Here is a 115,343-nt window from a genome sequence, read left to right on the forward strand (position 1 = left end):
GATTGCTAAAACCGCTCTATCTACTTTTTTTGGATTAGGGTTCATTAAGTCGCTCGCTTTAATATCGGCTAAATTAGAATGTTTTTCCAGCATTCTACGAATATCTCCATCAGTAATTATCCCCAAAATAACATTGCTTTCAATAACAACAACAGCACCCAAACGGTTTTGACTAATTTCGATTATGACATCTTTAACAGATGCCGAAGGATGAATACTTGGTTTCTCGTTCTTTAGGGCAATATCTCCAGCTTTTAAATAGAGTTTTTTACCTAGTGCTCCACCCGGGTGAAAGCGTGCAAAGTCGTTTTCATTAAAATTACGTGCATTTAACAAAGCAATAGCCAAAGCATCGCCCATAGCTAACTGTGCAGTGGTACTGGTAGTAGGGGCCAGGTTATGTGGGCAGGCCTCTTTTGCTACGAAGGTGTTTAATATAAAATCTGCCTGCAAAGCTAAATCAGAATTTAACTGACCAACCATACCAATCATGATGTTGCCAGCTTGTTTAAGTAAGGGTGTCAACACTTTTATTTCAGGAGTATTTCCACTCTTGGAAATGCAGATTACAATGTCGTTTTTTTGGATCATTCCAAGGTCTCCATGCACAGCATCTGCTGCATGCATAAAAATGGCCGGAGTACCTGTCGAATTAAAAGTTGCTACAATCTTTTGCGCAATAATGGCGCTTTTTCCAATTCCGGTTACAATTATACGACCCTCACTTTCAATAATTAGGTCAATAATCTTAACAAAATCATCATTTATGTTTTCAATTAAGCCTAAAATAGCCTGAGCTTCCAACTGTAAAGTGCTAACAGCGTCGTCGATAATAGATTTTTTACTTTTCAAACAGAATTATTTAGTATATTGATGCTTTGAATTTGTGCAAAATTATGTTATTTTGAAGTAAAAATAGCACTGAATATTTTATACACGAAATGGATGTAAAAAAGTCGTTGTTTGATAACTTACAAACCTTTTTTGGTTTTGATAATTTTAAAGGTGATCAGGAGTCTATCATCACCAATATTCTTGAAAAAAGAAATACGTTTGTTATAATGCCTACGGGTGGGGGGAAGTCCATTTGCTACCAGTTGCCAGCTTTGATGGAAGAGGGAACTGCTATAGTGATATCGCCATTAATTGCATTGATGAAAAATCAGGTAGATCAGCTAAGGGCATTTGGAGGAAGTGATAGTATTGCACACTTTTTAAATTCTTCTTTAAATAAAACCGAAATTACTCAAGTTAAAAGTGATTTATTAAGCGGACAAACAAAATTGTTATATGTTGCTCCCGAATCACTTTCTAAGCAAGACAATATAGATTTCTTAAAATTGATTAAGATTTCTTTTGTGGCGGTTGATGAAGCCCACTGTATTTCCGAGTGGGGCCATGATTTTAGACCTGAATACAGGAAAATCAGGCAAGTGATACAAGGTCTGGGTGAAGATATTCCAATTATAGCCTTGACTGCAACTGCAACACCTAAGGTTCAGCAAGATATCATCAAGAATCTGCAAATGTCTGATGCCACCTTGTTTAAGTCATCATTTAACAGGCCCAACTTATTTTATGAGATCAGGCCCAAGAGGGATGTTATCAAAGAGATCATCAGGTACATAAAGTACAATACCGGTAAATCGGGGATTATTTATTGCCTTAGTCGTAAAAAGGTTGAAGAGGTTGCCGAAACCTTAAATCTTAACGGCATTAAAGCCTTGCCATACCATGCGGGCTTAGAGCCAAAGATTAGGGCCGATACTCAGGATAGGTTCCTTATGGAGGATGTAGAGGTTATTGTAGCCACTATTGCTTTTGGTATGGGGATAGATAAACCGGATGTTCGTTTTGTAATTCACCATGATATCCCTAAAAGTATGGAGGGCTATTACCAGGAAACTGGTAGGGCCGGACGTGACGGAGGGGAAGGAATTTGTATTGCTTTCTATGCTCAAAAGGATGTAGATAAGCTAGCCAAGTTTATGAAGGATAAACCGGTATCTGAACGCGAAATAGGCACCCAGATATTAAAGGAGGTTATTGATTATGCTGAATCCGGCGTATGCCGAAGAAAGCAGATCCTTCATTATTTTGGAGAGAACTTTAATGAGACCGGTTGTAATTGCATGTGCGATAACTGTAAGAAGCCGAAAAAACTATTTGAAGCTGAAGAATCTTTGATGGTTCTGTTAAAGCTGATTAAGAAAATAGGAGAAAAGTTTGATGATGCGCATATTCTGAGCCTCATTTTAGGTAATGAAACCGCTCAAACAATTGCTTATGAGCATAGTAAGCTTCCTGAGTTTGGTTTAGGAGTTGTTGAAGGAGAGAATCATTGGAAATCACTTATCCGACAAGCGGTATTAAATAATTTCTTGTCTAAAGACATAGATAACTACGGTTTACTTGGGTTAACCAATGGCGGATTAAGCTTTATTGAAAACCCATATGCACTTAAGTTTGTTCTAAATGAGCCAATAGAAAGTGCAGCTGATGATGATGAAGATGATGTGAAGCATGGTAGCGGAGCTGTAGATACTCAATTATTACAGTTGCTGAAAGATTTGAGAAAGAAAATAGCCAAACAAAAGAATGTACCTCCTTTTGTGGTGTTTCAGGATCCATCTCTTGAAGAGATGTGTACTCATTATCCAATTTCAATGGACGAGCTAAAGCAAATCTCTGGAGTGGGTCATGGAAAAGCGCTTAAATTTGGAGGATCTTTTCTTGAGCTGATCAAAAAATATGTAGAGGATAATGATATAGAGCGCCCTATTGATCTGATTATTAAAACACAGGCCAATAAATCTCAGCTTAAAGTATCTATTATTCAGAATATAGACAGAAAAATTGGCCTTGAAGATATTGCAAAGTCGAAGGGTATCACATACGATGATATTCTAAAAGAAGTAGAAGCAATTGTAAACTCTGGTACCAAACTAAATCTTAGCTACTTTGTAGATGAAGTGATAGATGAGGATCGCCAGGATGAAGTATTTGATTATTTCCAATCAGCAGAAAATGACTCAATTGATGAAGCATTAAGAGAACTTGGAGAATCAGATTATTCTCGTGAAGAAATACAGCTAATGCGTATTAAATTCATGTCAGAATTAGGTAACTAACAATAAAAACAACAATGATCAATTTCCCTTTAGATAATTTCAAAAATCAGGAATCAGGTAATTTCTTTTTAATGGCTGGGCCTTGTGCCATAGAAGGCGAAGAAATCGCCATGCGTATAGCCGAAAAGATAGTTGCAATAACAGATAAACTACAAATACCATATATTTTTAAGGGTTCATACCGTAAAGCTAACCGCTCTAAAGGTGATTCCTTTACCGGAATTGGCGATGAAAAAGCGCTTAAAATATTAGAGAAAGTAAGTAAAACTTTTGGCGTACCAACGGTAACAGATATTCATGAAAGCGCTGAAGCGGCTATGGCTGCTGCTTACGTTGATGTGTTGCAGATTCCAGCTTTTTTATGCCGACAAACAGACTTGTTAATTGCAGCTGCCAAAACAAATAAGGTTGTAAACGTTAAAAAAGGACAGTTTTTATCTGCCGGATCAATGAAGTTTGCCGTAGAAAAAGTAGTTGAAGCGGGAAATAATAAAGTGATCCTTACTGATAGAGGCAATACTTTCGGGTACCAGGATCTTATTGTAGATTATCGTGGTTTACCCGAAATGCAATCTTTTGGAGTGCCTGTAGTGATGGACTGTACACATTCATTACAGCAGCCAAATCAAAGCAGTGGTGTAACAGGGGGTAAACCGACATTAATAGAAACAATTGCTAAAGCTGCAATTGCGGTGGGAGCTGATGGTTTGTTTATTGAAACGCATCCGGATCCGGCAAATGCAAAATCAGATGGTGCTAATATGCTGCATCTCGATTTGCTCGAAGAGCTTTTGGTTAAACTAATTAGAGTAAGAAAAGCGGTTATTTAACCGCTTTTTTCTGTTAAAGCTTACTGATAACAAAAGAAGTTCTTCTGTTCAGTTTTCTATTTTCTTCAGTAGTGTTGGCTGCGATAGGTTTCGATTCGCCATACCCTTTGTAAGTTAAACGTTCAGCCGCTATTTTATGTTCTAAAAGATAATCATAAACCGCTTTGGCACGCTGCATAGAGAGCTTTTCGTTATCCTTTACATTTCCAACGTTATCGGTATGTCCTTGTATTTCAATACTTATGTTGGTATTGTTCTTTAGAAGATCTATAAGTGTAGTTAATTCGGTAACCGATGCAGGCAGTAAGCTATATTGGTTGGTATTAAAGAATATATTTTTCAATATTACATTGGTGCCTACCTTTAGTTTTTCCAGTAAAATCTCTAGCAGAAAGGGTTTATTAGTATATGAGCTATTCAGTTCATAATTTTCGGAGTAAAACAAATAGCCATCAGAACTGGCATTAAAAGCATAGTTTCCTCCAATTGGCATTACGGCAAGGAAATCTCCGGTTTCTTTAGACGTATAGTCGTTATATTCAGTTTTCCCATTTTTTAGATTCACTACCTGAATCTTTGCTTCTACAAATGCACCTGTCTCTTTATCCTTTACAATGCCTTTCACATAAGTAATGGGGAGTGGTTTTTTGTTTTCCGGCATTTTAAACTGGTAAATGTCCATGTCGCCAAATCCTACTTTTAAGTTAGAAGAAAACAAACCTTCAGTTCCATCAGGAGTAACTATTAAGCCCGTTTCTTCATTAAATGTATTAATAGGATAACCCATATTTTCTGGTTTACCCCAATGCCCTGCCTCATCCAATCTACTTAAAAAAATGTCCTTATTTCCTAATCCAGGCCAGCCGTCCGACGAAAAATAAAGCGTTTTTCCGTCAGGATGGATAAATGGAGTATGCTCATCATATGGTGTGTTTATTTCAGGACCAAGATTTTGAGGGACGCCCCAATATCCGTCACTTTTTAGTGTGCTTTTCCATATGTCGTAGCCACCTAAACCTCCTGGTCTGTTGCTTACAAAATATAAAGTGGCGCCATCAGGACTAATTGCAGGTTGCGAATCCCAAAAAGGTGAGTTTAAAGGAGCACCAAGATTAAAAGGTTCGCCCCAGTTATTACCTTCTTTATGGCTAACATAAATGTCGCATCTACCTAGTCCATCAGGTCTGTTGCATCCAGTAAAAAATAAATAAAGTCCGTCAGGGGAGATAGATTGAGCACCCTCATTAAATTTTGAAGTGTTAATTTTATCACTTAGTGGAGTAGGGGTAGTCCATTCTTTATTAACCTTGGCAGAAATAAAGAAATCTTCGTTTCCATCTATGTCTCTGCTGAAAATTAGTTTTTCTCCATCTGCAGTAATGGAAGGAAAGTAGTCTCTATAGCTGGAATTTATCTCTTTTCCCAGGTTAACCGGCTCGTATTTCTGGGGGGATTTTATTGCTGAAACAGCAAACTCACAATCTTTGAGGTATTTATTGGCTTTGTTAATGAAATCTTTGTCATTGCCTTTATAGTTTTTAATAAAGAGTTCAATGTGTTTTAAAGCATTCGAATAATCGCCTGTATTCAACTCCGATTCAGCTAAACCATAATACAAACGAGGATCAGCTTTATCAGCTCCAAGATTTAAAGCGCTCAGATACGCCGTTTTAGCAGCCTCAAAGTTCTTTGTTCTGCGATTGATGTCGCCAAGTTGTATTAAAGCAAACTGAAAAGACGGATCTTCTTTTACAGTCTCCAATAAAGCAGAAACTGCAAGGTCATAATTATCTTGCTTTAAATAGTTCTGAGCTTTATCAAAATTGGTCTGCGCCTTCTTAATATTGGTCGTTTGAGCACCAACTTGTGCGAAAACAAAGAGTAAGAAGAACAGGAGCGACGTTTTCTTCATTGACGCTTGTATTAACGATAATATTAAATATAGCGAAATAGATAGAAAACCTATGGAATATTTAAAAATTTATGTGTCTGTAAAGAAATTTCCCATTTCGGATTGGCCATTACATAATCAATGATCAATGGAGTAATCTCCTTTGACTTTGACCACTCTGGCTGTAAATACAGCTTACAGTTTTCGGAAACTGTTTCAGCATATTTCTCTGCCCATTCGAAATCACTTTTGTTGAACACAATAACCTTTAGTTCATTTGCAAAAGGCGTAATATCGGGCCTTGGAGCTTTAAATTTCTTTGGCGACAAACAAATCCAATCCCATTCTCCGGAAAGTGGATATGCACCGGAGGTTTCAATAAAAGTTAATATTTTCCGCTCACGAAGCTTTTGCGTAAGGTAATCGAGGTTATAGATCAGAGGCTCACCTCCGGTAATTACAACAGCTTTACCCGGAAAAGTATCGGCTTTAGCAACAATATCATCAGATAAAGTAAGCGGGTGTAGTTCAGCATCCCAGCTTTCCTTCACATCACACCAATGGCAACCAACATCACAACCACCTAAACGAATAAAATAAGCTGCTTTACCGGTATTAAATCCTTCTCCTTGTATAGTGTAAAACTCTTCCATCAATGGAAGTAGTGTGCCGTCTGCTGGTATTTGATGTGCCATATATAAGGTTGCAAAGTTAAATAAATATCCGGGGGAAATGAGATTATATGTATATTGAGCGAATATAAATGACCTATCTGTGAAGAAGTTGTTTGAAATTTAATTAGAGTTCAATTTTGAAGTGGCATAAAATAGAGACAGAAATACCCGACGAGGAATTTGTGAAGCAGATCAATGTTGATGGTAAAAAGCTCTGTCTGGTAAAGCATCAACAAAAACTTTTTGTAGTACAAAATACCTGTCCACATGCCGGGGGTATTTTAAGCGGCGGATGGTGTAAAAACGGGCACCTCATTTGTCCTATTCATCGTTGGGAATATAATCTTGAAAACGGAAGAGGAGCAGAGGGGCAGGGCGATTACATAGATATTTACCCGCTAGAAACAAAATCTGACGGGGTTTATATAGGCTTTAAAGAAAGCTGGATTAAAAAGCTTTTTGGGAAATAGGATATTATAAGATTTACTTATCCGTAAATTTCTTTTTTAGCTGATGCAAGTGTGTTCTTTAACAAACCAACAATGGTCATTAATCCAACACCACCCGGAACAGGAGTTATCCATGAAGCTATCGGTGCAACATTTTCAAAATCTACATCTCCATACAGTTTGTATCCCGATTTGGTAGTAGTAGAAGTTTCTCTGTTCATACCCACATCAATGACGATAGCACCAGGCTTCACCATATCAGCAGTAATGAAGTTCTTTTTGCCAATAGCAGCAATAATGATATCACCCTGCAAACACATTTCTTTTAAGTTAGTAGTTCTGCTATGGGTAAGGCTTACTGTACAGTTACCTGGATTTGCATTGCGGGCCATAAGAATACTCATTGGGCTACCAACAATGTTACTTCTGCCCACAACTATGCAATGTTTACCAACCGTATCTATTTGATAAGATTGCAACATCAGCATAATACCGTAAGGTGTTGCAGGAATAAAGCATGGTAAATTGCGCATCATGCGTCCTAAATTGATTGGATGAAAACCATCTACATCCTTATGGTGATCGATAGCCTCAGTTACCTTTTCAGGATCAATATGTTTAGGAAGTGGAAGTTGAACAATTAAACCGTCAACACCAGCATCCTCGTTAATTTCTTTAACTTTTTGCAACAGTTCTTCCTCAGTAACGGTAACATCATATCTGATCAGTGAAGACTGGAAGCCAACTTTTTCGCAGTTTTTCATTTTGCTGGCAACATAAGTCTCACTTCCGCCATCATTACCAACAAGTATGGCTACCAGGTGAGGCTTTCTGCCGCTCTCTGCTAAAAAATCTGCAGCCTCAACTGCTATTTCCTGTTTTATTTTCTCTGATACAAATTTTCCGTCAAGTAATTTCATTCTGTTTTTATAGGAGTATTTAGCATTTAGTACTTAGATCAGATGATTATTTGAGCCGCATCATGTCTAAGTACTAAATACTACCTACTAAATACTAATTTAATCTAATTTCAATACCGCCATAAATGCAGTTTGTGGAATTTCCACGTTTCCTACCTGGCGCATGCGTTTTTTACCCTGTTTCTGTTTTTCCAATAGCTTACGTTTACGGGAAATATCACCACCATAACATTTAGCGGTAACATCTTTACGCAAAGCGCTAAGTGTTTCACGGGCAATAACTTTTGCGCCAATAGATGCTTGTATTTTAATCTCGAATTGCTGACGAGGAATTAATTCTCGCAGTTTTTCGCAAATTTTCTTTCCAAAATCGTAAGCATTGCTACGGTGAATCAATGAAGATAAAGCATCAACTGGCTCTTCATTCAGCAGCATATCCAATCTCACTAAATCCGACTTGCGGTAACCAATCTGGTGGTAGTCAAACGAGGCATAACCTTTCGAAATCGTTTTTAGCTTATCATAAAAGTCAAAAACGATCTCCCCCATAGGCATCTCAAAAACAAGCTCTACACGATCTGAAGTCAGATAAGATTGATTTACAATAATCCCTCTCTTCTGAATACAAAGTGACATTACCGGACCAACAAATTCGGCCTTGGTAATGATATTTGCTTTGATATAAGGTTCTTCTACAGAATCCAATTTACTTGGGTCTGGTAAATCAGAAGGATTGTTTACAGTAACTTCTTCGCCCTTAGTGGTGTGCGCGATATATGATACGTTGGGTACGGTTGTAATAACCGTCATGTCAAATTCACGCTCTAACCGTTCCTGAATAATTTCCATGTGCAACATTCCTAAGAAACCGCAACGGAAACCAAAACCTAAAGCCGCAGAACTTTCAGGTTCAAATACAATAGAGGCATCGTTAAGCTGCAACTTGTGCATCGCCTCACGCAACTCCTCAAACTCATCAGTATCAACAGGGTAAATACCTGCAAAAACCATTGGTTTTACCTCTTCAAAACCTTGAATTGATTCTAACGACGGTCTGTCAACAGTAGTAATCGTATCGCCAACTTTTACTTCACGGGCTTCTTTGATCCCCGAAATAATATAACCTACATCACCGGTCTTAACAACACTGCGTGGCGACATATCCAATTTCAGGATACCAACTTCGTCTGCTAGGTATTGTTTGCCTGTGTTTATGAATTTAACTTTATCGCCTTTTTTAATCTGGCCGTTTACTACTTTGTAGTAAGCGATAATTCCCCTGAATGGATTAAAAACAGAGTCAAAAATCAGTGCCTGTAAAGGGCCGTCAGGATCACCAACGGGAGCAGGAACACGATCTACAATCGCCTGAATAATATCAGGAATACCTAAGCCCGTTTTTCCTGACGCAGGGATAATCTCCTCACGCTTACAGCCTATTAAGTCAATAATCTGGTCTTTTACTTCCTCTGGCATTGCCCCGGGTAAATCCATTTTATTTAAAATCGGGATAATTTCAAGATCGTGCTCTAAAGCCAAATATAAGTTTGAAATGGTTTGTGCCTGAATTCCCTGAGATGCATCAACAATAAGTAATGCGCCTTCGCAAGCTGCGATAGAACGCGAAACTTCGTAAGAAAAATCTACGTGTCCGGGAGTATCAATCAGGTTAAAATTGTATTCAATTTCACCAACCTTATAATTCATTTGTATGGCATGACTTTTAATGGTTATGCCTCGTTCACGCTCAAGGTCCATGTTATCCAATAACTGGGCCTGCGATTCACGTTGAGAAATCGTAGCGGTATATTCCAATAAACGGTCAGCCAAGGTGCTTTTCCCGTGGTCAATATGTGCAATTATGCAAAAATTACGTATATGCTTCATCAGTGGCGCAAAGATAAGATTTTGAGCGGATTATTATGCAGGTTTGTTGGCCAGCCCAATTAAATTTTTTACAGTCTCACTATCAGTAAGATCGTAACTAAATTCATCAGCTATGCTTCCCATGTTCAATCTGGGGTTTCTGAACTGCATTTCGCTCTTTATGGCATGCCTTGCAGAGGCATGAAACTCTTTAGCGCCTGTTAATTTAATGATGTCGGCAATATTACTTACAGAAACACCCGCACCCGGCATAATGATAATCCTTCCCTGGGCCTGTTTAATTAGTTTTGCAAGTACATCTGCTCCTTTAAGCGCGGAAGATTCTCCTCCCGAAGTAAGAATTCGCTCACAGCCAAGTTCAATAATATCCTCTAAAGCCTTTTCCAGGTCATTACTCATGTCAAAGGCCCTGTGAAACGTTACAGGCATAGGTTTAGCTGCAGCAATAAGCTCAGCACACCTTTCTTTGTCTACACTACCATCAGCCTTTAAGATGCCTATAACTACTCCATCACAATTTAACGATTTGCAGGTTTTTATATCTTCTTTCATTAAATCAAACTCCAAATCAGAGTATAGAAAATCACCTCCGCGTGGTCGTATAATAGGGTACACCTTTATAGAAAGCATTTTTTTTGCCAAAGCGATTGTTGCATAACTTGGAGTTGTGCCGCCTTCAGGTAAATTATCGCATAGCTCAACCCGTATTGCGCCACCTTCCTGAGCTGCAAGAGCGGACCTTACAGAATTGGCGCAAACCTCCATATTTACCATGATCCTTAATATTAATAATAACTTTTTCCGGGAATTAACAGGTCATCTTTCTGTTCAGTACAAACGGCATAACTAAAGCCTTTCTGAATAGCATAAGCGCCATATTCTCCTTTTTTATTGATGGCAAGGAAGCCTACCTGTATCACTTTTGCAATTTCAGGTTTCTTTTTAATGATTCTCATTACAGCCTCTTTGCAGGCGCCTTCGGGCGAGTAACCCTGGCGCATTAGTTCTACCACCAGAAAGCTTCCAACGTTACGGATCACTTCTTCGCCAACTCCGGTAGAGGTAGCACCACCAACTTCATTATCCACATATAAGCCAGCGCCAATTATTGGGCTGTCGCCTACACGGCCACGTAGTTTATAGGCCATTCCACTGGTTGTACATGCACCGGAGATATTTCCTTTAGCATCAATAGCCAGCATGCCTATAGTGTCGTGATTGTATTGATTGCCCGGTAATTTAGTAGGAGCAGCTTTTTGATAAAGCTTATTCTCAATATTCATTACCGGGGCATATTTTGCGGTTTTAAGCCATTCTTTCCAGGCCTTTTCACTTTCTTTGGTAAGTAAATTTTCCTTTTTAAAGCCATTTTCTAAAGCAAACTGAAGGGCACCATCGCCAACAAGCATTACATGTGGTGTTTTTTCCATTACCAGTCTGGCAACAGAAATTGGGTGCATAATGTGTTCCAGACCCGCCACAGAACCGCAATTACCCTGTTCGTCCATAATACAGGCGTCAAGTGTAACATGTCCATCTCTGTCTGGTAAGCCACCATAGCCTACCGATTGATTTTTTGGGTCAGCTTCTGGCACGTGAACTCCTTGTTCAACAGCATCCAGCGCTCTACCGCCCGAGGAAAGTACTTTCCATGCTGCCTGATTAGCAGCAATTCCAAAATCCCATGTAGAGATTACGATAGGTTTAACATCAACAGAGGTTGATTTTGCCGGAATAATTCCGGCTATGCTACTTTTATTAACAGCAAGAAGGGAGGCAGATATTGCCGTTGTTTTTATGAATTTTCTACGATTAAACATTGTAGGAGTAAAATAACTAAATAATTTTAAAATTATCAGCATCTCTTAGAAAAGGAAAACTATTGCGGGTTTTAACCAATTCATCGTAACCTATGCTAAAGGTGTATAGATCTTCATCTTCAGGCTTGTAGTAAACAGTTTTTCCCATTGGATCAATGCATTGAGAATGACCACTGTGATAAACTTCTTTTCCATCATGACCAACCCTGTTTGTGGCAATCACATAACTTTGGTTTTCGATGGCACGGGCAGGAATAAGTGCATTCCAATGGCTCGATCTTTTATCTGGCCAGCTCGCAATTAATAATAGTATATCATATTCTGTATTCTGATTGCGCAGCCATACAGGGAAACGAAGGTCGTAGCAGATGGCCAAACGTATTTTCCAGCCTTTTAAGTCCACAATTACCTTGTCGTGGCCAGGAGTGTAAGTTTTATCTTCATCACCTAAACCGAAGAGGTGACGTTTATCATAATGGCTAAAACTACCATCAGGCAGCATCCATATTAAGCGGTTATAATATTTATCGTTTTCTTTTATAATTAAACTTCCGGTAACAACGCAATCGTATTTATCGGCCGTTTGGGCCATCCATTGCATAGTTTTTCCGTTCATTTCTTCGGCAAGTGCGACAGCATTCATGCTAAAACCTGTATTGAACATCTCTGGAAGTATGATCAGATCTGTTTTCTCTTTTATCCCCATTGATAATCTGAGGGCAAGGTTCTGTAAGTTTTTATCTATGTTTTCCCAAAACAGATAGGCCTGATAAATTGTAATTTTGAGATTGCTAATATTCAGGTTATTTTGTTGATCCATTATTGTAATTTAAAGGGATGTAAATTATAACTTCATTAGTCCTTCAACGGCTTTCTCTAATGTTTCGTGCTTTTTAGCAAAACAAAAGCGTAATACCTTATGATCTGTTTTTCTAATGTAGAAGGCCGAAACAGGTATGCTCGCTACTCCACTTTCCCTGACAAGCTTTTGGGCCATATCCGTATCTTTCTCGTCATTCAAGTGAGCATAGCTAACACATTGAAAATAAGAACCATGACAAGGTAATAATTTAAATTTAGTTTCGCCAAGTAATGAACGGAAGAAATCCCGCTTTTCCTGGAAAAATTCGGGTAATCCGCTATATGTTTCCGGGTCTTTAAGGTAATTAGCTATACCCACTTGCATTGGCGTGTTTACACTAAAAACGTTGAACTGGTGTACTTTACGAAATTCCTTCATTAAGTTGGCAGGAGCAAGGCAGTAGCCGAGTTTCCATCCTGTTGTGTGCAGTAATTTGCCAAATGATGCTGCAATAAAACTTCTGTCTCTTAATTCGGGATATAAAGCCAGGCTATGGTGTTTTTTACCATCAAATATGATATGCTCATATACCTCATCACTTAGAATAAGGACATCTGTATTCTTAGTAAGTTTAATAAGCGCTTTGATGTCCTTTTCCGTTAAAATACTACCTGTAGGGTTGTGTGGGCTATTTAAAATGATCATTTTGGTGTTCACAGTAAATAGTTTCTTTACCATTTCCCAATCGATCTCATAATCCGGTGGCACCATTTCGTAAGGCTTTACCAATCCCCCTAATAATTTAATTGCAGGAGCATAGGAGTCGTAAGCCGGTTCAAAAATAATTACTTCGTCGCCAGTAGTAATGCACGATGATAATGCCGTAAAGATAGCCTGTGTGCCTCCTGCGGTAACTGTAACTTCAGTATCCGGATTATAATCAGCATCATAAAGTGTATTTGCTTTTTTTGCAATAAGTTCCCTAAGCGATTGTAATCCGGGCATAGGAGCATACTGATTAAAGCCCTTCTTCATTGCATCAGCTACAAAATCTACCAGTTTAGGATCGCAGTCATAATCCGGAAATCCTTGTGATAGGTTTATGGCATTATGTTCTTCAGCGAGTTTAGACATCACCGTAAAAATAGTGGTGCCAACTGTGGGTAATTTGGAAAGTATAGATATCATGTTTAAGCGAAAATAGAAATAATATTTATCCTGTTATATCAGAATTATTTAATAATTTCAACCTGCTATGACTTTTAAAACAAAAGAGAGCAGGTTACTGCTTATTTTAGGGAGCTTCTTTGTCGCAAACGCCATACTCTCGGAGTTTATTGGTGTAAAGATATTTACAGTTGAAGGTACGCTTGGTATTGAAAAGTTCAATATTAATTTACTGGGAGTACCCAATCTTTCCTATAATATGTCGGCTGGCGTTCTAACCTGGCCCATCATATTTATCATGACTGATATTATAAATGAGTATTTTGGAGTGCGACAAGTTCGTTATTTATCTATTTTAACGGCCATTTTAATAGGATACGCATTTATTGTTGTAGGTGGCGCTATGCACTTACAGCCTTCCGATTTTTGGGTTACACAAACCATTAATGGCGAATCTTTAAATATGAACAATGCCTTTGCCGGCATATTCGGCCAAGGTATGTGGATCATAGTTGGGTCTATTGTTGCTTTCCTTGTAGGTCAGATTGCTGATGTGCTTATTTTTCATAAAATTAAGAAAGTTACCGGCGACAAGGCCTTGTGGTTACGTGCCACCGGTTCAACATTAGTTTCGCAATGTATTGATAGTTTTGTAGTTATCTTTATTGCCTTTTATCTTAATCCTCAATACCACTGGAGCTGGCAAATGGTTGCTGCAATAGGCCTGGTAAATTACACCTATAAGTTCGTGGTAGCCATTCTGATGACTCCCATATTATATGTTGTTCATGGGATTATAGACAGGTATCTTGGAAAAGACCTATCTCATCGGATGATAACAATGGCAGGCAGGAGATAGGTGGGCTACATCCTGTTTACCGATAGTATTTTAAACTCCTGTAAACCATCGGGCATTTCCCAGATAATAATGTCGTTTGTTCTATAGCCAAACAGTGCAATTCCGATGGGAGCAAAAACAGATACCTTTTGAACTTTAATGTTTGCTTCTTCAGGCATTACAAGTTTAAACGTAAATTCCTGGCCGGTTTTAGTATTTGCTATGCGAGCCTCAGATTTTAGGCACACAACATCAGATGGAAGCTCTTCTTCTGAGTATATGGTGGCTTCTTTTAATTCGTTGCTTAATTTTTCTTTGTTGTAAGCGCTCATATTTGATTTTTCCAGATGTTCCTTTAATAATTTAAAGTCGCTTTTTGATAGTGACAATGATTTAGTTTCCATGATCTTGAATGTGTTGTGAATTAATATTTGTTATATTTTTTTCGAAAAGTTAAACACACTGTTCAGGCCTCTGCTGAAAAGGTGTTAAAATTGAGAAATGAGAAAAAGCAGATTTTTTATCAGGTGCTTTTAACCCCCGCATCGAAAAAAGAAAATCGAAATGATACGGGGCTTAATTAATAAAGTCTTTGCTGGTGGTTTGAAAACTAAAACCGAAAGGATAGTTTTCTCTAAAAAACCTTTTGAAAAGCGCATACGCATGTAACTGATGCCTGTTGTAGGCACCAATAATAGCTTTTTGTATGTTCTTTTGATAATTCATTGACTGCTAATGTCGCCACCTTTTTCCTCATTTCAAAAGAAAATCGGTTTTTACAATTAAAAATGATCTGGAGTTTACTTAGTGATGAGATAAGTTGCTATCAAATTTTCTATTCACTCGGACCTAACCCGGATATAGCCCGGAAATCGCCCAGGCATACCCCCATAAAATCCCCCTTATAACCGGACTCTAATTGTCTGTTGTTATAAGGAATAGGACGCGAAATATTAGCTTTTTATTCTTCTGTCAAAAACAAAAGGTTCTGATTTTAATAATTTTATCGATTTAAAATCCGGATGGTTGGGGTTTATCAGGTAATTGTATTCTGCTATAATAATAGAAGAGGGGACTTTTAAAATGGCAGATTTGCCCTCGGTGATCCAGTCTTCCCCAATTTTTTGAGTTAATGGTATGTTATGGTATTCAATCCAGTTGGTTGGTAATTTTTTAATATCCACAGGGATGATTCTTATGTCATCGGGGATTTCTATAGTCATTACCTGAAACGATTGGTTTAATCCTATTTGATTTCTGTGGACAACATTTTCCAGACAAGCCAGTGAACGGGAACCTGCGCTGTATATTACTTCTACATCGTTAGGATTCCAGCGTGCGGCTCTGCCCGACGCAAACAGTTTGGTGGCATATTTAGCTAATGCTATACGAAATACATGCATAATTAAGCTAAATCACCGTATTCAATTCTTATCAGTTCCTCTTCAATTAAGGTAATACCAGTAATGGTATCCATAAGATCGAAAGGGGTTTGGTTGCCAAGACCATATGAAGGAGTGTTTAGCCACTGATGAAAAAGCTTTGCAGACCCAAAAATTTCGATGCCTTTATCAAAAAGAGAAAAAGACTTTAAAAGTTTTTCGCTTAAAGCGGCATCTAGCTTTGATGAATTTGAAACGTAATTTTGTATAGTTTTTACATTTGTTTTAAAAGTATCCTGAAACTCTTCTTTGGTGAAACCCGAAAGATTAAGAAAATCAATGGCGGCTTTTGCTGATAACCCATTTTTAGAATTGGTAAGAACACTTATTGGGTTGCCATATAACGATTGATAAGACGCAATAACTGCGCTTTCTGAAACAACAGATACTTTTGACTTTGTTTTGTATGGTTTTTGAGTGTTTGCCATAATGCTTTTATCTTATATAAAACAAATATAGGAATTTTTTCCTTAATTACTGGAATTTTTTCTCGTTTGTTTTTGTTGATAATCATCATCGCCATTTAATACTCTTTTTACGGAGTTGAGCATGTCGTCAAGATCAAAGGGTTTGCTGATAAAACCATTGGCACAGGCTTCTTCTAAAACCGCTCTTTCGGCGGCATGTGCCGACATAATTATAATTGCAATATGGCTGGTTTTTTTATCTGTTTTTAAGTCTCTGCAAATGTTTATACCATTGCCATCAGGCAACTTTACGTCTAAAAGTATCAATTCGGGATGTTGAATAGTTACTTTTTCATAAAAATCTTTTGCAGTCCCGGAAGTCACAACCTCATAACCGGCTTCTACCAATACGTATTCGACTATAAAACGGATATCTTCGTCATCCTCAACAACATGTATAAGTTTAGCCATGGCATAATCATTTGTGTAGTTCGCTTTAGAAAATAACCTGTGAACTTATAAAAGGTTTTTAAAAAAAAGAGTGCGAGTACAAAAAGTGCAATAGAAGTGAAGTTATGCGCGTTTATTTCCAAAATAATATATATTTGGCTTATAAATTAAAAAATCAAAACATGGAAAAATTTTCAAAAGTTAAAGAATTGTTAGCTTCTGTTGAGGCTGATGCTGAGAAATTTTACAATTCTGGCAACAATGCAGCTGGAACAAGAGTACGTAAAGCTATGCAAGATTTAAAAGTTCTTGCTCAAGAAATTCGTGCTGAAGTTACAGAGAAAAAAAACGCTAAATAAGTATTAATTTATTTAAATATCAGTAGCGGTTTTGCCGCTACTGAATATTTTATCTATTATATGCCATATACACCCAGTTCCAGCCGATATACTCAAATGCAATACCGCCGTTGCGGTAACAGTGGGTTAAAACTTCCAGCAATTTCATTAGGCCTATGGCATAATTTTGGTCATGTAGATCAATTGGAAAATTGCAGTAACATATTAAAACTCGCTTTTGATAGTGGTATTACTCACTTCGATCTTGCTAATAACTACGGTCCGCCTCCAGGTTCAGCCGAAGAGAATTTTGGTAAGCTATTAAAGAGAGATTTTGCCGGTTACAGAGATGAAATGATCATTTCAAGTAAGGCCGGTTATACCATGTGGGATGGACCTTATGGCGATTGGGGCTCTAAAAAGTACCTGGTATCAAGTTTAGATCAGAGTTTAAAAAGAATGGAGCTAGATTATGTTGATATTTTTTATCATCATCGTCCGGATCCTGAAACTCCGCTTGAAGAAACTATGGCAGCATTAGATCTGATCGTTCGTCAGGGTAAGGCATTATACGTAGGTATATCTAATTATAAACCGGAAGAGGCCGAGCGTGCCATTCAAATTTTAAAAGAACTGGGTACCCCATGCATTATCCATCAGCCCAAATACTCTATGTATGAGCGTTGGATAGAGGATGGTTTGTTAGATCTTTTAGGTAATGAGGGGGTTGGCTGTATTCCATTTTCGCCCTTGGCACAAGGAATGCTTACCGATAAATATTTAAAAGGGATTCCTGAGGATTCAAGAGCAGCAAAGTCTCACGGATTTTTACAACGTGATCAAATTACTGAGGAAAAACTAGCTCAGCTTAATAAACTGAATGCAATAGCCCAGGAAAGAGGACAAAAATTGGCTCATATGGCGCTGTCGTGGATTTTACGCGACAAAAGAATTACTTCTGTATTGGTAGGCGCAAGCAAACCGGAGCAGCTTGCTGATTCGTTAAAGTGCCTGGAGAATACCAATTTTACTAAAGAAGAACTAAACAAGATCGATCTTATTTTATCTAATTCTTAAGAAAAGCTTAATGGATTCACCACAGACCCTGCCTATTTTAAATGCCGAAGAACTTCGTGTTTTAGGAGTGTTAATGGAGAAATCGAAGACTACGCCTGAGTATTATCCAATGACCATCAATGCAATTACGGTAGCTTGTAATCAAAAAACTTCGCGTAAGCCGCTTGTACAATACGATGAACAGACGGTAATATTGGCTCTCGATACTTTAAAAAGGAAGAGTTTAATTTCAACTGCAACAGGTGGTTCTAGCAGGAGCATTAAGTACAAACATAATTTTGCTATTGTTTTTCCTGTAACGCCTCAGGAAGTAGCTATTATTTGTTTGCTAGTACTAAGAGGTGCACAAACACCAGGTGAATTAAATACGAATTCGGGCAGATTATATGAGTTTGAATCGTTGGGAGATGTGCAGTCTGTACTTGAAAGATTATCAGATCCGGAAATGCCTTATGTTTTGCAGTTGCCTAAGCGCGCAGGACAAAAGGAAATGCGTTATGTACATTTATTGAGCGGAACCCCTGATTTAACACAAGATGATTCGATAGATGATAATTACAGCAGACCCGCAAGTGATTTGGAACAGCGGTTGGCAAAAGTAGAAGAGGAGCTTGCAATAATGAAAGCCGACTTTGATAAACTTATGAAAGAATTAATGGGGTAAAGGAGTTTTGGCAGAATCCGTTTTAGTAGTGTCTGTAGCTATAACTGCAGTGCTATCTGTTTTTGCTACTGCAACCTCAGGTTCTGGTGCCCTAAGCTGCATTTTCTTTGTGTCACCGCAGGCGCTTAGCAGCAATAAAAGACCAAAGAGAGGTAAAATACTTTTCATAAGTTTTGACTAAATAGTTAATTTGGTCAAAAGTATATACTAATATTCAAAAGTAAATACTTTTGCAAGTATTTGACATATCTATGGCTAAATGTCGTTTGTCCTTTCCGGATGTATAACGCCAATCCTTAAAGCCTTTAGCCCGCTTAATCCTTGTAAATCCTCTAAATCAAGTTCTTCCAGACCTTGATCCAGCACCCCGGTTTCCTGTAAATAAGTAACAAAAGGAAGGTAATCATCAATATCCCGCTTATTAAAATAGATCAACGCTATTTTATCAGGCTGGGTTAAACGCTCGCTGCTACCTCTGATGTGGACTTTGTCAATCCGTTTTTTTATCATCTGATACCTGATATTGTACGCGCCTTCTACATCAAATTTGCGCTCATCAGCTCTAAAACTAATGTCGATTGTATGGTTATGGACAAATAACAACTGAGTAGTATACAGCTTAGTTGGCATAGCTGGCAATAAAGCATGAGTCATTCTAACTACATTAGCCATGGATGAAAGCTGCCACAGCCTAAGATTTTTGAGGTGAAAATGATTAAATATTTTATCTGGAGAGATGGACTGGCCAATGTAAATGTCGTATTCGACACCATCGGTTCTGAATTTCTCAAAGTAACATGGATACGATTGTTGCAATTTTTCTTTTTCGGCTTCAAAAAAATTGTTAATTGCAGTATTTATCATTTGCATGGATACTTCCAGCGAGTATCTGTTTTTGTGCACATCGCCATCTGCAGCTCCGGTTACCAGCAAATATTCATCAATTATTTTTTTGAGTTTAGGTTCCTGCTGAGATAAATGGAATAAATAATCGCTCGATTCTTCTTTTAAAAAGCTGTTTAGATTGTTTTCGTCCTGGGTGTTTAGCGTTTCTTGTAAAAGTAACTGCTGCCATTTTCTTGAATTGAAAATCATCTCTTCCATTAAAGAGGAATAGTGATGGTCTTTTAGCTGATCAAGCACTTCATAAAGTAGGCTTAAATGGTGACTCAAATCAGCTTTACTGGCCGTATTTCGTTCAATTGTAGAATTTCTGATGTCGATAGCTCCGTAAAAAGGATATACATCTTTAAAGCTGATGTCTTCATTTCTAATTGGCAAATGCTTATTTTTATCGTGCATATGATGCCATGCTACCTCATTAAATTTCCATTGAACCGAAGGCTGGATAGAGGTAAATTTCTCTTTTATAACGTTTTCCAGTTCCAGGTTAAACTCATCGATATAGATCTGTAATAGCTGCGATATTGGGGCAATTGCAGGCTCCAGCAATGCAAGTATTTTCTCGTCAAAAGTTTCTCCTTCCCAGGTGTGTACTGCCAAAACACCTACAATTACGTGGTCGTAAAAAACGGGAGTGAGGGCCAGGGACTTAACTCCAAGTTTAACAAAATGATGAAGCCAGTGAAACACAACGGGATCTTCGGCCAAAATATCAGGAGAAAAGAATGAGTTCGGATTGGCCGTGTACCCTTCGGCATATTGCTGAAATGTTTCGGGGTCTAAATTGTCTTCACCCCACACAGAAAACAATATTCCGGTACCGCCCTTTACATTGCCATAAACCGGTTTGTTGTTAACCCTTACAAAAGGAAACAGGTCAAACTCAATTTTATTATTTTGTACTATTGTTTTTAAAGATTGGATAACACCACTATATGTGGCCGCCTGATCACCGGGAGTACGGTTAAGCCGAATGTTTTTTATGTTTTCTACAGCCTGGATAGCGGTTACATCAGATACAGTGATTACAGAGATACCTCTAAAACGAAAAAGATTGAGCGGTAATATTTTTTCCAGTATTTCATAACTTGAGCCTTCTCCTATATATTGCTGTAGTTCCCTGAAATTGAGTGGAGGTAACTCACCTTTTGGCGTAACTTCTATAAAATCTGTATTAAGGTTTACATGAAAATAGCCCAAAAGACCTGTATCGGTTTTGATACCTGCATGATATTGATGTGTTTTTACAGGTACATGAAAGTTGTAAAGTTCCTTTAAAATAAACGAATAAACTAGTTGTAAGCGTTCTTTATGATAGTCGGCAGGAGTTTTAGAAACTACATATGAGTCCTGATCATTTTTCTTATTTTCAAGCAATTGGTACATAAGTTCTGTACCATAAAATGTTATGGGCTGCAACGGAAAGCAAAGTCCCCAGGCCAACTTATCCTCAGTTGCCAACGCAGAGGTAAGGCAGGCGTACATGTTCTCGAGCAAGCTTTCATAGTTATGTATGCTTTCAAGTGGGACGTCCGCTTCTTCAACATCATATTTTTTAAACTCCTTAAGAGCCGTTTTATACAATGCACCTTTTACCGTTTTTTCGCCTTTTACTCTTTCTCTCAGGTATCTGATAAATGGTTTAAAAGAGATTGCCGAATCAACTTCAAGTGAATGCGCTTTATTTCCAGAAACGTCTAGGATAACTTTTTTCATTTCGGATATTTTACTTCATTAGTATGAAGATACTGACTTTAGATGTCTATAAAGTCAATATGTAACATTCTGATTCAAATTTATTTAAAAAAAATCATTTTCAGCAGAAGATATTTAAGTAAACGGGCATTATTTGACTAGATTTAATTAAGGTTTTAACTATTAAAAATCATTACTCATTATGAAAAACACTTCAGGAAATTTCTTTGAAAAGGCGTCTACAAAAATTACAAACTGGACAGGGAGTCCGGTGGCTTTCGGTGTAGCATTTCTAATTGTGATTGCATGGATACTTTCAGGTCCCATTTTTAATTATTCAGATACCTGGCAGCTTGTTATCAATACAGGTACCACAATAATTACCTTTTTAATGGTTTTCCTTATCCAGAAATCTCAAAATAAAGATTCTAAAGCCATACAGCTTAAGTTGAACGAACTGATTGCTGCAAGCAGACATGCCAGCAACAGGATGGTTGATATTGAGGATTTAACGGAATCAGAGCTGGATGTTCTTCATAAATACTATCAAAAACTTTCGGATATATCTGAAGCAGATAATGATATCCATACATCACATTCCATTGATGCAGCGGTAACATTGCACAGAATGAAAAAAGAGAAAGGAGTACTTGAATAAGTTCAAGTACTCCTTTCTCTTTTTAGCTATAAAATCTGGATTAAAGTTTTTCTAGCTCTTTATTAATAAAAGTCAATTCATCTTCACTAAGAGAGATGTTAATTGCTTTGGCATTGTCAACTGCCTGATTTGCGTTTCGGGCACCCGCAAGTACTATGGTTAAACCAGGTTGTAATGTTGTCCATCTTAAAACCAATTGCGATAAAGAAGCATTTTTGCTGATTGCTAAAGGCTCTATTGCGTTTAGGAATGATTTTACCTTTTCAGGATCGAATTGGCCAAAGTAACCATTTCTATGATCATCTGATTTTAAGGTAGCATCTTTGAAATATTTACCGGTAAGCAAACCTCTTTCTAAAGGGCTATAGGCAATAATTCCAATGTTATTTGCTATGGTATAAGGGATTATATCTTTTTCAATTGCCCTGTTAAGCATGCTGTAAGAAAGTTGAATAGAAGCCAGGTGGATTGATTTTTCGGCTTCTTTTAACTGCTCCAGACTATAATTACTTACCCCGGCAGCTCTGATTTTTCCTTGTTGGATTAGATGCTCCAATGCTTCCATAGTTTCACTTATTGGCGTTGTAGCATCTGGCCAGTGTAATTGTAATAAATCTAAGTAGTCAGTACCTAAACGTTTTAAGCTTTCCTCAACTTCTTTAATGATGTTGGCTTTGGCTGCATATTTATAAACCGGTATGGTTTCTCCATTATCGTTGGCATCAAAAAAGAACTCGCCTTTTCCGTTATTGCTGCCATCCCAAACTAAACCGAATTTGCTTAGTAGCTGAATTTTACTTCTGTCTTTACCTTTAATTGCCTGACCAATAAGTTCTTCACTTAAGCCAAAGCCATAAAAAGGAGCGGTGTCTAAACTTGTAACGCCATGATCTAAAGATGCATGAACAGCATCGATAGAGTCTTGTTTCTCATTTCCTCCCCACATATTGCCGCCTATTGCAAAGGCACCGTAAGTTATAGCCGATAAGTTTAAATCTGTTTTTCCTAATTTTCTGTATTCCATTTTTTGTATTCTTTTTATTGTGCTATCAGAGGTAGCTATTTAATATCAGGCAATTTTTTCTGTTTTATGTATAATGACAGCACCGTCAATAATGTCAACAGAATCCTTGATGAATTTGTTAATATGAGCTGTTTGGTTATGCACCTCCAGAGCTTCTTTACTTGCCCATTCTTCGTGAAAAATAAACAAAGCAGGATCGTCTGTTGATTGATGAAGATCGTATTGAATACAGGCTTCTTCTTTTCTGGATTCTACAACCAGGGCTAAAAGAATTGCTTTAAATTGATCAATGTGTTGTGGCTTGGCTCTGGAGATTGCTGTTAGATAAATGCTCATGTTCTTTGTTTATAAAAATGTTGTTTAAGTGTGTTGTGTATCTTTCAAGATCTGCTACAATATTAGCATTCTTTTCTACATCGTGAAAGTGTAGGCCAGGCAATGGTTTCATTCCAGTAAAGGCATTCATGCGATGAAAACCAAATAAAGCACCATCATCAACACTGGTTTCATTAAAGAACTCTCCCGGTAGGGTAAAAGCATCTTTTGGAGCATTCCATGATGAAGTAACCATATATTGCTTGCCATGGAGCATACCACCTGTACCATAATTGATAGCAGGGTTTTGAGATGAACGCCCATCGCTATGGTAAATTCCCGTTTGGTGACCTTCTGTAAAAACCACATCGATATATTTTTTTAATCCATTAGGTACCTGAAACCACCAGATAGGAGTGTGATAAATAACAATATCAGCCCATACATAATTCTCAACTTCCTGTTTTGGATCGTAATCATCATTGATATCGGTAGATCTGATTTCAAATCCTTCTTTGTCATTAAAAAACTGACGTGTGGTATCAAAAATCGTTTTATTAAAACGGCCTCCAGAATGTCCAAAGACCTGTCCTCCATTAATTACAAATATTTTTTTTGTTTCCATTTTAATAGAATTGATTTTACTTCTTAATTGTGATGACAAAATTACGGCTAGATATGTTACTATTAAAATAATATAAATCATACCTTTGTATCATAATTATGATACATTGTTATGGTTAATTTAGAATGGTTCAGAACCTTTAAGGCAATTTATGAAACAGGCACGCTGACTGGTGCGGCCGAGTCATTGTATGTTTCGCAACCCGGTGTGAGTTTGCATTTAAGCTCTTTGGAATCGTATGTAGGTTACAAGCTTTTTGATCGGACATCGCGAAAAATGGTGTCGACCGAACGCGGAAAGATACTTTACAATTATATACAAGAATCGCTTTGTAAACTGGAAGAAGCGGAGCGACACTTCCATAAAAGTACGGAAAAGGAAAAGCCGACCATAAGCATTGGTATGTGCTTTGAAACCTTCCAGTTCACACTCGAATCTTATTTGCCTACTTTGGATTTTAATGTAATTATTAAGTTTGGAGACTATCCTCAAATGCTTAGCGACCTGGATAATGGTATTCTGGATCTGATTATTACGCCACAAAAGGGAGATTACAAGGGGTTGATTTATACTCCTTTTTTTAAAGAAAGAATAGTGGTAATTGGCGGGGCAAAAACATCAACAGAAGAGCTTGATCCGTTGCTAAAAACCAAAGATCTGAACGGTATACAGGATTGGTTAAAGTGCCAAACCTGGTATGGTACAACTGGTGATATGGAGCATTTACGCAGGTTTTGGCATATCAACTTTGGTAAACGACCTGATTTTAAACCTAATTACATTGTGCCTAACATGAGTTCAATTATCCGTTGTTTAAGTGGTGGTGAGGGAATTGCTGTTATTCCCGATTTTCTTTCTAAAAAGGAACTTGATTCTGGCAACGTTAAGCAAATATGGGAAGGCTATAATGTAATAGAGAATACATTGTATTTTGGTACAAGAAAGAAAACAATGTATCTGGAACAGGTTATGCAAATTCAGGAAATATTTTTGAAAGAAATGGTTAATGAGCACCATGATAAACAAGCAGTAATTTTTAATTAAGTGATATATATGATGGTATATTCAGAAACTAACTGTTATTTTGACTTGTTTTTAGAATCGTAATAAGGTACGTACAAATTTATTAAGCAACGGAGGACTAAACATTGAAAACACAATACTTTAAATACTTACTGGTAATTCAAATTGGTTTAATGTCTTTTTTGCCATTGCATGGTTTTGCTCAAAATGGATTGCAACGGCTAGATGATCAGATACTTATTGATCTTTCAAAAACCAGAACACCTGAGAAAACCGGCTTCTTTATGTTTTTATCTAAAAACAATGATTTGGTTAATGTAGGCGTTCCGGTAGGCTTGTTTGCGGCTGGTGTAATTGGCAAAGACAAAGAGATGAGGCAAAATGCTTTATATGTTGTGAGTAGTTCGGCTGTTAATGCGCTGGTTACTATGCTAATTAAAAAAGCGGTTAAACGCCCAAGACCATTTCTTGCTAATATTAAGATTAATGCTGTTTATCAACCTTCCCAATATTCGTTCCCGTCAGGGCATACCTCTACATCGTTTACAACTGCTACTGCTTTATCTCAGGCGTATCCTAAATGGTATGTAATTGCGCCAGCGTATTTATGGGCTGGTTCTGTTAGCTTTTCGCGTTTATACTTAGGCGTTCATTACCCAACAGATGTAGCAGCAGGTGCTGTATTGGGTACTGGAACTGCACTTTCGTTCAGGTTTATGAGGCCAAATTAGTCTTAAACAGTCTTAACGCTTTTCTCTTTATTTAGAAGATAGAGCTTTGCCGATTCACTCATTGTAATAATGGCACCACCAAGTATCACAATGTCTTTAATAACTAACCGTCCACGGCCAGATAAATAGGGAAATCCCCATTGTTCATCTGTTAGGTGTGGTACCCAGCTTTCGGGAGTAGTAACCAGAAAAGACAATGTGCCAACTGACATTAGTAATATAAGACCACTGCCAATCATACTAGCTAATGGGGCTACTTTATGTAGAGAAACCAAAACAGCAAGTGTAATTAGGAATACCCCTAAACCCGCCGAAAAGCCATAAGTATTATTGGCTATATGCCATTCATGATTTGTCGGAATCAGATCGCCTTCTTTATTCATATAGCTTTTATACTCATCAGGGTGGTTGTAAAAGAAAGACATAAATGGGCTATTGGCCACAAAAGGAACTATGCCATCAGCCTCATACGTAAAAAACTTTAGACCACCTATCCAAAGAAAGACGATAACGATTCCAAAACGGATTGCATTTTTACCTAATTGGTCAAGATTGGCTATTGTATTTATGATTGAATTTTTCATGCTATTGATTTTTATACAAATCTATAGCAACCGCGGTAAGCAGTACATGGACAAAAAGGGTTAATCCTTGGACATATCCGCTACAATGGAGATACCGGTTTTATCTCTGAAAGCTTGCGGCGAAACTTTAGTGAATTTTTTAAATACGCGACTAAAATAAAACTCGTCCTGAAACTGTAAATTATAGGCAATTTCCTTAATGCTTTGCCTGGTTAAATGAAGTTGTTTTTTTGCCTCAAGTATTAGTTTTTCCTGAATTAATTGTGAAGGCGACTTTCTGAAATAACGGGTGCAGCGCCTGGTAAAATTGTCTCTAGACATGGATAGTAATTCGGCATAGTCAGCTGGTTTACGGAGATTAAGGTAGTGCTCGTCCAATAGCTGGCTAAATTGCTCCATAAGTTCATCTCTTTCGTTATTTTTATTAGAAACCGCATTCATTTTAATGCTGCTCGATTTGGCCAAAAAGAGTTGCAGATATGCGCGTGGTACTATATCAGATAGGGTTTCGTTATTCAGTTCTTCTTTTAAATCACCAATTAATTTATCAAATACCTTTGCTTCTTTTTTTGTTAGTATTACAATTGGATCTATGTAGATGTTGTTGAACAAGAGACCATTGCAACGCACTTCAGTACGATGAAATTCAATGCAATAGAAGTCGCCATGAAACTGCAGTTCAACGCATTTTACAGATTCGGATTTTTCCAGATAGATAACCTGTAATGGCGTTGAAAACAATAAAGCGGGAGCGGCGAAAGGGAAAACACCAAAGTCGGCATGATATAAACCTTTTCCTTCTTTAATAAACAACACAGTATACATGGTTGACTGAGCAGGTGTGCTGAGCTCTTTGTAAGTGGCTTCTTTTAAGCTTAACAGCTGTTCTCCTAATGGTGAAATTAGCTCTTGCATTAATGGGGGGGGTATTAAAGCGTTTTTTTTGAAGTGTTATTTTGCAGTCTCTAAAATTATTAATATTTTCTGTATTGAACAGGTAATACTCTTATGAAATGAACAATATTATTGTAGCATTTATTTTTGTAACCTTTTTTAGTCAGATGATCTCTAACAAGTATGATATTAATAAGATAAAACTTAAAAATTATCTTTTTTATCTTTACGCCCTGTTATTACTAAAAACCGATACAGATAAAATTAGTCGCAATAATTTATGAAACAGAATGGAACTGCCTTGAATACAACGGATAATAACCTTTCTTTAACCGAATTGGAAGATTTATTAGGCGAACAACATATTGGTACTTCTTATGATACCCCCTTAAGAGCAGACGCTTTTGAATTAGGTGATCATGAAAAAATTAAGATTATTGCAGGGCATTTTCGTGAAATTATGGAAACGCTTGGACTTGATCTTACAGACGACAGTCTTAACGGAACACCGGGCCGCGTAGCAAAAATGTTTGTGAAAGAAATATTTAGCGGGCTTAATCCGGCAAATAAGCCTCAGATTACATTATTTGATAATAAATATCAGTATAACCAAATGCTGGTTGAGAAAAATATAACCCTCTATTCTAATTGTGAGCATCACTTTGTACCCATTATTGGTAAAGCACATATTGCTTATATTTCTTCTGGAAAGGTTATTGGGTTGTCGAAATTAAATCGGATTGTTCAATATTATTCCCAAAGGCCACAGGTACAAGAACGTTTAACTATCCAAATAGCTAATGAACTAAAAACAATTCTGGAAACTGATAATGTTGCGGTGGTAATTGATGCAGCTCATTTATGTGTGTCATCCAGGGGTATAAAGGATGTAAACAGCAGTACCGTAACAGCTGAATATTCAGGTGCATTTTTAGATAAAGCAACAAAAGAGGAATTTTTGCAATATATCCGTCCTATGTAAGGTGGTTCAGATAGGGTAATTGTATAGCAGAATTTAACTTTCTAATGATTTATTAAGGCACGAAGTTGTGACAGACTATTCGTGCCTTTTAACTTGGTTTTTATTTTAATAATCATATTTTTGATTAACTCTTAAATAAGTTGCTTTCCGGAGCTTTATTTTTTTAATTCATCTAGCTGACCAAATAAAAGTAGAACCACAATGAAAAATCTTAGGGGCATTATATGTTTAATTGCTACAAGCATATTGCTATTCAACTCACTTCATTCTTTTGGTCAAACCAAAAAACAGAAATCAAAGAAACCACTGGTTGTATTTGTTACAGGCGATCATGAATACAGTAGTGAAGCAACTATGCCGCTTATAGCGGCAGAATTAGAAAAGAATTACGGAATGCGTACCATCGTTCTTAAATCTTCACCTGATTATAAATCTGAAGAAAACATTCCCGGACTGGAAGCATTAAAAGACGCTGATCTGGCTGTGTTCTATTTACGCTGGAGACGTTTGCCTGAAGATCAGGTAAAACACATTGACGATTACTTAAAATCGGGCAAACCAGTAATGGGCTTCAGAACAACTACACATGCATTTAATTATCCGGCAGGACACCCCCTTGAGAAATGGAATGCTTTTGGTGAATTTGCACTGGGCGCGCCTCCAGGATGGGGTAAAGGCGGACACACACATTATGGGCATAAATCTACCACCGATGTTTCAGTTATTCCTGCACAGGCAAAACACCCTATTTTAACGGGCGTACCAAATAATTTTCATGCTGCTTCGTGGCTATATCATGTTTTGCCACATTATCCGGTAAAAGGATCAACATGGTTGTTAATGGGTAAATCTGTAAATCCTGATAAAGCAGCAGTGGACAACCCTGTTGCCTGGACCTGGAAAACAGCCGCAGGAGGTAACACTTTTATGACCACACTTGGCCATCCCGCAGATTTTAATGAAGAAGGTTTTCAAAGACTTGTAATAAATGCTGTTCATTGGACATTAGATGCACCTGTTCCGAAAAAATGGACAGGAAAAATCGATATGAACGTGCCATACAGAGAATAATAACACAATCTTCAAATCTACTTTTTAACCAAATATTACATTACCTAATACTTTATGGAACTTTCGATACATAACTGGATGCGATCCGAAACGATAGAAACAACCATTCGCAGAGCATCTGGTCTAGGCTACACCAAACTTGAAATTGCAGGAAGTCCTGAACATTATGATACCACTCAGGTACGAAAATTATTAAAAGAATACGGTTTAACCTGCTGGGGATCTGTCACCTTAATGCTTGAGGATCGTAATCTGCTTGCTAAAGATAAAGCCCAACGGGCAAAGTCGGTACAATATGTAAAAGATGTTGTCCGAATGGTAAAAGAGCTTGATGGACATATGGTTTCTGTAGTACCCGGTACTGTCGGAAAAATAGTTCCTGATGGCAGACCAGAGGAAGAGTGGCAGTGGGCTGTTGATTCTCTTAAAGAGGTTTACGAATATGCAGAACAATCAGGTATACTAATCGGAATAGAGCCCATCAACAGATTCGAAACATATTTCATCAACAGAGGAGACCAGGCTTTGGCCTTGGCTCAGGCTGTTGGGCCTAACTGTGGGGTTTGTCTGGATACTTTTCATATGAATATAGAAGAGACCGATATGTTCGAAGCCATTAGAAGGGCAAAAGGCAAACTTATAGGCTTTCACGTTGCTGATAACAACAGAATGGCACCTGGAATGGGTAATTTGAACTGGAGCAAAATACTTGACACGCTTCATGAGGTAGGATACAATGAAGTACTTTCGGTAGAATTTTGCGCTCCGTTGGACCGTACTCCCGCCAACCCTTATCCGAATTCTATTGATGAAAATCCTATAGATCTATCTCCTGAACAAAAGAAATTTTTGGAAGACCATGGTAGTACTTCAGTCTCTGAAGAGTTTTATACCATGCTTACACGCAAATCTTTTGATACCTTATCCAACCTTATAAACACCACAAAATAAACCTAAATGAAAATAACAAATGTAGAAGCGTTTTGGTTACGCTGTCCCATTCCGAAAGAAAAGCAACACTTTTCTGATTATGGCTTGCTAACCAATTTTGATATGACCCTTGTTGTGATAACAACAGAAGATGGCCTTCAGGGTTTTGGAGAAGCTAAAGCAGCAGTAGGATCCTCGGGCGTATGCGCCTCAATTGTAAGTTGCATAGAAAATGAACTTAAACCTATTTTGATAGGGAAAGACGCAAAAAATATAAACCGTATCTGGGAAGAAATGTATAATGGCACACGTGATCATTATGCACTAACAAGAGGTCGCAGATTCCCTATTCTTGGAAGAAGAGGACTTACCGTGTCTGCAATGAGTGGTATAGATACTGCTTTGTGGGATTTGAAAGGTAAGGCGCTTGGTATTCCGGTAATGGATTTACTAGGTGGTGCTTGTCGCGATCAGATGCCCGCCTATGCAAGCGGTGGCTGGGCAGATGCCGAAAATATTGGTGCACAATTAAACGGTTATGTAGCTAAAGGATTTAATGCAGTAAAAATGCGTGTTGGTATTATGGACCAAACTGTTCAGAATAGTATTGAGCGGGTAAAAGCTGCAAGAAAAGCATTAGGGCCAAACATTAAACTAATGGCAGATGCACATGGAACCTTTAGTGTGCCAGAGGCTAAACAGTTTTGCAGAGGAGTAGAAGATTGTAACCTGTACTGGTTCGAAGAACCTATTAGTCCTGATAACAGACATGGAACTGCAGAGGTAAGAGCTTCGACAGCTATTCCGATAGCAGCAGGAGAAAGTGAATACACCAGTTTTGATATTCGTGATCTGCTTGAAGTTAGAGCACTTGACGTTGTTCAGCCTGATGCTGCTATCATAGGTGGTATTTCAGAAACCATGCGTGTAGGTCATCTGGCAAGCGTTAATCAGCTTGAACTGGCTCCGCATTGCTGGGGATCGGCTTTTTCTTTTATGGCAGGCTTAAATGTAGCTTTCGCATCTCAGGCAGCAACAATAATTGAGTTTTCTTTAGGAGGAAACCCAATGATGTTTGAGTTAGTAAAAGAGCAGATTGAAGTTAAGGGTGGCGTAATTGGCGCTCCAACAGCTCCTGGATTAGGGTTAACCCCTAATTGGGATTTCGTAAAGGAATTCAAACAGAAAGTTTAAAAAGGTAATTAAATTGTATTTATAAATTTTTACATATGGCACGTGCACTAAAAATTAACCACGTTACACTAATTGTAGACAACCTGGAGAAAGCAGGAGAGTTCTATCAAAATGAACTAGGTTTAGAACCACTAGCAGCATTTAGGTTCGACTATCCTGTAATGTTTTTTAAATTTAATGATGAACAGCAATTACATCTTTCCGAATGGGAAGATACCACTTCCTTCCGTGGACATATCTGTGTGCAGGTTGATGACTTTAACAGCATTTTCTTCCGCATGAAAGAACTTAATGTTATCGATGTAAAACCTTGGGGTAAGGTAAGACAATTGCCTGATGGCGCTATGCAAATGTTTGTACGCGACCCGGCCGGTAATTTGGTAGAAATTTCCTCGACACCGGGAAGCGAAGTAGATCCGTTAATATTTAAGGATGCATTTTATGAAGAGGGTTTATATGTTTCAAATAGAAATGACTTTAGAGGATTCAGGTCTGATGACGCCACTTTATATCATAAATAGCTAATGAAAAAGAGCGTTTTATTGCTTGAAACTATTGCTGATGACGCACTGAACATCCTTCAGGATCATGTAAATGTATTTACCGGATATGATGATGCTTCTTTAAAGAATGTTTTAGATGAGCAAGAGATCCATGCCGTAATAACCCGTGGTAAGGGGCAAATAAATAGAGCATTAATGGAAGCCCTTCCAGCCTTGCAGGTTGCTGCAAGGTGTGGGGTGGGTTTAGATAATGTTGATGTACAAGAGGCCACTGCCAGAAATATCATGGTGATAAATGCACCTGGTTCAAATGCTGCAACTATTGCAGAGCATACTTTATCGTTAATGTTGATGCTGATGCGTAACATGTACGAATCTGTTGCTCAGGTTAAACAAGATAACTGGAATTGGCGCAATCAATATGCTGGTGATGAGTTAAATGGGAAAACACTTGGTGTTTTGGGAATGGGGAATATAGGCAAACGTGTAGCCAAACTTGGCCAGGCTTTTGGAATGAAAGTTCTGTATTGGAGCAGATCTCCTCAGGATCTTCCGTATAGTTATTTATCATTGAACGAGGTATTAAAACAATCAGATGTAGTTAGTCTTCATTTGCCCTTTACTAAGGAAACAGGTACAATAATAGGAGAGGGGCAGCTTTCTTTAATGAGGCCAAATTCTTTATTGATTAATACTGCCAGGGGTGCATTAATTGATCATGAGGCTCTGTTAAACGCGCTTAATGAGCAAAGGATTTCAGGGTTCGCAGCTGATGTGTTACCAGAAGAACCTCCTGTTCCGGGTTTCCCGATATTGCATCATTCCCGTGCACTTGTTACGCCACATTCTGGAAGCCTTACGGCTTCAACATACAGGCAAATGTGTGTGCTTACCGTGAAAAATGTGGTAGCAGTACTTACAGGCGAAAAACCTGATGCCAGAAGCATATTCAATTTTAATGCGTTTAATAAGACATAAGTAGTGCACACCGTCATCTCGACGTTAGGAGAGATGACGACGACAGCTTTAAAAACCTATTTCTCCAATGGGTGTTGCTTTAACAACTCAGCTGGAGAATAAAATCCAGTCTTAGCCTTGGTTGCATTACGCACCTGCTTTACTTTTGCAGGAGAAATAGCGGATGCCTGATTACCAAATGAGTTTCTCACATAGGTAAGTACCGCCGCTACCTCTTCATCTTTTAGCATACCTCCAAAAGGAGTCATTGGTACTTGTCCACTATATTTCTTTCCTTTAATTTCAAGTGGCCCTTGCAGACCTTTTAGTACCAGCTTAATCAAGCGGTCCTGACTTCCGGTAACCCATTTTGACCCTGTAATTGGAGGAAATCCAGATGAAGGCAAACCTTTACCATCTCCCTGATGGCAGGTAATGCAAAAACCTTCTTTAGCGAATATTGCTCGTCCTTTTACAAAGAGCTTACGCTCTTCGCCACTCAAAGCTGTGGTCACCTTTTCTCCTTTTTTCTCTGTTACAGATCTTCCGTTTAAGTGAGCTATTGCAGTTTCATAGGGTGCTCTCATCCAGTCATCAAGAGTTTTTTTGCCAACTTCCATCTCTATAGGTAATGCTTTTTCTTTAGGTAACCACGATGCAGCTGCAATCACTTCAAGTCGAACTCTGCCGTTTTCATCGGCAGCAGACTGCATTAACAGTTCCGGCTGATCAGCTATCTGATGTCCTGTATATCTTAATACTCTTACCACAGCTGCCCTTGCATGGAAATCCTTTGCTTTTAACAACTGTCTAAGTAATTGACCGTCTACTTTATTTAACCCCCAGGTTACCCAAAGTGCTTCCAAAAGGTTGTGCTCATATTTAGGATCATTTTTATCCAATTTAGCCACCCAGGTTTTTACCTCAGTAAGTACGTCAGAAATTTTACGTCCGCGCAACTCAGATCTGGTACGTGATCGTGTTCTGTCTTCTGGTAACTTCAGGTTTTCTAAAAGCTCCGGAATACTTGCATCTGCAATTTTTACTGGTTTTATTAACGGACGAGAAGGGTAGGTGATTCTGTAAATTCGACCATGTACGTGGTCTCTTAACGGATCTCGGGCATTGTGCTGCATGTGTCCGATTAAGATGTTGTGCCAATCGGCAACGTATAAAGAACCATCAGGCGCAAACTCCATATCAACCGGCCTAAAATTTTTGTCTTCTGCTATTAGTAAATCCTGTCTGTGTCTGCTTTTATATCCCGTTCCATCATCAACAAGAGTATGTTCTTTAGTACCTAAGAAGCCGATCGTATTATTTATTAAAAAATCACCTTGTAGTTCATCAGGGAAGTGACGACTAGACACAAACTCCAAACCAGAGGTAGGACGAACACGATGTTCAGGTTGTAATAAATCTCTGGATTTCTCAGTAAACACTCCATATCTTGGTTTAACTGAAACCGGCAGCATCCAGCACACATCAGGGCTTGATGTTTCTGCATAAAAATTCTGTCCCCACTGGTCAAAGGCAATACCCCAGGGATTAGGTACATATGGTTGGGCAGTACGTTCTAACTTATGTAATTGCGGACTGTAGCGATAGAAACCGCCATTGGTAGCTCTAACAGGCCCATAAGATGTTTCTACGTTTGTGTGCAAAAACACACCTTCGCCCATATATATAGCTCCCGAAGGATCAGTAGTAAAGGCGTGTATATTGTGATGCGTATCATGATCATCGAAACCGCTCAACAGAATTTCTTTTTTGTCTGCTTTGCCGTCGCCATCAGTATCTTTTAAAAGCACAAAGTTTGTTCCTTGCGAAAGGTAAACCCCCTCGGCAGTGATTTCAAAACCTAACGGAAGATGTAGTCCATCTGCAAAAACGGTCTGCTTATCGGCTTTTCCATCATTATTTGTATCTTCTAAAATAATCAACTTATCATTAGGCTTAGCATCTCCAGGTTTATAATGCGGGTAACTAGGCATGGTTGCTACCCATAATCTGCCTTTGTTATCAAAAGTGATCTGGCAAGGTTTAGCCAAATCCGGAAACTCTTTTTCTGAGGCAAAGAGTTCTATTTTAAAACCTGGAGCCACTTTTAGTTTAGCTAATGCTTCCTCACCAGATAAGTACTTCAAGCTCCCATTTCTATCAGCATTATAATTTGTTTTTACAACAGGAGGAGGGGTTGTATTCTTATCCGCGGCAACCAGATCCATTTTTTCTCCCTTTACAGCTTTCCAAATTGCTGTATCCCTTATTGCTGTCATTTCGCGGAGTCTTTTAATCTCTGCAGGATAATTATCTGGCCCAAAAGGATCATATCTTCGGCCATACGCATGTACGCCATTTGGAATTTTAAAGTCGTTATGCCATGTCCAGTTTTTCTCTAGTACGGCTGAATGAACAAGGGCTCTGTTTTCTTCAGCTTTTGCTGTCACTTCACCAAAAATCTGGTCGGCCAACAAAGGAGCAAAACGTGCATAGGCGGTATCACTAAGTTGTGATCCATCTATAGTCAGGTATTTTTCTGTTGTTTCAAACCACTTTTTTGTGGGCGAATAAACATCAATAAAACGTACCTTATTGTTCGCTGCAATCTCTTTCATAGCCTCTGCATATAAGGAAAGATTAATGTTTTCCTGTTTTCCATTGGGCAGATCAAACTGTTTGGAAAGGTCTTCGAATGCAATTGGCGAAACAATGGTTAGCTGAGGAGTAGAAACACCGTTGTACTGTTGTTTTAACGTGTGTTTAATAAAGGCATCAAGTTCAGCTTTGTAATTTTCAAGACCCTTTGGCCCTTCAAAAGATTCATTGTATCCAAAGAATGCAATAACTACATCGGCTTTTAGTCTGGTGAGCCATTGATCTTCGGTTTCAAAATGACCCTCGCTATCTGAATTGTTAGCAAGCTCTGTTTGGAATTTTTCTGCTCCTGGAAAGGCCCATGGCGACACCCTACTGGCATGTGGTCGGAAACCAGGAGTATTCCCTCCATCGCACATGTTTCTAATATATAAGTTGAGTTCTGGATATCGCAAGTGCATTTCTGTTTCGAAATGTCCATAGTTCATCATTCTTGATCCCAAATTGTTTCCTATAAGGACAATGTGAGTCCCTTTCTTTAGTTGGAGTAGGGTAGTGCTCGTTGGTGTGAATTGCAGGGTAAAGAGCGCAATTACAACACCCGCCAAAACTGTAAGAGTAACCTTGGCTCTCTTTTTTGCGAATCTGATCATCTGATATTATATAGTACCTAACAAGTATTAAATATAACTTTTTATGCTATACAATTTAACAGACACGTAATAAAATCAAGGGGGTTAGCTATATTGATAGCTGTTGATATCAAATTTTAAATCACGAATTAAAATCTCTTTATAAACCGGTTTTTCTTGTCTTATAGTTGTAATACGTGTTTATGACCTTTTTTAGCTGAATCTATAATTAAGAAATTATAGTATTTTGGAACTTAATAACTCTATTGAATTTTTGTAACTTCTTCGTGATAGTGGAGAGCTGGTTAAGGCACGGGATTATTAATTAATTCACTTATCATCAATTCAAGTGTTCTTTCATTAGATTGTCCGATCATAAACTTCGAATAGATAATATTCCCATTCTGATCTATTAAATAATTTGTTGGATAAGCAAATGCTGTTAAATTGCCCGGATCGGCATTTATGTCAACTTTAAGTGACTTAAAAGAATAGCCTGTTGCTTTCAAAAAAGGAATTACATAATTATCCTGATCAGGCATTCCATTAATTCCAAGGTAAACGACTTGGTCTTTGCTAAATTAGGGTTAATCCCAACAGCCTTTAGTAGATAATTTTTAGCCTCTGGACTTTCCATTCTGTAAAAATATTCACCAATTACTGCTGGCACAGTAGAAGAGTTTGGAAAGCGCTTTATCCATTGATTGTACTGATTCTTTAAAGTACTGAAACCATTTGTTCTTGATGGATTAAATGAACGATTAAATTCGTCAAGATACTCCTCATGTGCTTTTAATTTATTGGGATTAGCTTCTACTACTAACCTAAGCTTTTTTAAAACTGCTGGTTCTTTGATCTCCTTTGAAGGAATGTTTAGTTCTGCAATACTAGATTCTTCTTGGGCGAAACTTGATAAAACAATTATTGACAATAAGAGCGCTAATTTAAACTTCATATGTTTGTTTAATGATGCAACATAAATCTACTTAAAAAGTTCGAGTTTTATTAGTGGTTAAAAGACTGGTTTTATTACTTTCAAATCATAAGTTCCGATTCATTTATTCCTAATTTTAATCAGATACTTTTACTTCATAAAAACAACAACAATGAAAACACTTCCCCAAATTGCCATATTGGATGATTATCAAAATGTAGCTTTTTCATTTGGCGATTGGACCAACGTTCATAAAAATGCCAGCATTACTGTGTTCAAACATCATATGGCTTCAAAAGAAGAAGTTATACGCACCTTGCAACCATTTCAGGCCATCTGTGTAATGCGCGAAAGAACGCCACTATCAAGAGAGATTTTATCTGGTTTACCTAATCTGAAACTTATTGTTTCTACAGGCAGGCGTAATGCCTCCATAGATGCAAAAGCTGCAGAAGAATTTGGGATTGCCATTTCAATTACCGGATACCATGCCAGTGGAGCACCGGAAATAACCTGGGCGCTATTGCTGGCAATGGCCAGAAATGTTGTGGCGGAATCAACATCTTTAAGGGAGGGTAACTGGCAAAGAGAAGTGGGAGTGGATCTGAAAGGGAAAGCCATTGGGATTATTGGGTTAGGTAATATTGGGAGCACAATTGCACGTTATGCAAAAGCTTTTGAAATGGAAGTGATTGCCTGGAGTGAAAACCTTACTTTAGAGAAAGCAAATGAACATGGTGTAAGACTGGTTAGTAAAGAAGAATTATTTAAAACGGCCGACTTTGTAACCCTGCATTTAGTGTTAAGCCCACGTTCCAGAAACATTGTAACTTCATCTGAACTTAATTTAATGAAACCAACGGCTTATCTTATCAATACCTCGAGAGGCCCCCTTGTAAATGAGGCCGACTTGATTAATGTATTGGAAAATAATAAAATTGCGGGAGCGGCTTTAGATGTTTATGATACTGAACCATTGCCAGTTGAGCATCCCTTCCGTAAGCTAAATAATGTGTTAGCTACACCTCATATTGGCTATGTAACAAAGGATACTTATAAGATTTTTTATGAGGATACCATTAGTAGATTAGAAGAATGGCTGTCATAATTCACCCCCTTTATTGTCAGTAATGCCCATCATAGAGCCTGTTTAATTGAAGTATCTTAGTACAACTAAATGTTTAAACCTTAAGACTATGAAAAATTTAATTTATCCTTGTTTAACCATCAGAGGTAAGATTGCAGAAGCATCAGATTTTTATATTCAGATTTTTGGGGAAGGAAAAATCAGTCAAACCTCACCATTCGTGATACAAATTGAATTAAGTGGACAAAAATTTATGTTGCTTAATGATGGGCCAACTTCATCTCCTAACCCCTCCATTTCATTCATGGTTATTTGCGAAAGCGAAGAAGAAACAGAAAGATACTGGAACAAATTGATAGATGGAGGCAATGCTTTAATGGCGCTTGATAGCTACGACTGGAGCCCTAAATATGGCTGGGTACAAGATAAATATGGCGTATCCTGGCAGGTGTACACTGGAGATAAAGCGCAGACTCCTCAAAAGTTTTGTCCTACATTAATGTTTACAGGTGATAAAGCAGGTAAGGCAGAAAAAGCGGTTCATTTTTACACAGAACTGTTTCCTCAGTCTAATATCCAGGGTGTGCTAAAATACAGTAAGGAAGATGATGATAATGAAGAATTTGTAAAGCATGCCCAATTTAAGATCAAGGATTTTGTAGCTATGGCAATGGATAGTTCAGCCAATCATGGTTTTGGTTTTACTGATGCAATATCTTTGGTTGTAGAATGTGAAAATCAGGAAGAAATTGATAAATATTGGGGTCAGCTAACGGCCAATGGAGGTGATGAAGTGGCCTGTGGCTGGTTAACTGACCCGTTTGGGATAAGCTGGCAAATTATACCTAAAGCACTAGGTAAATTAGTTAGCGATCCTGTTCGTGGCCAAAGGGTAATGGGAGCACTTATGAAAATGAAAAAACTGATAATTGCAGACTTGGAAAGTGCATAGCAGATTTTCTATTTTGCCCGGTACAAAGTCTCTGACATATGCTTTAGCCCATCCCTATAACTTGTTGGTTTTACATTGAATATATTTTCAAATTTTGAAGAATTGAAATTGTAGTCATGGTCATATTGATAATACATCTCTACAGTTCCGGCTACAACTTTCTTAAATAAACCCACCAACTGAAGCATAAACTTATTAATAGTAGTGTGAGCAGGCTTTACCCCGTAGATTTCGGCAGCCAATGTTATAAATTCTTTTCCTGTTATTGGTGCAGCAGTAGGCAAATGCCATATTTGATTACCAGAATCTGGCGTTTGCCCTAAAAGATACATTGCGTTGCCAGTATCAGGTATGTAAGTGAAATTGTGTAACACTTTTGGGTCGCCTATCCATTGTGCAGATGTTTTTTTTGCATACTTATCTAACACCATCATATCCAGAAAACTATTCATAGAATCTGTACCATAAAAATCTGCTGCCCGGGCAATTGTGGCTTGTATGTTTCCTGCCTTAACCTGATCCATCAGTTGTGTAGCTATACGCGCCCTAACCTCACCTTTCACACTAACAGGGTTGTATGGTGTAGTTTCGAGCATAGGACCTTTAACCAGCCCATACATATACACATTGTCGAAAAATATTAACCTCGCCTGCGTTTCTTTTGATGCGTTAATCAGGTTCTGCATAATTATTGGCCATTGCTGCTGCCATATGGCTTTATCATAAACCAGACCTGCGCACATGTAAACTACAGCAGAGCCTTTTACAGCTGCCAATACCTCTGCATAGTTTAACAGATCAGCTTTTTGCCAGGTAACGTTGGCACCTGTAACCTTTATGGGCCTGCGACTTACCAGGCGAATAGTTTCATTAGGATTATGACTTAATAATTCTTTTGTAAGCGCGTTTGCTGTTGGCCCACCGGCCCCTAATATAGTATGCATGTCTTTTCGATTTGTATAATACAAATGTAGTTGTGGCTTGTAAACCAAAACGTTAACAAAAGATAAGAAATTAATTATGTGTGCCTGTTATTAGGTATATATTAAAGTCCTTTTTCTTATCCGCGAAAGAGACACAGGTGTAACGCCTAAAAAATTGGCAACATAGTGTTGTGGTACACGCTGCATAATTTCAGGTGTTGTTTCGAGCATTTTAAGATAACGTTCTTCAGGAGTCTCAGTAATAAAAGATGTGATCCTGTCTTCGTAACAGCAGATGTAATGTTCTGCAACCAATCTGCCGAAACGCTCCATCTTGTAGCCCAATAATGGATGATTAAGCATCATGTTCATGTTTTTACGGGAAATAAGTATCAGTTCCGTTTGTTCAAGCGCTTGTATGTATCCAGTGCTGGGTTGCTGAGTAAGAAAGCTTTTGTAAGAACTTACAAATTCATTTTCAAAGCTGAAATATCCAGTTATTTCAGTGCCATCCTTAACATGGTAATAACGAACTGAACCATTTACAATAAAACCAATATCACTACAAACTTTATCCTTAATTGAAAAATGATCTCTCTTTTTAATAGCCTTATAGTTAAGGTACGATATGAATTTAATCCATTCGGCCTCATCAAAAGTGATGAAATGGGCTAATCCTTTACGAAATATATCTAAAGCTTCATTTGAAATGCTGGAACTGATCATAGGGAATGAATTACTGGATATAGATGATTTTATGAGTAAAAATAAGGTTTTATTTCTTTTTACTAATCATTTCAAGGGCGGATACTGTTCTTATCCGAACGGTAGATGTTCCATTTTGAACAGTACGGGTGGTTCAAAGCCTTATTAAGGTGGGTAAATTCATTGGCATAGCTCTTGAACCGTAAAGAAAAATCAATAATATGAAAAATCCAAAATCCTTACTTATACTTTTAATACTCATTTTCACAGTTAGTGTAAAAGTATCCGCTCAGAAAACAGTAACGGTAGACATTACAAAGGTTACACATACCGTAAATCGAACCATAAATGTGAGTGGTTCACCTCAACAGTCTATTTTACATATAAATTCAAAGTATGATGCAGGCTTTGCTCTAATAAAACACCGCGACTTTAAAGCAGGAGAAATAACGTTTGAAGTGAAAGGTGAAGATGTTTTCCAAAAAAGCTTTGTGGGGTTTGCTTTTCATATACAAAACGACTCTACTTATGAGGCGATCTATTTTAGACCGTTTAATTTTAGATCAAAGGATGAATTGCGTAAAAAACATGCGGTTCAATACATCTCCCTTCCAAACAATGACTGGCCAAAGCTTAGAGAAGGTTTTCCATTAAAGTATGAGCAACCGATCGGAGAGGATGTTAATCCGGCAGATTGGTTTAAGGTTCGGATTAAAGTGGAAGCAAAAATGATCCGTGTCTATGTAAATGAAAACCCTAAACCATGCTTGGAAGTGGTTCCTTTAGGTAATCTAAATTCCGGGAAGATAGCTTTCTGGACTGGCAGCGAATCTGCAGGAGATTTCAGAAACTTAAAAATCACAGAAAACTAACCTTTGCTTTGGTTTTCACCTGCTTGCAACAGTATTTTTTTTATCAGCGCAATCTGTCCTAAATGGTAATGAGTGTGTTCAATAATTCCCTGGATATTTCTGTAGTAGGTTCCGTATTTCTCGTCTGCAAAGTTTTCCCAAAGCTTATGCTCTGGCAACTGCTCAATAAGTTTAGTGAAGGTTTCGGCATCTGCAAAGGTTTTATCTAATAGATTGTCCCAGTCTCTTTGTGACTCGATTGGAAGAAGGTCTAAACTATATTTGTCGCTAGCTTCAAGTGGTCCTCCTTGTAATACCTTTAGCACTGCACTTATGTAGTAATTCACGTGATAAACTAAGGTAGCGATGGTATTAAAAGAATGAACCTGTGTTGTAGCTTGTTGCCAGTTTACATCTGTCAAGTTATCTTTAAGGTTTGAAGATGTCCAGTTCCCACCAAAATGAACATCTTTTAAGTGCTTTGCTAATTGCGCTGGTAAATTCATGTTGTTTAATATTAAACAGTTAAATTATAATATTATATGAAAATATAAAAATGCCCGAGACCAAAAAATAAGCTCAGTCCAATAATATAGAGGACGTTAACTTTAAATTTTTTCATTAACACCAGCGTAATAATAATCCAGGCCAATGAGTAAAAATCAATATGCTTAAAAGATACTTCACTGGGGAAAACAATATCTTTTCCCAGAAATAAGGTGAGGTTTAAAATCACTCCCACAACTGCAGCTGTTACAAATCCCAGAACATTGCCAATTGTTTTATTTCCATGTGTTTTTTCAATAATCGGTCCGCCAACAAATATGAATAAGAATGAAGGGACAAAGGTATTGAAAGTTGTAATTAAAAGCCCAATTGTGCCCATAAGGATGGAACCCGAAAAATGATTAAAGGCTGCCATAAATCCTACATAACAAACCACAATAATTAATGGGCCGGGAGTTGTTTCAGCCAAGGCAAAGCCATCAATCATTTGCATCTTACTTAGCCAGTTCAATTTCGAAACACTAAACTGTGCAACATATGGTAAAACAGTATAAGATCCTCCTATTGTAAACAATGCAGTTTGAGTAAAGAAGAGGCTTAGGTCTTTCCAAAATGGAAAATCAACAGAAAGAAAGTATAATAAAAGCAAAGGAATTAGCCAGATCAGCGCAAAAATAGCCGTTTGCTGCAAAGACTTGCTATTGGGTGTGTTTGTGCCACGTGCCACAGAGTTTTTATTAAAATAGAAAGTTTCTTCATCAGAAGAGATTTGGTCATTCTCCGAAATTCTATTAGCAGATAGCGCAGGCCATAATCGTTGGATCAGCACAGCGAGTAAAATCGTTCCTATTATGATCAGGAACATCGAGATGTTAAAGAAGTAAATACAGATAAAGGCTAAAGCGCACATTAAAATATGAAGTCTGGTATGGAATGCTTTTTTGCTTATACCTAACAGCGCTACGATTATGATAGAGATAACCGCAGGCTTAAACCCATTGAACATGGCAAACATCCGTGGCTGATTTCCAAAAGAAACGTATAGTACGCTTAGCAATAATAAAATAAACATGGAGGGAAGTACAAATAAAATACCAGCTATTAATCCTCCTTTTTTACCATGCAGCTGCCAACCAATATAAATAGCTAATTGCTGGGCTTCTGGACCGGGCAAAAGCATGCAAAGACTTAATGCATGGAAAAATCTGCTGTTGCTTATCCATTTTTTTTGCCCTACCAATTCCTCATGCATAATATTGATATGCCCTGCTGTTCCTCCAAAACTTATCCAACCCAGTTTAAACCAAAATTTTAAAGCTTCTTTAAATGAAGGCTTACCTTGGGGCATAACATTTCTATCTCTATTTTTCAACGTAGTCAATTAGGTTTCTATAATGGTAAAAGGAAAAATCTGGAACTATGCAAAAATAAACAAATTAATATCTTTAAGCAAGGGTATGATGAGATGTTTTTTGTGTTCGATTAAGGTGTTTTTAATGCTTTTTGATTGATTTTCTTATGTTGTCGCAACCCCTTTGTTGTGTGTGTGTGTTTGAGGCGTCAGGAGGCTTTAAAATAAGAAACGGATAATGGGTTGATACGCGTTCTTTTAAAAACTGTTTAAATATGGACTGAGAATTTTTTTCTATTGTTAATCAGGTATTAAGCTTTAGATAATGTTAAATTCGGTTGCATAATTTGTGGCTCTGCATCTTTTTGGTAATATTAGCGGCACTTGAGGATTACTTATGACTACCGTTACAGTACTTGCTATAATTGAACCAGACCTTAAACCTGCACCTCCATTGTCAAAGGTGATGAATGAAAGACTCTCTCGCTTTGCTACTGAGCTGCAGTATTCATTAACAAAAGAACTTATCGAAAACCGGAACTGCGAAGATCTGGTTATTTACATCAGCTATAATAGCAAGTATGCTGTTCGGTGGAAGATTGTAAACGATGTTCCTTCTGCCGTTGAATCTGAAGTTGCCAGGCAATGTGCTAAACTTGGATTTATTCTATGGAAGGGTAGCGAAATCTATAATTTCAAATCAAGAGAATAACTACAGCTAGAAATACTGTAGTCATTCATATCATTATTGGTGCTTAAAACTTGATCAGACTAGGGTCAGTCACTACCATCTCTGGTTTATTTTTAAATAAGCTCACTGTGCCTTGAATAGTTATGGTTTTTCCGTTAATCTTATCTGCCAGTACTTTCGCTTTTCCTTTTAGCGCCAGGGTAAGGAGTTGATTTGGGTGCGCTGCTCCAACATTAACCAATACCATGCTTTTAATGTCTTTCAGGCTAAATACTTTGCCTGTTACTATTACATTCTTGCCAACAGAGCTTTTTAAGTCAGTTAATTTTACCGGGATTGCTTTAGCCAAAGGTTTGGTGGGAACTATAGGAGTGGAGGCTATGGTTTTTTCTATAACGCTGATCTGTTGTTGTTGGTCATTGAATAGCTTGTTTAACTCTCCGGCCAATCTTATACCAGCCTGAGCAATACGCAGGTGGATAATTGCAATTGATTTTTTGTAGGTAGCGTCATCAATGTTACCGCCAGGCTGGGCCTCATCATAGATCTGAGTGCTTACCTGGTAGCTTTCCCATAACCATTGCATGGGGCTATCAGCCTGCCATTTCTTAACTTGTTCAGGGTTTGCCCAATCGTATTTTTTTGCCATTTCAGCATAATTGAATCCTTCATGGTCAATGAGTTTTCCATCCCATAAGGCATGCAAGTTGGTTCCATTTCCGTTAAATCTTACCTGCACATCGTTACCACCTTTATCTTCGGCGCGGCTAACATGCATGGGTTGGTGTGCATCACCAACCAGGTGGATCAGGAATTTTAATGCCTGATTTTTTTGTGCCAGACTAAGTGTTTTATCTTTAAGGTTTGCTTCTGCTTTTAAAATTGCAGTGTAAACATTGTCTTTATCTTGTTTAATAACATAATCTGTGAATTGTTCTTTGGTTAATCCAAGGGGCAAGTTGATGTAATGCCAGGATGCAGTCTTTTTGTATTGAGGATCATCACTAATCTCATCAGCCCAGGTGCTTGCTTCGCTCATGGTTTCACCTTTCAGATAGGTGTTTACTATGGTTTTTGTGTTTGTAGCTAAGTGTTTTTCCGCAATAGTGGCAATGGCTTTATGACCTTTCTGGCCCCAGGATACCAGGGCTATGGTCAATATAATTAGGGATGCGGTTAGGGTATATTGTCTCATGGCCCAAAGTTAATCAGGCGCAAAAGAATTCGGAATTTAAGTTGCCAACATTTTGTTTCCTTTGTAAACGTATTTCAGTAATGCAAATTTGCTTCACAATTTCTCCGAGGTCAGAATCCTGCAGTATCATAGTGAATACGATCTCAATATTTCATTATAGATGCCGTCGAGCCTAATAATTATGCTTTAATTACTAAATGCATTATATTAACATTATGAAATCAAGAGAACTCTCCTTAATAATTGTACTCGCACTATTATGTGTAATTACGAGAGCTAAAGCACAAACCGACTTATCACCATTAAAAGTTAATCTTCAACTCATATCCGATCAATTATCATATCCCACAGCATTTGCGGCACCAAATGATAAATCTGGCAGTTTATTTATTTGCGAGCAAAAGGGTAAAATCAGGATCATCAAGGATGGTAAACTCCTATCGAAGCCCTTTTTAGATTTCACAGATGAGGTACTGATGATGGAAAGCAGTGATGAAATGGGATTGTTGGGACTGACCTTTCATCCTCAATACGCAAAGAATGGCAAGTTCTATGTTTACTTTAGCAAGCGTGTTCCTAAAACTCCGGGCATAGACCATCAAAGTATTATTCGTGAATACAAAGTTTCTATAGAAAATCCTGATCTGGCTGATAAAACCAAATCAAGAGAAGTTTTGGTTATTAATGAACCTGAATCTAACCACAACGGAGGAGACCTAAAGTTTGGCCCTGATGGGTTCTTATATATAGGAGTAGGAGATGGCGGAGCATATAATGATATGCACGGTACTTATGGCAATGGACAAAATTTAAATACTTTACTTGGTAAAATACTAAGAATAGATGTGAATGAGCTTCCTTATGTCATTCCAAAAGACAATCCATTTATAGGAATGGAGAATAAAAAACCTGAAATTTATGCATATGGTTTTAGGAACCCGTGGCGGATTAGCTTCGACAAACTTAACGGAAGATTGTTTGCCGGAGATGTGGGTCAGAAGAACTGGGAAGAAATTGATATTGTTACCAAGGGTGGGAATTATGGCTGGCGGATAAGAGAAGGTACACATGTTAAATCTCCAAATGATCCTGATCCAAAAAACTGGATCAATCCAATAGCAGATTATGGTCGTAATGAAGGTATCAGTGTTACCGGTGGCTTTCTTTATCGCGGTAAACAACTTCCGGAGCTTTTCGGTAAATACGTTTTTGGCGATTTAATGGGAACCATTTGGACATTAACCGACCTTAACAAGGAACTCTGGAAAATGGAGAAACTCTCTATTTCCCGGGAACCTGGAAATTGGCAGATCTATAGCTTTGGTGAGGATCGTAACGGCGAGATCTATCTGCTTGTTAATCTTATTGAAGAAGAAAAAGGTGCGATTTATAAGATCATACCGGGTAAGTAGTTTTTACTTTCTTACCCATCTTTTTTTGGATTACTTCAAAATGAGGAAGCTCATTAGGACTAACCAGCGAAATTGCTTCCCCGGGTGTGTCAGCGCGGCCAGTTCTCCCGATACGGTGAATATAATCTTTAGGTGACCTGGGAAGTTCATAATTAATCACAAAAGGAAGGAAATTAATGTCAATTCCTCTCGCGATTAAATCTGTTGCCACTAAAACCCTAAGTTTACCAGATTTAAAATGAGATAAAGCCTCTGTTCTTGCTCCCTGGCTTTTTTTACTGTGAACAGCTTTTGCGTCAATATTATTTTTACGAAGTTTGTTCACAATGGCATCAACCTGATGAACAGAAGAAGCAAATACCAACACTTGTTTCATTTCATGATGGTTGATCAGATGACGTAGAAACGGGCCCTTTTTCTCATCGGTAACTATATACGCTACCTGATTGATAAGGTCAAGCGAATCTTCTTCAGTCTCGATTTTAATAACTACCGGATCATGCAGTAAGATTTGGCGAATGTGTTGCAGATCATCACTCAATGTGGCAGAAAACAATATATTTTGGCGTTTTTTAGGTAAAAGAGAAATGATTCTGTTTACTTCTTCTTTAAACCCCAGATTAAGCATCTTATCTGCTTCGTCTAGCACCAATGTTTCAATGGCAGATAGGTGTACAGCATTTGATTCTACCAATTCCAATAGCCTGCCAGGTGTGGCAACAAGTACATTCACACCTTGTAAAGCCATCATTTGCGGGTTAATAGAAACACCACCATATACGGCCAAGGTTTTAATAGGCACAGAAAGGCCCTTACTAAAAGTCTTAAAAACATCTTTTACCTGTTCAGCCAGCTCACGTGTTGGTACTAAAACCAATACATTTGCATGGCGATTTTTTACCCCTGCTGTTTCTTGCAAATTCATTAGAATTGGCAAAACATATCCGGCAGTTTTTCCAGAACCTGTTTTAGCTATGCCCAGCACATCTTTTTTATTTAATATGGCTGGTATAGCTGTTTGTTGAATAGGAGTAGGTGCTGTGAAATTGTGATTTACCAATGCTTCTAATAAAGCAGCCGATAAACCCAAGGAGGTAAAAGACATATTACTTATTTGGTGTAAAATTACACAAAAATATTGTTTACGCTATATTAAATAAACGACTTTGAAGCGACTCCTAACGACCTTTGTCAATTATAAGGCCCTTTAAAGCGATCTAAAAGTTGAGGAAAAAACTATGATGTATTAAAGAAGGTTCTTTGCCATTGCAAGTAGTATCCAATTGCTAATAATTGATTTTTTCTGCTTATTTTACATCGATAAAAGCTATAATGATTATATGGATGTTGGTAAAGGACTTTTATTCTTTTTCGGTGCTTTGGGTGTGTTTAACGGGCTCATTTTGAGTATTTATTTTTTCTTTTTTACCAAAAAAAAACATCTGTCAAATCTGTTTTTTGGAGCATTGCTCTTGGCTATAAGCTTAAGGATAGGTAAATCTATTTTTGTAAGTTTTTATCCTTCACTAGCTAAAATATATTTGCAGATCGGCCTTACTGCCTGCTTTTTTATTGGACCTTTTCTTTATTATTTTCTAAAATCAACTATAAACCCTGGTGCGCCTTTAACAAGATCTTCTAAATGGAGTATTGCTTTGTTATTTGCCATTATCCTGATCCCGGGAATTATATATCCTTATCAAACCTATCCAAAGCTTTGGAATAATTATTTTGTACAGATTATCTATGCAGAATGGTTTGCTTATTTGGTAGCTTCAGGATTGGTATTAAAAGATATATTGAAAAACCTGTTTGCAAAAGATTATAAAATGAAAGCCTCAGAAATATGGCTTCTTACTGTTTTTGGTAGTACAGCTCTTATCTTTGTCTTTTTCCAGTTGGCTTTGTGGAGAGCTTCATTTTCATTATATCTCAACGGTTCTCTCGCATTCTCTTTTTGCTTATACATGGTGGTTTTTATGCTTCTGTACCGAAAAAAAACAAACGACTTATTCATTTTGGGACAGAGCAAGTATCCTAACAAGAAAGTAAATGATGAAGATGCTAATACCTTACTTGCACGGCTCGAAAAGATAATGGTTGAGAAAGAGTTGTATAAAAACCCGGACCTTAAATTAAATGAGTTATCAAAGGAAGCTAATATTTCCAGCCATCAATTATCGCAACTCCTTAATGATAATCTGGGCAAAAATTTCACTACGTATGTCAACGAATTTAGGATCAATGAGGCGTGTAAAATAATGGCCTCAAGTAATCGCTTAACATTAGAATCAGTGGGATACGAAGTTGGATTTAATTCCAAATCCACATTCTTTGCTACTTTTAAAAAGCTTACGGGCACAACCCCCGCTATTCATCAGCAAAAAATACAAACAGACAATATTGCTTACAGTACGGATTTATAAATTCGTACTCCTGATTCCTGATTGCAGCACCTCTTGCAGGGAATTGTTTTGGACTTTTGAAAAAAAGAATCCAATACACCACTATGTCCAGAGTTTTTACAACCCTATTTATCCTGATCTTTTTAACCAGAATTAATGCTCATGCTCAGCTGGGCAATATTAAGGGAACAGCCGTCGACATGAATACTCGCAAAGGAGTCGAATTTGCAATAGCGACCTTACTTTCGGCTAAAGATTCATCTATGATTAAAAGTGTTTTTACAGATACGTCAGGATTTTTTCAGCTAACAAACATACAAGATGGCACCTATATACTGGTGGTTTCCTCCATGGAATATAACAAGCAATATCAGGGCCCTTTACAGATCAGTTCTGCTCAGCGGTTTTTAGATCTTAAGAAGGTGCCTATGCTTATCAACCAAAGGATCTTGAAAGGGGTAGAGGTGGTTGGGCAAGTTCCTTTATTTAGAAATAAAGCAAACGGGACAATTGAAGTTAATGTGGCTAATACAATTTTAGCAACAAGCACTTCTGCAATTGAAATTCTTTCCAAATCCCCAAATGTTAACGTTACTGAAGAAGGAGTGTCTGTTAGGGGGAAGGGCGAAGCCATTATTTACCTAAACGGAAGGAGAATAACTACCGAACAGCTGTCGTCTATTTCCTCTTCACAGATCAGGAAGATTGAAATTATTGCAAATCCCTCTTCAAAATATGATGCGGAAGGTAAATCAGTTATTAATGTGATAACAGTTACAAATGCCGAAGAAGGATATAAAGGGAGTTTTAAACAGCTATTTACCACTTCAGATTTTAGTTCTCCAAGTGCAAATACCAATATAGATGCCAACTATAAAAAGAATAAACTATCCTTAACAGGAAGCTATGGGCTATTGCTGGGTAATACCAGAGAAATATTAAATACCACAAGGTCAAGATTAAAGTCTGTGGATCATTTTAGCTCTATACTCATGACTGACTGGAATAGGAAATATGATAATTTTTCTAATTATAGTCTTGGAGGGCAATACGATCTCGACGAAAAGAGTTACCTCTCGGCCGAATATAGTGGATCTTATAATGACTTAGGGGGAAGTACTAAAAGTGAAAATGCCATCACTGCTACCTTAATGAAGGGTTTTTTTAGAAGTGACATCGCTAATGATAATGTAATCAATAACAACTCCATTAATTTTAATTACAACAGAGATATAGACAGCCTTGGTTCTTCTTTATTTATTGGCGGCCAATATGCGGGGTATGTTTCGAAAACAGACGATGATATAAATGAACATAACTTAGTTAATGGGCAGGAATCCTTTAACGTTTTAAATAATAAAGCAGGTTATAGAATTAGATTGGCAAATGCTCAGACAGATTATACTAAGGCATTTAATTTAAATAACAAACTTGAATTCGGAGCTAAATACAGCTACGTCAGTAATAAATTCAATTCAGATTTTTTTACTGCTAAAGATGGAAGTTCTATACTGGATGAAACCCGATCTGCAGACTTTAAGTATCAGGAAAATATTCCTGCTGCATATCTGAATTTCAACGGTCAAATGAGCCAAAAGGTAAGCTATGGGATAGGAGTAAGAACCGAATGGACCAGTTATAAATTGGAAACTGATGTTCAGGGATTAGAAGAGATAAAAGACAATTACCTTAATTTTTTTCCGAGTGCCTTTATGGCTGTTAAAATGTCTGATCGGCTTCAGTTTAGAATGTCTTATATTTCGCGGATAACCAGGCCAAGGTACCAGGCTTTAAATCCTTCGGGTATTTATCAGGATGCTTACACCAGTATAGAGGGGAATCCTTACTTAAAGCCTGAAAAAACAAACTCTTTTGAGTTAGGAGCATCGTTTGAAAAGTACAGTTTTACAGCAGGATATTCAGATACCAGGGATGCTATTACCGGGGCAGCAATACAGGGCGAAGCCGAAAATACCTATGTATTAAAACCTTTAAACCTTAGTAAACTTAGTTCCTGGTTTGTTTCCTTGTCCATTCCCTTTAACCTAAACTGGTTGACATCTATGAACACAGTTGATCTAACTTATAATAAATATATGACTGGCGACTTCCCTTATGGTTTGATGACAAGCCGCCCGCAGTTCCATTTTTATTCCAGCAATAGTTTTAACATCAATAACTTATTTAAAATTCAGGTATTAGCCAGGTATACAGGAGATAAGTACGACGGGATTTTTTACAGGCATAACCAAGTTTTAGCGGCTTTGGGCGTTGAAATGGATTTTTTTAATAAAGCTTTAAAACTCAATTTACTAGCCAACGATATCTTTCGGAAGGATAAACCTGCGGGTTATTATGAAATTGGTGAGACTTATATTGAATTTGCAAGAAAGAATAACAACAAATATTACCGGGTTACCCTTGCTTATAGTTTTGGCAGGCTTAAAAAGGTTACTTACACTAATAAATCTACAGGGCGCACAGAGAACAGCAGAGCTCAGTAATAGTCTATTTATTATTTTTCCTTTATTTTATTGGAAAACTGAAGTTGTAAGTCATTTAATGCTGCATCATAACCTTTTTTATCCATAAAGGCCTTAGGGTTATACTTGTCGTCTGGTTTATGTTTCTTATGAAGCTCGAATTGACTGGCATGCGAGGCAAGCCATATATCAAAAGACAATTTCTTCATTTCACTTAGGGTATATGCATAATCACTCGTAATTTCTTTATATGCTGGTATTTTCGAAAACTTTTTCTGAGTAACAATGGTTGGCATATTGGCTATTAAAACACGATAAGATCTTTGCTTATCTTTAACATCAAACAGAAAACTGCAGGAACCTTTTGTATGGCCAGGATGATTAAGCATCACCAATCTCAAAGTTCCCAATTTTACCGTATCTCTGTTCTTCAGAATGCGGTTAATTTTAACAGGTTCAAAGGTAGTGGTCAGTGCGTAATCAGACTTCCCACCATCTGCTACTACAGATGAGTCTCCTCTGTTAACCATCATTTTGGCGCCGGTAAGGCGCTGAATACTTGCCATTGCGGCCATATGGTCGAAATGTGCCTGTGTTGTTAATAATATCCGTGTATCAGCAGGTTTGAAACCCAATGTTTTTATATTTTTATTAATCATATTTGCCGACGCAGCAAGTCCGGTATTAATAAGTATATTTCCTTCTGATGTGGTAATTAGATAACACGCCAGATCGTAGGTGCCAACATAGTACAGATTACCTACTATTCGAAATGGTTGATACGGAGCAGACCATTCCGGAGGTGTATTTTCAGGGACTGATACTGTTTGAGCATTTGCAAAGTAACCGACAAAAAGGATACTTCCTATTAGTGCAATTTTTTTAAAAATAGTTGTAGGCATGATTGTAAATAAAAAACAAAGATATCATCTTCGTTGCTAATGGAAGGAATAGAATATAAGGAGATTAAATCTATTCAATGATTTCAACGGAGGAGAGGAGATACTTTGATGTTAAATTGCTTTAAGTGATGTGAGAAATGTTTGCTGTGCCATATACACCATTCATTATAATTCATTGGTCCAAATCCACCGTGTATAACTAAAGTTTCCGGCTTAATAAAGTGTTGATCAAAAACCTCAAGTTCGATCATTAATTTATGAATGGCAGTAGGCAGGTCCGGATAAATTAGCTGATCCGAGATTTCCCCCAAAATCACATTTCTAGGGATCTCTACCGCAGTATAGACGTTGATCTGTTTTGCTAACAATGCCTGCTCTTCAGAAACTTCGCAAAAGGGTTCCTTTTTACCGTTGGTGTATTGCACCTGATCTATCAGGTGTTCTACCATTTGTTGCGGTTTCATTTTACCCCAAAGGGCTTGGCTATTTGATGTAAGCTCCAGAAATAGGGCCTCCAATTGTTTCCGGTTATTAGTATCGATCAAGTTAGAAGCCACTGTTAAGGGATTACTGGCTGTTTTCATTTTTTATACCCTTTAATATGGCATAAATAGCCATTGAATGCCCATGTCCCAGGTCATTCCTCTTTTAACCAATTCACAATTTTGCCCGCTTTTACACTAGGCAGAAGCCGCCCGTTTGAGGTGAATTTTTTCTCCTCGGCTTTATTCTTAAAATCCTGTGGATCTAACCCGGTTTTTTCTTTGATGGTTTTTAAGTATCCTTGAAATGACATATTGTATTAATTTATAAATGTTTATTCTTTGGTATAAAACAAATATAGAGGTAAGTAAGTTAAACTTGCATGGTGAGAAAAGACAATTAATAGGGGTGATTGCGACATCATCATCTTTATTTAAGCAATAATCTATAAATTACAACCAATGAGTAAACAGAGTGCTGGTATATTGCTGTACAGGTTAAATAATAAAGAACCAGAAGTCTTATTGGTTCATCCTGGTGGTCCCTTTTTCCGTAATAAGGACAAAGGTTGGTGGACTGTTCCTAAAGGCGAACTATTGCCTGATGAAGATGCTTTACAAGCGGCTTTGCGGGAATTTAATGAAGAAACAGGTTATCTGCCTCATGGAGATCTTAAAGCACTGAAACCAGTGGTTCAGAAGGGTGGTAAAATAGTTAATTGCTGGGCTGTTAGTGGTGATTTAGATGCCGACAACATCACATGCAATACCTTCCCTTTAGAATGGCCACCTAAATCAGGTAAAATTGTCGATTTTCCAGAAATAGACCAGGCCCGGTGGTTTTCTTTAACGCAAGCTGAGGAATTTATCAATCAGCAGCAATGCGAATTTCTTAAAGAGCTTAAAAGTATGCTTTTATAGTGGTCCGAATTATCGTGGGTTGTTAAAACTTCCTATATAGATCATATCGTTATAGTTTTCAAGCGGATTGTCTATGCTAAGCTCGTCATCTGCATAACAAAGAATAGAGTTTACCGTAGAAATGCCTTTGCTGATACAGGCCTGATAGATGTCTACTTCTGTTTGGTCATCCCAAATCGGTAGCTCTTCTATGGCAGCCTGGATGCTGATTCTTTTGCGACCATGATAAATGGTCAGCCAGTCTGCATCGTAATCATATTCCTTGCCAATGTCTTTGCTGAACTGAGAACGAAGTTGAAAATCAGGTGCGTTTCTGGGATAGGCTTCATCTGTATTAAAACTATTGTTGTCTTTCAGGAATTTACTCTGATCAAAGTATTTATAGAATTGTTCTTCTGTTTTATTTTGTGACATTCCTGCCCAGATATGGATGAGTTGCTCTGCCATGTTGTGTTTTTCTTGTGCTTTCAGCTAGCTGCGTTAGTCGTAATGGCCTCAAGGTACGAATTTTTTAGCTTACACGAATAAGCTATTCCTTTTCTACAGACAAAAAGAAGGCCTGCCTCTAATAGGCAGGCCTTCTGGGCACCTTTAGTCTTATTTAACAATAAGAGATGCCAGCATCTGACTTTTAGTTTGTTCCTTTGAAGTATAATACAGGCTCAGCTCATGATTGGGATTGTTTTTTATCAGCGATAACAGCTCTTTTACCGAGATCACCATATTTAAATCGGAACCGTTCGCATTAGCAAATGACCAATCTTTCAGTTTCTTTCCCTTTTCATCTTTTAGAACAATATTTCTATTGGTGCCTGCCCCCTTTAAAGTGCAGTGTATATAATTGATGCGCAACTGATCATTAACATTTGCCTTATCAAGTTGCAGTACCCTTAAACTCAAAGGCTCGTTTACCGACTGTTTAAGAATAAGCTTGTTGTTTAGGTAAATCTCATAACTGTCCAATCCAAATTTTGTTGTGAAGCTGAATGCAGTAAAGCATAATGTAATCAGTGTAAATATCTTAATAAACGCCTGATTGAATGTTGTGGTTTTCATAATGCAATTTTTTAAATTTAAATACCTGAACAATATTAGGTGAAAAGGAAACCATGCAGAAAAATAGTAGACCAGCAAACAAAAAAGTAGACGAACCTCTACTTTTTATGCTGTTCGTCGAAATAATTTTGCAGGTTTAGCACTTTTAAGTTCCTTTATGTATGATATTTAAATATGGACTTTCTTGACAAGCAGGTTAAACTGCCATTTTCAAAAGGGGCCGTTTCCCTAAAGTATGTCCTGGCTCATAGTGCCTATTGGTTGTTGATTACGGGATTCTTTATATATGAGAAAAGATACCTCATACACAAAGCCAGTATGCCTTATTTTGCTGCTTGTGTAACTGTAAGGATTGCTCTGCTAATTGTCATTGCCTACCTTAACCTTCATTTTTTCTTACCAAAATACCTGCTGAAGAAACACTACTTTATTTACTCCGCGGCAGTTATTGCTTCTGTAATAGGTTATTTAACAGCACAGAGCCTTTTTGATTTTTATTTGTATGGTTATGTTATAGGCCCTATGCGTAACAGCGATTTAATGGAAAGCCTATCTTACAACTTTTTTAGCACCTTATGGTATTTGGGTTTAATGCTGGCACTTAAATTAAGTATGGATTGGTATGGCCAACAGCTCCTCATTCAGAAAATTACCGTAGAAAAATTAAATGCCGAAGTTAATTTTCTTCGTGCCCAGGTAAATCCGCACTTCCTGTTTAACATATTAAACAACTTGTATGCATTAACACTTAAAAAATCAGAACTGGCGCCGGATGTAGTACTTAAGCTATCAGAAATGATGGAGTACATGTTGTATGACAGTACTGATGCAAAGGTGCTGCTGGAAAAAGAAATCGCTTACTTAAGTAATTATATTGAACTGGAGCGACTTAGGTTTAGTGCAGATTCTGCTATTTTATTGAATATTAACGCTGAACTAAAAGGACATGAAATTGCCCCTTTATTGCTGCTTCCTTTGGTAGAAAACGCTTTTAAACATGGGCTTAGTAAACAAACTGAAAATAGTTGGCTTACTGTTGATATCGCATTGAATAATGCAACATTAACGGTTAATATAGAAAACTCCAAACCATCAACAGTTTCTAATAAAAGCAAGGGTGGGATAGGACTTGATAATTTAAGAAAACGTTTAGAGCTGCTTTATCCGGCTAAATACCGCCTTGAACTTGATGATAAGAAAAATATTTTTCATGCCAGGCTGGCAATTGAAATATAACTAAATGGATTGAAATTGGAAATAATGCTGAGAATTGTTGTTGTAGATGATGAACCGCTTGCGCTTGAAATATTGGACGGTTACTTAAAACGTATCGACAATGTACATTCCGTATCGCTGTTTGCAAACACGCGCGAAGCCTTGCGTTTTTTGCAAAATCAACCTGTCGACGTATTATTTCTAGATATTGAGATGCCTGAAATGACAGGTATTGAATTTCTAAAGGAACTAACAGATCCGCCACTTACAATTTTTACAACGGCATACCGAGATTACGCTTTTGAAGGTTATGAAATGGGAGTAATTGATTTTTTATTAAAACCAATATCCTTTAATCGTTTTAAACAGGCCATTGAAAAAATCACGGAATTCCTAACCTTAAAAGCGCAGAATATAAATATTGATGATAATCCTTCCTTTCAGGAGACTGATTTTATTTTTGTTAAAAGTGGTGTGCAGCGCATAAAACTTCATTTTAATGATGTTATCCATATCCAGGGGCTCAAAGACTATGCAATAATTTATACTTATACCGGAAAGATCCTGCTCAAAGGATCAATCAAAGCAATGCTTGATATTTTTCCGCACGACCGTTTTATCCGGGTACATAAATCTTTCATCGTATCCATTCAGAAAATAACGCGTTTGGAAAGGAACAGAATTGTGCTGGATGGCCATCAAATTCCCATCGGACGAAACTTTAAAGATAACCTGGAAAAAGCACTCAATATTTAGGTATCTCCCTCTTTATCCTCAAAATGTTTGGAACTTAATTTTTTGTTATTTATATTGTAGATACATTCATAGCGAAGTAATCGATCGAAATGGTGTCGTAACCAAATTTACTGTTAAATATTAAGTTCATAGTATGAAACGAGCAATATCTATTTGTATGGTATGTATTTACATAATGCTACCATCACCATTTCCTTAGAAATTCTGGAACGCTCCAAGTGCTAAAATCGTGTCTACTTAAATCCCTAAACTATGCGTGTTCTGGACTATTATTTACATCATCTAAAGCTTAAGTTAATCTTTGTGGATATCAATTATTTGCCACCATGACTAAATTGTTTTAGCTGACCCACTATTCCAGGAAATCCTGGTCATTCAAAAAACTAAAACTAAATTCTAAAACTAATATTATGATGAAAAGAATATTTTATTCGGTCATATTTTCTATGCTGTCCTTTCATGCGATGGCTCAGCTTAAGATTATTGGCAAGGTTAGCGATGCAAAAGACAACAGTCCTTTACCAGGTGTAAGTATCCTGGTAAAAGGTACCACACTCGCTACTTCCGCCGATGCCAGCGGGAATTACGGCATTGAGGTAAAAGGAGAAAACGATATTTTGGTTTTCTCTTACACTGGTTATACTACTCAGGAAGTTAAAGTAGGCGCCAGAAAAACCATCAATATCCAATTAACAGAATCCTCAAGTGGTTTAAATGAGGTTGTGGTAATTGGATACGGTACTGTAAAAAAATCAGACCTTACAGGTGCCGTAGTTACGGTTAAAGGCGAGCAACTGATGGATAAACCTGTTGCTAATATATCACAGGCTTTGCAGGGTAAGGTTACCGGTGTGGAGGTTAGTATTAATAGTGCTGCTCCGGGCGCTGCGGCAAAGGTAAGGATAAGGGGTATTGGTTCAATTAACTCCAATATAGATCCATTGTATGTAATTGATGGGGTAGTTGGCGTAGATCCAAACTCTGTTAACCCTTTGGATGTAGCTTCGGTAGAAGTACTAAAAGATGCTTCATCAACTGCTATTTATGGATCAAGAGGTGCAAATGGTGTAATTATGATTACCACAAAACGTGGGAAAAAGGGTGATGCCACAGTTTCTTATGAAACTAATATGAACATAAGTGAGCTGTACAGGCATTTACCTACATTAAATTCTGAACAGTTTGTGAAAATATACAATGAGTCATTTGCAAATGGCCAAAAATTTGATCCGGCTGGCGCAGTTTGGGCACCTCCTGTAGCACTAAATCATGATAATTTCCCATTGCTTTTTGATACAAACGATAAACCTATTTATGATACAAACTGGGAGAAAGAAACTTATAAACCTGCTTTTTCGCAAAGTCACCAGTTGAATATACAGGGTGGTAGCGAAAAATCAGTGTACAGTTTGTCTTTAGGTTACCTGGACCAGAATGGTCTGGCACCAACCTCAGGTTTTAAACGCTATTCTGTAAAAATGACAATGGATAATGATGTTAAAGACTGGCTCAAAATAGGTGGAAACGTAAACCTGATCAGAAGCTCCCAGCGTATGGTAACTGACGGAAATGGTAGCTTAAACGTTCCCAGGGCAGTAACAGAGGAAGTGCCGATTGTTCCGGTTAAATATCCGGATGGATCATGGGCAGGAAATTTTGATATTGCCGGATTAGAAGGTGCTCCAAATCCAGTTCATATTGCTAACGAAAGATATACCATTAATAACAATATGCAGATGCTTGGCGATGTATATGCGGTATTACATCTTAGTAAAGATCTTGATTTTAAAACCGATTTTGGATATAATCTAAGCGGACAGAAAAATAACTTTTACTCTTCCTTAAATTTACCGCATTTATCGCAGGATCAGGGAGGGGTAGCCAATATTAATTCATACCTAAACTATTACTGGCAAACAGAAAACTACTTAACCTGGAACAAGCAGATAAACGACAAGCAAAAATTAACCGCATTACTTGGGGTATCTTTTCAAAGAACTGGTTATGAAAGAGTTCGTTCAGAAACGCAATCATTTATTGATGATATTTTCCAATGGCATTATCAACAGGCCGGCTCGGTTAAAAGTGCCAACGAATCTCAGGACGATCAGTCATCCCTTGCTTCCTTCTACGCACGTCTTACCTATAATATAGACGAGAAGTATTTGTTTACTGCAACAGGTCGTTACGATGGTTCTTCCAGATTTGGAAAGAACAATAAATATGCATTTTTCCCTTCTGTAGGTGCTGCATGGCGTATTTCACAAGAAGATTTTTTAAAGGATAACAAGTCAATTTCTAATTTGAAAATACGGGCAAGTTATGGTACATCAGGTAACCAGGAAATAGGGCAGGCGCGTTCTCTTGCACAAATTCAACCAAGTACAACTGTTTTAAATGGTGCGGCTCAGTCTACATTGCTTCCTAGTTATATTGGCAACGCCGACTTAAAATGGGAAAGATCAATACAAGCAGACGGAGGATTAGAGTTAGGGTTATTTGAAGATCGTGTTAATCTGACCGCTGATTATTACAATAGGGTAACCAAAGACCTTTTACTTCAAACACCAATCCCATGGTCGGCTGGCGAAGTAAATGCCAATGTTTACAAAAACGTAGGTTCGGTTAGAAATTCAGGAATTGAGTTAAGCTTAAATACTGTCAATGTTAAAAATGAAGATTTTGAGTGGTCAACAACCTTCCTGTTTTCAAGCAATAAAAACAAAGTATTGAAACTGAATGATGGTAACGCCGATATCTTCCCTGGGCCAAACTTCCTGGGCGAGAACTTTGTGATCAGGGTAGGTGAACCTATTGGATCTTTTTATGGAATGACCCGTCTTGGAACCTATAGCGATTCTGAAAGCGCTGAAGCTGCTGCACATAATTTAAAACCTGGTGATAGAAAATACATCTACAACCCAGATGGCAGTAATTATTACAGCATCATTGGCCAGGCTTATCCAAAATGGACCGGAAATTTCAGTAGTAATTTTAAATATAAGAATTGGGATTTTGCTTTTGATATCCGCTTTGTTCAAGGTGTAAATACCGCTGCTAACTTTAAACACTCGGTTGAAGACAGACAAACACTTTCGAATAGTCTTGCAACTGTGTTAAACGCATGGACTCCAACAAATCAAAACACCTCTGTTTCTCAGGTTCGTAATTACAGATTTGCTCAGGATTCTCATTTTGATACCTGGTGGGTAGAAGATGGTTCATTTATACGCGGCCAGAACTTTATGTTAGGCTATAGTTTGCCGGCAGCTACTGTAAGTAAATTACATCTTAGTCGCTTTCGCGTATACGCCAGTGTTCAGAACTTGTTTCTCATAACCAAGTATACCGGATATGATCCTGAGGTAGATACGTTTAATTCAGGCTACGGTTCTAATTCAGCATTTTCTCAAAATTTGGATTTCTTTTCTAATCCTCGTCCGCGTGTATGGAATCTTGGTTTACAGGCATCATTCTAAAATTTACTCATATGAAAACGATAAAAAATATAATATTGGTAGCATGTATATTGCTTACGTGCTCATGCAAAAAGTTTCTGGAAGAAAAACCCACCTATTTTCTGACACCGGAATCGGATTTGTCAAGCGAAAAAGTTGCCAGAGGGTTTGCAAATGCAGGCTATCAAAACTTGCAGGGGTTATTAGCAGGCCAACCTTCATCTTACGGAGGTAATACCTGGAACCTGATGGAGTTTGTGACCGGTAAAGCAAATAGCGATCTGGGCCAAACGGGCTTCGTTAATTTTTCTAATCTATCTTACAATGCAACCTCATTTTATTTCGACACCTGGTGGAGACAACTTTACCTTGGTATTGGTGCATGTAACCTGGCTATTCAAAAAATACCAGCCATTAATGCTACAGGCCTAACAGATGAGGAGAAAACCAATATGATGGCCGAAGTACGCACTTTAAGGGCATTATATTATTTTTACTTGGTACGTATGTACGGAGCTGTTCCAAAGGTAACCGAAACTCCAAAGGACCTTAACCTGAATTTTCCGCGTACTGGAGCAAAGGAAATATACGATAGCATTATTATTCCTGACCTGTTGGAAGCAGAAAAATCAACACTTGGATGGAAAGATGCAACCGGACTGGTATCTATGGGAGCAGTAAAATCAATACTGGCCGACGTATACTTAACCTATGCAGGTGCAGCAATTAATGGTGGAAATCAGTTTTATGCTGAATCGGCTAAGCGGTCTTTAGATGTGATTGAGAAAGGTGGTTATACCTTGTTTCCTGAATATACAGATATGATTAAACCTTCAAATAAAAATACAGGTGAGTTCATATTTCAGGTACAATATGCTGCAGCTGTTCCTTCAAATAATCCGCTTACACCATTAACCATTCCTAATTTTTCGGGGATATCTAAATATTCTGATGAATATGGATCGGTTTATCCAACTCCGCAGTTCATTCAATCTTTTGCTGCAGGTGATAAAAGAGTTGCCGAAAGACAGTTTTTCTACAGGAGTTATCCAAATATAAAAACTGGAGCAACAGTTACTTTCAGACAGGCTTATATTTATAAGTGGTTCGATACTGATGCAGTTTTAAACACAGTAAAATCAGATCTTAATTTCACGCTATACCGCCTGCCTGATGTACAATTAATGTATGCTGAAGCTTCTAACAGAGCCGAGGGGGGACCTAATTCTAAAGCTATTGGATATGTAAATGCCATTAGAAACAGGGCAAAACTTGCACCTATCGGCGCATTGTCTCAAACAACATTTGAACAAGAGGTATGGTTACAACGAAATTTTGAACTTTGTTTTGAAAACAAAATGTGGTTTGACATGATCAGAACAAGAAAAGTACATAACGATGTAACAGGAAACTGGGATAATTTTGTTGGCCACAGAACTACTTTTGGAGCTACGTTCGCAGAAAAACAATTGTTATTTCCAGTACCTCAACAGGAAATTAATGTTAATCCTAATCTTTTGCCGAATAACCCTGGTTTTTAACATAACATTGTGTTAAAACAGTAAAAAAGCGGGTGATCATAATTTATGATCACCCGCTTTTTTTATAAACCCGGGAGAAATATTTCTCCCGGGGGCATTGCGAGCGTATTAATATCCAGGGTTCTGAGTCAGGTTATTGTTTCCTGAAATGGCCTCAGTTGGTACAGGGAAGCGGTTTAAATGTGTAGACGCAGAAGGTTGATGATCCCACCATACACCAGTGGTAAACATTTTCCATCTAATCAGGTCGGTACGTCTTCTGCCTTCGCCCAAAAATTCAATGCTCCATTCATCCAACATTCGGTTTGCGTCCAGGTTAGCTACAGTAACCGGATTAGGATCTATGTTTGATGTAAAATCACGCTTTCTAACCGTATTGATTAGCTCAGCAGCTCCTGCTTTATCGCCAGCGCGCATTTTACATTCTGCAAGCATGTAGTAGATTTCGGTTAATCTGATAGCCGGGTTATCTGCACCCCATCTTAAACTTTTGTCATTGTCTCCGGGTATAGGAACCTTAACAAGCCTAACACCAGTATTTTCTTCTCCTTCCGACATTTTTGAAGGAAGCTGTGCAATAGAAGGGTACCTTTTACCTGGGCCAACCTCTGTAAAACGTGCTACCTGATCAACAAAAATAAGGGGCTTGTCTTTATACTCTTCACCTCCATTAATGGCTGCACCTGCAGGAGTAAGGTGGGGGCCTATAATAAACATGCCTTCATAGCGTCCACCACCAAGGTACTTGTAGCTTTTTTTACGAAGGTCTGTGTCGTCAAATTTTTCGTATGGCGATCCTAGCTTAGAGTCTGTATACAAGCTGCCATCAGGTTTTCTGGAAGGAGTGAGGTGCCCACCATTGTCGGCTCCCATATCCACTCCAAAATATTGCCTTGTATTGTAATGATAAAAGTTAGAATAGAACCAGTCGTACTGAAGTTTGTTAAACTCAGAAGGGATAGACCAGATGATCTCTGGCGATTTGTCGTTTGTAAAACTATGCGGGCCGTTCCAGGTTGCATCCAAACTATAATCTCCATATTTTTTATCTATAATGTCCTGAGAGATCTGTTGGCATTCGGCAAACATGTTTTTGCCAATGTAAGCTTCTGCATTAAAATACAAGCTGGCAAGCATTGCTGCTGCACCAGCCTTGCGGATGGCACCTTCTTCTTTGTCTCCCGGTTTTTTTGCTGGAAGTTTCTCTATCGCATTTTTTAACAGGGTTTCAACATGAGTAAATGTTTCCTGATCTGTGCTACGTGGTACACCCTCCTTGTCCAGTGAGTCAAAGATTGGTAATCCGCCAAAATAATCTAAGCCCCGTAAATAAAAATAAGCAATTAAGGTATTTAGCTGGTTAAGGTGATCATCTTTATCTGCCTGAGTAAGCGCAAATTTTGAGTAATCAAGCTTTTCCAAATCCTGTCTTACATCCAAAGCTAACGCAATACCCATCAGTGTTCCACGCCAGGTTCCCCAGATCCAGCCGTCGTCCGGTGTCCAGCGATGGTAGTGATAACGCTCATTTTCTCCGCCATTATACCAATGCCTTCCTTTGGTTGTGATGGCAAAATTATCTGCGGTATATTCCTGAAGTTTCCAACGATCTTCTCCCAGATACCAGCGGGCATGTGTAAAGGGCCTGTAAAGTGCAGCCTTAATGTCTTTTTCACTTTTGAAAAAGGTTTCAGGAGTCACCTTGTCATAGAACTTTTGATCAAGCTTGGTGCATCCTCCAGAGATGACCATCGTAAATACCAGAGCTCCTGTTATAATATTGATTATATTTTTCATCGAAGTATAATAAAGTTTTTTAGATGCTGTCTATTATTTATAGTTGATTAGAAACTAGCCTGTAAACCAAACATGAAAGTCCTTGTTTTTGGGTAAGCATTTCTTTCTTCAAAACCAGGATCAAGCCCATTGATGTTTACTTCAGGATCAAGCCCGCTGTATTTGGTTAGAACAAACAAATCCCTGCCTGTTAAATACACACGTACATTGCTCAGTGGTTTAATAAGCTTCTGATTAAAAGTATAGCCCAGCGTTAGGGCATCTACTTTCAGGAAATCACCTTTTTCCAACCAGTAATCGCTCAGCTCTTTTTCTCCTTTAATGTTTTTATGCTTGTCAAATGCATCTCGCAGTACATTTTGGCCTCTAACGTTTGGAAGGCTGTAATACATATTAATCATGTTAAATACATCGTAGCCCAGCCAGCTTCTCAGGTAAATACCGGCATCAAAATTTTTGTAAGATATTGAATGGTTCCACGAGAGAATTACCTTTGGAATTGCATTGCCTACAAAAGCCTTATCAGCAATTGTTTTAGAACGTTTTGTTACGTCAAAAGCTTGTCCGTCTTTATCATACAGCATCCAGTTGCCTTCGGGTGTAAAACCTGCTGCACGCCATAAGAAAAACCTGCCAAGATCTTCTCCGGGAAATAACCTTACTGCATTTCCCGGAGAGCCAGGGGCAGGGAAGGACTTGCGGTCGGCAAAGGTCTGGCTCCCAGAAAGCGAGGTCAATTTCCCTTTATTACCCGACATTACAATGCCTGTAGTATATTTAAAATCATCGCGATTTATGGCATTCCAGTTTAATTCAAACTCGAATCCCTTATTCTGCATATTTCCAATATTTACCGTAGTTTTTTCATAAATAGCAGGAGGTTGGGAAACACTTATGTCATAAATAATGTCATCAACTTTACGCTTATAAAAATCCAATCGTCCAGAAAGTTTATGATTAAAAAAAGCAAAATCAAGACCTATATTATATTCTTTTTTAACCTCCCATCTCAGGTCAGGATTCTGGTTATGTCTAACCCCGTAAGTGCGCAGCCATTTCCCATCAACCAGCCACCAGGTATCTGCAGAATACATTCGGTATGCTACATTAGCATCAAAATCGGCATTTCCTGTTTCACCATAACCTCCACGTAATTTCAGATCACTGATAAAATCAAGGTTTTTCATAAAAGGCTCTTCAGACAAGCGCCATGCTGCAGAGATACCAGGGAAAGTTCCCCATTGGTTGCCTGGCGCAAATTTTGAAGATCCCTCTCTTCTTACGGTTCCTGTTACGATATATTTATTCATAAAGGAATAATTTACACGGCCAAAAAAAGCAATCAGCTTAACCGAAGGATTTTTAAATGAACCCATTCCGGCTCTTCCATCCGAAAGAAATGAGCCATTATTCAGATCGTTTTCTCCAATGCCGTCAACAGAGAAGCTGGAGTTATTGGCCGAAAATCCCTGTCCGTTAAAATCCTGATAAGAATATCCACCAACTGCATTTATGCTATGTTCACCTATAATTTTGTTGTAATTAAGCGTCCATTCAAATGTGCGATCTGTATATCGATTATAGCCTTGACTTGCATAACCGTCCACGCCGTCTGTGCGCGAAATACGGTGTTGCATAGAGCGGTAAAATATCGGTTGATTTGAATTGTTTTTTACAGCAACCATGCCCGAGGTAGAAAGATCTTTTGTCAGATCAATTTTTAAAGTAGAGCTGGCTAGCAGATACTTGTATTGGTTTTGATCTTTACGCAGCATCACTTCAGCAACCGGATTCCAGTACTCGTAGCCACCTACCATTACATTGTATCCGGTTACATCGGCTGGGTTGTACGGTGTTTCAGTGGGATTAAGTACCAGTGCCATATTAAAAATATCATTGTTTGTAAAATCAGCATCAACCTGATTGTAGCTCAAATTGGTACTAAGCTGTGCCTTTCCATTAAAGAATTTGAAAATAGTATTGATCCTGCCACCCATTTCTTTTCTTTTTGAACCAATGGCGATACCTTTTGCATCGCGCATGGTGGCTGTAGCATAAACCTGTGCATTTTCACTACCTCCATTGGCATTTAAAACATACCGCTGGCTGAAAGGATTTTTATTCGTTACCTCTTTGTACCAGTCGGTACGGTAACCAAAGTCAGTTCCTAATCCGTTATTTACAAATTCATCGCCACTTAGGGATTCAGGACGTTTCCTTATCGTTTCAGTAAAAAGTTCACTGGTAAAAGTAACATTGGCAGCACCTATTTTAGCTTTTTTGGTGGTAATTAGAATAACACCTCCCGAAGCTCTGGTACCATAAATTGCCGCAGCAGAAGCATCACGCAACACATTTATCGATTCTATATCTTCTCTGGAAACGGAATTGATGTCGCCCCCCGGCACTCCGTCAATTACAACCAGAGGACCTTGCCCTGCATTTATTGAATTTATTCCGCGAAGCTGTATAGACAAGCCGGCATTTGGATCTGTACCATTGGATGAGGATATCGTAAGCCCGGGTACCTTGCCCTGGATAGACATTAAGGGGTTTACTGAACCAGAAATAAAGTCTTTAGGTTTAATGGAAGAGACAGCACTGGTAAGGTCTTTTTTGTCAATAGTTCCATACCCAACAACCACTACCTCGTTTAAATCGGTATTTTCTTCAGTAATTACTACATCTAAGGTTTTACGCCCATCAACGGCCGCCTCAAAAGTTTTATAGCCTATTGCAGAAAATACAAGAATGGCATTTTCTGGTACGCTTAGTGCAAATTTACCAGCTGCATCTGTTGATGTCCCTCGTCCTTTAGCTCCCTTAACAGTAATTGATACCCCAGGAATTTCTTTACCACTTTTATCCTTAACCGTTCCGGTTATAGTTATATCAACAATCTTTTTATCATTTACAATTATTGTAGAGGCCTCTATTGAATAGCCTAAAGGCTGATTATGGAAGCATTGGGCTAGTATTTGTAATAACTGGCCGTCTTTAACTTCGATTGATACAGGCTTCGCTTTTTTAATCAGGTTAGAATTAAAAATTATATCGTAGCCGCTTTGCTCTCCGATTTTTTCAAGCACTGTTTCAAGTGAAGTATTTTTTTCAGATAAGTTGATTTTTTTCTGTGCGAGCCCGGAAGCACTTACCTGAAGGGAAACAACGAATATTAAAATGGTGATAAGCCTCATTTTTAACAAAATCTTATATTTCGCACAGGTTTCCCTGTAGGAATTAAACGCGTAAAATTTCATACATTTGGTTAGTTAGGTTCTTTGATGTTCAGCGTATTATATCAGATACATCGTACTTGGTTAATGATTACAATTGTTGGCGGTGGACAGCATAACCAAAACTATTATTCCGGAGGTGCTGTCACACCTCTGGAATTTGTCAGGTTAGCTGCTATAGTAGATATTATGGCATAACAGTAACCCTCCTTCCTTCGATTTTGAATTTAACATCTCCCGTAAGGGTCAATACCCGCAAAATTTCATCAAGGTTTTTACTTCTCGATACCTTTCCGGTAAAATTAAGCCCCTCCAGTTTTCCTGCATATTCAACATCAATATTGTACCAGCGGGCCAGCTTGCGCATGATTCCGCGAATATCATCTTGCCTGAATATAAAGTGTCCATTTTTCCAATCTACAATGGTATTCACGTTCACTGACCTTACTTCAAAGTAATTATCCTTTATCACGCATTGTTGACCGGGTTTAAGTAAGATCGATTGATCTTGCCTGCTTACCTTAACGCTGCCTTCAAGCAGTGTTGTTTTTGTAAATTCCTCGTCTTCATAAGCATTTACATTAAAGTGGGTGCCAAATACCTCAATCACCTGTTTGCTGGTGATCACTTTAAAAGGCTTCTCTTTATCTTTTGCTACCTCAAAATAAGCTTCTCCAGTAAGCTCCACATCTCGCTGCCTGCCTTTAAATTGTGTTGGGAATTTTAAAGATGACGAAGCATTTAGCCATACATTAGTTCCATCGGGCAGGTGTACCTGATACTGCCCGCCCATTGGGGTTTCTATTGTGTTGTATGTTATTTCGTCTTCTATAGATTTTATATCAGGAGCAGAGGCAGTGTAAATCAGATGTCCATCTTTGTCTTTTTTTATTTCCAGTCCATGTTCTTTTAAGATAACACCGCTGCTGGTAGCATCAAGGTTTATAGTCGATCCGTTACTCAACGTAAGTATGGCCCTGTTTCCTCCGGGTTTAATCTTGCTTTCGCATGCAATCTTATGACTAGGAATGTTTTGTGGAAAAGGTGTTTTGCTGGAATACATAAATAATCCAAGTGCTGATATTATTACAATTGATGCTGCTGCAACTAACCATTTTAAGTTGTAACCATACTTTTGATCAGGCTGAGATATGGTTCTCATTAAAACCGATTTTAGGGCGAGTCCATCCGGACCTGATGGATCTAAAGATTCGCCCTTTTTTTCCATCCTTTGGAAATATTCTTCTACAAGAACGATCTCTTGCGGACTGGCCTGGTTAGCTAAGTAGCGATCTATTAGGTTTAGAAAATGTATTTTATCCATGGGCTATATTAATAAGTACCAAAACCTGGCCTTTACCCTACGATATTTTTTACTTTTTTTAAAAGAGAAGATAATAGGGGTGTAGAGCGCCTAGTGCAGTTGATTGTACCAGATTAATATGGCGAGGCACATCTCTAAATTAAGGCCACCTCGGATGGCTTTTAATGATTTTGATATCCGTTTTTCTACCGTCTTTTCGGAGATATTTAAATAACCGGCAATCTGTTTATAAGTCATGTTTTCCTCCCTGCTTAGCCTAAATGTTTCTTTGCAATCTTCCGGAAGACGATCGATCAGATTTTGAATCAAATGCTGTTGTTCTTTGAATAACATTGGGTTTTCGGCAATGATTTCTGTAGTAACGTTAGCCAATCTTTCGTAAAACTGCTGATCTGTTTTTTGATTGCGTATCGCTTTTAGCACACTAAATCTCAATGCCTGATGCAAGTAAGCTTTCAAAGAATTGATGTCCACTTCAGATCTGCGTTGCCAAAGACTAAGGAAAACATCTTGTAAAACATCTTCTACGGCCTCTGGATTCTGCAAAATATTGTTTGCACTTCTGTAAAGACCCTTCCAATACCTGTCATAAATTTCACTGAAAGCAGACTGTTCTCCCTTTTTTAAAGCAGATATCAGTTCTGTATCAGAAAGTAAATCACTGGTTGTCATTTATTTTTATTGCAAAACCGAATCTAGTAAAAAATTAAATAAGTATACCAAATGGGATATGTTTTTATGTCCATACATTTTCTTTTGCTATCCTTTTGGTATTGTTTTACTTCTCTTTTACTAGTCTTTTGCCTAAACAATAAAGTAGTAAAATTAATGCCAAAATTAGATAATGTAACCCTGCATACAGTTATCCATTCAACAGAGATCAGGTAATGATGCTTGCTTATTTGCCTGCAAATAATACAACATGGTTTGTTTTAAGCGGCGCTAGAAGAAATGCTGGAACTGATACCCTCCTGGTACATCTGGAAAAGGGCGATAGAGGGCAATCTAAAAAAGATGATGTTATAGAAATCTATATTGCATTTATTTCTGACGACAGGTTAAGTATTTCTGACAGTGTTTACGCTGGCCAAATTGATGTTAGTAACTTCTAGTATCTCAACGATTAGAAAAATTTTTAATTACGAATTGATAATTATATTATAATTATTGATGTTGCTATTTGGACTTAATCTAAATAAATATATATTTGCAGCATAAAAATGCCACACGGTTCGGACCCGTGTGGCTAACCGGCAAAGCCGGGTCACCTTTAATCGTAGTTAAAAGTCATGCAAATTAAGAAATTTTTGCCATTAGGCATTCTATGTGCCTACGTTTTTGTTACAAATGCTCAGACCAGGACCGACGGGTTTAGCAGTAATGTAAAAAACACCACCGCAATTGCCAGTAAATCAGCTGTTTACAATGAAGATGAGCAGAAGTTTGGTCATGTCAAAGGCAGGGTCACTACTTCAGATGGCAGTGTAGCACCGTATGTATCAGTGGTACTAAAAGGAACTTCATTTGGTGCCATCACCGATGAGGATGGGCAATACCAGATACGCAGAGTTCCTGCGGGCGATTATACCATTGCGGTATCTGCCGTTGGCCTTTATCCAAAAGAAAAACAAATCCACGTAACAACGCGCGCCACAGTAGTTGTGGATTTCTCTTTAAATGAGAACTTGTCGGAGCTGGATATGGTAAACATCAATGCAAATAAGAAAAAATATAAAGTAGATAAGGTTTCTCCTTCTTTACGTTTGCAATCTCCATTGATTGAGGTTCCACAAAATATTAAAGTGGTTACTGGTCAGTTGATTGCTGATCAAATGGCATTTGATATTGTAGATGGAGTAACCCGTAACGTATCAGGTACAACCCGTACTGGTCACTGGGATGCACAGTATGCAAACATCTCTACTCGTGGTACAACCATTCCTGCATTTCGCAATGGTATGAATATGAAAATGCCGTGGGGTCCTTTAACTGAAGATGCGGCGACTATAGACCGCATTGAGTTTGTAAAAGGCCCTTCTGGCTTTATGATGGCCAACGGTGAACCAGGGGGTATCTATAATATTGTGACCAAGAAACCTACCGGCGAAAACCGCAGTTCAGCTACTTTGAGTGGTGGCGGCTTTGGTTTGGGACGTGCTGCGGTTGACCTCGATGGCAAACTGTCTAAAGACGGACGTTTGCTTTTCCGTTTCAACGCGGCTGCGCAAACTAAAGGAAGTTACAACAAATACAACTATACCGATAAGTATGTAATTGCTCCGGTAGTGAGTTACCAGGTTGACTCCAATACCTTGATTACTGCTGAATATACCACCCAGCATGTGGAAGCACAGGCATTGGGTACTTATGGTTTTTCTCCTAAAGGATTGGGCGATACTGATCCAAGCTTCTTTTTAGGAGATCCTACCCTGGATCCCGCTAAGCTTTATGACCACAACGTTACCTTATACTTTAACCATAAACTTGACGACAACTGGAAGTTGAATGCACAGGTTGCTTATGTGAGATATGGTATGGAGGGCGGTACGCCATGGATGACGACCCTTGCAGCTAATGGCGACATGAGACGTAATGTGAACATTAGTGAGGAGCTGGCCATCAATAAAAATGCGCAGTTGAGCCTGATGGGTGATGTGCACACAGGAGAAGTGGTACACCGCTTAATGACAGGTGTGGATTTTGGAAACCTGAAAACATGGGGCGATTTTGCGAGTGTACAAGAATCTGATCTGCGGCTTGTAGGTGACGCTACCTTTAACATCTATAACCCGACCTATGGCTCTCTTGCTAATATTCCGGTTTTTGACCGCTCAAAAAGCATCCAGATCCGTTCGGCACTGCCTGCAAATCTTTCTTATCTGACTAACGTTTCTTACACTGGGGTTTATTTTCAGGATGAGATCAGGATGCTGGAAGAAAAACTTCGTTTGACACTTGCAGGACGTTATACACACGCAGTTACTGTGGGTAAGACAAATTTATCACAGATTTCTGATAATGCATTTAGTCCGCGTGTAGGTATAAGTTATTCTATTTTGAAAGACTTCTCTGCCTATGGACTTTATGATCAAAGCTTCCTGCCTCAGGGTGGCCAGGACTATGAAGGAAATAGCTTCAAGCCGGTAAGAGGAAACAATATTGAATTTGGTTTGAAAAAAGACTGGTTTGATGGTAAATGGAATGCTACAGCAGCTGTTTATCAGATTACAAAAAAGAATGTACTTGCCGCAGATCCAAGAGCTGGACTGGAACTTACACCAGGCCCGCCGCCAACTTATTATCCAACAAATATCCGTGTTCAGTTAGGCGAACAACAGTTTAAAGGATTTGAACTCGATATCACAGGTGAAATTACAAGGGGGCTGAATTTGATCCTAAACTATGCATACACGGAAACTAAGGTAACAAAAGACACCAATCCGCTTTTTGTTGGTAAAACGGTTCCAGGGTCGGTAAAGCACATCACCAATGGCTGGCTATCTTATCGCTATAGAAAACAAGGCTCATTATTGGATGGTTTCGGCTTAACCGGTGGTTATCAGGTTCAGCTAGGTAGAAACTCTGGTTCTATTGCTATTCCTTTAGAATTGCCTCAATACTATCGTTTTGATGCAGGTGCATCGTATGAAAAAGGTAGAATGACACTTTCTGTACTGGTCAACAACCTGTTAGACCGCAGATTGCTTACTCAGGGCTCTTACACCGATCTGGGTAATAAGGCTACTGCAACTTCTGTTTCTTACTATACCTACATCTACGAAGTTCCTAGAAATGCAAGGATATCTCTGGCTTACAGGTTTAAATAATTAATTGAACAATTAATACATCGGCACAATGATCACGACAAACAAGCAAACACCTGCAAAGAAAAAAAGCAAGGATTCTCTTTTTAACAGGATCAACAAATGGCTCCATTTATGGCTTGGCCTGGTTTCGGGTATCATTGTTCTGATTGTTTGTATTACAGGATGTATATGGGTATTTAATGAAGAAATTGAAGGCCTGCTAGAGCCGGAGACCAAGATTGAAAGGCAGGATAAACCTGTGCTTACGCCCTCTCAGCTCAGCAGCATTGCTTTTGGGCTTTATCCAGATAAAGTACCTTCCTATGCAAATTATCAACAGGGTCGGGCCATAAATCTGAATCTTAGGAATGCAAAGGAAGAGGGCAGAAGGGGAGGCGGTACGTTGCTGAAGATTAACCCTTATACAGGTGAAGTAATCAGCAAGGTAGTGCACAAGAAGGATGAAGTGGATTTTTTTAGATTTATCTTGAACGGTCACCGTTTTTTGTGGATGCCGTATGAGATTGGCAGACCAATCGTCAACTATGGTACAATGGTGTTCGTTGTGCTGCTCATAACAGGGCTGATCTGGTGGTATCCTAAGAAATGGAACAAGTCTACGCGAGATAAGAGCTTTAAGATCAAATGGGGAGCGTCTTTTAAGCGTGTGAACCTGGACCTGCACAATGTGCTGGGATTTTATTCTCTGCTGTTTTTGCTGGCAATTGCCCTTTCGGGGATGGTTTATGGCATCAAATGGTACAGTGAAGGTTTGTACTGGGTAACATCCGGTGGAGACACTTTAAAAGAATTTAAGCGTTTGGAATCGGATTCACTGCAGGTGGGCAAGCATTATACGCCTAAACAGGCGATGGACCTGGCCTGGAACAAAGTGATCAGTAAGCATCCTAAGTCTACGGGTTTTTATTATAATTTTCCGGATACTTCAAAAGCCAAATCAAGCATTGGTATTACGATTTATCCTACTGCCGGTCAGTTTTATAATAGTCAGGGATATACATTTGATCAGCATACTCTAAAAGAGCTGGAACGGGAAGATGTGTATTCAACGTCTTATGCTTCTTCTTCATTTGGTGGTAAACTCCGCAAGATGAACTACGACATTCATGTGGGCAGCATCCTTGGTTTTCCGGGTAAGGTATTGGCATTTCTGGCTTCCCTGATTGGTGCAAGTTTACCGATCACCGGTTTCCTGATCTGGTATGGCCGTAAGTTCAAGAAGAAGAAGGGAAAGGCTGATTCAGGACTAGCGGGCGCAGCTAGTGTTTCTAATAAGCCTGTAGTAAAACCTAAATTAAAAGTGATAACTAAGGAGCAGGAGCCGGTATTGGCTGCTAACTCCGTATCAACTCAGTAAACACAATTCATTTCCTTAAAACCTTAATAATAAAACGATGAAGAAAATAACTTTTTTAGCGCTGACCTTATTGCTCAGCTTTGTAACCACCAGTATTTTTGCTCATGCCTTGTGGATTGAAACAGCCGCATCTGGTAAAGTAGGACAAAAACAATCGGTTAAAGTATTCTACGGTGAGTATGTGGCCAATGAGCGCGACAGTGTAGCTAAATGGTATTCGGATGTAAAGGAATTTTCACTTTGGCTGGTAGGACCAGATCAAAAGAAAACTCAGCTGACCCTAACTCCTGGGGCAAACCATTTTGAGGGTACTTTTACGCCGGATCAGAATGGCGCTTATACTGTTGTAGTAAGTCACGAAGCAAGGGAACTTGGGGGAACCACAAAATACCATTTCTTATCTAGTGCTGATGTTATTGTAGGAAAGGCGTCGCCAGCTGCAGTTCAAAACCCAAACTTGTTGAAACTGCATGTAGAGGGTGCTTCGGCTGCAAAGATCAATAAATCACTTCAATTGAAGGCTTTCCTTAATGATGCTGCTGCAAAAGGAAAAACGGTATCTGTATTTTCTCCTAATGGCTGGTCAAGAGAATTGACTACCGATGATAGTGGCGCAGCAGAGTTTACACCATTATGGAAAGGAAGATATGTAGTTGAAGTGAGCGACATGGATAAAACTCCAGGTCAGCATAATGGTAAAGATTATAAAGCAACCTGGAAGGGCGCTACTTACAGTTTCGAGATCAATTAAGCTCTCTTGAAAATGGGGCAGGCGAGGATTCCTCTTGTTTGTCCCATTTACTTTACCATATTTTCTTTAGATCGCAAGCTTTTGAATGGACTTTAGATATAAATAGGCTGTTGTAGATAAATAATTGCTACAACTTTACAGCTTAACAAAGTTGTATACAATGCATTCAAACCTCAAGTTCCAATCTGCTTTTGCAGAATCGGAAATTCTCACCTTTAATACACTCCTTGATTTTTGTACTACCGCACTGCAAATGGAAGGGGAGGTGCTATACCTGCGGGGATACATAAGATCCTTGTAATTACATTCAATGATTTAGCTATGGATGCAGATTTCTATAATTTTATCAATGATTGTATCCTGCCAAAGTACTTCTCGATTATTTTGGCAGGATTTCATGTTTTTTTAAAACAAATATGTTGCATTTTTGGATCATTAAAAATACCTGATTTATACTATGCAAACAACATTCTTTAATCAAACAAAATTCTACATATCTCCTAAAGTCAGAGGTATCATTGCAGATGTTATTGTTTATTTGATTCTTGCCTTGTTTATGTATACTGCTGCAAGCAAATTATTTGCTATTAGTTCATTTGCATCTACACTTACTAAATCACCTTTAATTGGTGAGTATAGTAAATTGGTTGCATGGGGCATTCCAATAACTGAACTGATAATTGGTGTGTTGTTAATTTTTGCTCCGATTAGAAAATGGGGATTATATGCCTCATTTGTACTTATGATTTTGTTTACCCTGTATCTGTTATACATGGTTTTTTCTGGCAGCAAGTTGCCCTGCCATTGTGGTGGAGTGATCAGTACAATGACATGGCAGCAGCACATCTGGTTTAATCTGGCTTTTGTGTTACTGGCATTTACAGGAATTTATATTGATAAGAAATAAAGACTTTACGCCTGTGAAACAGGTAATTGCTGTAGCCTGTTAAAATAAACACAGTCTCATTAAATTAAAACTTTAAAAATGAACAACATTAAAAAAGTGGCACTGGGTGTGTTAATAGCAGGTCTTGCATTTGGCTTCAGTGCATTCACAACAATTAAAAGGAATAATAGAGTGCTTTATTATAAAGCGGATATGACGTATCCTCTGCCTACTGATCCAAGAGGTTATTATTATTATTCAGGTGATAGATGCGAGTCTGATGGCTCAATCTGTTCTGCACTGTGGCAGATTGGAACTAATGGAATCCCTGTCGCAGATGGAACACCTTTGCCAGGTTCAGATAGGTCGTTCATATCCGGTTCTGTTGCAATAGGCCATTTTGAATAATAAATAAGTTATGGGGTGCCTACCCATGCTTAACTAATTTGTTATCTGTCATTTTGCTGTATTCCAGTTAGACTTAATTCTTTTTCATCAATAGGAAAGACATATCTTTTGTCATTTGGAAGTAGGTTATAAGTTTGATTATTTAATACCCTTGTTAGGATGGTCGAAAATCTATTGTCTTTGTTTAAGCGTCTTAGATCCTGCCATCTAAGACCTCTAAAGACTAATTCTTTTCTACGTTCTTTTACAATATAGTTTAATACCTGCTCCTCGTTAACATTAATAACCTTGTATGTACGATTATATCTGTTCTTCAAAAGGTGGTTTAAGTCTGCTAGTGCAGAAGCAACTTTGCCATCTCTAGCGTTGGATTCTGCACGGATCAGGAAAAGCTCATCAGTGGCTAAACCTCCAAACAAGTTTTTGTCGCCATTGTAACTGCCTTTATAAGTAGTGGTACCATTGGGATTATCTTTAAAGAAAATTTTGCGTCTATAATCGCCTTCTGTATACATATCAACTAATGTTGGTTCAACAATCAACCTTGTAGCATTGAAAATCCCATAGGTAAAAGTACTTTGAAATATCACCTCAGGATTGAGTCTCTTGATAGGGTTGGCTGCATCAGGACTCAGCGTTGCATAGTCAACGAGATTTGACTGGATTTGTAGCGCCGAGTCGGCATATAAACCTGCCGACTCATAATCTTCCATGGTCAAATATGTTCGGGCTAATAATGCGAAAACTGCCTGCCTGGATGGCCTTGTTTTAAATAATGGTGTTGTGCCCATTAAAGGGATGGCTGATTTTAGATCTTTAATAATCTGATCGTAAGTCTGCTGAAGAGTTGAGCGTTGTAATTGTATATTTACATTGTATTCCAACCTTAGTGGTAGTCCTAGTTCTGATTTTGATGTAGCCTGATCATAGGCCGGGCAATATTCCTGGGCAAGGTTAAAAAAGTCGAAAGCACGAAAGAACAAGGCGCTGCCATGTATGTTATTCCATTCATCTTGTCGGGGAGTGGGTACTTTTATTTTTTTTATACCATCTAGGATAACATTGGAATTTAAGATTCGTCTATAAGAATTTTCCCAATCGGCACTAAATTCTCCACTATAAAAGTTGGCTGTGGGAGCCCAGATATAAGCTGATTTTTCCTGACTGGTGAAAAGTGATTGCCATGACGAGTAAAGGATGTAAAAATCGCCAGAGGCAATTTCAGCCAAACCACAGGCTTGTGAGATATTAAAAGTCAGAGTGGAATTGTCTAATAAGGCCTGAAAATCTTCCAGGGTTTTTGGTACAATCTGTGATTGATCGGGGTTTGCCTCCAGCCAGCCTTTTTTACAACCTGAAAAAAGTCCAATTAAGATAACTGTGATAAATAGAGTTGTTTTATTTGTTTTCATATCACTACGTGTACTTTAAAAATAGATTTTGAGTCCAAAGGACAGACTTCTGGATAAAGGGGTATTAAAATTATTTCCATAATCGGGAATATAATCTGGATCTAATCCGAAATTATTGGCTTTCCAGAGGATTCCCAGATTATTAGCATAAAAGTAAAGTTGTAAATGTTTTACGGGTATGTTTTTCCAGTTGGAGTGATCTAAGTCAAAACTAATAGTTACATCCTGTAATCGAATGTGATCGCCCCGTGCTGTGGTGGCGGATGAGCTTTTATAAAACTTGTCCCGAAAATCATTTTCACCAAAACCTCCCATTGATGGGACATTAGTGGTGGCTTCATCTCCACTTTTCTGCCAGCGATTTCCAAAATCAGCATTCATGTTAGAACTAATGTTTGAGTTATACAGATTGTAATAATTTACTGTTGGTTTTCTGAAATAATAGCCAAACTTATAGCTGATGTTGAATGCTAATGTTAACTTTTGAAAAGAAAAAACATTGTTTAAGCCTCCAAAAACAGTAGGCCTTGCCGGGCCATTATACTCCAGGTTTTCTATTGTGCTGTTAAGGATGGTTTTGTAATCTTTACTAACCTGGCCATTTACATAGCCTCTGGGGTCGCCGTTTAACGGGTCTAATCCTGCCCATTTGTAACTGTAAATTCCATATACAGGTCTGCTTAATATCGGGATACTGCTGTAGGTTCCAACATAGTAGATACTGGCAGGCTGAACAGCGTGATAATCTGTAACCCGGTCATGTGCGGCAGAGAGTATAAAGCTTGTCGTCCAGCCTAGTTTTCCTTTTAAATTTTGTGAGTTTAGGGAAATATCTAATCCTTTTGTTTTCAGTTTCGAGTAGTTACCTCTTAAGACTTTGATCCCGGTATTTGAAGGGAAAGCCTTGTCGCCCAGTATATCAGAGCCATTTTTGATATAATATTCCACTTTTCCACTAATTGCAGAATTCCTTAGTCCAAACTCAACTCCAACATTGGCAATAGCTACTTTTTCCCATCTAAGTTCAGGATTACCAATATTGATAATGCTTGCGAAAGGTAGGCCGGTGTATGCAGCGCCTAATGGATTGTACTTAAATGTAGTAATTCCTGTGTTTGATTTATCCAGATTACCACTATACCCATACGATGCCCTGAATTTTAAAACAGGTAACCAGTTTAACTTATAAAAATCTTCTCTGTCAATATTCCATAATGCTCCGGCAGACCATAATGGAACGTATTTTTGATTGGTTTTTATGCCAAAATAATTGGAACCATCAATCCTTCCACTTCCTGATAGGGTATATCTGCCATCGTAAGTATAAGCTGCATTAATATATGAGGAACGCATTCTATCTGTTCTTTTAAAAAAGCCATAATTAGTTCCAATTTGACCTGAGCCTACAGGGTTTAAATCAAAATAACTTTCAGAGTCTACTGCTATTGATTTACCTGAATTTAGATCGTACCCGTATTTAGTCTGACTGTTCAGGTCTGATACAGATTCCGAAATTTCATAGCCCATAATGGCTGAAATGGAACTTTTCTGCCCTCTCTTCTCATAGTTTAACTGGGTGCGTAAATTATTAGAAGAGGCTTTTCCATTGACCGTATTAAGAATTCCTCCTAAAGGAATATTGTAACCACTAACAGTACCTGAAGTTAAAATAGAATATTGATTGATAAGCCGTCTGGTTTGGTAGCTTTCGATACTGTTGTAACGTGAAGCCTTACTATCAAACTCCTGATATTGGTATTTTATACTCGCGCTTAAGCCTGTAATGATAGTGTAGGTTAATCCTCCGTTTAATCGTAAGTTATTATCCTTTATGGTGCGTGGAGATTTACCCAACTCATTTAGGGGTACATATGACCAATCTAAAAATCCTTTATCGAGTGCTTCTTTTCTGAAATCTGCATTGAAATCACGATCGAGCATAGTATTCTGACCATTTACATCTCTAAATTGATAATAAGGGGTAGTATGAGATGATATTTCGCTTAAGGTGCTATCTATGTTTGATGTTGATTTTACATAATACACGCCTAGTTCCAGTTCTAGATTTTTAATAGGACGTAGGGTGTTTTGGCTATTTATAGTGATCCTACGGTTATTATTAGCGATCAGGGTCGCATCAGTTTTGTCGTATCCGGCAGAGAAATAATGGTTTGATCGTGTCGTTCCTCCATTTAATGACACGGCATATTGTTGCGAAACAGGCTTTCTATAAAAATATTTTAATTCATCATTTCTCACATCTTTAGCCCTTAAAACATTTAACTGCCTTGTGGTTTCATCGGCAGATTGGCCCATTCGCTGTTTGTTTAAGATTTGTACTACAGGAGAAACTACGGTATAGTTTTGAGGGTTACTTAATACACCATCATATTTTCCTTGATCAAATAGAAATGTTTCTATATCAATATAATCAGATGAGGATAAAAAATTTTGACTATAAGAAAGATCAGGCTTGCCGGAAATGGCAACATTCGAATTTACAGATACACTTAAAGGCTGCAGGTTCTTACCTCTTTTGGTAGTAATTATAATCACACCATTTCCTGCCCTAACCCCCCATATAGATGCGGCCGCGGCATCTTTTAAAACTGTAATTGTGGCGATATCATTTGGGTTAATGACATCGAAGTCTCCATCAAAAGGAAAGTTATCCAAAATGATCAGAGGTTGATCGTTTGCGAAAATAGTACTCCGGCCACGAACAGACAAATCAAGGGGGCCAGCATTGGCTCTAACTGTATTCCTATTAAATAATAGACCACTGGTAATGCCCTCTAGTCTGGATAATACATCAGGGCTTACCTTGCGTGCAAATTGTACGCTATCCCCCAATGCAAAACTTCCTGTGGCACGTTGTTTTGGTATTTTTTGATAACCTGTACTTACTATTTCTACTTCCTTTAGCAGATCGTTATTTAAAGATAAGCTAATCTTTTCCATTTTGGCTAAAGCCTTTATTTCCTTGTTTTGATAGCCCACATAAGAAATAATCAGTGTGGCTCCTGTATCTACTCGCTTTAGTAAGTACTGGCCCTTAGCATCGGTAACAGTTATTTTGTTTTCTCCTTTAACACTGACACTTGCACCTTCCAGTAATTGATTCTGCTCATTCATTACCGTACCATATACTTCAATAACAGAGAGAGAATTTATAATGATCATTTTTTTTGAAATGATGTAGGTAAGCGGAAGGCCTGATAAAATACGGTTCATGACCTGAGGCAAACTTACATTTTGAAAATCTGCATCGATCCGTTGATCTACGTTTAGTTTTTGCTCATTCCAGATTACCTGATAGTCAGTCTGCCTGGTTATTTCTTTAAAGACTTGAACAAGAGTGACTTTTTTCTTTACGAAATTGAGCTTTTGAGCCATTATCGATGTGCTGAGCAAGCACAGTATTGATAGTATGAATACTGAATTTAGCTTCATTATTTAGTTATAATAACCTTTTTGCCTTGTATTTTAAAGTGTACATCGCTGGCAAGTTCAAGCGTTGTTAGTATACTTGAAATCTGCTCGGATCTGGTAAATGAGCCTCCCAAAATTTCCTTGCCTATCTGATTGTTTTGATACACGATTTCAATATCATACCATCTGGCGACTTTACGCATGATACTTTCCAAAGACTCATTTCGGAATGCGAATTTGCCATCTTTCCAGGCAATAGCATCACTGGCATCAACCTGCTTAACCTCTATAGGTTTGTTAACGGTAAAAGTAGATTGCTGGCCGGGTTTGAGGATTACCTCATCTCGAGTGTTCACGTCATCCTGACGTGGGTCAGGATCTCGCACGAGCTTGGCGGATTTGTTAGTGCGAGATGCTGAGATAAACTCAGCATGACGAACGGCAACGGAACCTTCTAAAAGAGTTGTCTTTATGCTGCCTTCATCGGCATAATTGCTAATGTTGAAATGCGTACCTAATACCTCTGCCATTTGTTCATTTGATACTACTATGAATGGCTGTGTCTTATTTTTGACTACCTCAAAATAAGCCTCACCACTTAATTCAATCTTACGCTGTGCTGTGCCAGCAAAACTTGAGGGAAACTTTAAACTGGAAGCTGCATTTAACCAAACCCTGCTACCATCTGGTAGTGTGATTTGGTATTGCCCGCCGCGAGGGGTGGCCACTGTTATTTTTTCTGTGCTATTCAAGAGATCTCTCTCTGCGGTTCGAGATGACTGGGATCCGTTCAAGATGACGGCAGTGTTATCATCATACTTTAAACTGGAGGCATTAACTACTACTCCTGTTTTTGCTTTGCTTAACTGTATGGTTCTGCCATTGGCAAAAGTTAATGTTGCCTTGTTTGAGCCTGGAAGAATAAGGTTTTTAACGAGTGGACGGTTGGCGTTGCTCTGCAGAGAAGCATGCTGTTTGCCATCGGGATTCTTAAAAAACATCCAAACTAGCCCGAAAATTGCAAAAGCTATTACAGCTACACGAATGAATACGTCCGATAACTTTTTGGGTTTACTGTTCTGTTCTCTAATTCTCATCAGCGTTGTTCCTAAATCAAAGTTTAATTTATGGAAGTATATGTTCTTTCCATTTTCCGGATGATTTAAAAAATCTGTGATTTCCTCTTTAGAAATCTCGCCAATAAAGTGATCGTCCTCATAAACAGGCAAAGTATCTACATCGCTTTCACGCAGAATAGTAAGCGCCTCAAAAATCAATTGTTTTGAATCTAGTTTAATAATATACGGTTTAATTGTGTTTATTTTCCTTACCCCTTAAAGCTGACTACCAAACGGTAATAGCTCTCTTTAGGAATTAAAGAAACAAATAAAAATTCAATAAAAACGTGAACATAAACCACAGTATCTAAAGAATAACAAAAAATGTTATTTGACGGCTAAATATTAAAGATATGCGAAATATCTATCTGGAAAAATCAAATTAGAGGTTAGTTACTTGTATTACTATAATTATCAATAAACCATTTCAATGCAGGATTTCTATTGGTTTGTTTGTAAGCTACAACTACTTCGGTATTTACAGGAATATTTTCCAATTCAATAAATGAAACTTTTAAATATTCATATTGTTTTTTGAGTGATAGGGGTAATATAGATACACCAAGGCCTGCTTCTACTAATTGTAATATAGAATGGACATTATTAGCTTCATGTGTAATGTCGGGTGTAAATTGCATCCGTTTGCAAATTTCAATTAGTTTATTGTTATAGTGAGGTGCAAATTCTTTATTGAAAAAAATAAATGGGCTCTTTTTTAAAATTTCGGCCAGTTCCTTATTTGTGCTGAACTTTTGTGCTGAAAGAGGGATAACAACTACAAAAGGATCAAAAAATAAGGTCTTAATGATTAATTTTTCGGAAAGAATAGGTGCTCTTAAAATACCTACGTCTAATTTTCCTTGCTCCAACGCTTCAATTTGGGTTACTGTTGGCAGTTCAAATAAACCAGTTTTTATATAAGGGAATTCTTCGCGCATTGCCTTTAAAATTTCTGCCAGATAGGATTGATAGACTGAACTTATATATCCGATCTTTAATTCTCCACTAGCACTTAAATGAATTTGACGAACTATATTTTTACTTTCTTCCAATCTTGCAAAAATTGCATTGACTTCAGTTTTGAAATACTTTCCAGCATCTGTTAAAGCAACGCGTTTGTTGTCGCGCGTAAATAACTGCACCTCTAATTCCTCTTCTAATTCTTTAATCTGACGACTTAATGGAGGCTGAGAAATAAAAAGTCTTGTAGCAGCTTTTGTAAAATGCAATTCTTCTGCAACAGTTTTAAAATATAAAAGATGTCTGAGTTCCATATTTGTAATACCTATTGAGTATTGTAAATTGATAAAATTGATATTTTTCAAATATGGTAAAAGGAGTTAGGTTTGACAAACGAAAAATTTAAGGTATGAAAACAGAATATTTAAAAAAGGCTACTAACGACGAGATTAAGAAAAGGTTTGATAATGATGTTGAACGCTTTTCAAATCTTGAAGTGGGCCAGCAAACAACCATTGATGCTCCACTTACCATGGATTTATGTACAGAGGCAGCAAACTACATTAACCCAAATGCAAAAGAATTACTGGATATAGGCTGTGGTGCAGGTAATTATACCTTAAAAATGCTAAGTAAAATCCCTGAATTGAATTGTACGTTGAATGATTTGAGCATGCCAATGCTAGAGCGGGCAAAAGAAAGGGTTTCTGCAAAAACTAACGGTAAGGTAAATGTTATACAGGATGATATGCGCAATCTTGATCTACTGGCTAATCATTTTGATGTGGTGTTGGCTGCTGCCACATTCCATCATTTACGTACTGATGCCGACTGGGAACTTGTTTTTACTAAATTATACATTGCACTAAAACCAGGTGGTAGTATTTGGATTTCTGACTTAGTTACCCATGACTCTGAATTGATAAATAAGCTTTTTCAGGATAAGTATAGGGCATACCTTGAAACGTTGGGCGGACCTGAATATGCACAAAAAGTATTTGATTATATTGCTTACGAGGATACACCGCGTTCATTAAGCTATCAGCTTGCTTTATTAAGTAAAGTCGGGTTTAAAGAGACTGAAATACTGCATAAGAATTCGTATTTCGCAGCTTTTGGTGCAATAAAGTAAGGCCAATGAACAATAAATTTCTGGAATTCATTATTTTTATATCAACTTCCGAAAGAAAATAATAATTAAAACGTTTGTTTATTTTATGACAACCCAGACGAAAACCCCTATTGATGTAGTTCATTTGCTACCTGTTCTTGATAAAAAACTGCTTGATTTACTGAAATCACTGAAACCTGATGATTGGCAAAAACAGACTATTGCAAAACTCTGGACTGTTAAAGATGTAGTTGCACATCTGCTAGATGGTAACATTCGAGTGCTTTCCATTCTTCGTGATCATCATTTCGGTGAACATCCTGATGGAAATTCCTATCAGGACTTAGTTGATTTCCTGAACAGACTCAATGCCGATTGGGTAAAAGCTATGAAAAGAGTAAGTCCGCAAATGCTTATTTTTCTTCTTGAAATAACTGGTCAGCAGTTTTGTGACTACCTTAAATCTTTAAATCCTTTAGATAAATCTGTTTTAGCAGTTGGCTGGACTGGTGAATCGGAAAGCAAAAACTGGACAGAAATAGCACGTCAATACACAGAAAAGTGGCTGCATCAACAGCAAATAAGAGCTGCTGTAAATAAACCAGATTTAATGACGCCTGAATTTTATTATCCTTTTATTGATATTTTTATGCTTGCTCTTCCACACACATACAGATCAATAACCGCAGATGATGGGACAATTGTAAAGGTTACCGTTGCAACGGACGCTGGCGGTTCATGGTATTTGCTAAGAACTGATAATAAATGGGTATTGACGAAAAACAGAACAGAGGCAGCTACGACTGAAATCGTTATTGATCCTGAAACCTCGTGGAAGTTATTTTCAAAAAGCTTGCGACCAGAACAAGTGAAGGATAAAGTGAAAATTAATGGTAACCAGGAACTTGGGCTGACTGCACTGACAATGCTTTCTGTTATGGCTTAAGGATTTATTTAAGTATTAGATATTAAGGCAATTGTTTGGTCTATAAAAAACGGAAGTGCACTTAGATATGATTACTCCGGGTGCAATTCCAGAAAATGGAATGTGCTTAAATCCGTTTTTAATTAAAAAGGAAACCCCCTCTGCATATTGATCTCTTTCTGAATCATCTAATACTACCACACCTTCTTCTGTTAAAGATTGGAGAGCCTGTTTACAGCAATTTACCCTATCTCTTCCATCAATAATGATAACATCAAATTTTTTTCCGGTATTAGCCGCACTCCTGCAGTAATCTCCATCGGGAACAAGGTCACAAAAAATCAGATGGACATTCTGGAGTTTGGAGGCTTTATTTGTGTTAAACCATATTTTATCGTGTTCAACAGAATAAACTTCTCCGGCTAAATCTGCATAAAAAAATGTCGAATTACCCGAACCAAATTCAAATACACGCTGCTGTTTATTCAAGCGTTCTTTGATAAAATCAATGAAAGAATAGGTTACCCATGCAATAGGTTTTCCAGTCTCGTCAATAGCAGACTTTGTTTTATATGCATCAAACCATCCTCTATCAGCAAGATAGCCTTTAAAACCCAGGGACAATAATACCTTTAGTTTCTCTGGCTGGAATAGGGTTAATGGAGATATTTTGTTTTTCATAGGGGGATAGATTGCAATATTACGCAATATACATAAATTGTAACGACTGCAATTATCCTTTATTGCTGTATCACATGCTGAATGAAGTTCTGGTGCGCCTGTTTATTACACAGGCAAAAAAATTAAGGTGCTTAATACCAGAATGCTGTAGGAAATTATTCCTGCCAGCAGCAAATACTTGTTGGCGCACAAAATTCCAATCATTAAGCTGATGATACAAAGAGCTGTTGCCCATAAGGTGTAGCTATAATCTCCTTTTGCCAGCAAATAAATGAGGTGGATAATGGCGATATTTCCGGCTATTAATGCTGTGGGGATCAGCTTATGTTGGATTAAGGAAAAGGCTTTCATGTTCATATGATGCTGGCTTTTGGCTTCATTTTTTTAAGGATATAATTGGTAATGGCATAAATGATGAATATAGCCAGTGTACCATTTACGATGATTGCTGCAATAAAGGAAGCCTGACGGTAGCCGATAAACATGCTGATCATAGCAATGATGATAAGGATCAATAAAAACAGGATAGAATAAATGAAAGTAGTTTTTAAAGGGCTAATGGATCTTTTTTTCTTCTTATCTGTACGATATAAATACACTACGAAACCACTAATTGACAAAAAAGCACTTGCAAGACCAAGAACAGTATACAATATCTTTAAACCTAAACCACCAAAATCACCGAAATGAAGAGCCTCCTGTACCGAATAAAATTTATCTCTGAATGATGCTTTGCTAATGTCGCATTTGAATAAGGGTTTGTATGTAGTCTTGGAAATAACAAGTGAATTTATGTTTCTTTCGTAAATCTGGCCGTCAACACTTCCATGAATTTCGATGGTAGCTGTCCCGTCCTCAGAAGCACGCATATAACCTGGCTTAAGATCTGGGAATTCTTGTTTTACCACTTTAAATACTTTATCCCAATGTACAGCAACGGTTGCATCTTCTTTCTTATCTATGATTACATCAGCCTTAAAATCATTAGGGGCTTTAATGTTAAACCATTGCATCAGTTTAGGTTGCAAGCCTAGCCAGGCACCGGAACACGCGATTACAAAATTGAAAGCCAGTGCACTTATACCTAATATTTTATGCCAGTCGGCCATTAAAATGCGCAAATTCTTCTTTCGGATTTTTGGATAAGGTTGCTTTTTCATGAAGTTTCCATAGATCAGAAAGCCCGTAATGGTAACTATTACAAAGGCTACTCCAGCCAAACCCACCAGTTGCCGGCCCCAAAAACCTTCATACAAACGGACATGCATTTGCCTTAGGTAATTGGCTAACGAATTTTGTCGGTCGCGACTGCCCAGGATTTTGTCCTGCACTGGATCAACAAACAGAGAATAGGACTGGCTTGATGCTTTGTCTTTGCCTTTTACAGCAAAACTGAAAGTAGCGATGCCTCCTGGCTTGTCGGGCATTTCGACCAGTAAACCACTCATCTTGGGATATTGCTTTTTAGCTTCGGCAAAAGAGTTATCAATTTTCGGTAGCGCAGGTGTTGCTTGAGATGCGGTATAAACCGAATAATAACGCCTTTGGACCCAGCCATCGATTTCAGGGATGAATACCGCGACTGCACCGGTAAAGCAAAGAATACCAATCACAATGCCTGTGTACAAGCCCGCCCAATGGTGGATTTTCCAGAGCAAATTGTGCCCTTTTTTATCGTTATTATTCGGTTTCATTAGAATGTATAGCCAATTCCAATCATGAAATTTCTTGGTGCACCCGGATACAATCTATTAAAATCATATCCACCCACCCAGTGGGTTTTGTTGAACACGTTGTTCAGGTTACCCGAAATTTTGAACTTATCGATATTATAATATAGCGCTGCACTGAATAGTGTATACTCAGGAAGTTCCAATATCGTATTCAGGGTGTTTCTTTTGCCGGTGTAGTTTACTCCAGCGCCTATCCCAAGACCTTTTAGGTCAGGATTCAGAAATGTGTATTTTGCCCATAAACCGCCTTGTGCTTTTGGAGCGTTGGCATTCAACAGGCCTACATTTTCAGGTTTGTCGCTTTTAGTGGTTTCAGCTCTGCTGATTGCAAAGTTTGCTGTAACACTGAAGTTTGGCATAATGGTACCATTGACGTCAATCTCTATACCCTTAGCGCGTTGCTGGCCTTCTTGTCTGAGTTCTTCGGTGTTTCCAGGGTTACCTGCATTGATTAATACATTGTTCTGCTCTATGCGATAAAACGAAAGATTGGCAGAAAGTCGTTTCTCAAAGAATTCAGTTTTTGCACCCACTTCATACATGTTGCTGATTAGGGGATCAAATGGACCGCCGAATCTAGCTGGATCTCCAATCTGAGCAACACTTTGCGGCTGATAACCTTCAGCATAAGTACCATAGAAACTTACCTGATCGAAAGGTGTATAGACCAAACCAACTCGAGGTATGAGCGCCTTTTGCTCTACCTTTTTCTCATCCGATTTTTTATATCTGTTGATATCTGTATAGTATTCTTGTCTTAGGGCCAACAAAGCCTGGAATTTGCCAAAGCTGATCTGATCCTGGATGTAAATTCCATGAACATAATATTTGGCAGGATCAGTTTGAGAAGAGGAATTGATGTAGCCGGAAATTTCAGAAATGGAATAATCAGGATTGACCAGATCGAAGTGTGGTACATTTGGCAGTGGGTTTCCCGATTTTTTATCATAGATAAATTCTACGTAAGAGGGATTTGGTTTTTCCGGAGTAGGAGGAAGCTGGAAATTCGCAACCGTTCCGTCTACTCTTCTATAGCCCGTTGCATTATAGTTAGAATTACCTATAGGTGATTCATTTTGGATATAATCGTATCCTGTAACTACTTTATGTTTTAAAGGACCTGTATTGAAGTCGGTAACAAAATATGCGGTAATATTATCGCTATAATTTTTTCCTTGTCTGCGGATGGTCTGCATTTCCATCTTTGTAGGGATTGAAACTCCGGCAGCATCTACTGCATACCGGTTTGAAGTACGGTGTTCCAGCAAATCCTCATCATACATGAACTTCATATAAGATGCATTGAAAGTTACGTTTTTGGTGATTTTTCTTTGTAGTGATGTAGTAACGTATAAGTTCGTTTCATTCTCGAAATCATTTCTTTTTCCAAGAGCAAAAGAAATAGGGGTAGAGTTAAGATCAGTTCCGGCAGTAGCGCCAAATATAGGCTGACCACGGTCTAAGCGACTCTTTGTTTTAGAATACACGAAATCGAAATTCACCTGCGTTTTATCATCTGGGATGAATGAAATTGAAGGTGCAATAACAATATCCTCGCCACCTTGTAATACCCGGAACGACTCTGCGTTTTGGTAAGCAAGGTTCAGGCGGTAAAGTAAAGTCTTGGTATCATTCATAGGGCCTGTAAAATCCGCCATCAGCCTGTTGGTATTATAGCTTCCTGTAGCGAAATTGATTGATTTACGTGCCTCATCCAGTGGCTTTTTAGTTACTGTATTTACGGTACCTCCGGGATCTGTATTGGCAAATAATGCGGAGGCCGGACCCTTGATTACCTCTATCCGCTCTACGTTTGGAAGTAATGGCTGACTCCAGCTGCTGGTAGGGGTTCTTAGACCGTTAATTAATGCGTTGCTTGATCGGAATCCCCTTAAAGAAATATCATTATTATAGTAAGAAAAGTGAGTAGCACCGCTGATGTTTTTGATAACATCACTTGCTTTAAAAGCTTGCTGATCGTCTATCACCTCTTTGGTTACATAACTGATTGCCTGTGGTACATACCTAAGCGGGGTTTCCGTCTTAGTTCCGGAAAAGGATTTGGTATTCTTATACGCCTGTTCCTTCCTTCCGGTTATCTCCACACCTTGCAATTCGTTATCTTTATTCTCCAATTGGATGGTCAATTGTGTTTTTCCATTTTGAAGGTTAAATCTGGTGTTTTGTGTTTCATAGCCAATATAAGAAGCAATAAAGCTATAAGAGCTGGGCGTAAGATCGGAAAACTCGAAATGACCATCCTGATCAGTGATCTGAATCAAATTCATTTCTACCAATTTAACGGTGGCTCCAGGAATAGGTTTGTTGGATTTGTCGGTTATTTTGCCATTTATGCTTAGCTGGGCTGATGCTACCTGAGCAAATAGTGACAAACAAATAAAAGAGAGCGCAGCGTAAAGTATCCTCATATAAAGCTTATTTAGATCAATTAAAAATAATGATCAAATATAAGAAGAGTTTTAATATTAGCAACATTGATTGTATTACATTTCAAACAGTTTTAGAGTGGCTTAGTCCTTAAGGAATTATAGATTTATACTTGCCGTAATAGATTTTAGCTATCGAAATATAGAATTAAATGATTGTGATTATTAGTCCTAATATCATAAATTTATAAATAGTCAGAACACGACTTAGAAACAGTTCAATACCATAAATTGATAAAAATGGAAAAAGAATCAAACGATATCAGTAAATGCCCATTTCATAATGGCAGCATGAAACACAATATTGGCGGTGGCGGCACCAGAAACCGTGACTGGTGGCCCAACCAATTAAAGTTAAGCATCCTGCGTCAGCACTCCTCGTTATCGAACCCATTGGGTGAAGATTTCGACTATACTGAGGCTTTCAAAAGCCTTGATCTCGAAGCAGTAAAAAAAGACCTTCATGCACTTATGACTGACTCCCAGGATTGGTGGCCGGCAGACTTCGGACATTACGGTGGCTTGTTTATTCGCATGGCATGGCATAGTGCCGGTACCTATCGTGTGGGTGATGGCCGTGGTGGTGCTGGTGCTGGGCAGCAACGTTTTGCCCCGCTTAATAGTTGGCCAGATAATGTGAGCCTTGATAAAGCCCGCAGGCTACTTTGGCCTATTAAACAAAAATATGGTAATAAGATTTCATGGGCCGATTTAATGATTCTTACCGGAAATATAGCACTCGAATCAATGGGCTTTAAAACATTTGGTTTTGCCGGTGGGCGCCCAGATGTATGGGAGCCGGATGAGGACGTGTATTGGGGTTCTGAGCGTACCTGGCTAGGTGGTGATCTGCGTTATGGACATGGATCAGAAGGTGTTGAAGAGAACCACGGAGTAGTAGTGTCTGATGACAATGCAGACGGTAAGATCCACTCTCGCAATCTGGAGAAACCATTAGCTGCCGTACAGATGGGACTTATCTACGTAAACCCCGAAGGACCTGATGGTAATCCAGACCCTATTGCCGCAGCTAAAGACATCCGTGATACTTTTGGCCGTATGGCTATGAACGATGAGGAAACGGTTGCTTTAATTGCGGGAGGCCATAGTTTTGGTAAGACTCATGGCGCTGCACCAGCTACCAATGTAGGCAAAGAGCCTGAAGCTGTAGACCTGGATATGCAAGGCCTTGGCTGGAGTAACAGTTATGGCTCTGGTAAAGGTGCTGATGCTATTACAAGTGGGCTTGAAGTAATCTGGACAACAACACCAACTCAATGGAGCAATAATTTTTTTGAAAACCTACTTGGTTTTGAATGGCAACTTACTAAAAGTCCGGCTGGTGCCCACCAGTGGGTAGCTAAAGATGCAGGAGATATTATTCCGGATGCATTTGATAGCTCAAAAAAACATGCACCTTCTATGCTTACCACAGACCTTGCCTTAAGGTTTGATCCGGTTTATGAAAAAATATCGAGACGTTTTCTGGAAAATCCAGATGAATTTGCTGACGCTTTTGCTCGTGCATGGTTTAAATTAACTCATCGTGATATGGGGCCTCGTGCACGTTACCTTGGCCCTGATGTGCCTGCGGAAGAACTAATTTGGCAAGATCCTATTCCTGCAGTTGATCATAAGCTAATAGACGAAAATGATATTACGGTATTGAAGACAAAGGTATTAGCTTCTGGATTGAATATATCAGAATTGGTTTCTACTGCTTGGGCTTCAGCTTCCACTTTCCGTGGTTCAGACAAGCGAGGTGGTGCTAATGGTGCACGTATTCGTTTAGCTCCACAAAAATACTGGCAGGTAAATAATCCTGGGCAATTACAAAAGGTATTAGATATTTTAGAAGGTATTCAAAAGGATTTTAATGGTGTACAGTCGGGCGGCAAAAAAGTTTCTTTAGCTGATTTGATTGTTCTAGCTGGTGGTGCAGGAATTGAAAAAGCAGCGAAGGACGCCGGACATACCGTTACGGTGCCTTTTGCATCAGGTCGTGCAGACGCTTCTCAGGAACAAACTGATGTTGAATCTGTGGGTTACCTGGAGCCAATTGCTGATGGTTTCCGCAATTACCGCAAATCAAAAATTCCTGTATCTACTGAAGAATTATTGATAGATAAAGCTCATTTGCTGACCCTTTCTGCACCTGAGTTAACAGTCTTAGTAGGAGGGCTGCGTGCATTGAATACAAATTTTGATGGTTCAAAACATGGTGTGTTTACATCACGCGCAGGGCAGCTTACTAACGATTTTTTTGTAAATCTGCTGGATATGAGAACTTCATGGAAAGCTGTGTCTCAAGATAGAGAACTCTATGAGGGTAGTGATCGTACTACTGGTGAGATAAAGTGGACCGCAACTCGTGCAGATCTTGTGTTTGGCTCTAACTCAGAATTGAGGGCTATTGCTGAAGTATATGGAAGTGCCGATGCTCAAAGTAAGTTTGTGAAAGATTTTGTAGCGGCCTGGAGTAAAGTAATGAATTTAGATAGGTTTGATTTATTGTAATTGTTCCACTCGAAATGTTAAATCCCTGTAGTCACCAGACTACAGGGATATCGATCCATATATCGAAATATTAAAAATTTTTCCATAGTATAACTCAAATTTTAGTTCATGTTCTGCATTAAGAAGCGTTTATACTAATAGCTTTTCAATGAAGGTGAAACTCTTTTTTCTGCTGGTAAGGCCTTAAATTCTTTATATGCAGCCATTAGATAAAACTTCATATCATCATCATCCATCTTGTCTAGCTTTTTGATTGTTGGTCTATAGAGCACCATAAAATAATCCAGCTCATCTCCGGCAAGCGGAGTTAATGTTTTAACTACTTTTTCATTAAAGCGTTGATCGATCTTGCGCTCGGTTTTCTCACGTTCTAATTTCCTTTTAAACCGCCTGGCAAACTTTCCCTCCCGACTAAAATACCTGGAAGGAGAGAAAATGAATGGTTGGTTCTTTGCCAGTTTAATTGCCTTTGCTTTTCTATATACATCTGCATACTGGACTTCAGGATTAAATGCCTCGGCCCTGATTTCTACCGTATGGAGAAACCTGTTGTTCAGCGTCATATACTTACGTATGGGCTTTGCATTTATCAAAAACAGGGTGTCGGAAAAGTAACCAGGCTGATTAAAAATTAATATTTGATTAGGAATAGCTCTAATATTAAACTCGCCTTTGGCATTAGTGATTACCTTTTCTTTGGAAGTAGCATTCGTCACTTCTACGTTTTCTAACGTGAGGCGTGAATCTCTGTCAACCACTGTACCAGTAACAACTTGAGCTGAAACCTGTTGGATCAGAAAGAATTGTAAAACTAAAAGGAGAGCTTTCAAACGCATATCTAAAGTTATGCAATTATGATGGTTTACTTTTCGAATCCATTGAGCGTCAGGTGTTAAATAGTGTTAAAGTCGAATGATATAATCGGTAACTTCAAATACTATTAACAACATTGTCTAAATCAACCCCTAAGAAAGTCTATTATACACCTCCGATCGATCTGTGTTTGTCTGTAATTTTGAATTAGAAAGCATCTGGCAAATGATGCAGGAATATATTTTTTAGATAATAATTCTTACGACTATGAAAAATGAAGATTTCACAACAACGATTTTAGTTGATGCCGCAGCACCGGATGTTTTTAGTGCTATTAATAATGTACGTGGCTGGTGGTCTGAAAATATTGACGGAGACACAGACAAACTTAATAGTGAGTTTTTATATCATTACCAGGATGTCCATCGCGCCAAAATGAGGATCACTGAGTCTGTTCCCAATAAAAAAGTGGTTTGGCATGTGCTCGACAACTATTTCAAATTCACCAAAGATGAGACAGAATGGAAAGACACTAATGTGGTTTTTGAAATCTCTGAAAAAGATGATAAAACGCAATTGAAGTTTACACACCAAGGTTTAGTGCCAGATTATGAATGTTTTAATGTTTGCCACGATGCATGGACACATTATATACAAGATAGTTTGAAAAATCTTATTTTGACAGGTAAAGGTGATGCAACACCTAAGGATGTAGAAGAGGGAACTCTTAAAACACAATTGCCAGCGAATGATCTTTCAGCAGAAGAAATAGCCACAAAAAGGATATATCACAAATTACTTATTGAAGCACCGGTAGAAAAAGTTTATGGTGCCTTAACCACCCAAAAAGGCCTGTCAGGCTGGTGGACACCTGAAACAATTGCAAAACCTGAAGTTGGCAGTGTTGCGAGGTTTGCATTTGGGTCGAGCTATTTTAAAGAAATGGAGATAACCGAGCTTAAACCATACAGTAGCGTAAAATGGCTTTGCCTTAAAGCATACGAAGAGTGGGTGGGTACCACGATTACTTTTGAATTGGAACCTCATCGTAAAGGATCTTCGCTATCTTTTCATCATGATGGGTGGGCCGCATATACCCCTGAATTTGCCGGCTGCAGTTTTGACTGGGCGCTTTTTCTGAGGAGTTTGAAATTGCTTTGTGAAACTGGCAAAGGGATGCCATATCCGGATTTTAATAAGTAAAAGTCATTGAAAATTCTGTGCCAGTAATGGCACAGAATTTCAACAAAGCCGATTTATTTTCCTTTCAGTTTGTCTGAAAAAAGTTTCATATAAAATCCACCAACCACACTTCTTGCTTTAAAGTTGTCGCGGATACCGGTATTGGAGTCATAAAAATCGTTCAAAGGAACGCGCGATTCCGTTTCGATGGCGTGTCTGTAAACCGGTTTTACCAATGCTTCAAATTCCTTCTCCGTTGAAGCAAAAGTCGCTGTCCATAAGATCCAGTCATTTTTAGTATATGCCTTTCTGCTGTCCAACGGTAAACCGAATTTGTTTTGCTTTGTCAGGTAATATTTAATTTCGGTATCATAAACCTTCTGTGGAAATAAGTTCAGACCCAAAACTTTATCCCATACGAGGTTATACTTCTGGCTCCAGGTGTTTTTGTTATCAAAAGTCAAGGCATAATGATCACCCGCGTCAGCCATTTCAATCCATTTAGGAACCATGCTCTCAGCTATTGCTCTGTATTTCTTGGCAATTTCGGTGTAACCCAGTGTCTCTGCCATTTGTGCATAGCTGGCAATTCCTACAATTGCTTTTACTGATAAGTTTGCATTTCTTGCCAGGTGGCCTGCAAAATCATCCGTACACAACTGCGTTTTAGGATCCAATCCTTCTTTGGTCAGGTAATCTGCCCAGATAGTCAAGGTTTCCCAATGCTTTTTTGCATAGTTTGCATTACCCTGTGCCTTGGCAATCGCTGCCGTAAGGATAATCATATTGCCCGATTCTTCAACTGGCATCGGCTCCCCGTAAGTTTGGCCGTTAGCCAATGGGTATGTACCCAAATCGTGTGCGGCCCATGGATGAGGATATTTGCCGCTTTCGCTGAAATAAAATATACCGTTCAACATACCTTGCAGTAAAGCAGGATTGTAAATCAGATAGAGCGGGGCAGAAGGGTAAGTTACATCAACAGTATTGATGAATCCACCACTGTTGTTTTCTTTAGATAACCATAAGATTTCACCCTCAGGACTTTTTACTAAGGTGTGTGCTGCAATACTCTGACGATAGCCGAGTATGCACAGGTGTGCATATTCCTTGCCACCAGATTTAAGTGCATCTGCATATACTTCTTTGTTAAAAGTCTCACATTTTTGCATTACCTCTTTATACTGGTTAGCTGCATCGGTCAATTGACCTTCCATGGTCTCCTTCCCAGAAGTGTTCCACCAAGGTCTCAGGTCTCTCTTAAAATACTGAATTGCATAAACCTCGTCATAACCGAGCTCAACAAAACGCACTACTGGTGTTTGTCCAACAGTTCCAAAAGGAACAACTGTATTTAATGCAAGGGATTTGCCGCGAGAGGCTGTCGAAGCTGAAGATCCGTTTCTGAAAGCATCAGCAGCAGAACTGCCGTTGGTTATAAACTGTACCGCGTTGCTGGATTTAGGAGCAGCTACGTAGAAATAACCCCAATCGATACGCATATCATCAGCGCCTTTTTGAAGAATCGGTTGTTCTACCGTACCTGCTTTCAGGATCGACAATTTAGCTGTTGAGTATTTTTTTGCACTAATTTCCTGCGAAGGTTTATATACTGCGATGTTTGAAGAAGCGCTTAGAAAAACTTTTACTGAGTGTGTTTTCTTGTCGTTTGCTTGTACATTATAAGTGATGTAAGAAACAGGACGGGCCAGTAATCCTAAATCATTCAAGAGCAGAGGCGAAGTAAAGGTGACTTTAAGATCTACTTTACCACAGGTAAAATCGTAGATCGTTTGTGTAGCAGTGACCTCTACATTTTTCTGATTTGCCAATTGAATCTTGGCCGCATTGTCCTTCAGTTTATCTGCCAAACCAAAGTCCAGATACCTGCCCCCTGCTGAGTTGGCCAGGTGTATGGCGATCACGTTCTGGCCGGTTTTTAGATCACTTTTGTCTAATGGGAAATACTGGAATGTATTGGTCCAGCCTTCTTTTTGATAAACCTTTTTGCCATTTAAATATACTTCAATATTGTCATCATGGTTCATTTTTAACAGCAGTTCATTAATGCTGGCAGTATTAGCAATATTAAATACTCTTCTTACCCAAATGTCATTAGATTTCCAAAGTGTTTTTACTTGTTTGGCATCATCTCCAATAGGAGCCGAGCCCGATTTCCAGTCGCTGGCAGCATATGTAGCAGACTTCCAGTCGCCCTGAGGTGCCGTTTCAGTGTATTTTACTGTATAAGGAGTTTCATCGGAAGTACCGAGTATAGTTTTATAGTTTGCCTCTTCCTTACCCAGGAAGCGATAGATATTACCGTCTACATTGATCAGGCCCAGGAGTGAATGATCTGCACCTGTCCAGTGAGTGGTAGTAGATGCATTGAGCTGGTCGGTATTTGACCAGATACTGAAATTAGGATTGTGCGTGATTAACGGGTAGGATGGAGCTTTCCTATCCTGGGCCTTGGTTTGGCTTATTGCGAAAAAGCAAGCCAGTAAGCCCAGGACTTTTAATTTGTTGGATTTGTTCATTTTTGTGTATATAGTTGATTTGTATTGTTAATTTGGATTGTAAAATTAAGGGATTGAAGTTTGTTGGGACTGTGCTTCTGTATCAAGTTTTCGCGTATGCGTCTCAATTTCCGTCTATTTTGAGGACTGGCAATAGGTATTGCCCCATTTATTTAACAACTCAATAATCGGAACAAGGGTTAAACCGAGCTCACTCAACTTATATTCTACTCTTGGTGGAGATTCTGCATAAACCGTCCGTAAAATGATGCCATCACGCTCCAGCTCGCGCAATTGTGTGGTAAGCGTAGCCTGGGTAATATCAGGCATCTTCTTTTTAAGTGCTCCAAAACGTTTCGGACATTCCAATAAAATAGCATTCAGGATCAGCAGCTTCCATTTACCGCCAATAATACGAAGCACTTTTGTCATCGGGCAGTTATATTCGCCGGTTTCCTCTTTTGCAAATGGCTGTAAATCAATATTCGTATCTTTTTTCATACCTGGTATCTTTTTTAAAACTACTTGTGGACCTGTCTCAAAGACTTCAATTTTGCTGACTAATTTAACCAAAAATGAGCAGACAAATTTCAAAATGGTTTCTATTGACAATTATCTCATCTTCTATTTTTTTAGCAGTTATTGATATTTTTATTGTTAATGTAGCCCTACCCTCAATACGTAAAGGCATTAATGGTTCTGATGGTGACATCCAACTCGTTATTGCATTATACCTGCTTGGCTATGCGGCCTTTCTCATCACTGGAGGGCGGGCGGGTGACCAATTCGGGAAGAAAAGGGTTTTTCTGAGTGGAATGATTGCTTTTACCGTTGCTTCTGCCTTTTGTGGCATTTCTCAAACTGCTTTTCAGTTAAATCTAGCCCGTTTGCTGCAGGGCATCAGTGCCGGCTTTATGATTCCCCAAGGTATTTCCTATATCCAGGTGCTTTTTCCAGATCCTTTGGAACGTATAAAAGCTATTAGTATTTATGGAAGTATTGCCGGCTCAGCGTCTGTTATCGGACAATTTTTAGGTGGTCTATTGCCCGATCTGCATTTCATTGTGGCAGGCTGGCGCCTTCTTTTTCTGATCAATGTTCCCTTGGGACTAGCTTCAGTTTTGCTTGCAGTAAAGTTCCTGCCAAGCCGGAACAGTCAGGCCAAAGAGAAATTCGATTATTCAGGGGTGCTGCTCCTCACATTAACTTTAATGGCTTTAATCTACCCCTTGATCCGCGGCAGGGAGTTAGGCTGGCCACTTTGGAGCCTGCTTTGTCTCGCAGGATCTTTGCCATTGTTACTTTGGTTTGTTTATGATCAGAAACAAAAACTCAACCGAGGAGGATACCCCCTCATCGACATGAAACTGTTCGCCTTCAAAGATTTTAACATAGCACTTTGGGCTGTATTGTTTTATTTTATGGTACAGGATTCTTATTTTCTGCTCAATGTGATCCTGTTGCAAACAGGATTTGGAATTAGTTCTACAGAAGCGGGTCTGTTCTTTGTATTGCAGGGGCTTGGTTTTGTGGTTGCATCCCTGATTTCAATTCGGCTGGTACCCAGATATGGAAAAAAAGTATTACAGGGTGGAATACTGATCATGATTATTGCCAGCGCGTTGCATATCGTTGTATTCAATTCGGTCGACATTAACCGGTTTATTGCTTATCCTGTTCTGTTTATATATGGGCTTGGTTGTGGTTCGGTGCTTCCATCATTGATGACAATGGCATTAAAAAGCATACCTACAAAATTTGCCGGTGCTGCCTCAGGTACTTATGCCACTTTTCAGCAAACCGCTATTGCACTCGGTATTGGAATTATTGGTGGCTTATTCTTTTCTCTGGCAGGTGAAAAACCTTCTGCTATTACTTATTTAAAAGCTTACCAGACCGCCATGTCCGTCAATATGTTCTTGCTTGTTTTAGTAGGTTTGTTTTTAGTATTGCTCCCCGAAAAGAAAGCCGTGGCTGCAAGTGCAAACTTCTCCCATTAATCGTTGATGATTAATTTATAACCGACTCCACGAATATTTACAATTTCAATATTTGTATCGTGCTTTAAATGTTTGCGTAATTTGGTAATAAACACATCCATACTTCTGGCAGCAAAAAAATTGTCCTCTCCCCAAAGATAGTCTAAAGCTAATTTTCTGGCTAGCACCTGATTCTTGTTCTCAATCAGCATCTTTTAATAAGGATGCTTCACGAAAAGACAGCTTTACACTTTCATTACCTAATGTTAATTCCTGTATGGTGTTGTTAAATTCATAATTGCCAATACTAAAATTTTCAGTTGGCAGGCTTGTTTTGTGTTTCTCTGAACGACCTAATAACGACTTCACCCGTACAATAAGTTCTTCCATACTAAAAGGCTTTTTCAGGTAATCGTTGCAGCCCAATTCGAATCCTTTGATTACATCTTCGGTCAATGACCTCGCTGTTAGAAAAAGAATTGGTACTGCGGTATCAATCTTTCGGATGTCTTCGGTTACCGAGAAGCCATCTTTTTCGGGCATCATCACATCCAGAATACAGATGTCTGGTTGAAAACTTCGGAAAACTGAATAAGCCTTAATCCCGTTTTGCACCCATGATACCTCAAAATCTCTTGTTTCGAAACTTTCTTTTATGATCTTTCCTAAAAAGGGTTCATCTTCTGCTAATAATATCTTCAATTTAACCATTTTGATGTTTCATTGTTATACAGGCACTGTAATGATAAAAGAAGTGCCTTTAGCTATACTACTTTTTAGTTCAATGGTGCCATTATGTTTTTTTACAATCCCCGCAACATAATTTAATCCAAGACCAAATCCCTTTACATTGTGAAGGTTGCCTGTAGGAACACGGAAAAAGCTATCAAATACCTTATCATGATATGCCTCAGGAATGCCGATGCCATTGTCTTCGATGACTATCTCCAGCAAGCTTTCATCGGCATTTAATCCATAGGTGATCTCGATCTCAGGAGGTTCATCTGTATATTTTAGACTATTGTCGATCAGGTTATAGATTACATTTGAAAAATGATCTGTGTCTATCATAGCTTCAGTTTTTCCTGTAATGGGTCTAATGGATAAGCTTGCTTGTCGTTGCTCAAGCTGGGGTCGCATATTGGTTGCCACATCATTTATGAGTTTGCCAATGTTCTTTTTTTGCAGCTACCTCAAATACTATTGCTTCAAGAGAGATAACCAATAATATCTCAAGTACAGTATTGTTACCTTATACAAATGATGTAAGTGCATTTAGTGCAAGTGCAGGGTTCAGTAAATATATTTTTGCATTGGGGGCAACAACAGGAATTAAAGCAACATGGGGTACCACACGTTTTAATCAGTTTCTTAATGAAACCTTGTTGCCTTACAAGAATATTGCCTTTACCATTCAGCCAAGTATAGAAGTTCGCTTATGGGATCAGATCAGCTTGAAATACGAAGGTTCAGGGTCGTGGATTACAAGCAACCCTTTAAACAGTACTTCTGCGGGTAATCAATATAGCCAGCGCATCCGTCAATTTGATCAAACATTTAGCTTGGGCTATTCTCCAATTAAAAATACCTTTTTACGACTCAGTAGCAGGCACCAGTATACAAGTCAGCAACGAATGGAAGATATCCGTTACTTCTTTGCTGATGCGAACATTAGGTATAAAATACAAAAATGGCGGACAGATATTGAACTGGATATTACAAATCTTGCAAATATTAAAGCGTACAATACCTACAGTCTATCTGCCAATCAGTTCGGGTATAACCATTATAATCTAAGAGGAAGGATGACAGTACTTAAGTTTTTATTTAATATTTAGATGCTGGATGATACCAGGACAGATCTCTCTATGGGCATCAGTTTTAAAATAAAGTTAATATTCTAAACCAAGTTTAGTTATTTTTACAATAAATTGAATCCACGATCATCAGATTTTTTATAAATGTCAAAAGCAGCACTCATTGAAGGAACATTTCTGCTGGAGAAGATACCGGGTAAAGGCGGGTGGACGTATGTGAGGCTCCCGGGAGTTAGCTCAGATTATAGAGGGAAATTTGGGACTGTTAAGGTGAGTGGTACTATCGATGATTATGAATTGATTAACTATGGTTTGATGCCCATTCGGGACGGTGGACTGTTTCTTCCGATAAAAGCAGAGATCAGGAAAAAGATAGGCAAAAAAGAAGGTGATAAAGTATACGTGCTATTATACGCAGATGCTGAAGATATACCTATGGCTATGCCCGAAGATCTTTTAGTATGCCTTCAGGATGAACCTGAGGCTTATCAAACTTACCAGAGCTATACTGAAACTGAACGCAAAGCTTTCCTCGATTGGATCGGAGCAGCAAATCAGGATGAGGCACGGGTACGACGCATTGCCCAGACAATAGATATGCTATTGAATAAGCAAATTGTCAAATATTAGCCGGTTGTACTTTAAAAACCCAAGTAATGTTATGATCTTTATCGTAATATGAAAGACTATATTTTTGAAATTCAACTTAAAGTGAGGGATTATGAATGTGATATACAAGGGGTCGTAAATAACGCGGTGTATCAGAATTATTTGGAGCATGCAAGGCATGAGTATCTTCATTCGAAGGCAATTTCATTCAAGGAACTGACGGAAAAAGGTATTTTATTAATGGTGTCCAGAATAGAAATGGATTTTAAAAATTCCCTCACTTCGGGAGATGTCTTTTCTGTGAAAGTGCGAATTGAAAGACAGGGTGTGAAGATGGTATTTTTTGAAGATATTTACCGCCTGTCAGACAATGCATTGTGCCTTAAGGCTAAAGTCGAAGCGATAGCAAAGATAAATGGTAAGCTTACCCGGGGGGAGATCTTTGATACTTTAAATCTTTAAAAAAGTAGGTAACCATTAAATGATTTTCTTAACCCCTGGAATTAATAAAATAAGTGATCCAAGTACAAAACTGCCTAATACTATAAATGGTGTCACAACCAGAAGTTTTATTGCAGGTTCAATGGCCCAATTTCTTATTGCTAGGGTGAAGTCAACAATACTTTAATCACACTGGCCATTGGATGGCGTGGATCTGGTAAAGAAAAAATATCAATAAATTTGTGTATATATAGAATGTTGTTAATATTTATGGTGATTTAAGTTAAATAACTTGTGTATTTTTAGTTTTTGTGATTTTATATGTGTTTTTAGGTGCATATTTGTGTTTATATTTGTTTTTTTTAAAAAATAATAAGTATTTTAAGGTTAATAACTTGTAGTATTTCATGATTGTTTATGAATGTTGGTATAAAATCATCAAAATTCGGCCATCAGGAGATAAGATATGGTGATTGTATGTGAAAATTAGATGATAAATTTAAACTTCTATTAACGAAGTAAACAACTAAATTTATGCATCAAAATTTTACCAAAACCACAACCAAAGTTTTATTTGGATTTTTTTTCTATCTGTTAATTCCTTGGCAATCCTTTGCACAGAGCAACCTTACAGGTACAGTCCTGGATGAAAGTGAAAAACCCATTCCAGGTGTTACCATAATGGAAAAAGGGACTAAGAACGGGACAATGACAAATGCTGAGGGGAAGTTCTCTTTAAGACTTTCTAAATCAAATGCCATTGTTGTCGTAAATATGATTGGCTACGAATCCAAAGAGTTGTCTGCAGAGGGCAAGACGACACTGAATTTTAAACTCAAGGAAGACAACCAAACACTGAGTGAAGTCGTGATGGTTGGGTATCAAACCATCAGCAGGAAGAAATCTACGGCAGCAATTTCCAGCATCTCTGCTAAAGAATTAGCGAATTTACCAACCTCAAGTTTCGATCAGCTTTTACAGGGCCGTCTAGCAGGGGTTAACGTTCAGAATTTCACAGGATCTCCGGGTGCTGCTCCTACCGTTGCCATAAGGGGTAACTCACAAATCAGCAGGGGTTATGACGAATACAATGTAATAAATTCTCCTTTATATGTAGTGGATGGAGTACCACAACCGTCAGAAGAGTTTGTTGGCCCTGGAACGGGAACCGGAACAAACTACCTGGCTGGCCTAAACCCCACAGACATTGAGACAATCGACGTCTTAAAAGATGCTTCGGCAGCGGCAATTTATGGATCAAGGGGGGCAAATGGAGTAATTATGATTACGACCAAGAAAGGCTTAAGTGGTGAGCCAAGAATTACCTTGGACACCTACGCCGGAATCGTAGAACGCCCGGAGCTACGAGACGTTACTCTTGGCGCCGAGGAGCGAAGACAGAAGATGGAAATCCTGCGTAGACAATTGACTTATGCAGATCAAAGAAATCTTCCGGCAATTTTAACAGACAGCTTGAATCCTGCGTACAACGCAAATACGGACTGGCAGGATCTTTTTTATCGAACCGGTAAAATTAGCAATATTGATTTGGGTGTTAGCGGCGGAAGCGAAAGTGGAATCGCCTATCGTTTTAGCGGAGGAGTTTATAACGAAGATGGAATTGTGAAAGGAACAGGGTTCGGTAGGTATTCTGGCAGGTTAAATTTGACAACACGCGCACTAAAGCAAAAATTACTCATTAATCCAATGTTTTATTTTTCAAGAACGGACCGAGCCAGAGGAAATGGCGATCCAAATGACGTAAATAATCCGGTAAGATTAGGTGCCGGTAACATGCCATCCTCTTTAATCAATTTGTCTCCGGAAAAAGCTGCATTTTATTTAGATCCTACCAGTGGGAATTTGGATAAAAATATCACTAATCAGCTTAGCGTAAACTTTAACCTCACTTATGAGTTTACAAAAAATCTGACTTTTAATTCCCAGTCTTCTTTATTATATAATACCGCAAGAAGAGACAGAAGTTCTACGAGCTTATTAAATAATGGTTTTGGTAACTCATCTTCAAGTTACGCAGACGCCTCCATAACACCTAGAACTTCAAACTACTTCAACTACAATAACCAGTTTGGTAAACACAGTATAAGTTTTGTATTAGGCCAGGATTTAGAATATACACAATTTCAAATTACAGAGGCCGCCGGGTATAACGGATCCTCAGATAATATTCAAACTGTTAGAGGGTATCAACAGTCAAGAATTATCGCATCTTCAGATTACCAGGCTTACGGCCTCGTATCTTATTATGCCAGGGCCAATTACGATTATGACAGCAGGTATCTTTTATCCCTCAGTGCAAGAACAGACGGATCATCAAAATTCGGGGTAAATAATAAATGGGGATATTTTCCTTCTGCTTCCGTAGGATGGATAATTTCTGAAGAGAACTTCATGAAAAACAAAAAAAGCATGATATCTCTATTGAAGTTGAGAGCAAGCATAGGACGTTCCGGTAGTTTGCCCAATGCCGATCAAAATTATCTTCAGTACAACCTATATAGCGTAAATAATGGTAATTATTTTGGTAGTAATGCGACTTCGTATAATGGCATAACTTCTATAACCCCTAATTTTACGAATGGTGCAGCACAAAAGAGTTTAAGTTGGGCAAAAGTCACGCAGTGGAACATTGGTACTGATATCGAATTAAACAACGGCAGGTATGCATTATCTCTTGAAGCCTATAATAAAGAAGGGTCTGATCAGCTTTTTGACGTGCTTCTTCCTGTCACTACAGGATACGATTTGGCCACCACGAATGCACTTGGTATACGTAATTCGGGCTATGAATTGACATTCAGAGGAACCCCTATTGAAGGAGCTGTAAGATGGAGTACATCCTTTAATATTGCGTATAATAAAAACAGGATCATGAACTTGCCTAACGGAAACAGGGATCTTGTTTTCAATGGGGATAGATTTGATAAATCTCATATTCTTTCGGTGGGCGGCCCAATCAATGGGTTTTACTTATATAAAACCAAAGGTGTTTATTCAACCATAGGTGATGTTCCGGTAAATCCACTAACGGGAACCAAATACAGCAGTCAGGGAGAATATGGTGCAGGAGATTTCTGGCTAGAAGACCTTGATGGAAATTATATGGTTGATGTTTTCAATGACGGCGTTAATCCAGATAAATTACCGATTGGCGATCCAAATCCGAAATGGACTGGCGGTTTTACCAACACCGTTACTTATAAAAACTGGACGTTGAATGTCTTTGCAACTTTTACGTTCGACCGTGATGTGTTAAACTTATTTGAGTCCGATAGTTTTGCAAATTCTCAGGATGGAAATGCAGTAGGTAACTTCGCAAGTTATTCAACACCCGACTTTAGTAAAATTAAGATCTGGAAACAGCCTGGAGATCAGGCAGCCTATGCAAAATATGACATCGGTACTTACAGATACTATTACACTTCTGCTCAAACCTTTTTTCTTGAAAAAGGAGGGTACTTAAGAATAAGGAGTGTGAGTTTAAACTACGACCTTTCTCCAAACGTATTGAGAAAAATAGGCTTTGGCAAAATAAGGATCTTTGGCGTTGTAGATAATTTAGCCATGTTCCAGCAATCTAATAAATTACCAGACGCAGAGGCTGTTAATGGATACGGAGAATATAAGGGTAGCGGGTATCCAATACCTAAGAAGTATACATTAGGTCTTAATCTTCAATTTTAATTCGAATAATGATGAAAAACATAGTTAAAAATTTTGGTATTGCAGGCTTGTTAGTAGCTATGGCGGCAACCAGTTCCTGCAAAAAGCTGCTTACTCAAGAACCTAAGAATTCGACATATCAACAGGTGTTCTGGAAAACCGCATCAGATGCGCAAAGTGCCATTGCAGGTAATTACGCTTTATTGAGGAATGCTTTTACCGATAAAGAAAACAGATATTATATGTATGGTGATGCCATCGCCAAAAACTATTTTACCATGCAATATAATGGTGACGGTTTAGAGGGTATACAAAATGGAGACTTCACCTTTCAGTACAACTTGAATACACTCGGTAACTATACAAATTATTACAAATCAATTGCGATGTCAAATATTGCATTGGCGAATATTGACAGGATGACTTTAGATCAGTTGAAAGATGCCGAAAGCCCTTCGCAATTCAAGAGAAATATGATGGGGCAGGCATATTTTCTTCGTGCCCTGAGTTATTTCGCTATAGTTAGGGTTTGGGGAGATGCGCCAATTGTAACGGAGGCATATGATGATCCCATTACAGCACCGCAATTGCCAAGGAGCAACAAAGTACTGGTGATGAAGCAAGTTGAAGAAGATTGCCATAAAGCCATTGAACTATTGACATGGACTTACTCCAACACCGTAGACGCGAAAGTAACAGCGAATAGGGGCTCCGTTTATGCTCTTTTAGCGCACCTTTACCTATGGAGGGCAACAATGACTGATCCAGCGACCAACACACCAGATTTAACGGATGTAAATAGTGCAGATACGGCCATTAATGTTTTACTGTCGAGGGGCGGGTATCGCAATACGATTATTACTCCGGCTGATTCTGCCAAGTATAAAGATACGTTCATAGGAAGATCAAGTGAAGGGATCTTTGAATTCAATATGAGCGAAAATACACTGGAAGGATCTGCTGCAAATATAGGCACGAGATTTCTCAATAGTAGCTACATCAATAACTACCCAAGTGAAGGAAGATTCTTTGTCGTGCCCCGATATCTGACAGATAACTTCGGTGCAGATACTTCAGACATTCGTTTTCAGAAAGGATTTGCACTGAGAAGCAGTCTTAAACCCATCAGTCTCAAATATGCGAACGTAATCTATCGCAATCCAGGCCAAAAGCTCGAGCCTTACCTGAGTAATAATATGATCATTTTCAGGTTAAGTGACATGCAATTGCTGAAAGCGGAAATTGCTCTATACAAAGGAGATGCAGCTACAGCTACAACAATCATCAATGGTTTCAGAATTAGGCATAGCAGAAGTCCGGAATTGGTCCCTGAAGGAGAGAGTGTAGACTTGGTAATGAATGAATATATCAAAGAGCGAAGTAAGGAGCTGTTTCTTGAAGGTCACTTGTATTATGATTTATTAAGAACAAGAAAATATGACCAGATCATTGACTGGCTAACGGCGGATAGATTTAGAAGAGAAGGCTATTACTTTCCAGTTGATCCGGCATTATTTAGGCAGAATCCAAATTTAAAACAGACCAGTTATTGGTTAGGCAAGGTTTAGCCGAAGTAAATAGAATTTATAAAGCAGAAAAATATGAAAAAATATATAAGTATATGTGCCGTATTTTGTATCCTTAGTGTTGCTTCATGCAAGAAAAATGACTACAAAAACGATGGTGGTTTAAGTAACGCTTATGTTGACATGACCACATATGACTACCTTGCGTCGAACCCACAATTTGATTCCCTTGTTAAAGTGATCGACAAAGCAGGCTTAAAGGACGCAGTTAATGGGGATGTAACATTTTTTGTAACTACAAATTATGGGATCGTTGATTACGTTAGAGCCAAAAAGAACGAGAAAGCACAAGAAACTGGAAATGAGAACTTTGACTTCGGTATCAAGGATATTCCATCACAGGAATTAAGCGATTCCTTAAAGACCTACTTATTTGCAGGAAAAATCAATAGAGATCAGATTACCGTTTCAGGTAAATTGTACAACAGTCTGTTAGGGCCTAAGCCGGACATTCAATATATGATTAAAATGAGAAGGTCTTTCGATTATGGTAATTACATTAACTACGTTGATTATGTAAATTATGTCAAAGTTATTGGCTCAGTTGACGCAGATGAGCTCGATCAGGCAACTATTCCTGATGCGGAGCTAGATCAGTACGTAGAAGTCCAAACTTCTGGACTCATCACCAAAACGGGGATTATCCATGTGCTAAGTGGAAACCACCGGTTGTTTTTTAATGCCATGTCCACTGAATAAATAAATCTACAGAAAATGAAATTCAAATATATAATTGGTTTTACCATGTTGGCAGGCATTGTTGCCTGTAAAAAAATCGAGAAAGGTTTTCAAAGTGATAATGTTCGCTACAAAAACAGTGATTTAATAGCCAAACGCGGATTGATCCTGTACCAATCCGATCAAATTAACGCAGATGGTTCTACACCTCCATATAGCTTTAAATTACTTAATTTAAGAAATCTGGATGGTTCACCTGCGCCACAGGAGTTTAATACAGATTATGAAATTGTAGTGTTTAAGCCTGGACAGTCATTCAATGCTGAAACAGACACTACGATTGAGTTGTTAAATGCAAAAAGAGAGACCGTGAAAAAAAAGCCAATGACTTTTAATGAAAAGAGCGGACAGCTATCTTTCAATAAGGGTTCGGCGAATATTCCACTTGGAAAATATACGTTTGACGTTGAAATGACCAACTCAACCCGCACAACTCTTTTCCCTTCTATTGCTACCATCGAGGTTCAGGACCCACTTCCAGAAGACTTATTTGTCATCACCGACAATGTGGCAAATGCATTTAATGATCAGACAGGTACTTCAGTTGCTCATAAAAATCCGGTTATCACGTGTACAAAAATCTCTTCAGCCGGTGCAAGAGCAATTCTCAAAATGGTCGACAAAAATGGAAAGGTCTTCAATCCAAAAGCAAAGGAAATCATTAAAAGAGGCGACAGGCCTGTATTTGAAAACTACGCGAAATTCAATAAAGTGATTGAAACAGACACTGCCTTGATTTGTGACTTCGAAATTGCTCCATTCCCATTGGTTAAATACGTTACACCATCTACGGATTGGGGATTCCTAATGTATTATAGAATACCTAGCGAGTTTGCAACCATCGATGGGGCACAGTTTGCAGCAGACAAGGGTACATTCTCCGTGAATCCGAGATGGTCATGGCAGTTAAAACTGGAAGGAACTTATGTCATTCAGGTTAAGTTTACAGATGTAACACACAAATAAGATCGCCATAAACGTCTAAAAAGATGACGAGACGAGTTGCAACAGCATAAAACCCATCCATATTCCGATGGATGGGTTTTATGCTCTGGTTTATCAAAATTAACCCGTTTTTAGAATAATGAGGATCAGCTAAATTGCTTTTTGAAAGCTGAAGGAGATAATCCTTTATACTTTTTAAAGATCCTGTTTAAATGACTTTCGTCTGTAAAATTAAGTTCATTGGCGATTTCGTTAATACGCATATCGCTGTGAAGCAACCTTGTTTCTATTAATCGTAGCTTATAATTTGAAATATATTGCTGAAGTGTTTCCCCTGACTGATTCTTAAAATATCTGCCGAGATAACTTAATGAAATTCCAAAGTGTTTACTAAGATGCTGTGATCTAAGCATTTTAGGTTCAAATATATTTTCTTGTATATAATGAAGAATCTTTAATACTGGCTCCCCAGTATTTTCTTGTATATTTTTTGGAAGTTTTAAGGCAATATTCCGAGCTACAACTGTAATTATTGTGTTTACTATCTGTTCAATTATTTTATTGTAATAAAGCTGTTGATTAGTATGTTCTCTTATTATATTCTCAATAAGTGATGCGATTAATGGTTTATCTACTTTATTTTTTAATATGCATCCTGGGCGATGACTTGCATTTTGAAGAATATATTCAATATGGCGGACTGACTCCTGGTCTTTTGACGATTTAGTTTCTATATAATATTTATTAAAACGCAGGAAAAAGAATTGTGTTCTAGTAATTACCTCAAAAGAATGAACATCTTCTGGTGTCAATAGAAAAAGGTTGCCCTTACGATAATTGAATCTGTTATTATTTATGAATTGTATTCCAGTGCCTTCAGCAATATAAATTAATTCAAAAAAACTATTGCTTTTTGGTATAGCATGAAATTTATCCAGCTCTTTCAAATCAATCTCAAATGGTTGATGTAGATTATCTTTTCGCATGGTCTAAATATACTGAATTAATGAAACATTGTACAGTAAACAGATGTCTATAACTGTATAAATTTACCTTCCTAAATCATATAGAAATGAAAATATTAATTATTGGCGCAAAAGGTAAAATTGGCAGCATTATCACTAAAAAGCTGGCCCAGCAGCATGAAATTATTACTGCAGGGAGAAATAGTGGAGAGTTAACAGTAGATCTTTCATCTACTGCTTCAATAAGGGGCATATTTGATAAAATAAAGAAAATTGATGCCTGTGTTTGCGTGGCAGGAGACAGCTATTCTGGTGAGTTATTTGCTATGAATAGGGAGGATTTAAATTTGGGAATCAATAATAAACTTTTAGGACAAGTTAATCTGGTATTGATTGGTCATGACTATTTAAGTGATGGTGGTTCCTTTACACTTATATCTGGGAAGATGGGAGATAAACCTTCTAAATATTCAGCGGGCAAAGCAATGGTCAACGGTGGAATAAATAGCTTTGTGTTGGCTGCGGCATTGGAGATGCCAAGAGGAATAAGAATAAATGTAATTAGTCCTGGTAAAATAGCTGATATACCTAGTGAAGATTTGATTGACGTTTATTTAAAGAGTATTGAGGGTAAAATCAATGGAGAGATTGTAAAAGTAAATTACAACTGATCATCATATCATGAAAAGACTAATTATACTCGTATTTATTATAAGTAACACCTCATTTTGCTATTCGCAAAGTTTAAAATCCATCGATAAAATAGGCGTCCCCAGATGGATAAAGGGAACATGGAAATTAGTATCGGTTGAGAATATTTATCCTAATGGAAATAAGGTATATCCTTATGGTAATCAACCTAAAGGACTACTAATGTTTGACTCAATTGGAAATTATGCTTTACAAATTTTTAAAGCTGTTAGAAGTACGGTTGCTTCTGGTGATAAAAATAAGGCTACACCAGAGGAGAATGCAGCATTAGTGCAAGGGAGTAATTCACATTTTGGAAAATATTCAGTAGATGAAACTGGTCAAATCATTACTTTTAGTATAGAATATGCCTCCTTTCCAAACTGGAACTCTAACAGTCAAAAACGCTCTTATACTTGTACAAATGGAAAACTTAAGTATGTAGTTACAAATACTACACAAGGTGGAGAATCAGTAATAGCAGAAGTTACCTGGGAAAGAGAAAAAGGTACTTAAAATATGCAAACTAAAAACGCTTCTAAAGCATATTTAGAAGCGTTTTTCAAAAATTCTGGTGAACTTGACTGACATTTTCTCGAACCACTTTGTGTCAGATTTAAAACGTATAATTAATTTGGTAGATGAATTAGATGACAAAGAATGAAAGTTCTCTAGTAGAGTTTTTTGTGAATTCACTACTATGGTATATTGCTGATTCTGTAAATTGTCTAAAGCAGTATATTGTTCGTGTTAGGTCGATTATGAAGTCTTTCCCTTCATTATTTTGAGTAAAACCTCATCTCTTTTTTGTCTTGATATTGGAGCCTGACTTCCATCTTCCATGGCAATATATCCACCATCGGTTTTTACATAAGCGGCGATTTTTCGGAAGTTGATTAGGTGAGATTGGTGCGTCCTAATGAAATTATGATTTTCGAGCAATTCCTGATATTCCTTTAATGTTTTACAGACCAGGTACTGTTTTTTATTGTCTAAATAAATATGCGTGTAATTACCTTCGGCCTCGAGCCTGATGATTTTATTGATAGCTAAAAACTCTATTTTATCAGATAAAGGGATGGCGATCTTCTGCTCATCATCTCCTCTGTCTATATTAGCAACCAGCTCTTTTAATCTTTCGTTTTCTTTTTTAGGATTAATTTGTATCGTTGCCTTTTCAACTGCATTGCTCAATTCCAAAATATTAATCGGCTTAAGCAGGTAATCTATGGCGCATACCTTAACTGCCTGTATGCCATACTTGTCAAAGGCGGTAACAAAAATAACTTCAAAATTTTGCTGTCCATTTAATAATTTTAACAAGTCGAACCCAGAAACTTCTCCCATTTCTATGTCCAGAAACAGTAAATCGGGATTTAATTCCCTAATTAATTGAAGTGCTTCAACAGCAGAGCCTGCTTCGGCAATGATGGCTACATTTGGGCAATATTTTAACAATAATTGACGCAAGTTATCCCTGCTTTTCAATTCATCGTCAATTAATATCGCTTTTAAAATTTCCATTAATCTATTGGAATGGTTAACACGGCAGTAACGCCGCTCTCATTTTCCCCTAAATTACTACTTAAATCTAAGTTTCCCACATTCCCATCGATACTGAGCAAGATTAGTCGTTCTTTTAACAGCTTCAATCCAAAGCTTTTATTGCTATTGGCTATATTTTCTTTTAAGCCGATACCATTGTCTTTGATCACGATTTTAAGGTATTTCTGGTCACAGCTAATATGTATAGCAAGGCGTCCTGCATCTCCCTTTTGAGCCAAACCATGTAGAATTGAGTTTTCTACAAGCGGCTGCATGATCATACCAGGAATTTCCATTAATTCGGTATTTACCTCTGGAGAAACTATAATTTCAAATTTAAAGTTAAAGCGCAATTGTTCCAGCTCACAATAGAGTGTAATTGCATCTAGCTCATCTGACAACGTTACGAAAGTTTTTTCCGAATTATTCAGTACCCTGCGCATCAGCAATGCGAACTTCTCCAGATAAACATTAGCTTCTTTATACTGGTTGTTATTAATCAGCGACTGGATGGAATTTAAGGCATTGAACATAAAATGAGGATTCATTTGTGATCTTATTGCTTTGATTTCCAAATCCTTGATTTTGTTTTTTAATAGGGTTTTCTTCTTTAAGTCGGCAATCCTTGCTCTATAAATAAAAAAAATGACGATTGAGGTAAGTAGGATAGAGCAAATGCTCCATCCTATAGTAGTAATTAATGAGGCCTTTTGCTCCTTGGTCATGGCACTCGAATCTATTGCCTTTTTGATCAATTCTTGCATCACTTTAGTATCCCCAGTTGTTGTATCTAATGGGTAAGTGGATATGACCCTAAAATCTGAATCAAAGGTAAATGCTTTGGTCTGCTGATAATAAAGATCTAAATTATTCTGTTTGTCTCTATCATAACTTAACTCGACATAAGTAACATTGGGCAGTTCCTTTAATTTTTGATCAATGGTATCTAATATTGGCACAGCTAATTGCGCAATAACAAAATGAAGCTGACTACCATTTTGCTTTTTAATAAGATCGATATAGCCTTTTAAAACTTTGGAACGATTATTATTTACAATTAATACTAAAGGCTTTCCTTTAAATTGGGTAAGATCAAGAGTGCTTCCGTCTTTTAAGAAGAGTTGCTTAACAGGACTTGGATTTCCTGCCGACCACAACTGCATTGCCCTTGTCCAAAGCTCTGTGATGCGATTTGTAAGTGAAGTATTGCCGCAATTATGGATGAAATCTTCATAATAATTTTTCAACCTTCTTGTACTTTCCGGGTCACCTTTCTGAAGCTCTTTTTCGAACGCTTCAGAAATGGAAAAGTATAAAGGATATCCTTCAAAAGATGCCATAGCCGTTGCGTAACTCGCAAAGAAGCCGTACTGGTCGGCATTTACCATACCTAGTTTTGTTTGCTGATAGGAAAGTAACCATATTAGATAATAGCCATAATACATACCACCTTCTGAACCACTCATTGAAACAGGTAGTGTATCAATACTTAGAAAGAACCCTTTTGGGAACTCATCTAAAAGCCTATTCGGTTTTTGTTTTTTACGGTATTCAGAAACATACATCAGTTTTGTTCCGGCCTGCACATACTTAAAATCTTTTCTGCAATAGTCTAAAATTTCTGAAGAAACACGGTTAGCATATTTTTTTAAAATGCCATCAAAATCTTTTTGTCCCTGTTTTTGAAAAGCTATAAATTCTTTTAGTGATTTAGAACGGTAATTACTTTTATTAACCCATTGGTTGTCAACAACAGCTACCAGATCTTTACTTAATGCCGCTTTCGCCGCTGCATTCCCGCCGAAAGAAACGGTGTTGTAAAAATTCAGTGCATCTGCTTTAACGGTCAGCGTATCTAATGGTTCCAACAGCAGACTAAAAGTTTTAAATCCATCGAATTCATCATCCCCATCAAATTTACCAAAAACCCATCTACGCCTTGTATTTGGGCCTGCCAATATATTTGCACTAAAAGATCCATCTTTATTAAACCTAAAAATTTCTTCACCCCAATCAGTAATTGAGTAAATACTATCTGCCTTAGTTAAATTAGTAATGTTTCCTTTTATGACTGCGTTTCTTAGTAATTTAAAAGACGCCGATTTTAAAACTGCATTAGCGATATTTTTCTCACCAGCAGAGTTTGATAAGTCTACTGTTTTAACTTGGGGCTTGCCCGCAATTAGAGCATTTATTATTGTTTTAGAAATTTGCTTTAAATGATCCATTGGAAAAAATCTATCGACCGACAATTCTGTTCTTGGGGTATAAGATTGTCCTTTAGCATCAATTACTGAGAAGCCGGATTTTGGAGCGGTTGACAATAGCTTCAATTTCGATATTTTCCCCTGACCATCTGCTGTTATTTCGTAAATCTGTTTAGTTAGATTTTTTTTTCTGTTTTCTACATATGGAGGATAGTAGGAATCATAGCCCAGCGAAGTGTTGTTTGCATCAGTATATTTCAATCTCATTCGTTCAATGGAAACTTTAAAGGCCAAATCTCCATTTTGTGTTTTACTAGAGACTTCGTACCTCACATCAAAGCGATAGTCGGAGGTATGAGTTAAGTTACTGATTCGAATATCTGCTTCAAACCAATCTCCTGATTTGAGCGTTAATAAAGAACTCTGTTTTTGAGCGAAGAGTTGTGAAAGCCCAAGCAACAAAATTATTCCAAGGCTTAAAAGTTTTTTCTGTTTCATGTTTCTAAGATTTAAACAAAAGAACTTAAAGCTATCCATTTCGTTTGGCCTCATTGAGCAGATGACATATATCACTTATTATTCTGCAATAATACCATTTCATCTTGTTGATTACTATGTTTATGGTTAAAAGATAGTCTTGCTGGTAATGGTTTGCACTTTTTTGAATGAATTGATTTTCAGTTTTTTTGATATATATACTGGTCTCGTCTATGGAAAGCTGTTCACCAAGGTTTTCCGGATATAAGAGCCATTTTTTTGCATGTGATTTCTGATTCCAACTTTTAAAATCGCTCAGATAATCACGATATTGACGAAGCAGGTTTTTAGACCTCACGCCATAAAATGAACTGATCGCATCAACACTACTGGGGGCTGTATCGATTGATTTCTTTTAAAAAAGCCGCGAATTCCCCTGTCATTCGCGTTCCTTTTTCTACTAAAGTCCAAGTCCGGTAAATCACCGTAGAGGTCTCTGTATTGAGCCATCGGCGGCGACGGATATGAAAAAAAAACCTTATGCCCTCGAATAGGAAAGTCCTGAATCACAATCTGTGGGAAAAAACCTTTGGATAAAACTTTAATGCCATTCCATTCCGATGGAGGATTATTCAGCTCTTCAAGTTCGATATGGAAGGTTTCACTATCTTCAATAACGCCTTTGAATTCAAAATTTTCTAATATGAAATCTGGCAGAAATAATCTGAGCAAGGATGCAGTAGCTGATGGCATAAATATAAAAGTGTTGAAAAATGCAAAGCTATAATTTTAAAGCCTGCTCTACAACATTTGGCATTGATCCACAAAATCTTTGTTTAATTAGTTTTTAAGCAACGTTGCAAATTACCTTAAAAACAGAAAACCATCTTTAAGATAAATAAAGATGGTTTTTGAATTTCTGTGATCCCGCTGGGATTCGAACCCAGGACCACTACATTAAAAGTGTAATGCTCTACCAGCTGAGCTACGGAATCATTTTCTCATCAAACTAAAAACCTCAAATCCTGAAGTTTTTTGGTGATCCCGCTGGGATTCGAACCCAGGACCACTACATTAAAAGTGTAATGCTCTACCAGCTGAGCTACGGAATCATGCTCCTTTTGTTTGATGAGGGTGCAAAGATAGGATTATAAAATTATTCTGCTAAATAAATCGAGAAATATTTTTAATTATTTTGAAGTATTTAGCTAACTCTTTAATTCTCATTACAGTGCGTTTTCCTACTTTCTGGAAATAACTTTATTTAATCCTTTTCATTACAATAGGATCG

The 115,343-nt window shown here is 38.1% G+C and carries 106 protein-coding genes and 2 tRNA genes (2 of these 108 cut by a window edge); 49 read left to right on the forward strand and 59 right to left on the reverse strand.

Features of this window, described 5'->3' with window-relative positions; all coding sequences use genetic code 11:
• A protein-coding gene (locus AC6CH7_RS09145) for a KpsF/GutQ family sugar-phosphate isomerase (RefSeq protein WP_498262399.1) crosses the window boundary here: on the reverse strand, positions 1-852 show its 5' portion. 114 nt of this gene lie to the left of the window's left edge; the window shows 852 of its 966 coding nt (coding positions 1-852); its start codon is at positions 850-852; the stop codon falls past the left edge of the window.
• An 89-nt stretch (positions 853-941) separates the two neighbouring features.
• On the opposite strand from AC6CH7_RS09145, the gene recQ reads away from it, so the two are divergent.
• A complete protein-coding gene (gene recQ / locus AC6CH7_RS09150; RefSeq protein WP_498262400.1) occupies positions 942-3,131 on the forward strand; it encodes a DNA helicase RecQ in 2,190 nt (729 codons plus the stop codon).
• Between the two features lie 14 nt (positions 3,132-3,145).
• Positions 3,146-3,961 (forward strand): 3-deoxy-8-phosphooctulonate synthase, encoded by an 816-nt coding sequence (gene kdsA / locus AC6CH7_RS09155; RefSeq protein ID WP_498262401.1) that lies wholly within the window; start codon positions 3,146-3,148, stop codon positions 3,959-3,961.
• Positions 3,962-3,974: 13 nt separating this feature from the next.
• Here kdsA and AC6CH7_RS09160 read toward each other — a convergent pair whose 3' ends face one another.
• Positions 3,975-5,873 carry an OmpA family protein gene (locus tag AC6CH7_RS09160; protein WP_498262402.1) on the reverse strand — a complete coding sequence of 633 codons (1,899 nt, stop codon included), beginning with the start codon at positions 5,871-5,873 and terminating at the stop codon, positions 3,975-3,977.
• Positions 5,874-5,923: 50 nt separating this feature from the next.
• Positions 5,924-6,547: a 7-carboxy-7-deazaguanine synthase QueE gene (locus AC6CH7_RS09165; RefSeq protein WP_448103868.1), complete on the reverse strand. Its 624-nt coding sequence runs from the start codon at positions 6,545-6,547 to the stop codon at positions 5,924-5,926.
• Positions 6,548-6,663: 116 nt separating this feature from the next.
• Between AC6CH7_RS09165 and AC6CH7_RS09170 the strand changes: the two genes are divergently transcribed.
• Positions 6,664-6,996, forward strand: a complete 333-nt coding sequence (locus tag AC6CH7_RS09170) for a Rieske (2Fe-2S) protein (RefSeq protein ID WP_498262403.1) — start codon at positions 6,664-6,666, stop codon at positions 6,994-6,996.
• Positions 6,997-7,013: 17 nt separating this feature from the next.
• Here AC6CH7_RS09170 and AC6CH7_RS09175 read toward each other — a convergent pair whose 3' ends face one another.
• The 6 genes from AC6CH7_RS09175 to AC6CH7_RS09200 form a co-directional block, all read right to left on the reverse strand.
• Positions 7,014-7,895, reverse strand: a complete 882-nt coding sequence (locus tag AC6CH7_RS09175; RefSeq protein WP_498262404.1) for a bifunctional 5,10-methylenetetrahydrofolate dehydrogenase/5,10-methenyltetrahydrofolate cyclohydrolase — start codon at positions 7,893-7,895, stop codon at positions 7,014-7,016.
• Between the two features lie 99 nt (positions 7,896-7,994).
• Positions 7,995-9,782 carry a translation elongation factor 4 gene (lepA, locus tag AC6CH7_RS09180; protein ID WP_498262405.1) on the reverse strand — a complete coding sequence of 596 codons (1,788 nt, stop codon included), beginning with the start codon at positions 9,780-9,782 and terminating at the stop codon, positions 7,995-7,997.
• 33 nt (positions 9,783-9,815) lie between these two features.
• Positions 9,816-10,556, reverse strand: a complete 741-nt coding sequence (locus AC6CH7_RS09185; RefSeq protein WP_498262406.1) for a copper homeostasis protein CutC — start codon at positions 10,554-10,556, stop codon at positions 9,816-9,818.
• Between the two features lie 11 nt (positions 10,557-10,567).
• On the reverse strand, positions 10,568-11,602 hold the full coding sequence (locus tag AC6CH7_RS09190) for a glycosylasparaginase (protein WP_498262407.1): 1,035 nt from the start codon (positions 11,600-11,602) through the stop codon (positions 10,568-10,570).
• Between the two features lie 16 nt (positions 11,603-11,618).
• Positions 11,619-12,422 carry a nitrilase family protein gene (locus tag AC6CH7_RS09195; protein ID WP_498262408.1) on the reverse strand — a complete coding sequence of 268 codons (804 nt, stop codon included), beginning with the start codon at positions 12,420-12,422 and terminating at the stop codon, positions 11,619-11,621.
• A gap of 24 nt (positions 12,423-12,446) precedes the next feature.
• Positions 12,447-13,592: a methionine aminotransferase gene (locus AC6CH7_RS09200; protein WP_498262409.1), complete on the reverse strand. Its 1,146-nt coding sequence runs from the start codon at positions 13,590-13,592 to the stop codon at positions 12,447-12,449.
• A gap of 67 nt (positions 13,593-13,659) precedes the next feature.
• Between AC6CH7_RS09200 and AC6CH7_RS09205 the strand changes: the two genes are divergently transcribed.
• Positions 13,660-14,430 carry a queuosine precursor transporter gene (locus tag AC6CH7_RS09205; protein ID WP_498262410.1) on the forward strand — a complete coding sequence of 257 codons (771 nt, stop codon included), beginning with the start codon at positions 13,660-13,662 and terminating at the stop codon, positions 14,428-14,430.
• A gap of 5 nt (positions 14,431-14,435) precedes the next feature.
• Here AC6CH7_RS09205 and AC6CH7_RS09210 read toward each other — a convergent pair whose 3' ends face one another.
• From AC6CH7_RS09210 to AC6CH7_RS09225, 4 genes are all read right to left on the reverse strand, one after another.
• Positions 14,436-14,813, reverse strand: coding sequence for a GreA/GreB family elongation factor (locus AC6CH7_RS09210; protein ID WP_498262411.1), 378 nt, complete (start codon positions 14,811-14,813; stop codon positions 14,436-14,438).
• 549 nt (positions 14,814-15,362) lie between these two features.
• Positions 15,363-15,812 (reverse strand): RES family NAD+ phosphorylase, encoded by a 450-nt coding sequence (locus AC6CH7_RS09215; RefSeq protein WP_498262412.1) that lies wholly within the window; start codon positions 15,810-15,812, stop codon positions 15,363-15,365.
• 2 nt (positions 15,813-15,814) lie between these two features.
• Entirely contained in the window at positions 15,815-16,279 is a 465-nt protein-coding gene (locus AC6CH7_RS09220; RefSeq protein ID WP_498262413.1) for an Xre family toxin-antitoxin system antitoxin, read from the reverse strand.
• A gap of 42 nt (positions 16,280-16,321) precedes the next feature.
• Entirely contained in the window at positions 16,322-16,729 is a 408-nt protein-coding gene (locus tag AC6CH7_RS09225; RefSeq protein ID WP_498262414.1) for a response regulator transcription factor, read from the reverse strand.
• Between the two features lie 161 nt (positions 16,730-16,890).
• Between AC6CH7_RS09225 and AC6CH7_RS09230 the strand changes: the two genes are divergently transcribed.
• Genes AC6CH7_RS09230 through AC6CH7_RS09240 form a run of 3 tightly spaced genes read left to right on the forward strand, consistent with a single transcriptional unit; the run spans position 16,891 to position 18,787 of the window.
• Positions 16,891-17,067: a BF3379 family histone-like protein gene (locus tag AC6CH7_RS09230; protein ID WP_048905246.1), complete on the forward strand. Its 177-nt coding sequence runs from the start codon at positions 16,891-16,893 to the stop codon at positions 17,065-17,067.
• Positions 17,068-17,127: 60 nt separating this feature from the next.
• A complete protein-coding gene (mgrA, locus tag AC6CH7_RS09235; RefSeq protein ID WP_498262415.1) occupies positions 17,128-18,123 on the forward strand; it encodes an L-glyceraldehyde 3-phosphate reductase in 996 nt (331 codons plus the stop codon).
• A gap of 10 nt (positions 18,124-18,133) precedes the next feature.
• A complete protein-coding gene (locus AC6CH7_RS09240) occupies positions 18,134-18,787 on the forward strand; it encodes a YceH family protein (RefSeq protein ID WP_498262416.1) in 654 nt (217 codons plus the stop codon).
• On the opposite strand, the gene AC6CH7_RS09245 is transcribed toward AC6CH7_RS09240, so the two are convergent.
• Both AC6CH7_RS09245 and AC6CH7_RS09250 read right to left on the reverse strand, forming a co-directional pair.
• A complete protein-coding gene (locus AC6CH7_RS09245; protein WP_498262417.1) occupies positions 18,776-18,955 on the reverse strand; it encodes a hypothetical protein in 180 nt (59 codons plus the stop codon). The genes AC6CH7_RS09240 and AC6CH7_RS09245 overlap by 12 nt on opposite strands.
• An 87-nt stretch (positions 18,956-19,042) precedes the next feature.
• Positions 19,043-21,406 (reverse strand): GAF domain-containing protein, encoded by a 2,364-nt coding sequence (locus tag AC6CH7_RS09250; protein ID WP_498262418.1) that lies wholly within the window; start codon positions 21,404-21,406, stop codon positions 19,043-19,045.
• Positions 21,407-21,587: 181 nt separating this feature from the next.
• Here AC6CH7_RS09250 and AC6CH7_RS09255 point away from each other — a divergent pair, with 181 nt between their 5' ends.
• Positions 21,588-22,043, forward strand: coding sequence for a low affinity iron permease family protein (locus AC6CH7_RS09255; protein WP_498262419.1), 456 nt, complete (start codon positions 21,588-21,590; stop codon positions 22,041-22,043).
• Between the two features lie 40 nt (positions 22,044-22,083).
• Here AC6CH7_RS09255 and AC6CH7_RS09260 read toward each other — a convergent pair whose 3' ends face one another.
• From AC6CH7_RS09260 to AC6CH7_RS09270, 3 genes are read right to left on the reverse strand one after another with little or no spacing between them, the layout of a single operon-like run.
• Entirely contained in the window at positions 22,084-23,067 is a 984-nt protein-coding gene (locus AC6CH7_RS09260) for an aldo/keto reductase (RefSeq protein ID WP_498262420.1), read from the reverse strand.
• A 45-nt stretch (positions 23,068-23,112) separates the two neighbouring features.
• Entirely contained in the window at positions 23,113-23,403 is a 291-nt protein-coding gene (locus tag AC6CH7_RS09265; protein ID WP_498262421.1) for a putative quinol monooxygenase, read from the reverse strand.
• Complete coding sequence (locus AC6CH7_RS09270; RefSeq protein ID WP_498262422.1) at positions 23,354-24,007, reverse strand: NAD(P)H-dependent oxidoreductase; 654 nt, start codon at positions 24,005-24,007, stop codon at positions 23,354-23,356. Before AC6CH7_RS09270 ends, AC6CH7_RS09265 begins: the two co-directional genes overlap by 50 nt.
• A 111-nt stretch (positions 24,008-24,118) precedes the next feature.
• On the opposite strand from AC6CH7_RS09270, the gene AC6CH7_RS09275 reads away from it, so the two are divergent.
• Both AC6CH7_RS09275 and AC6CH7_RS09280 read left to right on the forward strand, forming a co-directional pair.
• Complete coding sequence (locus AC6CH7_RS09275; protein WP_498262423.1) at positions 24,119-25,051, forward strand: LysR family transcriptional regulator; 933 nt, start codon at positions 24,119-24,121, stop codon at positions 25,049-25,051.
• A gap of 104 nt (positions 25,052-25,155) precedes the next feature.
• Positions 25,156-25,761 carry a phosphatase PAP2 family protein gene (locus AC6CH7_RS09280; RefSeq protein WP_498262424.1) on the forward strand — a complete coding sequence of 202 codons (606 nt, stop codon included), beginning with the start codon at positions 25,156-25,158 and terminating at the stop codon, positions 25,759-25,761.
• A gap of 2 nt (positions 25,762-25,763) precedes the next feature.
• Here AC6CH7_RS09280 and AC6CH7_RS09285 read toward each other — a convergent pair whose 3' ends face one another.
• Together AC6CH7_RS09285 and AC6CH7_RS09290 are read right to left on the reverse strand one after the other, a co-directional pair.
• Positions 25,764-26,345: a DUF417 family protein gene (locus tag AC6CH7_RS09285; RefSeq protein WP_498262425.1), complete on the reverse strand. Its 582-nt coding sequence runs from the start codon at positions 26,343-26,345 to the stop codon at positions 25,764-25,766.
• A 60-nt stretch (positions 26,346-26,405) separates the two neighbouring features.
• Entirely contained in the window at positions 26,406-27,260 is an 855-nt protein-coding gene (locus AC6CH7_RS09290) for a helix-turn-helix domain-containing protein (protein ID WP_498262426.1), read from the reverse strand.
• Positions 27,261-27,519: 259 nt separating this feature from the next.
• On the opposite strand from AC6CH7_RS09290, the gene folE reads away from it, so the two are divergent.
• The 6 genes from folE to AC6CH7_RS09320 all read left to right on the forward strand — a co-directional run bounded on the left by folE (position 27,520) and on the right by AC6CH7_RS09320 (position 32,897).
• Complete coding sequence (gene folE, locus AC6CH7_RS09295; protein WP_498262427.1) at positions 27,520-28,221, forward strand: GTP cyclohydrolase I FolE; 702 nt, start codon at positions 27,520-27,522, stop codon at positions 28,219-28,221.
• Positions 28,222-28,422: 201 nt separating this feature from the next.
• Positions 28,423-29,292, forward strand: coding sequence for a ThuA domain-containing protein (locus AC6CH7_RS09300; RefSeq protein ID WP_498262428.1), 870 nt, complete (start codon positions 28,423-28,425; stop codon positions 29,290-29,292).
• Between the two features lie 54 nt (positions 29,293-29,346).
• Positions 29,347-30,243: a sugar phosphate isomerase/epimerase family protein gene (locus tag AC6CH7_RS09305; protein ID WP_498262429.1), complete on the forward strand. Its 897-nt coding sequence runs from the start codon at positions 29,347-29,349 to the stop codon at positions 30,241-30,243.
• Positions 30,244-30,249: 6 nt separating this feature from the next.
• On the forward strand, positions 30,250-31,416 hold the full coding sequence (locus AC6CH7_RS09310) for a mandelate racemase/muconate lactonizing enzyme family protein (protein ID WP_498262430.1): 1,167 nt from the start codon (positions 30,250-30,252) through the stop codon (positions 31,414-31,416).
• Between the two features lie 35 nt (positions 31,417-31,451).
• Positions 31,452-31,937 (forward strand): VOC family protein, encoded by a 486-nt coding sequence (locus AC6CH7_RS09315; RefSeq protein ID WP_498262431.1) that lies wholly within the window; start codon positions 31,452-31,454, stop codon positions 31,935-31,937.
• A gap of 3 nt (positions 31,938-31,940) precedes the next feature.
• Positions 31,941-32,897: a 2-hydroxyacid dehydrogenase gene (locus AC6CH7_RS09320; RefSeq protein ID WP_498262432.1), complete on the forward strand. Its 957-nt coding sequence runs from the start codon at positions 31,941-31,943 to the stop codon at positions 32,895-32,897.
• 56 nt (positions 32,898-32,953) lie between these two features.
• Here the strand turns inward: AC6CH7_RS09320 and AC6CH7_RS09325 are convergent, their stop codons facing one another.
• From AC6CH7_RS09325 to AC6CH7_RS09335, 3 genes are all read right to left on the reverse strand, one after another.
• Entirely contained in the window at positions 32,954-36,127 is a 3,174-nt protein-coding gene (locus AC6CH7_RS09325) for a PVC-type heme-binding CxxCH protein (RefSeq protein ID WP_498262433.1), read from the reverse strand.
• Between the two features lie 284 nt (positions 36,128-36,411).
• Entirely contained in the window at positions 36,412-36,648 is a 237-nt protein-coding gene (locus tag AC6CH7_RS09330; protein WP_498262434.1) for a TlpA family protein disulfide reductase, read from the reverse strand.
• Positions 36,624-37,061, reverse strand: a complete 438-nt coding sequence (locus tag AC6CH7_RS09335) for a hypothetical protein (protein ID WP_498262435.1) — start codon at positions 37,059-37,061, stop codon at positions 36,624-36,626. The genes AC6CH7_RS09330 and AC6CH7_RS09335 overlap by 25 nt, the downstream gene beginning before the upstream one ends.
• 151 nt (positions 37,062-37,212) lie before the next feature.
• Between AC6CH7_RS09335 and AC6CH7_RS09340 the strand changes: the two genes are divergently transcribed.
• Both AC6CH7_RS09340 and AC6CH7_RS09345 read left to right on the forward strand, forming a co-directional pair.
• Positions 37,213-38,148 carry a D-2-hydroxyacid dehydrogenase family protein gene (locus tag AC6CH7_RS09340; protein ID WP_498262436.1) on the forward strand — a complete coding sequence of 312 codons (936 nt, stop codon included), beginning with the start codon at positions 37,213-37,215 and terminating at the stop codon, positions 38,146-38,148.
• 88 nt (positions 38,149-38,236) lie between these two features.
• The gene (locus AC6CH7_RS09345; RefSeq protein WP_498262437.1) at positions 38,237-39,079 is read left to right on the forward strand and encodes a VOC family protein; all 843 of its coding nucleotides are present in this window, start codon (positions 38,237-38,239) and stop codon (positions 39,077-39,079) included.
• Positions 39,080-39,087: 8 nt separating this feature from the next.
• Here the strand turns inward: AC6CH7_RS09345 and AC6CH7_RS09350 are convergent, their stop codons facing one another.
• A complete protein-coding gene (locus tag AC6CH7_RS09350; protein WP_498262438.1) occupies positions 39,088-40,023 on the reverse strand; it encodes an NAD-dependent epimerase/dehydratase family protein in 936 nt (311 codons plus the stop codon).
• 90 nt (positions 40,024-40,113) lie between these two features.
• Positions 40,114-40,728: a Crp/Fnr family transcriptional regulator gene (locus AC6CH7_RS09355; RefSeq protein ID WP_498262439.1), complete on the reverse strand. Its 615-nt coding sequence runs from the start codon at positions 40,726-40,728 to the stop codon at positions 40,114-40,116.
• 200 nt (positions 40,729-40,928) lie between these two features.
• On the opposite strand from AC6CH7_RS09355, the gene AC6CH7_RS09360 reads away from it, so the two are divergent.
• Entirely contained in the window at positions 40,929-41,579 is a 651-nt protein-coding gene (locus tag AC6CH7_RS09360) for a hypothetical protein (protein WP_498262440.1), read from the forward strand.
• On the opposite strand, the gene AC6CH7_RS09365 is transcribed toward AC6CH7_RS09360, so the two are convergent.
• Both AC6CH7_RS09365 and chrA read right to left on the reverse strand, forming a co-directional pair.
• Positions 41,576-42,064, reverse strand: coding sequence for a DinB family protein (locus AC6CH7_RS09365; RefSeq protein ID WP_498262441.1), 489 nt, complete (start codon positions 42,062-42,064; stop codon positions 41,576-41,578). The genes AC6CH7_RS09360 and AC6CH7_RS09365 overlap by 4 nt on opposite strands.
• A gap of 32 nt (positions 42,065-42,096) precedes the next feature.
• A complete protein-coding gene (gene chrA, locus AC6CH7_RS09370; RefSeq protein ID WP_498262442.1) occupies positions 42,097-43,437 on the reverse strand; it encodes a chromate efflux transporter in 1,341 nt (446 codons plus the stop codon).
• A gap of 376 nt (positions 43,438-43,813) precedes the next feature.
• Here chrA and AC6CH7_RS09375 point away from each other — a divergent pair, with 376 nt between their 5' ends.
• Positions 43,814-44,128 (forward strand): hypothetical protein, encoded by a 315-nt coding sequence (locus AC6CH7_RS09375; RefSeq protein ID WP_498262443.1) that lies wholly within the window; start codon positions 43,814-43,816, stop codon positions 44,126-44,128.
• 43 nt (positions 44,129-44,171) lie between these two features.
• Here AC6CH7_RS09375 and AC6CH7_RS09380 read toward each other — a convergent pair whose 3' ends face one another.
• A complete protein-coding gene (locus AC6CH7_RS09380) occupies positions 44,172-45,302 on the reverse strand; it encodes a S1/P1 nuclease (protein WP_498262444.1) in 1,131 nt (376 codons plus the stop codon).
• A gap of 215 nt (positions 45,303-45,517) precedes the next feature.
• Between AC6CH7_RS09380 and AC6CH7_RS09385 the strand changes: the two genes are divergently transcribed.
• Positions 45,518-46,714, forward strand: coding sequence for a PQQ-dependent sugar dehydrogenase (locus AC6CH7_RS09385; protein WP_498262445.1), 1,197 nt, complete (start codon positions 45,518-45,520; stop codon positions 46,712-46,714).
• Here AC6CH7_RS09385 and AC6CH7_RS09390 read toward each other — a convergent pair.
• The gene (locus AC6CH7_RS09390; protein ID WP_498262446.1) at positions 46,698-47,819 is read right to left on the reverse strand and encodes a DEAD/DEAH box helicase; all 1,122 of its coding nucleotides are present in this window, start codon (positions 47,817-47,819) and stop codon (positions 46,698-46,700) included. The two genes, AC6CH7_RS09385 and AC6CH7_RS09390, sit on opposite strands and share 17 nt — an antisense overlap.
• A 235-nt stretch (positions 47,820-48,054) precedes the next feature.
• Here AC6CH7_RS09390 and AC6CH7_RS09395 point away from each other — a divergent pair, with 235 nt between their 5' ends.
• Positions 48,055-49,140 (forward strand): helix-turn-helix domain-containing protein, encoded by a 1,086-nt coding sequence (locus tag AC6CH7_RS09395; protein ID WP_498262447.1) that lies wholly within the window; start codon positions 48,055-48,057, stop codon positions 49,138-49,140.
• A gap of 83 nt (positions 49,141-49,223) precedes the next feature.
• Positions 49,224-51,623 carry a TonB-dependent receptor domain-containing protein gene (locus AC6CH7_RS09400; RefSeq protein WP_498262448.1) on the forward strand — a complete coding sequence of 800 codons (2,400 nt, stop codon included), beginning with the start codon at positions 49,224-49,226 and terminating at the stop codon, positions 51,621-51,623.
• 11 nt (positions 51,624-51,634) lie between these two features.
• Here AC6CH7_RS09400 and bla read toward each other — a convergent pair whose 3' ends face one another.
• The 3 genes from bla to AC6CH7_RS09415 form a co-directional block, all read right to left on the reverse strand.
• Positions 51,635-52,504, reverse strand: a complete 870-nt coding sequence (gene bla / locus AC6CH7_RS09405) for a subclass B3 metallo-beta-lactamase (protein ID WP_498262449.1) — start codon at positions 52,502-52,504, stop codon at positions 51,635-51,637.
• Between the two features lie 83 nt (positions 52,505-52,587).
• Positions 52,588-53,088 (reverse strand): hypothetical protein, encoded by a 501-nt coding sequence (locus AC6CH7_RS09410; protein ID WP_498262450.1) that lies wholly within the window; start codon positions 53,086-53,088, stop codon positions 52,588-52,590.
• 53 nt (positions 53,089-53,141) lie between these two features.
• A complete protein-coding gene (locus tag AC6CH7_RS09415) occupies positions 53,142-53,300 on the reverse strand; it encodes a DUF4287 domain-containing protein (protein ID WP_498262451.1) in 159 nt (52 codons plus the stop codon).
• Between the two features lie 148 nt (positions 53,301-53,448).
• Here AC6CH7_RS09415 and AC6CH7_RS09420 point away from each other — a divergent pair, with 148 nt between their 5' ends.
• The gene (locus AC6CH7_RS09420) at positions 53,449-53,907 is read left to right on the forward strand and encodes an NUDIX hydrolase (RefSeq protein ID WP_498262452.1); all 459 of its coding nucleotides are present in this window, start codon (positions 53,449-53,451) and stop codon (positions 53,905-53,907) included.
• 9 nt (positions 53,908-53,916) lie between these two features.
• Here the strand turns inward: AC6CH7_RS09420 and AC6CH7_RS09425 are convergent, their stop codons facing one another.
• Positions 53,917-54,354 carry an immunity 22 family protein gene (locus AC6CH7_RS09425; protein WP_172663124.1) on the reverse strand — a complete coding sequence of 146 codons (438 nt, stop codon included), beginning with the start codon at positions 54,352-54,354 and terminating at the stop codon, positions 53,917-53,919.
• Between the two features lie 150 nt (positions 54,355-54,504).
• Positions 54,505-54,963, reverse strand: coding sequence for a hypothetical protein (locus AC6CH7_RS09430; RefSeq protein WP_498262453.1), 459 nt, complete (start codon positions 54,961-54,963; stop codon positions 54,505-54,507).
• A gap of 174 nt (positions 54,964-55,137) precedes the next feature.
• On the opposite strand from AC6CH7_RS09430, the gene AC6CH7_RS09435 reads away from it, so the two are divergent.
• The 4 genes from AC6CH7_RS09435 (at position 55,138) to AC6CH7_RS09450 (ending at position 61,933) form a co-directional block, all read left to right on the forward strand.
• The gene (locus AC6CH7_RS09435) at positions 55,138-56,199 is read left to right on the forward strand and encodes a sensor histidine kinase (protein WP_498262454.1); all 1,062 of its coding nucleotides are present in this window, start codon (positions 55,138-55,140) and stop codon (positions 56,197-56,199) included.
• 24 nt (positions 56,200-56,223) lie between these two features.
• A complete protein-coding gene (locus AC6CH7_RS09440) occupies positions 56,224-56,934 on the forward strand; it encodes a LytR/AlgR family response regulator transcription factor (protein ID WP_498262455.1) in 711 nt (236 codons plus the stop codon).
• Positions 56,935-57,344: 410 nt separating this feature from the next.
• The gene (locus tag AC6CH7_RS09445; protein WP_498262456.1) at positions 57,345-60,413 is read left to right on the forward strand and encodes a SusC/RagA family TonB-linked outer membrane protein; all 3,069 of its coding nucleotides are present in this window, start codon (positions 57,345-57,347) and stop codon (positions 60,411-60,413) included.
• A gap of 11 nt (positions 60,414-60,424) precedes the next feature.
• Positions 60,425-61,933: a RagB/SusD family nutrient uptake outer membrane protein gene (locus tag AC6CH7_RS09450; protein WP_498262457.1), complete on the forward strand. Its 1,509-nt coding sequence runs from the start codon at positions 60,425-60,427 to the stop codon at positions 61,931-61,933.
• A gap of 108 nt (positions 61,934-62,041) precedes the next feature.
• On the opposite strand, the gene AC6CH7_RS09455 is transcribed toward AC6CH7_RS09450, so the two are convergent.
• Positions 62,042-63,730, reverse strand: coding sequence for a RagB/SusD family nutrient uptake outer membrane protein (locus tag AC6CH7_RS09455; RefSeq protein WP_498262458.1), 1,689 nt, complete (start codon positions 63,728-63,730; stop codon positions 62,042-62,044).
• 47 nt (positions 63,731-63,777) lie between these two features.
• The gene (locus AC6CH7_RS09460) at positions 63,778-66,990 is read right to left on the reverse strand and encodes a SusC/RagA family TonB-linked outer membrane protein (RefSeq protein WP_498262459.1); all 3,213 of its coding nucleotides are present in this window, start codon (positions 66,988-66,990) and stop codon (positions 63,778-63,780) included.
• Positions 66,991-67,014: 24 nt separating this feature from the next.
• On the opposite strand from AC6CH7_RS09460, the gene AC6CH7_RS09465 reads away from it, so the two are divergent.
• A complete protein-coding gene (locus tag AC6CH7_RS09465; RefSeq protein WP_498262460.1) occupies positions 67,015-67,164 on the forward strand; it encodes a hypothetical protein in 150 nt (49 codons plus the stop codon).
• On the opposite strand, the gene AC6CH7_RS09470 is transcribed toward AC6CH7_RS09465, so the two are convergent.
• On the reverse strand, positions 67,154-68,290 hold the full coding sequence (locus AC6CH7_RS09470; protein ID WP_498262461.1) for a FecR family protein: 1,137 nt from the start codon (positions 68,288-68,290) through the stop codon (positions 67,154-67,156). The genes AC6CH7_RS09465 and AC6CH7_RS09470 overlap by 11 nt on opposite strands.
• Positions 68,291-68,380: 90 nt before the next feature.
• Positions 68,381-68,962, reverse strand: a complete 582-nt coding sequence (locus AC6CH7_RS09475) for an RNA polymerase sigma factor (protein WP_498262462.1) — start codon at positions 68,960-68,962, stop codon at positions 68,381-68,383.
• A 215-nt stretch (positions 68,963-69,177) separates the two neighbouring features.
• Here AC6CH7_RS09475 and AC6CH7_RS09480 point away from each other — a divergent pair, with 215 nt between their 5' ends.
• From AC6CH7_RS09480 to AC6CH7_RS09505, 6 genes are all read left to right on the forward strand, one after another.
• Positions 69,178-69,402: a hypothetical protein gene (locus tag AC6CH7_RS09480; RefSeq protein ID WP_498262463.1), complete on the forward strand. Its 225-nt coding sequence runs from the start codon at positions 69,178-69,180 to the stop codon at positions 69,400-69,402.
• Positions 69,403-69,579: 177 nt separating this feature from the next.
• Positions 69,580-72,117 carry a TonB-dependent siderophore receptor gene (locus tag AC6CH7_RS09485; protein WP_498262464.1) on the forward strand — a complete coding sequence of 846 codons (2,538 nt, stop codon included), beginning with the start codon at positions 69,580-69,582 and terminating at the stop codon, positions 72,115-72,117.
• 28 nt (positions 72,118-72,145) lie between these two features.
• The gene (locus AC6CH7_RS09490; protein WP_498262465.1) at positions 72,146-73,474 is read left to right on the forward strand and encodes a PepSY-associated TM helix domain-containing protein; all 1,329 of its coding nucleotides are present in this window, start codon (positions 72,146-72,148) and stop codon (positions 73,472-73,474) included.
• Positions 73,475-73,511: 37 nt separating this feature from the next.
• A complete protein-coding gene (locus AC6CH7_RS09495) occupies positions 73,512-74,225 on the forward strand; it encodes a DUF4198 domain-containing protein (RefSeq protein WP_498262466.1) in 714 nt (237 codons plus the stop codon).
• Positions 74,226-74,682: 457 nt separating this feature from the next.
• The gene (locus AC6CH7_RS09500) at positions 74,683-75,132 is read left to right on the forward strand and encodes a MauE/DoxX family redox-associated membrane protein (protein ID WP_498262467.1); all 450 of its coding nucleotides are present in this window, start codon (positions 74,683-74,685) and stop codon (positions 75,130-75,132) included.
• 78 nt (positions 75,133-75,210) lie between these two features.
• On the forward strand, positions 75,211-75,519 hold the full coding sequence (locus AC6CH7_RS09505; protein WP_498262468.1) for a hypothetical protein: 309 nt from the start codon (positions 75,211-75,213) through the stop codon (positions 75,517-75,519).
• A gap of 41 nt (positions 75,520-75,560) precedes the next feature.
• On the opposite strand, the gene AC6CH7_RS09510 is transcribed toward AC6CH7_RS09505, so the two are convergent.
• From AC6CH7_RS09510 to AC6CH7_RS09525, 4 genes are all read right to left on the reverse strand, one after another.
• Positions 75,561-76,931 (reverse strand): RagB/SusD family nutrient uptake outer membrane protein, encoded by a 1,371-nt coding sequence (locus AC6CH7_RS09510; protein WP_498262469.1) that lies wholly within the window; start codon positions 76,929-76,931, stop codon positions 75,561-75,563.
• Between the two features lie 15 nt (positions 76,932-76,946).
• Entirely contained in the window at positions 76,947-80,384 is a 3,438-nt protein-coding gene (locus AC6CH7_RS09515) for a SusC/RagA family TonB-linked outer membrane protein (protein WP_498262470.1), read from the reverse strand.
• The gene (locus tag AC6CH7_RS09520) at positions 80,384-81,640 is read right to left on the reverse strand and encodes a FecR family protein (RefSeq protein ID WP_498262471.1); all 1,257 of its coding nucleotides are present in this window, start codon (positions 81,638-81,640) and stop codon (positions 80,384-80,386) included. The genes AC6CH7_RS09515 and AC6CH7_RS09520 overlap by 1 nt, the downstream gene beginning before the upstream one ends.
• A gap of 230 nt (positions 81,641-81,870) precedes the next feature.
• Positions 81,871-82,755 carry a LysR family transcriptional regulator gene (locus AC6CH7_RS09525; RefSeq protein ID WP_498262472.1) on the reverse strand — a complete coding sequence of 295 codons (885 nt, stop codon included), beginning with the start codon at positions 82,753-82,755 and terminating at the stop codon, positions 81,871-81,873.
• A 95-nt stretch (positions 82,756-82,850) separates the two neighbouring features.
• On the opposite strand from AC6CH7_RS09525, the gene AC6CH7_RS09530 reads away from it, so the two are divergent.
• Together AC6CH7_RS09530 and AC6CH7_RS09535 are read left to right on the forward strand one after the other, a co-directional pair.
• Positions 82,851-83,573: a class I SAM-dependent methyltransferase gene (locus AC6CH7_RS09530; protein ID WP_498262473.1), complete on the forward strand. Its 723-nt coding sequence runs from the start codon at positions 82,851-82,853 to the stop codon at positions 83,571-83,573.
• Positions 83,574-83,658: 85 nt separating this feature from the next.
• A complete protein-coding gene (locus tag AC6CH7_RS09535; RefSeq protein WP_498262474.1) occupies positions 83,659-84,498 on the forward strand; it encodes a maleylpyruvate isomerase N-terminal domain-containing protein in 840 nt (279 codons plus the stop codon).
• A 15-nt stretch (positions 84,499-84,513) separates the two neighbouring features.
• Here AC6CH7_RS09535 and AC6CH7_RS09540 read toward each other — a convergent pair whose 3' ends face one another.
• From AC6CH7_RS09540 to AC6CH7_RS09555, 4 genes are all read right to left on the reverse strand, one after another.
• On the reverse strand, positions 84,514-85,158 hold the full coding sequence (locus AC6CH7_RS09540) for a class I SAM-dependent methyltransferase (RefSeq protein WP_498262475.1): 645 nt from the start codon (positions 85,156-85,158) through the stop codon (positions 84,514-84,516).
• A gap of 105 nt (positions 85,159-85,263) precedes the next feature.
• Positions 85,264-85,515: a hypothetical protein gene (locus AC6CH7_RS09545; RefSeq protein ID WP_498262476.1), complete on the reverse strand. Its 252-nt coding sequence runs from the start codon at positions 85,513-85,515 to the stop codon at positions 85,264-85,266.
• Complete coding sequence (locus AC6CH7_RS09550) at positions 85,512-86,852, reverse strand: PepSY-associated TM helix domain-containing protein (RefSeq protein ID WP_498262477.1); 1,341 nt, start codon at positions 86,850-86,852, stop codon at positions 85,512-85,514. Before AC6CH7_RS09550 ends, AC6CH7_RS09545 begins: the two co-directional genes overlap by 4 nt.
• Positions 86,852-89,320, reverse strand: coding sequence for a TonB-dependent receptor domain-containing protein (locus AC6CH7_RS09555; protein WP_498262478.1), 2,469 nt, complete (start codon positions 89,318-89,320; stop codon positions 86,852-86,854). Before AC6CH7_RS09555 ends, AC6CH7_RS09550 begins: the two co-directional genes overlap by 1 nt.
• 258 nt (positions 89,321-89,578) lie before the next feature.
• Between AC6CH7_RS09555 and katG the strand changes: the two genes are divergently transcribed.
• Positions 89,579-91,855 carry a catalase/peroxidase HPI gene (gene katG, locus AC6CH7_RS09560; protein WP_498262479.1) on the forward strand — a complete coding sequence of 759 codons (2,277 nt, stop codon included), beginning with the start codon at positions 89,579-89,581 and terminating at the stop codon, positions 91,853-91,855.
• Between the two features lie 134 nt (positions 91,856-91,989).
• Here the strand turns inward: katG and AC6CH7_RS09565 are convergent, their stop codons facing one another.
• Positions 91,990-92,691, reverse strand: coding sequence for a peptidase associated/transthyretin-like domain-containing protein (locus tag AC6CH7_RS09565; RefSeq protein ID WP_498262480.1), 702 nt, complete (start codon positions 92,689-92,691; stop codon positions 91,990-91,992).
• A gap of 244 nt (positions 92,692-92,935) precedes the next feature.
• Between AC6CH7_RS09565 and AC6CH7_RS09570 the strand changes: the two genes are divergently transcribed.
• Positions 92,936-93,871 carry an SRPBCC family protein gene (locus AC6CH7_RS09570; RefSeq protein WP_498262481.1) on the forward strand — a complete coding sequence of 312 codons (936 nt, stop codon included), beginning with the start codon at positions 92,936-92,938 and terminating at the stop codon, positions 93,869-93,871.
• Between the two features lie 53 nt (positions 93,872-93,924).
• On the opposite strand, the gene AC6CH7_RS09575 is transcribed toward AC6CH7_RS09570, so the two are convergent.
• Both AC6CH7_RS09575 and AC6CH7_RS09580 read right to left on the reverse strand, forming a co-directional pair.
• Positions 93,925-96,390, reverse strand: coding sequence for a glutaminase family protein (locus AC6CH7_RS09575; protein WP_498262482.1), 2,466 nt, complete (start codon positions 96,388-96,390; stop codon positions 93,925-93,927).
• Positions 96,391-96,504: 114 nt separating this feature from the next.
• Entirely contained in the window at positions 96,505-96,870 is a 366-nt protein-coding gene (locus AC6CH7_RS09580; protein WP_498262483.1) for a winged helix-turn-helix transcriptional regulator, read from the reverse strand.
• Positions 96,871-96,944: 74 nt separating this feature from the next.
• On the opposite strand from AC6CH7_RS09580, the gene AC6CH7_RS09585 reads away from it, so the two are divergent.
• Positions 96,945-98,369: an MFS transporter gene (locus AC6CH7_RS09585; protein WP_498262484.1), complete on the forward strand. Its 1,425-nt coding sequence runs from the start codon at positions 96,945-96,947 to the stop codon at positions 98,367-98,369.
• Here the strand turns inward: AC6CH7_RS09585 and AC6CH7_RS09590 are convergent.
• From AC6CH7_RS09590 to AC6CH7_RS09600, 3 genes are read right to left on the reverse strand one after another with little or no spacing between them, the layout of a single operon-like run.
• On the reverse strand, positions 98,366-98,560 hold the full coding sequence (locus AC6CH7_RS09590) for a winged helix-turn-helix domain-containing protein (RefSeq protein ID WP_498262485.1): 195 nt from the start codon (positions 98,558-98,560) through the stop codon (positions 98,366-98,368). The genes AC6CH7_RS09585 and AC6CH7_RS09590 overlap by 4 nt on opposite strands.
• Positions 98,550-99,050 carry a response regulator transcription factor gene (locus AC6CH7_RS09595; RefSeq protein WP_498262486.1) on the reverse strand — a complete coding sequence of 167 codons (501 nt, stop codon included), beginning with the start codon at positions 99,048-99,050 and terminating at the stop codon, positions 98,550-98,552. The genes AC6CH7_RS09590 and AC6CH7_RS09595 overlap by 11 nt, the downstream gene beginning before the upstream one ends.
• 24 nt (positions 99,051-99,074) lie before the next feature.
• A complete protein-coding gene (locus tag AC6CH7_RS09600) occupies positions 99,075-99,419 on the reverse strand; it encodes a sensor histidine kinase (RefSeq protein WP_498262487.1) in 345 nt (114 codons plus the stop codon).
• Between the two features lie 173 nt (positions 99,420-99,592).
• Between AC6CH7_RS09600 and AC6CH7_RS09605 the strand changes: the two genes are divergently transcribed.
• From AC6CH7_RS09605 to AC6CH7_RS09635, 7 genes are all read left to right on the forward strand, one after another.
• The gene (locus AC6CH7_RS09605) at positions 99,593-100,186 is read left to right on the forward strand and encodes a hypothetical protein (RefSeq protein ID WP_498262488.1); all 594 of its coding nucleotides are present in this window, start codon (positions 99,593-99,595) and stop codon (positions 100,184-100,186) included.
• Positions 100,187-100,309: 123 nt separating this feature from the next.
• On the forward strand, positions 100,310-100,795 hold the full coding sequence (locus tag AC6CH7_RS09610) for a YdeI/OmpD-associated family protein (protein ID WP_498262489.1): 486 nt from the start codon (positions 100,310-100,312) through the stop codon (positions 100,793-100,795).
• 48 nt (positions 100,796-100,843) lie between these two features.
• Entirely contained in the window at positions 100,844-101,236 is a 393-nt protein-coding gene (locus AC6CH7_RS09615) for an acyl-CoA thioesterase (RefSeq protein WP_498262490.1), read from the forward strand.
• 513 nt (positions 101,237-101,749) lie between these two features.
• Positions 101,750-104,920, forward strand: a complete 3,171-nt coding sequence (locus AC6CH7_RS09620) for a SusC/RagA family TonB-linked outer membrane protein (RefSeq protein WP_498262491.1) — start codon at positions 101,750-101,752, stop codon at positions 104,918-104,920.
• Positions 104,921-104,928: 8 nt separating this feature from the next.
• Positions 104,929-106,467, forward strand: coding sequence for a RagB/SusD family nutrient uptake outer membrane protein (locus AC6CH7_RS09625; RefSeq protein ID WP_498262492.1), 1,539 nt, complete (start codon positions 104,929-104,931; stop codon positions 106,465-106,467).
• 33 nt (positions 106,468-106,500) lie between these two features.
• Complete coding sequence (locus AC6CH7_RS09630; RefSeq protein ID WP_498262493.1) at positions 106,501-107,184, forward strand: hypothetical protein; 684 nt, start codon at positions 106,501-106,503, stop codon at positions 107,182-107,184.
• Positions 107,185-107,199: 15 nt separating this feature from the next.
• Positions 107,200-108,189, forward strand: coding sequence for a hypothetical protein (locus AC6CH7_RS09635; protein WP_498262494.1), 990 nt, complete (start codon positions 107,200-107,202; stop codon positions 108,187-108,189).
• Positions 108,190-108,314: 125 nt separating this feature from the next.
• Here the strand turns inward: AC6CH7_RS09635 and AC6CH7_RS09640 are convergent, their stop codons facing one another.
• On the reverse strand, positions 108,315-109,154 hold the full coding sequence (locus AC6CH7_RS09640) for an AraC family transcriptional regulator (RefSeq protein ID WP_498262495.1): 840 nt from the start codon (positions 109,152-109,154) through the stop codon (positions 108,315-108,317).
• An 86-nt stretch (positions 109,155-109,240) separates the two neighbouring features.
• Here AC6CH7_RS09640 and AC6CH7_RS09645 point away from each other — a divergent pair, with 86 nt between their 5' ends.
• Positions 109,241-109,804, forward strand: coding sequence for a short chain dehydrogenase (locus tag AC6CH7_RS09645; RefSeq protein ID WP_498262496.1), 564 nt, complete (start codon positions 109,241-109,243; stop codon positions 109,802-109,804).
• 10 nt (positions 109,805-109,814) lie between these two features.
• On the forward strand, positions 109,815-110,339 hold the full coding sequence (locus AC6CH7_RS09650; protein ID WP_498262497.1) for a lipocalin-like domain-containing protein: 525 nt from the start codon (positions 109,815-109,817) through the stop codon (positions 110,337-110,339).
• 243 nt (positions 110,340-110,582) lie between these two features.
• On the opposite strand, the gene AC6CH7_RS09655 is transcribed toward AC6CH7_RS09650, so the two are convergent.
• The 6 genes from AC6CH7_RS09655 to AC6CH7_RS09680 all read right to left on the reverse strand — a co-directional run.
• On the reverse strand, positions 110,583-111,347 hold the full coding sequence (locus tag AC6CH7_RS09655; RefSeq protein ID WP_498262498.1) for a LytR/AlgR family response regulator transcription factor: 765 nt from the start codon (positions 111,345-111,347) through the stop codon (positions 110,583-110,585).
• A complete protein-coding gene (locus AC6CH7_RS09660; protein ID WP_498262499.1) occupies positions 111,347-114,073 on the reverse strand; it encodes a sensor histidine kinase in 2,727 nt (908 codons plus the stop codon). Before AC6CH7_RS09660 ends, AC6CH7_RS09655 begins: the two co-directional genes overlap by 1 nt.
• Positions 114,074-114,406: 333 nt before the next feature.
• A complete protein-coding gene (locus AC6CH7_RS09665) occupies positions 114,407-114,805 on the reverse strand; it encodes an ISAon1 family transposase N-terminal region protein (protein WP_498262500.1) in 399 nt (132 codons plus the stop codon).
• A 169-nt stretch (positions 114,806-114,974) separates the two neighbouring features.
• Positions 114,975-115,047 (reverse strand) — tRNA-Lys (locus AC6CH7_RS09670).
• 41 nt (positions 115,048-115,088) lie between these two features.
• Positions 115,089-115,164 (reverse strand) — tRNA-Lys (locus AC6CH7_RS09675).
• Positions 115,165-115,312: 148 nt separating this feature from the next.
• Positions 115,313-115,343, reverse strand: the end of a protein-coding gene (locus AC6CH7_RS09680; protein WP_498262501.1) for a KUP/HAK/KT family potassium transporter. It continues 1,907 nt past the right edge of the window; the window shows 31 of its 1,938 coding nt (coding positions 1,908-1,938); the start codon falls outside the window, past its right edge; its stop codon occupies positions 115,313-115,315.

The sequence above is a fragment of the Pedobacter sp. GQ55 genome (assembly GCF_059758925.1).

Coding starts and splice junctions, on each gene's coding strand:
- recQ (WP_498262400.1), top strand. CDS start 942: ATGGATGTAAAAAAGTCGTTGTTTGATAACTTACAAACCTTTTTTGGT.
- kdsA (WP_498262401.1), top strand. CDS start 3,146: ATGATCAATTTCCCTTTAGATAATTTCAAAAATCAGGAATCAGGTAAT.
- AC6CH7_RS09160 (WP_498262402.1), bottom strand. CDS start 5,873: ATGAAGAAAACGTCGCTCCTGTTCTTCTTACTCTTTGTTTTCGCACAA.
- AC6CH7_RS09165 (WP_448103868.1), bottom strand. CDS start 6,547: ATGGCACATCAAATACCAGCAGACGGCACACTACTTCCATTGATGGAA.
- AC6CH7_RS09175 (WP_498262404.1), bottom strand. CDS start 7,895: ATGAAATTACTTGACGGAAAATTTGTATCAGAGAAAATAAAACAGGAA.
- lepA (WP_498262405.1), bottom strand. CDS start 9,782: ATGAAGCATATACGTAATTTTTGCATAATTGCACATATTGACCACGGG.
- AC6CH7_RS09185 (WP_498262406.1), bottom strand. CDS start 10,556: ATGGTAAATATGGAGGTTTGCGCCAATTCTGTAAGGTCCGCTCTTGCA.
- AC6CH7_RS09190 (WP_498262407.1), bottom strand. CDS start 11,602: ATGTTTAATCGTAGAAAATTCATAAAAACAACGGCAATATCTGCCTCC.
- AC6CH7_RS09195 (WP_498262408.1), bottom strand. CDS start 12,422: ATGGATCAACAAAATAACCTGAATATTAGCAATCTCAAAATTACAATT.
- AC6CH7_RS09200 (WP_498262409.1), bottom strand. CDS start 13,592: ATGATATCTATACTTTCCAAATTACCCACAGTTGGCACCACTATTTTT.
- AC6CH7_RS09205 (WP_498262410.1), top strand. CDS start 13,660: ATGACTTTTAAAACAAAAGAGAGCAGGTTACTGCTTATTTTAGGGAGC.
- AC6CH7_RS09210 (WP_498262411.1), bottom strand. CDS start 14,813: ATGGAAACTAAATCATTGTCACTATCAAAAAGCGACTTTAAATTATTA.
- AC6CH7_RS09215 (WP_498262412.1), bottom strand. CDS start 15,812: ATGCATGTATTTCGTATAGCATTAGCTAAATATGCCACCAAACTGTTT.
- AC6CH7_RS09220 (WP_498262413.1), bottom strand. CDS start 16,279: ATGGCAAACACTCAAAAACCATACAAAACAAAGTCAAAAGTATCTGTT.
- AC6CH7_RS09225 (WP_498262414.1), bottom strand. CDS start 16,729: ATGGCTAAACTTATACATGTTGTTGAGGATGACGAAGATATCCGTTTT.
- AC6CH7_RS09230 (WP_048905246.1), top strand. CDS start 16,891: ATGGAAAAATTTTCAAAAGTTAAAGAATTGTTAGCTTCTGTTGAGGCT.
- mgrA (WP_498262415.1), top strand. CDS start 17,128: ATGCCATATACACCCAGTTCCAGCCGATATACTCAAATGCAATACCGC.
- AC6CH7_RS09240 (WP_498262416.1), top strand. CDS start 18,134: ATGGATTCACCACAGACCCTGCCTATTTTAAATGCCGAAGAACTTCGT.
- AC6CH7_RS09245 (WP_498262417.1), bottom strand. CDS start 18,955: ATGAAAAGTATTTTACCTCTCTTTGGTCTTTTATTGCTGCTAAGCGCC.
- AC6CH7_RS09250 (WP_498262418.1), bottom strand. CDS start 21,406: ATGAAAAAAGTTATCCTAGACGTTTCTGGAAATAAAGCGCATTCACTT.
- AC6CH7_RS09255 (WP_498262419.1), top strand. CDS start 21,588: ATGAAAAACACTTCAGGAAATTTCTTTGAAAAGGCGTCTACAAAAATT.
- AC6CH7_RS09260 (WP_498262420.1), bottom strand. CDS start 23,067: ATGGAATACAGAAAATTAGGAAAAACAGATTTAAACTTATCGGCTATA.
- AC6CH7_RS09265 (WP_498262421.1), bottom strand. CDS start 23,403: ATGAGCATTTATCTAACAGCAATCTCCAGAGCCAAGCCACAACACATT.
- AC6CH7_RS09270 (WP_498262422.1), bottom strand. CDS start 24,007: ATGGAAACAAAAAAAATATTTGTAATTAATGGAGGACAGGTCTTTGGA.
- AC6CH7_RS09275 (WP_498262423.1), top strand. CDS start 24,119: ATGGTTAATTTAGAATGGTTCAGAACCTTTAAGGCAATTTATGAAACA.
- AC6CH7_RS09285 (WP_498262425.1), bottom strand. CDS start 26,345: ATGAAAAATTCAATCATAAATACAATAGCCAATCTTGACCAATTAGGT.
- AC6CH7_RS09290 (WP_498262426.1), bottom strand. CDS start 27,260: ATGCAAGAGCTAATTTCACCATTAGGAGAACAGCTGTTAAGCTTAAAA.
- folE (WP_498262427.1), top strand. CDS start 27,520: ATGAAACAGAATGGAACTGCCTTGAATACAACGGATAATAACCTTTCT.
- AC6CH7_RS09300 (WP_498262428.1), top strand. CDS start 28,423: ATGAAAAATCTTAGGGGCATTATATGTTTAATTGCTACAAGCATATTG.
- AC6CH7_RS09305 (WP_498262429.1), top strand. CDS start 29,347: ATGGAACTTTCGATACATAACTGGATGCGATCCGAAACGATAGAAACA.
- AC6CH7_RS09310 (WP_498262430.1), top strand. CDS start 30,250: ATGAAAATAACAAATGTAGAAGCGTTTTGGTTACGCTGTCCCATTCCG.
- AC6CH7_RS09315 (WP_498262431.1), top strand. CDS start 31,452: ATGGCACGTGCACTAAAAATTAACCACGTTACACTAATTGTAGACAAC.
- AC6CH7_RS09320 (WP_498262432.1), top strand. CDS start 31,941: ATGAAAAAGAGCGTTTTATTGCTTGAAACTATTGCTGATGACGCACTG.
- AC6CH7_RS09325 (WP_498262433.1), bottom strand. CDS start 36,127: ATGATCAGATTCGCAAAAAAGAGAGCCAAGGTTACTCTTACAGTTTTG.
- AC6CH7_RS09330 (WP_498262434.1), bottom strand. CDS start 36,648: ATGCCTGATCAGGATAATTATGTAATTCCTTTTTTGAAAGCAACAGGC.
- AC6CH7_RS09335 (WP_498262435.1), bottom strand. CDS start 37,061: ATGAAGTTTAAATTAGCGCTCTTATTGTCAATAATTGTTTTATCAAGT.
- AC6CH7_RS09340 (WP_498262436.1), top strand. CDS start 37,213: ATGAAAACACTTCCCCAAATTGCCATATTGGATGATTATCAAAATGTA.
- AC6CH7_RS09345 (WP_498262437.1), top strand. CDS start 38,237: ATGAAAAATTTAATTTATCCTTGTTTAACCATCAGAGGTAAGATTGCA.
- AC6CH7_RS09350 (WP_498262438.1), bottom strand. CDS start 40,023: ATGCATACTATATTAGGGGCCGGTGGGCCAACAGCAAACGCGCTTACA.
- AC6CH7_RS09355 (WP_498262439.1), bottom strand. CDS start 40,728: ATGATCAGTTCCAGCATTTCAAATGAAGCTTTAGATATATTTCGTAAA.
- AC6CH7_RS09360 (WP_498262440.1), top strand. CDS start 40,929: ATGAAAAATCCAAAATCCTTACTTATACTTTTAATACTCATTTTCACA.
- AC6CH7_RS09365 (WP_498262441.1), bottom strand. CDS start 42,064: ATGAATTTACCAGCGCAATTAGCAAAGCACTTAAAAGATGTTCATTTT.
- AC6CH7_RS09375 (WP_498262443.1), top strand. CDS start 43,814: ATGACTACCGTTACAGTACTTGCTATAATTGAACCAGACCTTAAACCT.
- AC6CH7_RS09380 (WP_498262444.1), bottom strand. CDS start 45,302: ATGAGACAATATACCCTAACCGCATCCCTAATTATATTGACCATAGCC.
- AC6CH7_RS09385 (WP_498262445.1), top strand. CDS start 45,518: ATGAAATCAAGAGAACTCTCCTTAATAATTGTACTCGCACTATTATGT.
- AC6CH7_RS09390 (WP_498262446.1), bottom strand. CDS start 47,819: ATGTCTTTTACCTCCTTGGGTTTATCGGCTGCTTTATTAGAAGCATTG.
- AC6CH7_RS09395 (WP_498262447.1), top strand. CDS start 48,055: ATGGATGTTGGTAAAGGACTTTTATTCTTTTTCGGTGCTTTGGGTGTG.
- AC6CH7_RS09400 (WP_498262448.1), top strand. CDS start 49,224: ATGTCCAGAGTTTTTACAACCCTATTTATCCTGATCTTTTTAACCAGA.
- bla (WP_498262449.1), bottom strand. CDS start 52,504: ATGCCTACAACTATTTTTAAAAAAATTGCACTAATAGGAAGTATCCTT.
- AC6CH7_RS09410 (WP_498262450.1), bottom strand. CDS start 53,088: ATGAAAACAGCCAGTAATCCCTTAACAGTGGCTTCTAACTTGATCGAT.
- AC6CH7_RS09415 (WP_498262451.1), bottom strand. CDS start 53,300: ATGTCATTTCAAGGATACTTAAAAACCATCAAAGAAAAAACCGGGTTA.
- AC6CH7_RS09420 (WP_498262452.1), top strand. CDS start 53,449: ATGAGTAAACAGAGTGCTGGTATATTGCTGTACAGGTTAAATAATAAA.
- AC6CH7_RS09425 (WP_172663124.1), bottom strand. CDS start 54,354: ATGGCAGAGCAACTCATCCATATCTGGGCAGGAATGTCACAAAATAAA.
- AC6CH7_RS09430 (WP_498262453.1), bottom strand. CDS start 54,963: ATGAAAACCACAACATTCAATCAGGCGTTTATTAAGATATTTACACTG.
- AC6CH7_RS09435 (WP_498262454.1), top strand. CDS start 55,138: ATGGACTTTCTTGACAAGCAGGTTAAACTGCCATTTTCAAAAGGGGCC.
- AC6CH7_RS09440 (WP_498262455.1), top strand. CDS start 56,224: ATGCTGAGAATTGTTGTTGTAGATGATGAACCGCTTGCGCTTGAAATA.
- AC6CH7_RS09445 (WP_498262456.1), top strand. CDS start 57,345: ATGATGAAAAGAATATTTTATTCGGTCATATTTTCTATGCTGTCCTTT.
- AC6CH7_RS09450 (WP_498262457.1), top strand. CDS start 60,425: ATGAAAACGATAAAAAATATAATATTGGTAGCATGTATATTGCTTACG.
- AC6CH7_RS09455 (WP_498262458.1), bottom strand. CDS start 63,730: ATGAAAAATATAATCAATATTATAACAGGAGCTCTGGTATTTACGATG.
- AC6CH7_RS09460 (WP_498262459.1), bottom strand. CDS start 66,990: ATGAAATTTTACGCGTTTAATTCCTACAGGGAAACCTGTGCGAAATAT.
- AC6CH7_RS09465 (WP_498262460.1), top strand. CDS start 67,015: ATGTTCAGCGTATTATATCAGATACATCGTACTTGGTTAATGATTACA.
- AC6CH7_RS09470 (WP_498262461.1), bottom strand. CDS start 68,290: ATGGATAAAATACATTTTCTAAACCTAATAGATCGCTACTTAGCTAAC.
- AC6CH7_RS09475 (WP_498262462.1), bottom strand. CDS start 68,962: ATGACAACCAGTGATTTACTTTCTGATACAGAACTGATATCTGCTTTA.
- AC6CH7_RS09480 (WP_498262463.1), top strand. CDS start 69,178: ATGATGCTTGCTTATTTGCCTGCAAATAATACAACATGGTTTGTTTTA.
- AC6CH7_RS09485 (WP_498262464.1), top strand. CDS start 69,580: ATGCAAATTAAGAAATTTTTGCCATTAGGCATTCTATGTGCCTACGTT.
- AC6CH7_RS09490 (WP_498262465.1), top strand. CDS start 72,146: ATGATCACGACAAACAAGCAAACACCTGCAAAGAAAAAAAGCAAGGAT.
- AC6CH7_RS09495 (WP_498262466.1), top strand. CDS start 73,512: ATGAAGAAAATAACTTTTTTAGCGCTGACCTTATTGCTCAGCTTTGTA.
- AC6CH7_RS09500 (WP_498262467.1), top strand. CDS start 74,683: ATGCAAACAACATTCTTTAATCAAACAAAATTCTACATATCTCCTAAA.
- AC6CH7_RS09505 (WP_498262468.1), top strand. CDS start 75,211: ATGAACAACATTAAAAAAGTGGCACTGGGTGTGTTAATAGCAGGTCTT.
- AC6CH7_RS09510 (WP_498262469.1), bottom strand. CDS start 76,931: ATGAAAACAAATAAAACAACTCTATTTATCACAGTTATCTTAATTGGA.
- AC6CH7_RS09515 (WP_498262470.1), bottom strand. CDS start 80,384: ATGAAGCTAAATTCAGTATTCATACTATCAATACTGTGCTTGCTCAGC.
- AC6CH7_RS09525 (WP_498262472.1), bottom strand. CDS start 82,755: ATGGAACTCAGACATCTTTTATATTTTAAAACTGTTGCAGAAGAATTG.
- AC6CH7_RS09530 (WP_498262473.1), top strand. CDS start 82,851: ATGAAAACAGAATATTTAAAAAAGGCTACTAACGACGAGATTAAGAAA.
- AC6CH7_RS09535 (WP_498262474.1), top strand. CDS start 83,659: ATGACAACCCAGACGAAAACCCCTATTGATGTAGTTCATTTGCTACCT.
- AC6CH7_RS09540 (WP_498262475.1), bottom strand. CDS start 85,158: ATGAAAAACAAAATATCTCCATTAACCCTATTCCAGCCAGAGAAACTA.
- AC6CH7_RS09545 (WP_498262476.1), bottom strand. CDS start 85,515: ATGAACATGAAAGCCTTTTCCTTAATCCAACATAAGCTGATCCCCACA.
- AC6CH7_RS09550 (WP_498262477.1), bottom strand. CDS start 86,852: ATGAAACCGAATAATAACGATAAAAAAGGGCACAATTTGCTCTGGAAA.
- AC6CH7_RS09555 (WP_498262478.1), bottom strand. CDS start 89,320: ATGAGGATACTTTACGCTGCGCTCTCTTTTATTTGTTTGTCACTATTT.
- katG (WP_498262479.1), top strand. CDS start 89,579: ATGGAAAAAGAATCAAACGATATCAGTAAATGCCCATTTCATAATGGC.
- AC6CH7_RS09565 (WP_498262480.1), bottom strand. CDS start 92,691: ATGCGTTTGAAAGCTCTCCTTTTAGTTTTACAATTCTTTCTGATCCAA.
- AC6CH7_RS09570 (WP_498262481.1), top strand. CDS start 92,936: ATGAAAAATGAAGATTTCACAACAACGATTTTAGTTGATGCCGCAGCA.
- AC6CH7_RS09575 (WP_498262482.1), bottom strand. CDS start 96,390: ATGAACAAATCCAACAAATTAAAAGTCCTGGGCTTACTGGCTTGCTTT.
- AC6CH7_RS09580 (WP_498262483.1), bottom strand. CDS start 96,870: ATGAAAAAAGATACGAATATTGATTTACAGCCATTTGCAAAAGAGGAA.
- AC6CH7_RS09585 (WP_498262484.1), top strand. CDS start 96,945: ATGAGCAGACAAATTTCAAAATGGTTTCTATTGACAATTATCTCATCT.
- AC6CH7_RS09590 (WP_498262485.1), bottom strand. CDS start 98,560: ATGCTGATTGAGAACAAGAATCAGGTGCTAGCCAGAAAATTAGCTTTA.
- AC6CH7_RS09600 (WP_498262487.1), bottom strand. CDS start 99,419: ATGATAGACACAGATCATTTTTCAAATGTAATCTATAACCTGATCGAC.
- AC6CH7_RS09610 (WP_498262489.1), top strand. CDS start 100,310: ATGTCAAAAGCAGCACTCATTGAAGGAACATTTCTGCTGGAGAAGATA.
- AC6CH7_RS09615 (WP_498262490.1), top strand. CDS start 100,844: ATGAAAGACTATATTTTTGAAATTCAACTTAAAGTGAGGGATTATGAA.
- AC6CH7_RS09620 (WP_498262491.1), top strand. CDS start 101,750: ATGCATCAAAATTTTACCAAAACCACAACCAAAGTTTTATTTGGATTT.
- AC6CH7_RS09625 (WP_498262492.1), top strand. CDS start 104,929: ATGATGAAAAACATAGTTAAAAATTTTGGTATTGCAGGCTTGTTAGTA.
- AC6CH7_RS09630 (WP_498262493.1), top strand. CDS start 106,501: ATGAAAAAATATATAAGTATATGTGCCGTATTTTGTATCCTTAGTGTT.
- AC6CH7_RS09635 (WP_498262494.1), top strand. CDS start 107,200: ATGAAATTCAAATATATAATTGGTTTTACCATGTTGGCAGGCATTGTT.
- AC6CH7_RS09640 (WP_498262495.1), bottom strand. CDS start 109,154: ATGCGAAAAGATAATCTACATCAACCATTTGAGATTGATTTGAAAGAG.
- AC6CH7_RS09645 (WP_498262496.1), top strand. CDS start 109,241: ATGAAAATATTAATTATTGGCGCAAAAGGTAAAATTGGCAGCATTATC.
- AC6CH7_RS09650 (WP_498262497.1), top strand. CDS start 109,815: ATGAAAAGACTAATTATACTCGTATTTATTATAAGTAACACCTCATTT.
- AC6CH7_RS09655 (WP_498262498.1), bottom strand. CDS start 111,347: ATGGAAATTTTAAAAGCGATATTAATTGACGATGAATTGAAAAGCAGG.
- AC6CH7_RS09660 (WP_498262499.1), bottom strand. CDS start 114,073: ATGAAACAGAAAAAACTTTTAAGCCTTGGAATAATTTTGTTGCTTGGG.
- AC6CH7_RS09665 (WP_498262500.1), bottom strand. CDS start 114,805: ATGCCATCAGCTACTGCATCCTTGCTCAGATTATTTCTGCCAGATTTC.